The organism is Streptomyces sp. NPDC046881, assembly GCF_040645015.1.
Taxonomy (GTDB): Bacteria; Actinomycetota; Actinomycetes; order Streptomycetales; family Streptomycetaceae; genus Streptomyces.
Genome location: NZ_JBEYXJ010000022.1, coordinates 1 through 94,028 on the forward strand (window position 1 = coordinate 1; position 94,028 = coordinate 94,028).

Consider the following 94,028-nt stretch of genomic DNA (forward strand, 5'->3'; position numbering starts at 1 on the left):
GGGCCCTTCGGGGTTGTGCCACGGCCGGTCGTGACGATCGCTGGTCAGGGCACATCCTGGCCGGCCGTGGGGTCTTCGGCGGGACGGGTCAGCCCAGGCGCTCCACCAGCGCCCGGTACTGGTCCCACAGCTCCTTCGGGGTGTGGTCACCGAAGGTGTCGAGGTGCCCGGGGATCAGGGCGGCCTCCTCGCGCCACACCGCCTTGTCGACCGTGAGCAGGAAGTCCAGGTCGGACTCGGACAGTTCGAGACCCTTGGTGTCGAGGGCGTCCTTGGCCGGCAGGATGCCGATCGGCGTCTCGACGCCCTCGGCCTTGCCCTCCAGCCGCTCCACGATCCACTTCAGGACGCGGGAGTTCTCGCCGAAGCCCGGCCAGACGAACTTGCCCTCGTCGTTCTTGCGGAACCAGTTGACGTAGTAGATCTTCGGCAGCTTGGACTGGTCCTTGTCCTTGGCCACGTCGACCCAGTGGGCCATGTAGTCGCCCATGTTGTAGCCGCAGAACGGCAGCATCGCGAACGGGTCGCGGCGCAGCTCGCCGACCTTGCCCTCGGCCGCCGCGGTCTTCTCGGAGGCGACGTTGGCGCCGAGGAAGACGCCGTGGTTCCAGTCGAAGGACTCGGTGACCAGCGGCACCGCGGTGGCGCGGCGGCCGCCGAAGAGGATCGCCGAGATCGGCACGCCCTTCGGGTCCTCCCACTCGGGCGCGATGATCGGGCACTGCGAGGCCGGCACGGTGAAGCGGGCGTTGGGGTGGGCGGCAGGGGTCTCGGACGCCGGCGTCCAGTCGTTGCCCTTCCAGTCCGTCAGGTGGGCCGGGGGCTCCTCGGTCATGCCCTCCCACCACACGTCGCCGTCGTCGGTGAGCGCGACGTTGGTGAAGACCGCGTTGCCCCACAGGGTCTTCATCGCGTTGGCGTTGGTGTGCTCACCGGTGCCGGGCGCGACGCCGAAGAAGCCGGCCTCGGGGTTGATCGCGTAGAGGCGGCCGTCCTCGCCGAAGCGCATCCAGGCGATGTCGTCGCCGATGGTCTCCACGGTCCAGCCGGAGATCGTGGGCTCCAGCATGGCGAGGTTGGTCTTGCCGCAGGCGGAGGGGAAGGCGGCGGCGACGTACTTGGACTCGCCCTGCGGCGGGGTCAGCTTCAGGATGAGCATGTGCTCGGCCAGCCAGCCCTCGTCACGGGCCATGACGGAGGCGATGCGCAGGGCGTAGCACTTCTTGCCGAGCAGGGCGTTGCCGCCGTAGCCGGAGCCGTAGGACCAGATCTCGCGGTCCTCGGGGAAGTGGGAGATGTACTTGGTGGAGTTGCACGGCCACGGAACGTCCTCCTGGCCTTCCTCCAGCGGGGCGCCGAGGGTGTGGACGGCCTTGACGAAGAAGCCCTCGTCGCCCAGCTCGTCCAGGACGGCCTGGCCCATGCGCGTCATCGTGCGCATCGAGACGGCGACGTACGCGGAGTCCGTGATCTCCACGCCCAGCGCGGACAGCGGGGAGCCCAGCGGGCCCATGCAGAACGGGACGACGTACATCGTCCGCCCCCGCATGGAGCCGCGGAACAGGCCCTTGTCGCCGGTGAAGATCTCCCGCATCTCGGCGGGGGCCTTCCAGTGGTTGGTCGGGCCCGCGTCCTCCTCCTTCTCGGAGCAGATGAAGGTCCGGTCCTCGACGCGCGCGACGTCGGTCGGGTCGGAGGCGGCGTAGTAGGAGTGCGGGCGCTTGACCGGGTCAAGCTTCCTGAACGTGCCCTTGGCGACCAGTTCCTCACACAGTCGCTCGTACTCGGCCTCGGAGCCGTCACACCAGACCACGCTGTCCGGCTGCGTCAGTTCGGCGATCTCGTTGACCCACGAGATCAGTTCCTGGTGGTTGGTGGGGACGACGGTGGGAGCCGCGATGTCGCGCGCCACGATTGCTCCTAAGTGAGGGATTTTGTGTTTGTCCGCCCCGTGGGGGCCGCGACCCGGATGCTTCGTAGCCCGCTCATCCGGTGCCGACCGCACTCATTTGATCATCCGAGTCTAGTGCGCATCTGTCCAGAGGGCATCACAGGTGAGCAGCGTGAGGAATCACACGATTTCCGCGACTCTTTGCGTCCACGTTGGGTTCAGCTGAAGGACTTTTTGCCGGACGGCCCGGAAAGGCGCGGATGACCATGGGCTGACGGTCGATTCACGGCCGCCTCGGTACCATGCCCTCCATGACTGCCTCCGCCCCCGACGCGCCCTCGGACACGCCGGCCGCCGGCCGCGGTCCCGTCGCGCTCTCCCTGCCGCACCCGGTCAAACCGCGCCTGCGCGGCTGGCTGCACCTCGGCATGTTCCCGGCCGCACTCGTCGCGGGTCTGGTGCTCACCGCCCTCGCCGACTCGACCAGAGGCCGTATCGCCTGCGGCATCTACGCCCTGACGGCCTGTCTGCTGTTCGGGGTGAGCGCGCTGTACCACCGCGGCAACTGGAGCCCGCGGATGGACGGCGTACTGCGCCGCCTCGACCACGCCAACATCTTCCTGATCATCGCGGGCACCTACACGCCGCTGACGATGCTGCTCCTGCCCGGCGCCAAGGGCCAGTGGCTGCTGTGGGGCATCTGGGCCGCCGCGGCGGCGGGCATCGTCTTCCGCGTCTTCTGGGTCGGCGCGCCGCGCTGGCTGTACACGCCGTGCTACCTCGCGATGGGCTGGGCGGCCGTCTTCTTCCTGCCCGACTTCCTGCGCGCGGGCGGCATCGCCGTGCTGGTCCTGGTGGTCGTCGGCGGGCTGCTCTACAGCGCCGGCGGCGTGATCTACGGCATCAAGCGCCCGAACCCCTCCCCGCGCTGGTTCGGCTTCCACGAGGTCTTCCACTTGTTCACGCTCGCCGCGTTCGTCGTCCACTACGTCGGCATCTCGCTGGTGGCGTACCAGCACGCGTAACCCCGCTCGCCCCGCTCTCCGCGGCCACGGCTCACCCGAGCCGTGGCCGTTTTCACGCCGCCCGGCGCACGGCCGGGAAGGAGGCTCGGCCGTGGCCGCCGCCACGGCGGATGCCGGAGAATGACCGGCATGACGCCCGCACGTTCCCCCCTCTCCCCCGCCGACCGACCCCGGCCGGGTCTGCGGGAACGCAAGAAGATCAAGACTCGTGAGGGGATCCGCGCCGCGACCTACGCGCTGATCAAGGAGCAGGGCTACGACGCCACGACGATCGAGCAGATCGCCGACCGGGCCGAGGTGTCGCCGTCGACCGTCTTCCGCTACTTCCCGACCAAGGAGGACATCGTCCTCACGGACGAGTACGACCCGCTGATGCTGGAGGAGTTGCGCGCCCGGCCCGCGGGAGAGTCGTGGACGGACTCGGTGCGGTACGCGGTGCACAAGGCCGTCGACGCGATGACGGCGGAGGACCCCGAGGTGGTCCGGGTGCGGGCGCGCCTCGCGGTCCAGGTCCCCGCCGTGCGTTCCCGGATGATCGAGAGCATGTCGGAGACCGGGCGCCTGCTCCGCGTGGCCCTCGCCGAGCGCTCCGGGCTGGCCCCGGACAGCCTCGACGTGCGCGTCTACGCGACGGCCCTCGTCGGCGGCCTGATGGAGGTCACCATGTCCTGGGCGGAGAACGGTTTCAGGGACGACCTCCGCGTCCTGGTGGACCGCGCCCTGCACGTCCTGGAGCACGGCCTCCCCTCCGGAAATCCCTGAGGCCGCGGCCGGCTCCCATGGCATCCTGACCGGGTGAACGGTCCCGAGATCCACGTCGAGTTCGCCCCCGAGCTGGCCCTGTTCGTCCCGCGTGCGCCGCACCGGACGCTCGTCACCGACGGCGTCTCGTCCCTCGGCCACGTCGTCGAGTCCCTCGGGGTCCCGCTCACCGAGGTCGGCGCGCTGGTCGTGGACGGCCGCACGGTCCCGGCCTCGCACGTCCCGGCGGCGGCCGAGCGGATCGTCGTCCGGCCGGTGGAGCGGCCCCAGCGGGTGCCCGGCGCACCCCTCCGCTTCCTCCTCGACGTCCACCTCGGCACGCTGGCCCGCCGGTTGCGGCTGCTCGGCGTGGACACGGCGTACGAGTCGACGGACATCGGCGACCCGGCGCTCGCCGCCCGCTCGGCGGCCGAGAAGCGGGTCATGCTCAGCCGGGACCGGGGCCTGCTGCGCCGCCGGGAACTGTGGGCCGGCGCGTTCGTCTACAGCACCCGCCCCGACGACCAGCTCCACGACGTCCTCGACCGCTTCGCCCCCGAGCTGCGCCCCTGGACCCGCTGCACCGCCTGCAACGGCCTGCTGGAGGAGGCCACCAAGGAGCAGGTCGCCGACCAGCTCAAGGGCGGCACCCAGCGGTCCTACGACGTCTTCGCCCAGTGCACGTCCTGCGGCCGGGCGTACTGGAAGGGCGCGCACCACGACCAGCTGGAGGCGGTCGTGGAGCGGGCGCTGAGCATGCGTACCCAGAACGGTTGAGTACGCCGGCCGATCCGCCGGGAGGAGCCGGCGGGATTGGCTGGGGGCATGAACACGGCACAGACGACCGGCACCCGGGTGCGGGACGACGTCCGCGTGGCAGCGGGGTGGGGGCTCGGGCTGCTCCTGCCGATGGTGTTCTTCTGCTCGCTCGTGGCCTTCACCAGCGAGCGGGCCGGCGGGTGCCTCACCTACGGCGAGGACTGCCCCGCAGTGCCCGGCTGGCTGCTGTACGGCAGTTTCTGGGTCTCGCTCGTGGCCGGCGGGGCCGCGCTGGTGTGGCCCCGAGCCCGGTGGACGGGCGCCAGGATCGGGGCCGTGCTGGTCCAGTGGGGCGCCCAGCTGCTGCTGGCCGCGCTGATCCTCAGCTACGCCTGACGTCCCCCTTTCCGCACGCGATGCCGTCCTTGTCGCGGTCCAGGTGGTGTCGGTCGCGGCCGTGGACCCGGAGGCGGCCGTAGCCGTTGTGGAGCAGCCAGGTGCAGCGTTCGGCCTGTGGCATCTTCGGGAACGTCCACGGCACGCACTGGTTGATACGGCCGTAGGCGTGGTCGCAGCCGTCGAAGCCCTGGGCCATCCGCACGCCGTGGTGCTGGTGCCCGGCATGCGGTGCGGAGGTGCCCGTGCCCGGTTCGCTCGCCCTCAGCTCGTCGGCGAAGGACTGCACGCGGGCCGCGGCGACCTGCCCCTCGGAGCCGATGCGGACCCACTTCGACACGGACGGCACGCCGTTGGCGTCGACCACCGACAGCATGTACCAGCCGGGTGGCGCCAGGTTGGGGTTGCTGGTCAGGCTGAGGTCGACGGTGTCGCCGTCGACGGTCATCGGCAGGTCGACGTAGCGCTGGTTGGGGTCGGTGGAGTGGGTGACCGCGGCCGGGCGGATCAGGGAGGCCTTCACCACCGGCTTGTCGACGGTGATGCGCTGCGTGGTGCCGTACGTCCAGCGGGTGCTCGCCAGCGAGGTGATCTGCGGCCGGTCGCCCTTGAACAGGTACGGCGGCTGGTAGATCGACACGCGCTGGTCGAAGGAGCCGTTCCCGGGGTTGTTGCCGATGCTGAGCACCCGGCCGTCCGGCAGCAGCGTGGACGAGGAGTGGTAGGTCCGCGGCACCGGGTCGGTGGCCAGGCCCGCCTGGAAGGTGTTGGTCGACGGGTCGTACAGGGAGGCCTCGAAGACGGGGTCCTCGCGGTACGTGTGCAGGGCGCCGCCGGTCTCCAGGACCTTGCCGTCGGGCAGGATCACCGCGGAGACGTAGACCTTGCCCTGGGCGCCGGTCTGCGGGCTGCCGTCGGTGTAGTGGCCCTGCGGCAGGTCGGGGCCGGGCACGTACTGCGGTGAGGCGGCCTTCATGTCGATCAGGTCGGTCAGCCGGAGGGCGTCCGGGGCGACCGTGTGGTTGCCGCCGCCCATGGTGAGGACCTTCTGGTCCTGGGCGGGGGGCAGCAGCACCGACATGGACTCGTCGCGCTCGTCCTTCCTGCGCAGCCCGGGCACCTCGCTGATGGTCCCGGCGTCGTAGTCGTAGACGGACGCGCCGGTGCCGGGCAGGCCGGGGCCGAAGACGTGGCTGCCGGTGTAGAAGAGGCGGCCGTCCTGGAGCAGGATCATCGACGGGTACAGCCCCCAGAAGGACCAGGCCTGCTTGGCCTCGCCCATCGGCAGCCACTTGTTCCGGGCGTAGGAGAAGTGCTCGTTGACGACGGTGCCGGCGGAGTCCTCGCCGAGGCCGCCGAGCGCGAGGACGTCACCGTTGCCCATCTCGGTGGCGGACGGGTACCAGTGCCCGGCCAGCATGTCGTTGACCTGGACGTACCGGTTCTGGTCGGGGTCGAAGACGTAGCTGGTGCGCAGGCCCCTGTAGCCGACGCTGCCGTCCGCGGTGGCGTAGGCCTTGTTGCCGCCGACCACCAGCACCCGGCCGTCCGGGAGCTGGACGTGCCCGGCGCAGAAGAAGTCCGTCGGGGTCGGGATGTCGGTGTAGCTTCCGGTCGCCGGGTCGAACAGCGTGGTCTTGAAGGTGCCCGCGGCGAACGCGTCCCGGTCGTTGCCGGAGCCTGCGATGAGCAGCACCTTGCCGGTGTGCAGCAGCACCGAGTGGACGGCGCGCACCGGGGAGTCGACGGACTGCACGGTCCACCTGCCCCGGCACTCCGGCCCGGTGCCGCCCGACGTGCAGGGGTCCGGGTCGGCGGGGACGGTGGCGTCGGTCATCGCGTAGTCGTCGGTGGTGAGGGTGCCCACGCCGTACAGGGCACCACCCCAGGTGACCTGGTCGGTGTTCGGCGGGATGACCGGCGTGCGCACCTCGGTGCGGGTCCAGCCGGCGGCCTGGGGCAGCGTCTTGAGGTCGGTCCAGTAGACCCAGCCCTGGGCGGTGTCGTGCCGGAACAGGGTGAACGCGACGTTCGGTGTCGTGGACCTGTACCAGAACGACAGGTCGTACTGGTGGCCCGGAGTGACCTGCGGGGCGCAGGAGTTCTCCAGCATCATCGTCTTGCGGTCGCCGTCGGCGCGCCGGGTCAGCTGGATGCGGACGGCGCGGCTGCCGCTGTGGGCGTCGTCGGTGACGGCGAAGGAGAAGTCGTTGTCCCCCCAGCCCGACTTCTCGAAGCACTGCGGGAACCGGGACGGCCCGTCGAGGACCTCCAGGCCCGGGTTCCGCACCAGGTTGCTCGCGGCGGTGGCGCGCTGGGCGCCGAGCGGGCCGAGGCCGACCGCCGCGGCGAACAGCAGCAGGGCGGTCAGCAGCAGGCGGGTGCGGGCCGGCCGCGCTCCGGCCGGTCTGGGCGGGTGGTACGGCATGACGGTGTACGGCAAAGAGGTCCCCCCTCTATCGGTGGCGGGTCCTCCGGCTCAGCCGGCGCGGCCGATGCGGAGGATGTCGATCCGGCCGCCGCCCTCCCCGAAGGTGGCGACCGGGGTGCCGTGCGCGAACAGGGCGCGGAGCGTGGGCAGGTGCTCGCGCTCGCCGCGCAGGGCCGGCGTGGACACGACGTAGTCGATGTCCTTCCAGCCGTGCGGCAGGGTCCTGGTGACCGCCGGGTCCTGGTCGAGCTTGTAGTGCCAGATCACGCCCGTGCCGGGCCGGTATCCGGCGTCCACGGCGTCCAGCCAGAGCACGCCGTCGGTGACCAGGCGGACCTTGGCGCGGTCGCCGGTGTCCGTCTCGCGCAGCCAGCGGGCGGCGTCCCGGTAGACCCGGTTGTCGTCGGCGGTCGTGGCCAGCCGGTCCTGGTGGTACCAGGCGGGGCCGGCGGCCGCCGCGACGGCGAGGACCGCGGCCAGGGCGGCGGTGGCGCGCAGCCGGGGCCGGCCGGGCAGCCGCTCGATGAGGACCTGGACCAGCCCGGCGAGGGTCAGCGCGAGGAAGGGCAGCACCTGCACGACGTACATCTGCGGCAGGTAGCCGCCGGGCCGGAGCGCGACCAGCGCGAGCACCACGACGGCGAGGGCCGCGGGCCGCAGCCGGCGTACCGGCAGCGCGCACAGCGCGGCGACGCCCCCGCCGATCAGCAGGTACGGGTCGCGGGTGAGCCAGTCCGCGAACAGCCGGTGGGCATCGGTGCCGGCCTGGAAGGCGGAGCCGCTGCCCGCGCGCCCGCCGAGCTGGAACTTCAGGGTGCCGAGCAGCGAGACATGGCCGGCGCCGGGCAGCAACTCGCCCTTGAGCAGGGCGTACAGCGGATAGAACAGGCCGGTCAGCACGAAGCCGGAGAAGAAGCCGGCCAGGGAGAACTTGCGGGTGCTGGAGTGGCTGCCCTGCCACATCGCCACCAGCAGCACCGGCAGCAGCACGCCGATGGTCTCCTTGGAGAGCACCGCGAGCGCGAAGGACATGCCGGCCGCGACGTGGTGCCACAGGTGGCGGCGCGGGGAGAGGGCGAAGGCGAACGCGGCCAGCGCCCACAGGACGGCGAAGTTGTCCAGGTAGATCTGCCGGTTCAGGAGGACGGTGAGCGGCGAGAGCGCGTAGAGCAGGACGGCGCCCGCCGCGGTGGGCCGGGCGAGGCCCAGCCGGCGGCCGACGGAGTAGACCAGGACACAGGTCACGGCGGCCACCAGGAGCATGGCCGCGCGGCCCTGGACGAACGTGGGCAGGTCGGGCAGGAGCAGGTTGGGCACCCACGACAGGCCGGAGAGTTGTATCCAGCCCAGCGGCGGGTGGTCGTACCAGTAGGTGTAGTGCGCGAGTGCGCCGTGCCGGACGGCCCAGGCCTGTGCCAGATAGGTGCCCTCGTCGTCGTTGGGAAACGGGTATTTCCCGATTCCCCGCACCCGTACCGCGAGCGCGATGATGATTACCGGAGCAACCCAGAAACAATCCGCCCGAAACAATGTGCGGCGTGCTGCGGGCCGGTCCCCTTGTGAATTCTGTGTCGCCGGCCGGAGAACAACGGCAGTCCCCATGCGGAATCCCCCACCCCCACTTATGGCCCGACACGCTCCAGGGACCTCCCCCTCGAACCCCCTGGAAATCGGGCAGGCCGCAGCATCATGGCACAGGTCGCCCCCGCGGATGTTCGGAATATAAGGTTCCGGTCGTGCACGGAGGCAGCATTGCAGGAGAAATGCCGAACCTGCTAGCTTCACTGGAAAGCTCGCCGCGATCGTTCTCCGGTTCACGCCGGGAAAAACCCCGGAAGACCGGGGGAATTACTGTTCGAAGGGCCCGGGGCACCGGGGGGTGAGAGGGGCCCGAACGATCGCGTTCCGCTGCGCGAGCACGAGGAAGACCAGGGAACCGAGGGGGGAATTCGTGGTCTCCGCTGTCCTGTTCATAGATTCCGTCGTCCTGATGGTGGCCGCCGGCGTCACGCTGTGGTGGATGCTCCATGCCTGGCGCACCCCGGAGACGCTCCAGTCCACGGCGTTCGCCGAGCCCGACGGCAAGCCCGGCCTGTCCTTCTCGCTGCTGGTCCCTGCCCGGCACGAGGAGGCCGTCCTGCGGCACACCGTCGAGCAGATGCTCCGCATCGACCACCCGTCGTACGAGATCCTGATGATCGTCGGTCACGACGACCCGGGCACCGCCGCCATAGCCGGGCAACTCGCCGAGGAGCACCCGGAGAAGGTCCGCACGGTCGTCGACACCCACGAGGTGAAGAACAAGCCGCGCGCCCTGAACACCGCCCTGCCGCACGCCCGCGGCCAGGTCGTCGGGGTCTTCGACGCCGAGGACGTCGTCCACCCCGAGCTGCTCGAACACGTCGACTTCGCCTTCCGGCGCGAGGACGCCGACGTCGTCCAGGGCGGCGTCCAGCTGATCAACTACGAGAGCAGCTGGTACAGCCTGCGCAACTGCCTGGAGTACTTCTTCTGGTTCCGCAGTCGGCTGCACCTGCACGCCCGCAAGGGCTTCATCCCGCTCGGCGGCAACACCGTCTTCGTCCGCTCCGAGCTGCTGCGGGCCACCGGCGGCTGGGACGGCGACTGCCTCGCCGAGGACTGCGACCTGGGGGTACGGCTGTCCAGCGGCGGCGCCAAGGTCGTCGTCGCCTACCACTCCGCGCTCGTCACCCGGGAGGAGACGCCGGACTCCCTCAAGGGCCTCTACAAGCAGCGCACCCGCTGGAACCAGGGCTTCCTCCAGGTGCTGCGCAAGGGCGAGTGGCGCCGGCTGCCCGGCGTCGGCCAGCGGGTGCTCGCCCGCTACACCCTGAGCACGCCGTTCGTGCAGGCCGCGACCGGCGTGATGATCCCGCTCGGCATCCTGGCCGCGCTGATCGGCGGCGTACCGCTGCCCTTCTCGCTGTTCGCCTGGCTGCCCATGATCCCGATGGCCGCGATGGTGGTCTTCGAGGCCGTCGCGCTGCACGACTTCGGCAAGGAGTACGGCTTCCGCATCGGCGTCCGGCACTACGTCAAGCTCATCGCCGGCGGCCCCGTGTACGCGGCCGTGCTGGCCGCCGCCGCGCTGCGCGCCGTGTGGCGCGAGTACACCGGCCGGCACGACTGGGAGCTGACCTCCCACGTCGGCGCCCATCTCCCCGCGCAGCCGCCACAACCCCAGGAGGCCCGATGACGGCACCGCCCGCCCACGTCACGATCGTCGCCCCGCACATCCGGCCACCGGCTCCCGCGACGGCGCTACCCGAGGCGACGGCCCCGCTACCGGACCCGCGGGCCTGAGGGACGGGCTGCCCTCTCACCGGCGCGGGATCCGCGGCCGGGCCCGCGGGCCGATGGTCGGACGCTCGCTCGCCGGCAGGGGGCCGGCGCGCGCCGGTGGGCCGAAGGCGGTCGGGCGGCGGGGGGTGGCGGGCAACGGGGGGCGGGCCTGGTGACCAGGCAGGCACCGGGCGGTCGGGTCCGGTGGCCAGGCGGGCACGCGGAGGGCGGGCCCGGTGGCCAGGCGGGCGGCACGGGGAGGACGCGCCCGATGACCAGACTGGGATGTGGGGGCCCGGTGGTCATCCGGGCATGGGTGGAGTCGGGCCCGGTGACCAAGGGGGGTGTGGGAGGCCGGGCCCAGTGACCACGCGGGCGTGTGGGACGCCGGGCCCAGTGACCACGCGGGCACGGGGAGGCCGGGCCGGTGGTCAGCGGGGTGTGAGCTTCTCGCGCAGGGTCGACGGGTCCGTCACCGGCAGGTCGCAGACGAAGCCGCGGCAGACGTACGCGGTCGGCGCGCCGTCGACGAGGGTGCGGTCGGCGAGCAGCGGGAACTCGTCGCTGCCGGGGGTGCCGCAGGCGACGACGGCACCCGGGGCGACACCCAGCAGCGCCGTACGGTGCAGGGCCGCCGTCCGCTCGTCGTTCAGGTCCGGCCCGACGACCGCCACCTCGCGCGGCCCGTCGAGCAGCGCCTCGGCGGCGGCCAGCCCCCACCCGATGAACCGGGGCACCCGCGGCCCGAGCGTCTTCACGATCCCCAACGCCCGCTCGGCGGCGGTCCGGTGCGCCTCGGAGCCGGTGTGGGCCGCGTAGCCCAGCAGCGCGCCGGCCGCGGCCGTCCAGCCGGAGGGCGCCGCGTTGTCGGTGGGGTCCTGGGGCCGGCGGATGAGCTGCTCGGCATCGGAGGCGGTGTCGTACAGGGCACCGGTCTCCGGGTCGGCGAAGCGGGTGAGGACCTGGTCGAGGAGCAGCCCGGCGAAGTCGAGCCAGACGCCCTCACCGGTCACGGAGGCGAGCGCGAGGAAGCCCTCGGCGACGTCGGCGTAGTCCTCCAGCACGCCGGCGTTGGGGCCGACCCGGCCGTCCTTGCTGGTGCGGGCGAGCCGGGCGTGTTCGTCGAGGTGGACGCGGACGAGCAGGTCGGCGGCGCCGACGGCGGCCTCGGTCAGGTCGGGCCGGTCGAAGTAGGCGCCGGTCTCGGCGAGCGCGGCGACGGCGAGCCCGTTCCAGGCGGCGACGACCTTGTCGTCCCGGCCGGGCGCGGCCCGCCGGGCGCGGGCGTCCAGCAGCCTGCGCTTGACGGACTCGACCTTCCCGGCGTCGTAGACCCCTTCCGTCTGCGGGAGCTGGAGGACGGACTGCCCGTGCTCGAAGGTGCCCTCATCGGTCACGCCGAAGTACTGCGCGGCGAGCTCGGCATCCTCCCCGAGGACCTCGCGGAGCTGTCCGGGCGTCCACACGTAGTACGCCCCTTCCACGTGCCGCCCGGTGCCGTCGTCGCTGTCGGCGTCGAGGGCGGAGGCGAACCCGCCCTCCGCGGTGCGCAGTTCGCGGACGAGGAAGTCGGCGGTCTCCAGCGCGACCCGCCGGGCGAGGTCCGATCCGGTGGCCCGCCACAGATGCGCGTACACCCGGCACAGGAGGGCGTTGTCGTACAGCATCTTCTCGAAGTGCGGCACGATCCAGTCGCGGTCGACCGAGTACCGGGCGAACCCGCCGCCGAGCTGGTCGTAGATACCGCCCCGGGCCATCCGCTCGCACGTGTCCTGGGCCATCTGCAGCGCGCCCTCGGCGCCCGTGCGGGCGTGGTGCCGCAGCAGGAACTCCAGCACCATCGACGGCGGGAACTTGGGCGCCCCGCCGAATCCGCCGCGCTGCGGGTCGTACTCGCGGGTGAGCCCGAGGAGGGCCTGGGCGAGTTCCTGCTCGCCGGGCGCCTCGGCGGCCTGCTGGACGATCTCCCGCTGGGCGAGGTCGCGGACGATCTTCCCGGCAACCTCGCTGACCTCGTCGTGCCGGGTGGTCCAGGCCTGCTGGACGCCCTCCAGCACCTGCCGGAAGGACGGCATGCCGTGCCGCGGGGCGGGCGGGAAGTAGGTGCCGAAGTAGAAGGGTTCGGCGTCGGGCGTGAGGAACACGGTCATGGGCCACCCGCCCTGCCCGGTGGCGGCCTGTACGGCCTCCATGTAGACGGCGTCCACGTCGGGCCGCTCCTCGCGGTCGACCTTGACGCTGACGAAGTGCTCGTTGAGGTAGTCGGCGGTGGCCCGGTCCTCGAAGGACTCGTGCGCCATGACATGGCACCAGTGGCAGCTGCTGTACCCGACGCTCAGCAGCACGGGTTTGCCGGTCCTGCGGGCCTCGTCGAAGGCCTCGACGGACCACGGCCACCAGTCGACGGGATTGTCGGCGTGCTGGAGCAGGTACGGGGACGTCTCATGGGCCAGTCGATTCGCCATACCCCCATCCTGCCGCAGCCCACCGCACCGGGGACGTCAGGCCCGACGGCGGCCTCACGTTTCGCCCGGACCGGCGGGCGCGGCGGCGCGCAGGGGTGGCGGGGCTCAGGGGTGGCGGGGCTCAGGGGTGGCGGGGCTCAGGCATCCTCAGCCCGTCGTTCCGCCGCTGCGCTCCCCCGTCACCGCCCGCGGTTCCGGGGGTTCCGAGGGCCCCGGGCGTCCCGAGGGGTCCCCGGGGTCCCGGCGGTCCCGGGCGTCCCGGCGGGGCCCGGGGGTCCCGGCGGGGCCCGGCGGTCCCGAGGGTCCCGGCGTCCCGGGGGCCCCGGCGGTCCCGGGCGTTCCGGGCGTCCCGGTCGGGTCTCAGGGGTCCCGGGGGTCCCGAGGGTCCTGGGGGCCCCGGGGGTCCCCTGGGCACCGCCCTCCCGTCGAGGACCGGTGGTGGGTCGGCAGCCGGGTCCCCACCGAACCCTCACCACCCCCGCTGATCGTCACCCCCTCGCCATCCCGCCTCCCCCGAAGGACACTCGTGGGCAGAGGAGTTGCCGCCGGAGGGGGACGGGACATGCGGGACGGTCATCGGGCGGAAGCCGAGCGGTTGCTGGTGCGGGCCGTGGAGGAGGAGGTGCGGCGGTCGGGTGGACGGGTCGACGGCCAGGTGCTGCTGGCCCGGGCGCGCGGCGCGCTGGACGCGATGGCGGGGGCGGCCGGCGAGGAGTACGAGGCCTACACGCGCGCACTGGACGAGGCGGAGGCCGGACGGCTGACCTTCGGGCAGCGGTACGCGCGCGCGGGCGCCGGAACGGCGTTGCTGGTGGCGGCCGTTGCCGCCGTGGCCGCCGCCGTCGCCGACCTGTCGCTCGGCACGGGCACCGGCACGGCCCTCGGCGCGGGTGCCACCGTGGCCGTGGTGGGCGCCGCGGCCACGGTGGTGAAGGTGGCCGGCGCGCATCTGCCGGCCGTCCACCACCGCGCGGGCGCGGCCGGCCAGCCCGGCGGCCCGGAACAGCTGCGGTTGCAGTGGCTGACCGCGCTGGAGGTGCGGGGCATCCGCCCGTTCCTCGACCAGCAGCGGGTGCTGAGCGCCTCCACGGGCGGGAAGAAGACCGGCGGTGGCCCGGCGTTGCGCGGCACGGACAAGAGCGCGGCGGCCCGCAGGCGCTCGGTGCTGGAGCAGTCCTTCGGGCAACTCCCGGAGGCCGACGGCGTGTTCGCGGGACGGCGGGCCGAGCTGGGGCGGATCAGGCAGTGGGCGCAGGCGGCCCGCGCGGTCACCGAGACCCGGCCGACGGTGGTCGTGCTGCACGGCGAGCCCGGCTCCGGCCGGACCACGCTCGCGGTGCGCGCGGCGCACGAGCTGCGGGACCACTTCCGGGGCGCGGTGGTGGTGGACCTGCGCGGCGGCAGCCGGGAGGAGGCGCCGCTGTCCACGCGGGACGCGCTGCTGCACCTGCTCAACCGGCTGGGCGCGCCCCGTGAGCAGCTGCTGTTCCGGGAGCGGTCCTCCCCCGACCAGCAGGTCAAGCGGCTCGGCGAGCTGTACCACCGGCATCTGACCGGCCTGCCGGTGACGATCGTGCTGGACGACGCCTCGGATCCGGAGCAGGTGCGCGCCCTGGTGCCGGAGCGCTCCGACAGCCTGGTCCTGGTCACCGCCCGCACCCCCCTCGACCTGCCCGCCGACCTGCCGGCCTGGGTGCACGAACTGCCGGTACCGGCGCTGGACGCGGCAGGCGCCGAGGAGCTGCTGAGCGCGGCGGCGGAGGACGCAAATAGGCAAGGGAGCGAAGCGACTTCCTTGGAAGGGCGGCGGCGGGAGACGGGCGGGACGTACGACGCCGAGTCCACCGACCGGATCCGCGAGCTGTGCGGGGGGCTGCCGCTGGCGCTGCGGACCGCGGGCTCCGCGCTGGGCCCGCGCTCACCGCGGCAGCTGGCCGCGGACCTGGGCGCGTACGGCCCGGTGGAACCGGTGGAGCGGGCGCTGTGGCTGCGCTACACCGACCAGCCGGAGCCCACCCGCCGGCTGCTGAGGCGGCTGGCGCTGGCGGGCCGGGCCTCGCTGGGCGCGGCGGCGGCCGCCGCCCTGCTCGCCACCGACGAGGCCGAGGCCACCCGGCACCTGGTGGCGCTAGCCCGGGCCGGCCTGATCGACCATGTGCGCGGCAGCCGGTACCGGCTGCACGACCTGGTGCGGGCCTTCGCACACGCCCGCCTGCTGGACGAGGAGGACCCGGCCGAGCGGGCGGCGGCCCAGGAGCGGCTGATCGTGAACTACGCGGAGCTGGCCGACGCGGTGCTGCGCCTGGTCGACGGGAACATGTCGACGCGGTCGAACCAGTTCGGCTCGCACGGCTTCCCCTCCCTCGACGAGGCGCTGCGCTGGCTGGACGACGAGTCCAGCTTCATCACGGCGGCCCTGCGGCATGCGGAGGGCGTGGACCAGGCGGCCGTGCTGAACCTGCTCGGCGCGCTGTGCGACTACTGCCTGCTGCGCGGCGACCTGTACCGGCTCGGTGAGATCAGCGAGCTGGCGCAGTCGGTGGACCAGGGCCTGCTGGTGCGTTCGGTGCAGTGGCGTACCGGTATCGCGGCCCGGCAGCTGGGCGAGCTGGACAAGGCGCGCACCACGCTGGCCTCGGTCGTCGACCTGTACCGGGAGGCCCACCACGACGCGGGCGCGGCCCGCGCCCTGACCTCGCTGGGGATCACGCTGCACCACCAGGGCAACCTCACCGAGGCCGCCGCCAAGCTCCAGGAATCCCTGGACCTGCAGTCCGCGCCGGAGCTGGCGACGGACCGGGCGTGGACGATGCACGCGCTGGCGGCCGTGCAGCGGGACCGGGCCCGGCTGGCGGAGGCGCTGGACCTGCTCACCCGCTCCCTGGTCCTGCACCGCGAGGGCGGCTCGGTGCACGGCGAGGCCTGGGCGCACTTCCAGCTGGGCCAGCTGGCGCTGCGGCTGGGGGACGTACCGCGCGCGGAGACGGAGCTGCGGGCGGCCCTGGAGCGGTACGGCAGGACGCACGACGCCCGCGGGGAGGCGTGGGCGCTGACCCAGCTGGCCCGGGCCCGGCTGGTGGACGGCGACGCCGCCGCCGCCGTGGAGAGCCTGCGCCGGGCGGCGGTCCGGCACCGGGACAACGAGGACGCGCGCGGCGAGGCGTGGACGCTGTACTACCTGGGGCAGGCCCTGGAGGAGACCGGCGAGCTGGACCGGGCGGTGCGCGAGCTGGAGCGGTCCCGGACGATGTTCTCCCGGATGCGGGACGTCTACGGCTTGGCCTGCGCCCGGCACCACTCGGCGCGGGCGACCCGGGACCAGCGGGCCGCGCAGACCGGCTCGCTGCGCAATTCCGGTTTCGCCCGGCAGCTGCTGGTGGACGCGCGCGCCGACTTCCAGCGGATCGGCGTGGCCCACGGCGAGGCCTGGACCTGTCTGGAGCTGGCGGTGGTGGACGCGGGCAACGCGCGCACGCAGCAGGCGCTGGCGCTGTGCGACGAGGCGCTCACCCTGTTCTCGTCGTACGGCGACCGGCGCGGCGAGGACTGGGCCCGCTTCCTGCGCTGCACCCTGCTGCCGTACGCGGCGCCGGGCGGGGTGGAGGTGGGCACGGCGGTCGCCCAGGAGGAGCTGGCCCAGCTGGCCCGCGCCACGCATCCGCTGCGGGACGAGAAGCTGGACGACTACGTGTCGGCGTACGCCCTGCTGCTGGAACGGGGCGTGCAGCTGGAGGCCGGCTGGCAGGCCTGGCGTCTGCGCATGACTCCGGACCGCCACGCCCGGGAGGTGATGGGAGTGGCGGTACCGGCGGGGGGCTGACCCGCGCCGTCAGCCCTGCTGGGCCGGGGAGTCGGCCTTCTGCCGGGCCGGCTCCGCGTCGGCGTCCGGGGCCTCCTTGAAGTCGACCTTCTGCATGTGCTTGCTCATCGACTTCATCAGGCCCCACACGGCCAGGGCCATCACCGCGAAGACGACGAAGCCGAGGACACCGGGGGTGACCTTGTTCTCGTCCACCTCCTTGGCGAGGGGGACGAGGTGCGTCACTGCCAGGCTCACGCTTGCGCTCATGTCAGGCATTGTCCCGGATGCCCGCGAAGAGGTCGTCCTCGGGGATGGAGGTGTCGACGAGGGACTTCGCCAGCTCGTACTCCTCCGTCGGCCAGACCTCCTTCTGGAGCTCCAGCGGCACCTTGAACCAGCCGCCGTCCGGGTCGATCTGGGTGGCGTGGGCGATGAGCGCCTTGTCGCGGATCTCGAAGAACTCCGCGCACGGGATGTGCGTGGTCAGGGTGCGCTCGGTGCGCTCCATCTCGTTCCACCGCTTGAGCCACTCGCCGTACGGCGACTCCAGGCCGCGGGCGAGCATGGCCTGGTGGAGGGCCTCGGTGCGGGGGCGGTTGAAGCCCTGGTTGTAGTAGAGCTTCAGCGGCTGGTAGGCGGGCCCGAACTCGGCCTCGGGGTACTTCTCGGTGTCCGCCGCGCCCTCGAACGCCACCATGGAGATCTTGTGGGTCATGATGTGGTCGGGGTGCGGGTAGCCGCCGTTCTCGTCGTAGGTGGTGATCACCTGCGGGCGGAAGGATCGGATCTGCTTCACCAGCTCGCCGGCCGCGTCGTCGACGTCCTCCAGGGCGAAGCAGCCCTCGGGCAGCGGCGGCAGCGGGTCGCCCTCCGGCAGGCCGGAGTCGACGAAGCCGAGCCATTCCTGCCTGACGCCGAGGATCTCCCGCGCCTCGTCCATCTCCTTGCGGCGGACCTCGTGGATGTGCTCCTCGATGTAGGTGTCGCCCTGCAGCTTGGGATTGAGGATGGACCCGCGCTCTCCGCCGGTGCAGGTCACCACCAGCACGTCCACCCCCTCGGACACGTACTTCGCCATGGTGGCCGCACCCTTGCTCGACTCGTCGTCGGGGTGCGCGTGAACGGCCATCAGTCGCAGCTGGTCAGTCAAGACTCAATCCTTGGTCAGTCGGCGCCCCGGGTTCGTGGGGTGCAGTCAAACAGGTGCCGCCCCGAAGGGGCGTCCTTGAGGGGCGGTGGTCGGGCGACGGGCGGGCGGCTTCTATAGTGACCGAATCGGGGGGCGAATAATTCCGCGGAGAGGACGATCATGAGTACCGCGAGCACGCGGCTGCCCGAGGGCCGCTACGGCCGTCCCTCGGATCAGCGCGCCGACCGCAAACTCAAGATCGCCGGTTCGGTGCTGGGCGCGGTCCTGCTCGCACTGATCGGCTATTTCGCCTACCACTACGTCGCGCAGAACGAGATCAGCGCCGAGGTCATCACCTTCAAGGCCTCCGACGACGCGGTCCGGGTGCACCTGGAGGTCCGCAAGGACGCCGGTGCCTCCGGCTACTGCACCCTGCGCTCCCAGTCGGCCGACGGCGCCGAGGTGGGCCGCGCCGACTTCCGCTTCTCCGGGCCGGCCACCCGGATCGACAAGGTCGTCACGCTCCGTACGACGGCACAGGGGACGACGGCCGAGCTGCTGGGCTGCCACGCCGGCTGAGAGCCCGGGACACCACCCGGATTCACCCGGAATGCGTAGGCTCTGACCTGCGCTGATGTGATTCTGGTGGCTTATGTCCTCCCCCTTCCGCCGTTGAATTGTTAGGCTCGTGGTTTCGCCCATCCAAGAGGGAACATGCTTCTGGGTAGGGCGATGCTTTGTATTCCCAGTACCGACGAGGAGCACCCTGTGACCCAGACCAGCGAGAACGTCACCTGGCTGACCCAGGAGGCGTACAACAAGCTCAAGGACGAGCTTGAGTACCTTACTGGTCCTGCGCGCACGGAGATCGCAGCCAAGATCGCGGCCGCGCGCGAGGAGGGCGACCTGCGCGAGAACGGCGGGTACCACGCGGCCAAGGAGGAGCAGGGCAAGCAGGAGCTCCGTGTGCGCCAGCTGACCCAGCTCCTCGAGAACGCCAAGGTCGGCGAGGCGCCGGCCGCGGACGGTGCCGTCGCGCCGGGCATGGTCGTCACGATCGCCTTCGACGGTGACGAGGACGACACGCTGACGTTCCTGCTCGCCTCGCGCGAGTACGCGAGCGCCGACATCGAGACGTACTCCCCGCAGTCCCCGCTCGGCTCGGGCGTCATCGGCCACAAGGTCGGCGAGGACGCGGAGTACGAGCTGCCGAACGGCAAGAAGGCCTCGGTGCGCATCCTGAAGGCCGAGCCGTACTCCGGCTGACCGGAGCCCCTGGTTCGCTTCCGGCCCCCGGCGCCCTCAGGGCCGCCGGGGGCTTTGTCATGGCCTGGGCCGTGTCGCGGGCCGGTGCCGCCCGCGTCAGGCGGCCGCGGAGCGGTACTTGCGTACCGCGAGGGTGCGGAAGACCACGATGATCAGGACCGACCAGATCAGCGAGGCCCAGACCGGGTGTTCCATCGGCCAGGCGCCCGAGGGTGACTGCCCGGGGTTGGCGAACAGCACGCGGGTCGCCTGCACGGTGGCGCTGAACGGGTTCCACTCCGCGACGTGCCGCAGCCACGGCGTCATGTTGCCGGTGTCCACGAACGCGTTGGATATGAAGGTCACCGGGAACAGCCAGACCAGTCCGCCGGAGGTGGCCGCCTCCGGGGTGCGGACGGTGAGGCCGATCAGCGCGCCGATCCAGGTGAACGCGTACCCGAGCAGGAGCAGCAGGGCGAAGGCGGCCAGGACCTTGCCGGCGTTGGTGGGGCCGTCGGAGCCGGCCCGCCAGCCGACGAGCAGCGCGACCACGGCGAGGACCAGCAGGGTGAGCGCCGTCTGCACGAGGTCGGCGAGGGTGCGGCCGGTCAGCACCGCACCGCGCGCCATGGGCAGCGAGCGGAAGCGGTCGATGAGGCCCTTGTGCATGTCGTCGGCGATGCCTGCGCCGGAGCTGGCGGTGGCGAAGGTGACGGTCTGCGCGAAGATGCCGGCCATCAGGAAGTTCTTGTAGTCGAGCGCGCTGGTGCTGGCGCCGATCTTCATCGAGCCGCCGAACACGTAGGTGAACAGCACCACGAACATGATGGGCTGGATCAGCCCGAAGATCAGCATTTCGGGGATGCGGGACATCCGGATCAGATTGCGTTTGGCAACGATCAGTGAGTCGCGGACGGACCGGCCGACGGGGTTGCCGGGCGCCGCGGCGGGCACGGCCTCGGTGACGGCGCTCATTTCACGGCCTCCTTGCCGGTCTGCTTGCCGGTCCGCCCGGCGTTCTGCTCGTCCTGGCCGGTGGTCTCGGCCGCGTGTCCGGTCAGGGAGAGGAAGACGTCGTCGAGGGTGGGGCGGCGCAGGCCGACGTCGTCTATCTCGATCCCCCGCGTGTCCAGTTCGCGGATGACCTCCGCGAGCAGCTTGGCGCCGCCGGTGACGGGCACCGTGAGCTTGCGGGTGTGCTCCTCGACCGTGGTCTCGCCCTTGCCGAAGCCGCGCAGCACCTCCACGGCGGTCGCGATGTGCTCGCGCTCGTGCACCACGACCTCGACGCGCTCGCCGCCGGTGCGGGCCTTGAGCTGGTCGGAGGTGCCCTGGGCGATGACCCGGCCGTGGTCGACGACCGCGATGTCGTGGGCCAGGTGGTCGGCCTCCTCCAGGTACTGCGTGGTGAGCAGCAGCGTCGTACCGCCGGAGACGAGCTGTTTGATGACCTCCCACAGCTGCTGGCGGTTGCGTGGGTCGAGGCCGGTCGTGGGTTCGTCCATGAACATCACCGGCGGCGAGACCACGAGGGCCGCGGCGAGGTCCAGCCGGCGGCGCATGCCTCCGGAGTAGGTCTTGGCGGGGCGGTCGGCGGCGTCGGCGAGGTTGAACTGGTCCAGCAGCTCCGCCGCGCGGGCCCGGGCCGCCTTCGCCCTCATCTGGTAGAGCTGTCCGACCATCTGCAGGTTCTCCCGGCCGGTCAGGTACTCGTCGACCGCCGCGAACTGGCCGGACAGGCCTATGGAGCGGCGCACCGCGTCGGGGTGCCGCAGCACGTCGACGCCCGCGACGACCGCCTTGCCGCTGTCGGGGCGCAGCAGGGTCGTCAGGCAGCGGACGGTCGTCGTCTTGCCGGCGCCGTTCGGCCCGAGCAGGCCGAGGACCGTGCCCTCGGGCACGTCGAGGTCGACGCCGTCCAGTGCCCTTACGTCGCCGAAGGTCTTCACCAGGCCTTCGGCATAGATGGCGCCTGGCATGTGTGTCTCCACGTCGTCGGGGATTCGGGGAGCGGATTCTCCGCAAAGGCTAGGTTTGCGCGCTCGGCCGCGCCCGCCCTTTTCCACAGGCGCGGCGACGACCGCACAGGAACCATAACGCGATGTATCGCGTCTCTCAATACACTTCACCCGGACGGGTGGAGGGATCGCCGTGGCCTCCCGGCGCCGGTGTCAGGCGATGACGGTGTAGCCGGCGTCGCGCAGCGACTGGCCGACCTCGGCGCAGTGCGCCGGACCCTTCGTCTCCAGGTGCAGCTCCACCTCGGCCTCGGAGAGCCCGAGCCGGGGGTCGGTACGGACGTGGCTCACGTCGAGGACGTTGGCGTCGACCGCCGACAGCACCCCGAGGAGCGTGGCGAGCGCCCCCGGGCGGTCCGTCAGCCGCAGCCGTACGGCCAGGTAGCGGCCCTGTGCGGCCATGCCGTGCCGCAGCACCCGCTGCATCAGCACCGGGTCGACGTTGCCGCCGGAGAGCACCGCGACCACCGGGCCCTCGAAGGCGTCCGGCGCGCCCAGCAGCGCGGCCACCGGGCTCGCCCCGGCCGGCTCCACGACCAGCTTGGCCCGCTCCAGGCAGAGCAGCAGCGCCGCCGACAGCTGGTCCTCGCTGACCGTGCGGACCTCGTCGACCAGCTCGCCGACGATCCCGAAAGGCACCAGGCCCGGCCGCCCCACCTTGATGCCGTCGGCCATCGTCGCCGGGTTCTCCAGCGACACCGGGCGCCCGGCGGCCAGCGACGGCGGATAGCAGGCGGCCCCCTCCGCCTGCACGCCGACGATCCGGACGTCCGGCCGCAGCGCCTTCACCGCCACCGCGATACCGGCCGCGAGCCCGCCGCCGCCCATGCCGACGACGATCGTCCGCACCTCCGGGCACTGCTCCAGGATCTCCAGGCCGACCGTGCCCTGACCGGCGATGACGTCGGGGTGGTCGAAGGGGTGGATGAACACCGCGCCCGTCTCGGCGGCGTACTCCTGGGCGGCGTGCAGCGTCTCGTCGACCACCTGGCCGTGCAGGCGCACCTCGGCGCCGTACTCCCGGGTCGCGCTGATCTTCGGCAGGGGTGCGCCCTTCGGCATGAACACCGTGGAGTGCACGCCCAGCAGCGAGGAGGCCAGCGCCACGCCCTGCGCGTGGTTCCCGGCGCTCGCGGCCACCACGCCGGCCGCCCGCTCCTCCGGCAGCAGCCCGGCGATCCGCACGTAGGCGCCGCGCAGCTTGAAGGAGCCGGTCCGCTGCAGGTTCTCGCACTTGAGGTGCACCGGCGCGCCGACCAGCTGGGACAGGTGCCGGCTGCCTTCCATCGCGGTCGCGCGCGCGACGCCCGAGAGCATCTTCTGGGCACCGCGCACGTCGTCGAGGGTGACGGAGCGCAAGGAGTCAGCCGTGCGGTAGCTCATGACTCCAGCATCGCAGTTCACGTTTGCGCACGACGGGTGTGACCAAGCAGCGAGACCGGTTTGCGCAGCGCCGGTACGGCTCGGCGCCGGGCCGCGTACCCTGTCCCCCAACCCAGCAGCCCTTCATGAAGCGAGCCTCCGGCCATGCCCACAACACCTGAAATGTCGATGGACATGACGACCGTCGGTGACACCGGTCTCCTCGACATCCTCCAGCACGAGGTGGCGGTGTTCGCCCGCCGTGCCGAACAGACCCGGCTCGGCGGCGTCGGCCAGGTGCGCAACTCCATGGACCGCGCCGCGTACCTGCTGCTCAACCGCCTCGACAAGGAAGGCCCGATGGGCGTCAAGGCGCTCGCCGCGAGCATGGGGATCGACTCCTCCACGGTCACCCGGCAGGTGGCGCCGCTGGTCGACACCGGGCTCGTCAAGCGCACCTCGCACCCGGAGGACGGGCGTGCCGTGGTGCTCCAGCTCTCCCCGCGCGGCGCCGCCCGGCTGGAGGAGGTGCGCTCGTCCCGGCGTCAGCTCATGGCCGAGCTGACACACGACTGGGCGCCGGAGGAGCGCGAGCAGTTCTGCACGCTCCTCACCCGCTTCAACGTCGCGCTGTCCGCGCGGATGTCGGTGCAGGGCGTGCCGGCGACGGAGCAGCCGCCGGCCTCCTGAGCCGGGCACCGCACGGCAGGGCCCGCACCTCTTGACCCGGGGCCGCCACTGGCCTCATATGAGACCGGGTCCGCACAGGACCCCGTCGGGGGGAGGCGTGGTGCGTGATCGGCGAGCGGCCCGTGACACCCGCAGGGCCCGGGAGTTCGAGGCGTTCGCCGCAGGCGCGTCCGGGCGCCTGCTGCACGCCGCCATGCTGCTCACCGCGGAGGCGCCGGACGCCAACCCGCGCGCGCGGCGCCTGCTGACGCTCGCGCTCGCCCACACCTACGCCCGCTGGGACCGGCTGCGCGGCGAGGACCCGTACGACTGCGCCCGGCAGTACCTCGCCACGCGCTTCGCACGCACCACCTGGCACCAGTACGGCGCCTTCGGCCGGGCCCGGCCGGATCCGCGCAGTCCGCTCGCCGCGCTCACACCGCGGGAACGGCTGGTCCTGGTGCTGCGGCTCTACGAGGGGGTGGCCGAGGAACAGACCGCGGCCCTGCTCGGCCTGCCCGTGGAGCGCGTCCACACCCTCTGCGACCGCGCCACGGCCACCGTGCTCCACCCGGGGCCCCCTGCGGCCCCGCGCCCGGCGAACCCGAAGACGGCGCTGTCATGAGGCCCGCCGACGGTGCTGCCGCCCTGCCGCACGGCCGCCCCGCGCGCGGAGGGCTTGTCGCGTGCGTCGCGTGCGGTGGGCCGGAGGGGAGGCCGCGGTGAACCGGGGCGAGCGGGAGGCCGCCGTGCGGCGGATCATGGAGCAGGGCGTCGCGCCGGTGCCGCCGGATCTGCACGGGGACGCGGTGCGCCGCGGGGACCGTCTGCTGCGGCAGCGCCGGCTGGTGCGCCGGGTGCTGTGGCTGCTGGCGTGCGCCGCGGCCGTCGCGTTCGCCGTGTGGGCGGCCGACGCCCACCCGTGGGCGGAGCCGCCCTCGCAGACGACTCCACCGCTCACGGGCTGGTGACGAACCCGGCCGTCAGCTGAGTGCCTGCCGCAGGTCCTCCAGCAGGTCGTCGACGTTCTCGATGCCGACGGACAGGCGGACCAGGTCGGCCGGGACCTCCAGCGCGGAGCCGGCCGCGGAGGCGTGGGTCATCCGGCCGGGGTGCTCGATCAGCGACTCGACGCCGCCGAGGGACTCGCCGAGGGTGAAGATCCTGGCGCGGTTGCACACCTCGATCGCCGCCGCCTCGCCGCCCTCGACCCGGAACGACACCATGCCGCCGAACGCCTTCATCTGCTTGACGGCGACGTCGTGGCCGGGGTGCTCGGGCAGCCCCGGGTAGCAGACGCCGCTCACCCGCGGGTGCCGGGTCAGCATGTCGGCGATCTTCGTGGCGTTCTCGCTGTGCCGGTCCATGCGCACCGCGAGGGTCTTGGTGCCGCGCAGCACCAGCCAGGAGTCGAAGGGGCCGGCGACGGCGCCCATCGCGTTCTGGTGGTAGGCCAGCTCCTCGCCGAGGCCCGGGTCGGAGACGATCAGCGCACCGCCGACCACGTCCGAGTGGCCGCCCATGTACTTGGTCAGGGAGTGCACGACGACGTCCGCGCCGAGCGTGAGCGGCTGCTGGAGGTAGGGGGTGGCGAAGGTGTTGTCGACGACCAGCTTCGCGCCCGCGTCGTGGGCGACCTGGGCGACCGCGGCGATGTCGGTGATGCCGAGCAGCGGGTTGGAGGGGGTCTCCACCCAGACCGCCTTGGTCTTCGGGGTGATCGCGGCGCGGACGGCGGCCGGGTCGCTGGTGTCGGCGACCGACCACTCCACGCCCCAGCGGGTGGCGACCTTGGCGAAGAGCCGGAAGGTGCCGCCGTAGGCGTCGTTGGGGATCACGACGTGGTCGCCGGGGGTGAGCAGCGTACGCAGCAGGGTGTCCTCGGCCGCCAGGCCGGACGCGAAGGCGAGGCCTCGGCGACCGCCCTCCAGCGCGGCGAGGTTCTCCTCCAGGGCGGTGCGGGTCGGGTTGGCGCTGCGGCTGTACTCGTAGCCGCCGCGCAGCCCGCCGACGCCGTCCTGCTTGTAGGTCGAAACCTGGTAGATCGGCGGGACGACCGCGCCGGTGAGGGGATCCGCGGTGTTACCCGCGTGGATCGCGAGAGTCTCGAAGTGCTGACTGATGTGGCTGTCACTCATGTGTACCGAGCGTAGTGCGCCCGGCCCGTTCCCGATGCCTGGCAAGAGGGATTCGTCCTGTCTTGCAATGCTGCCGTCATGCTCGGGGGCGAACGGCCGGGCGGCCGGACCGGTGGGCTCCGGCCACGGCCGGCCCCGCTCCGGGCCGGCTCCGGCCCGCTCCGGACCCGCGCCTCTGTCATGCCCCGGTCGGGAGTTTTCCACAGCCGGGCGGTGGGGTTCGCCAATTTCCGGCGGCGTCTGGAACGCTGGAGGCATGGCGATTCTCTGGCTGCTGATGGCGCTGCTCATGCTGGGCTTCGTGCTGCTCCCGTTCCTGCGGCGCAGGCGTGGGGTGATCGAGCAGGTTCCCCCGGGACACCCGGACGCCGCCGACCCGGCGGCCTACGGCTTCCTGCGCCAGGAGGAGCTGGACGTGCGCCTGCCCGGCCCGGACGAGGACCTGCTGGCGGTCCTGGAGCTGGTCCAGCGCACCCAGGACTACCGGGCCGCGGCCCAGCTGCTGGCCGGCACCGAGTCCGAGGGCGAGCTGCGCTGGCAGCGGGTGCAGGCCCTCGCGGGCGCCGCCGCGCTGGAGCTCCAGCAGCGGCCCGGCGGGGTGCACGAGACGCCGGGCGGCCAGTGGCTGCGGGTGTGGCGGGCCGAGCAGCCCAAGGACGCGGGCGGCGCCGCCGTCCACGCGGAGTTCCTGGTGCAGCAGGCCTGGCGGACGGCGACGCCGGGCACCGCGGAGTTCCGGATCATCATGGAGGAGGCGCAGGCCGCCTGCGCGCAGGCGGCCCTGCTGGCCCCGGGCGACCCGGTGCCGTACGTCATAGAGCTGTCCATCGCGCGCGGCCTGGCCTATTCGCCGGCCGAGTTCGACCAGCTCTGGCTGAAGATCGTCGACCGCGCCCCGCACCACATGGGCGCGCACCTGGCCGCGCTGCACTACTGGTGCGAGAAGTGGCACGGCTCGCGCGAGCAGGCGTACTCCTTCGCCGAGGCCGCCGCGGCCCGCGCCCCGGAGGGCTCGCTGCTCGCCGCGCTGCCGCTGTTCGCGGTGTTCGAGCACCTCCCGGAGGTGAACCTGGTCCGAAGCCTCTACCGGAGCGAGGTCGTCACCAAGGCGATCCACGGCGCGCTGCACGCGGTCCGCGCGGCCCGCCCCGACGACCCGACGCTTCCCCACGTCCGGCACCTGCTGGTGTTCTTCCTGGTCCCCGCCGAGCGCTGGGCGGAGGCCATGGAGCAGTTGATACACATCGACGGCCATGTCGGGGCGCTGCCGTGGACCCTGACCGACGACCCGGCCGCCGCGTTCGCCGTGCACCGCGCCCTGGCCGTGGCCGGTTACGAGGCCAACGGCGGCAGCCCGGCGGGCCTCCCCGGCTGACCGGCGCGCCGGCCGGCGGCCCCAACCGCCCGTCACCCCCTTCACATTGCCCTTCTGACCTGCGGTAGGGCATACTCCGCATCCCCCCACACCGCACCACCAGCACCGTCCCAAGGTCGTACCGCGAGCACCACCAGCACCACCACACGCACGACGACCGCACACCGCACCACCCGCACCGACCGGCCCCCGCCGGTCCGGCGCTCCGTCATGTCCCTTTTCTGAGGTCCTGTGGGGGGATCTGCCCGATGGGCGCAACTCTGCGCGCGCTGCGCGCCCTTGTCCTGCTGCTCGGCTTCTATCTGCTGAGCCTCGTCCTGCTCGCCGCGCTGATCGGCATCGACGTCCTCGTGTTCAGCTGGGGACACGGCCCGCTCACGGCGAAGGTCGGCTTCGTCACGGTGGTGCTGGCCATCCCCGTCGTCCGCGGCATGCTCATGCTGCGCACCCCCAAGGGCGAGGACGGCCCCGGCATCCTGGTCACCGAGGCCGACGAGCCCCGGCTGTGGGCGCTGGTCCGGGAGCTGGCCGCGGCGGCCGGCACCCGCGCCCCCGACCGGATCCTGCTCACCGGCGAGGTCAACGCGGCCGTCAGCGAGGACCCGCGGTTGCTCGGCCTGTTCGCCGGCCCGCGCCGCCTCTACCTCGGCGTCCCGCTGCTGACCGGCCTGACCGAGGCCCAGCTGCGCTCCGTACTCGCCCACGAGTTCGGGCACTTCACCGGCGGCGACACCCGGCTGTCCGCGCTCGTCGTGCGCGGACGCGTGCAGATCGGCCGGGTCATCGGCCAGTTCCACGCCAAGGCGGACGACAAGGTGGCCGCCGACCGGGCCCGGCAGGAGAGGGCGTCCGCCAAGCGGGTCGCCAAGGGCAAGAAGGCCAAGCAGGTCGACACGACCGGCGTCGGGGCGACGTACCGGACGATGGCGCGGATCTACACCGCGTACGGCAAGTTCTACCTGCGCGCCTCGCTGTCCACCGCGCGCGGCCAGGAGTTCGCCGCCGACCTGACCGCCGCCCGGATCGCCGGACGGGACGCGACCGCGTCGGCGCTGCGCGAGATCCCGGTGCTGTCCGCCTCCCACGACTTCTACCTGGAGTCCTACGCCACCCTGGGCCTGCAGGCCCGGCTGCTGCCCCCGCGCGGCGAGTTCTTCGGCGGTTTCGGCAAGCTGCTGACGGCCCGTGAACTGGAGCTGGTGAACCTCCGCACCGAGCTGCCGGAGGAGCCGGCGGGAGCGTACGACTCCCACCCGCCGATCGCCGAGCGGGTACGCCGGATCGAGGCGCTGCCCGCCGACGGCCGCGCCGACGAGGCCAAGGGAGCGGCGCTGGCCCTGCTCGCCGACCCGGCGCGCACGCTGGCCGCCCTGGAGGACGCCGTCCTCGCCGACGAGCTGCTCCGCTACCCGCGCGCGGCCGGCTGGGAGGAGCTGCTGGACGCCTCGATGGCCGCGGGCCTGGCGGTGGCACAGACCCCGCTGCACCGGGCGCTGACCGGATACACCGGGCAGCCGGCGACGCTGCCGGCGCTGCTGGACGTCATCGACGACGGCCGGCTGTGGCGGCTGGCGGAGAAGCTGCCGCTGTCGGAGGAGGCGGCGGCCGCGAAGGGGCGGGCGTTCCGCGAGTTCGTACGGCCCGTGCTGCGCCGCTCGCTGCGCACCATGGTGCTGGCGGAGTTCAGCTCCCGTTCGCTGCTGCACTGGGAGTTCTCCTGGACGCGCCCGGCAACCGTGCGGCTGCCCGGCTGGGGCTCGGAGACGGAGGACGACGGTCCCGAGGCGGCGCTGGAGGAGGCCGTGGAGGCGGCGCTCGCCGACCACCCCGACACCACGGCGCTGCGGGCGCTGCTGCCGCCGGCGACCCAGCACGCCTGACCGGTCCGCCGGCGCCCCAGCACCCCTGTCCGGCCCCCGCCCCGCACCCCCAGGGAGCCCCGCCTGCCCCTCCATCCCTCCCCGCTCTCCCCTGACCCCCACGTCCTGCCGCCGTCCCCCGAGAAGGAAACGAACCCACCCCCATGACCGTCCTGTTCTGGATACTGGGCGCCCTGGCCGTCCCCACGCTGATCTTCGTGCTGTGGCTGGCCTGGGTGTTCCTGAAGGAGCTCTTCCACCCGACCCCCGACGACGACGCGGAGGCGGCGGAGGCCGCCGAGGCCGCGCAGGCCGCGGAGAAGCTCGGCCTGCTGCCCGCCGAGCGGCAGAACACCGACCTCGCCGCGCCCCAGCCGGCGGAGTGGACCACCGTGCTGGCCGCGGTGCGCGGCGGCGACTGGAAGCCGGCCGCCGACCTGCTCGCGACGATCGGCCGGGACTGGGAACGCCGGTCCGCGGTCGCCTACCTGCTGGCCGAGTGCGCCGCCGAGGAGGACTCCTGGCTGCTGGCGTGGGAGACCGAACGGCGGGACGACCCGGACGCGGCCGTGGTCCGCGCCCGCAGCACGGTGATCCTGGCCTGGAAGCTGCGGGGCGGCAAGCGGGCCGAGTACACGACCAGGGAGCAGTTCGACGCCTTCCACCGCACGCTGGCCGGTGCCCGTGAGGAGATCGCCCGGGCGGCGGCGCTGAATCCGGACGACCCGACGCCGTACGTCGCGGAGATCTGGGTGGCGCTGGGCCTCGGTTACCCCAACGCCCAGATGGACACGTTGTGGGCGGAGATCACCGAGCGGGCCCCGCACCACTACGAGGCCCACTTCTCGGCGTTGCAGTACTGGTGCGCGAAGTGGCGCGGCTCGGAGCGGCTGGCCGCCGAGTTCGCCGAGCGGGCGGCGGCCGACGCGCCCCTGGGCAGCCTGCTGACGGCGCTGCCGCTCATCGCGCACTTCGAGCACGACGAGTCGGAGGACACCGAGGCCGACAACACGCCGCAGATGCGGGCGCGGGTCGACGCGGCCCTCGCGGACGCGGCGGCGGCCGACCCGTCCCACCCGCGGCTGCCGGAACTGCGTCACCTGCTGGCGTTCTACCTGCACCTGCAGGACCGCAACAAGGCGGCGCTGGAGCAGTTCAAGCTGGTCGACGGGCATGTGAACGCGCTGCCGTGGCGCTACCGGGGTGACATGGCCGGGTACTACTGCCAGGTCCGCGACACCGTGGTCCGAACGGTGGCGGAAGCCGCGCCGGCGGCCGCCTGACCGGAATGCGCGGAGCCGCCCGGGCGTCACGGACCTCGGACGAACGGCTGCTCACGTATGCCGCGGAGGCCGGCGCGTCCGGCAGGTGATCAGCGCTGCGCGGCGGCGTTCCGTGTGGTCAGGGCGGTGAGCAGGCGGCGTAGTTCCGTGCGCTCGGCCTCCAGGCGGCGGGCCTTCTCGTCCAGTTCGGACAGGCGGCGGCGCAGGGTTTCGGGGACTCCGGGGCAGGCGGTCAGGGTGGGGCCCGTCCCGGTGTCCGCCGTGCACGGCAGCAGCGTGCCGACCAGGCGGGTCGGCAGGCCCGCGGCCAGGAGGGTCCGGATGCGGTGGACGCGCTGGACGTCCGCCTCCTCGTACGTGCGGTAGCCGTTGGGACGGCGGTGCGGGGTGAGGAGGCCGGTGCTCTCGTAGTGGCGCAGGAGGCGGGGGCTGGTGCCGGTGCGGGCCGCCAGTTCGCCGATCAGCACGGTGTGTTCCGCCTTCCCGTCTCGTTTTCCCTGTCTCGCTTGACCCTGCCACTGTGTCAGGTTGCGACGCTCCACCGGAGAGCGGGATTCCGCGAACCGAGGGAGAGACAGTGATCATCGATGCGCACGGGCATGTGCACGACCCCGTCGGCCTCCACCTGGACGCTCTGGACGCCGCCGGTGTCGACAGGGCCGTCCTGTTCCCGACCCGGCCGCATCCCGAACGGGCCGGTGACCTTCCGTCGCTGCGGCGGGAGTTCGCGGTGCTGGACGGTGCGCTCGGCGGGCGCGGCGGTACCCGGGAGGCCTTCGCCGGTGCGCTGGACGAGGTGACCGCGGCGGTCGCCGCGCATCCGGACCGGTTCGTCGGGTTCGGGTCCGTGCCGCTGGAGCTGCCGGCGGAGGAGGTCGAACGGGCCGTCGCCGAGGACGTGGTCGGCCGGGGGCTGTGCGGGATCGGTGAGCTGACGCCGGCGCCGGGGCGGGCCGGGCGGCTGGAGCCCGTGCTGCGGGCCGCCGCCGACCATGGCGGTCTGCCCGTGGTCGTGCACGGCTTCGCCCCCACCACCGCGGACGACCTGCGCACGCTCGCCGCGCTCTCCCGCCGCCACCCCCGCGTGCCGCTCGTCGTCAGCCAGCTCGGCGGCCTGCACTGGATGGAGGCCGTGGAACTGGTGCGGGACACGCCCGGCATGTACCTGGAACTGTCGACGGCGTTCCTCGTCATCGCCGTACGGCTGGCCGTCCGCGAACTCCCCGAGCGGACCCTCTTCGGCTCCGACGCCCCCTACGGCGACCCCGTCGTGGCCCGCGTGATGGTGGAGCGGGCCACGGCCTCCGGCGAGGTCCGCGACCGGGTGCTGGGCGGCACCGCGGCCGAGGTGTTCCGCGTGCCCCGCTGAGCCCCCGAGCACCAGAGCAGCCCGTGAGCACGTAAATCGGGCGACGGTTCCGGCTTCCGCCCCGTACATTCGCCCCTCACGTCTGTTGAAGGGGAGGGCATGGGCAGTCCTGTGTTTCTGGTCGGCGGTGGCTGGGACCGCGCCGAGGTGTACGAGCCGTTCCTGCGCGAGGTGCGCGGGGAGCGGCGGGTCGGGTGCCTGGTCCTGGACGAGGGGGACGGGGCGGCGCAGTTCGAGCGGTACGCGGTGGCGCTGCGCACGGTGGACCCCGGGTGTGTGCCGGTGCCGCTGCTGGTGCCGCTCGGCGGCCGGTTCGAGCCGGAGGCCGCGCTGGACGGGCTCGACGGGCTGCTGGTGTGCGGCGGGCTGACGCCGGCCTACCAGGAGGCCCTCTCGGGGTGCCTGGGACGGCTGCCGGAGCTGCTGGCGGCGCGCGGTCTGCCGTACGCCGGGTTCTCCGCCGGTGCCGCCGTGGCCGCGCGGCGGGCCGTGGTCGGCGGGTGGCTGGTGGACGGGGTGCCGGTGTGCCCGGAGGAGACCGGCGAGGACCTGGCGGAGGTCGAGGTGCGGGCGGGGCTCGGGCTGGTGCCGTTCGCGGTGGACGTGCACGCGGCCCAGTGGGGTACGCTGCCGCGGCTGGTGGCGGCGGTCGCGCGGGGCGAGGTGCCGTACGGGGTCGCCGTGGACGAGAACACCCTGCTCGCGGTGGACGGCGACAAGGCCCGGGTGGCCGGGGCCGGCCGGGTGCACGTGGTGCGGCCCGCGCCGGACGGGGCCGCGGTGGTGCGGGCGTACGGCGCCGGGGAGGGCTTCGGTCTGTAGGAGCGCGTCCCGGAGGGGCGCGGGGAACTGCGCGAACGACCACGACGGCCCCGCACCCGGCAGACGCCCGGCAGCGGGCGGACGATCCGCCGCAGGCCGTAGCCCGCCAGGACGACGGCCCGGCAGAACTACGACCCGGCAGGACTACGGCCCGGCAGGACCGCAGGTCAGATCGTGGCGGTGTCGATGACGAAGCGGTAGCGGACGTCGCTCGCCAGCACCCGCTCGTACGCCTCGTTGACCTCGGCCGCGCTGATCAGCTCGATCTCGGCGCCGATGCCGTGCTCGGCGCAGAAGTCGAGCATCTCCTGGGTCTCGCGGATGCCGCCGATCATGGAGCCGGCGAGCGTCTTGCGGCCGCCGATCACCGAGAACAGGTTGAGCGCGATGGGCTCCTCGGGCGCGCCCACGTTCACCAGGGCGCCGTCGACCTTGAGCAGCGACAGCAGCGCGCCGAAGTCCATCGGCGCCGACACGGTCGAGACGATCAGGTCGAAGGTGCCGGCCAGCTCCTCGAAGGTCTTCGGGTCGCTGGTGGCGTGGTAGTGGTCGGCGCCCAGCTTCAGGCCGTCGTCCTTCTTGCGCAGGGACTGGGACAGGACCGTCACCTCGGCGCCCATGGCGTGCGCGATCTTGACGGCCATGTGGCCGAGGCCGCCCAGGCCGACGACGGCGACCTTCTTGCCGGGGCCCGCGTTCCAGTGGTGCAGCGGGGAGTACGTGGTGATGCCCGCGCACAGCAGCGGCGCGGCCACGTCCAGGGAGAGGCCGTCGGGGATGCGGACGACGTAGTTCTCGTCGACGACGATCTTCTCGGAGTAGCCGCCGTAGGTGGGCTCGCCGTCCTTGCCGACGGCGTTGTAGGTGCCGACCATGCCCTTGAGGCAGTACTGCTCCTCGCCTCGCAGGCAGTTCTCGCACTCGCGGCAGGAGTCGACCATGCAGCCGACGCCCACCCGGTCGCCGACCTGGAACTTCGTCACGCCGGAGCCGACCTCGGAGACGACGCCCGCGATCTCGTGGCCGGGGACCATCGGGAAGATCGCCTCTCCCCAGCCCTCGCGGGCCTGGTGGATGTCGGAGTGACAGATACCGGCGAACTTGATGTCGATCAGGACGTCGAACTCGCCGACCGCGCGTCGCTCGATGGTCGTCCGCTCCAGCGGGGCCTTCGCGGCGGGCGCGGCGTACGCAGCAACAGTGGTCATGCCGGTGAATCTCCTAGCGGGGGGGCGCGCACCCGGCTGCCTTCCTGCCGGGCACGGCGTCCAGCCTGCCCCGCGAAGGGCCGCTCACCCAGACCACGCCTTTGCGTACGACTGCCGTGCCTACCACCGGCGGGGTCAGGCTCACCTGCGTACGACCAGGAATACTGGACGCATGGACAGCAGGGACGAGCAGCCGGACGCGACCGTGGCCGCCGGCCGGCCCCTGGACCGGCGGGCGGAGCTGAGCGAGTTCCTGCGCAGCCGGCGGGCCCGGCTGAAGCCCGAGGACGTGGGTCTGGCCCCGTTCGGGCGGCACCGCCGGGTGCCGGGGCTGCGCCGCGAGGAGCTGGCGCAGCTGGCCGGGGTGTCGGTGGCGTACTACACGCGGCTGGAGCAGGGCAACGGCCGCAACGTGTCGGCGGAGGTGCTGGACTCGATCGCCCGGGCGCTGCGGCTGACGGACGCCGAGCACGCGCACCTCACGCATCTGGCGAAGCCGAAGGCGCACAAGAAGAAGCCGGCGGCGCGGCAGCAGCAGGTGCGGGGGGCGCTGCGGCAGCTGCTGGACTCGATGGACGGGGTGCCGGCGTACGTCGTGGGCCGGCGGACGGAGATCCTGGCCTGGAACCGGATGGCGGCGGCCGTCTTCGGTGACTGGGCGGAGCTGCCGCCGGCCGAGCGGAACTGGTCGCGGCTGGTCTTCCTGCGCCCGGACTACCGGGAGCTGTTCGTCGACTGGGAGCAGAAGGCGATCGACATCGTCTGCGCGCTGCGGATGGACGCGGGCTGCTATCCGGACGATCCGCGGCTGTCGGCGCTGGTGGGCGAGCTCTCCGTGAAGAGCGAGGAGTTCCGCCGGCTGTGGGCCACGCACGACGTCAAGGAGAAGAGCCACGGCGTCAAGGAGCTGCACCACCCCCTGGTGGGCGACCTGGCCCTGCAGTTCGAGAGCTTCCGCATGACGGACGGCTCCGACCAGTCGCTGGTCACGTACCACGCCGAACCGGGCTCCCCCTCCGCCGAGTCCCTCCGGCTGCTGGCCAGCTGGGGCACGGACGCGAACCGCGCCGCCATGCGATGAGGGGCACACCGGAGACCGTCCTCCGGTGTGCCCCTCGTCGGGGTGTGCTACGGCCTACTTGCCGAAGTACGCGTTGTAGATCGTGATCTCCGACGTGTTGCCCTTCTTGTCGGTGATCTTGGCGCGGAACGAGACCGCCTTGTTCTTCGCCGGGTTCTTCACGGTGATCTTGCCGTTCTTGACGGTGACCTTCTTGAAGTTCTTGCCGTCGTAGGAGACGTAGACGGCGAGGGACTTCAGGTTGCCGCCGGCGGCGGAGCCCTCGACGGTGACCGGGAAGGTGACCGTCCTGCCGGCCGCGACCCGGCTGTCCAGGCCGGTGGTGGCACCGAAGCGCAGGGACGAGGCGGGCAGCTGGACGAAGTCCGCGGTCTTCTTGGAGCGGAAGGTCCAGGCCGCGTCGATACGCGTCGAGGCCTCCGCCACCTTCGAGGACCGCTTGACCGAGGTGGTCAGCTTGTACGCCGCGTCACCGGCGGGCACCTTGAACGGCTTGTCGCCGAACAGCGGGTCGGAGCTGGAGCCGACCTTGGTGCCGTTGCGGTACAGCGTGGTGTTCACCGAGGTGAACGTCGAGTACCCGCTGTTCCTGGCGGAGTCGGCGACCAGCGGCAGTGCACCGAAGATCTCGTTGCCGTCGCGGAAGATGCCGAGGCCCTTGGCGACGTGCGGGCCGAAGACCGCGGTGTTGACCGTCTTGGTGTAGGTCCGGCCGGCCTTGAAGGCGAACTGGCCGAGGGCGTAGCCGGCGTCGTAGACCGGGAAGCCGTCCTGGTCGACCCCGCCGTTCTGCTGGAACTGCAGCTGCCACTGCACGCCGCCGGTGGCGGACAGGTGCAGGGTGCGGGTGCCGGGCAGGTTCTGCGGGATGCTGATGGAGGAGGCGCCGGAGCTGCCGGGCAGCCAGCCCACCGCGTCGACCGAGCCCTTCTTGCCGCCGGCCGCCGCGCCCATGCGGACCTTCACCGTGGCCAGGTCGCTCGCCTTGTGGTGCTTGGTGTAGCCGGTGGCGAGCTGCCTGACCGGGCCGCCGGAGGTGACGTCGTACTCCTCGGTCGCGCCCTTGCTCCAGTGGCCGTCCCACTGCTGGCGCAGCGAACCGGCCGGCAGCTGCGGGCCCAGGTGGGCGGTGCGGAAGCCCTTGTACGAGTCGAGGAACCAGCCGTAGCCGTACTGGTTGTCGCCGACCACGACGTCGTACTCGGGCGAGGCGAACTGGGACTTCGTGCCCGAGGCCGGGACGGTGACGTCCACGGGCCTGGCCTTGCGCGCGTCGATGGTGATCGTCTGCTTCTTGCCGACGGTCAGCTTCGGCTGCGCGATCCAGTCGATGCCCTTGGTGGCGTCCTGCGGGTCGGCGACGATCGAGGTGTTCAGGATGTACGAGCCCTTGGGCGCGCGCACCTTCACCGTGCCCGACTTGTCGTACGGGTTCAGCCACAGGCCGCCCGCCAGGCCCCCGACGCCGCTCAGGTCGGCGCTGTAGTTCGGGGTCGGCTTGCCGTCACGGCCGAGGAACTTGAGGGTGAGGTCGTACGACTCGACCTCGCGCTGCACCGCGGCGGCCGTGCGGACCGTCTGGCCGCCGCCCGTCGCCGTCACGTACGCGGAGTAGGCGCCGTCCAGGGTGCCGCCCAGCTTGGTGTCGACGGTGAGGTCGGCCGAGGCCGTGCCGTGCGCCGGCACGGTCACCGTCGTCGCGCCGAGCTTGAAGAAGCCCGCCGGGGCCGCCGCGCCCTTGGGGCCGGTGGCGGTGCTGGACAGGGTGAGCGTGACGTCCTTGTCGCCCAGGTTGCGGTACGTCACCTTCTTGGTGACCGGCTTGTCGTCGGTGTGCGGCCACTGCTGCACACCGAAGCTCACCGACACCGGGTCGGCGACGATCGACTGCTTGATCGCCTTGTCGACCTGGATCCGGCCCGAGCCCTGCTGGAACGGGGTGTACTTGCCGCCCTTGGTGGAGCCGGTCAGGGCCCCCTTCAGCTCGGTGTAGCCCCAGTCGGGGTGCTCCTGCTTCAGGATGGCGGCGGCGCCCGCGACGTGCGGGGTGGCCATCGAGGTGCCGGAGATGGTCAGGTAGCCCTCGGGCTTCTCACCGACCTCCTGGTCGATGACGCTGCCCTTGGCCGCGGCGGCGGTGATGTTTACGCCGGGCGCGGTGACGTCCGGCTTGACGGCGCCGTCGCCGGTGCGCGGGCCGGTGGAGGAGAAGTCGGCGAGCTTGTCCTGCTTGTCGACGGCACCGACGGTGAGCGCGGCGTCCGCGCTGCCCGGCGAACCGATCGACTGGGGGCCCTCGTTGCCCGCGGCGATCGCGAACAGGACGCCCTTCTCGGCGGAGAGCTTGTTGACCTCGGCTTCGAGCGGGTCGACCTCGGGGGTGTCGTAGCCGCCGAGGCTCAGGTTGATGACGGAGGCGCCCTGGGAGGCCGCCCACTCCATGCCGGCGAGAATGCCGGAGTCGTCACCGGAACCGGTGTCGTCCAGCACCTTGCCGTTGAGGAGCTTGGCGTCCGGGGCCACGCCCTTGTACTTGCCGCCCGACTTGGCGCCGGTGCCCGCGACGATGGAGGCGACGTGCGTGCCGTGCCCGAAGTGGTCGGTGGCGTCGGCGGCGGCGGTGAAGTTCTTGGACTCGACCACCTGGTCCTTCAGGTCCGGGTGGCTGGTGTCCACACCGGTGTCCAGGACGGCGACCTTCACGCCCTTGCCGGTGTAGCCGGCCTTCCAGGCGGTGGGTGCGCCGATCTGCGGCACGGACTTGTCGAGCGAGGCCTTGCGGACGCCGTCGAGCCAGACGTGCGCGATGCCGGAGGCGGTCCGGTCGCCGTTGGTGACGGCGTCCCACAGCTCGGCGGTGGCCTCGGCCGGGGTCTGCACGGCGTCCGCGTTGAGCGCCTTCAGGCTGCGGCGCAGGGTGCCCGCCTCCCGGACGTCGGCCTTGGCGGCGGTGGCGGTGCCGCGGTAGCCGACGATGACCTTCAGGCCGTTCTTCTGGGCCTTGCGGGTGGCGGCCTTGTTCAGCTCGGTGACGTCGAACAGGCGCTGGTCCAGCGTGCCGGAGGCGACCAGGCGGGCGGCGTCGGCCGGGACGACCAGCGTGTGTCCGGCGGCCTTGCGGACCTGGAAGGGTATGTGCTCGCGTCCCTCGGCCCGCTCCAGGCCGACGACCCGGCCCTTGGCGTCGAGGGCGACACGGTCACCGGTGATGAGCGTGACGTGGTGCTTGGCGGTGACTCCGGCGGCGGTGGCGGCCGTCGAGGTGCGCGCGGTCTTCGCCGACGCCGGGCTGGTCATACCCGCTGCGAGGGCGACCGCTGCGGCCGTTGCCACGGTGGCCGCAGCTGCTCTTTTCACTTGTCTGCGCAAGTTCTCCCCCTGGAGATGAGGTGCCGGGCGAATTCCCCGTTCACCCGGTCGGGGGCGGACTCGCACGCTTGCACGCCCAACCCCCCGGATCACGCAGTATGCCGGGGGGTGATCAGACGGCTCAATAGATGAGAGGAAGGTGAGAAAGCGCATCCCGAAACTGTTACGAGGCGGCCGGGACACCGTTACACAATCGCGAAGTCCCCTGCGTTATAGCGGTGTTATACGCCGTCAGGTCGCGGCGTTCTCCTTCACCGTGATCTTCCCCTTGCGCAGCGTGGCCGGCCGCGGGGCCTTCTTCGCGAGTGCGGAGTCGTGGGTGACCATGATGAAGGTCAGCCCGTGCTCCCTCCACAGGCGTTCCAGTACGTCCATGATCTCGTCCCGGATGCCCTCGGCGAGGCGTTCGCCGAGGCCCACGGACCGCAGTGCCTCGGCGGCGAGTTCACGGCGTTCCCTCACCTTGGTGCCGAGCGGTACGAGGGCCGTCTCGACGTTCTCCTGGGCGGTGAGAGTCGGGATGAGGTTGAAGGACTGGAAGACGAATCCGATGTTCTCGCTGCGGAGCCTTGTCAGCCGGGATTCGGTCAGCTTGGCGAGATCGGTGCCGTCGAGGACGATTTTTCCGGCGGTGCATGCGCCGCAAGCCAGGTACGGCGCGTGATGACTCGATAAGCCCGGCATAAAAGAAGGATGAGAAGGCGCCGGGGAGCCCCCGGAAACACCGGTGCCGCCCCTGGGGGCGGCACCGGGAGAGAGCTGTGAGGGGGCTGTCAGACGGCCGAACCGGCCTTCCACTGCGCCCAGTCCATGTTCCAGCCGTTGAGGCCGTTGTCCGGCGAGACGGTCTTGTCGCCGGTGTGCTGGACGACCACGACGTCACCGATCAGCGAGTGGTTGAAGAACCAGGCCGCCGGCGTGCCCGGGTCGTTGGCACCCTTCTTGTCCTGGAGGCCGACGCAGCCGTGGCTGGTGTTCTCGTTGCCGAACACCGAGGACGCGCCCCAGTAGTTGCCGTGGATGAAGGTGCCGGAGGTGGTCAGGCGCATGGCGTGCGGCACGTCCTTGATGTCGTACTCGCCCTTGCCGTCGGAGTCCTTGAAGCCGACCGTGGCGCCGTTCATGCGGGTCTGCTTGAACTTCTCCGATATCACCATCTGGCCCTCGTACGTCTTCTTGTCGGGGGCGCCGGCGGAGATCGGTATGGTCTTGACGACCTTGCCGTCCTGCGTGATCTTCATCTGGTGGGTCTGCGCGTCGACGTAGGAGACCTGGTTGCGGCCGATGTGGAAGGTGACCGTCTTCTGCTGGACGCCGTGGACGCCGGCCGCGCCCTCGACACCGTCGAGGGCCAGCTTCAGGGTGACGGTGGAGCCCTCCTTCCAGTACTCCTCCGGACGGCAGTCCATGCGGTTGGCGTTGAACCAGTGGCAGGCGACCTCCTGGCCGCTGCTGGAGCTGACCGTGATGCCCTTCTGCACGGCCGCCTTGTTGGTGATCGCCTTGTCGAAGGTGACCGACACCGGCATGCCGACCCCGACCGTCGAGCCGTTGTCCGGGGTGAAGGTGCCGATGAAGCTGTTGGCCGGGGAGACCGTGGTGAAGGAGGCGTTCTCGTGGGCTATGCGGCCCTCGGAGTCCTTGGCCTCGGCGGCGAGCTTGTAGGTGGTGGAGCGCTCCAGCTGGACGCTGGGCTTCCAGCTCTTCTTGTCGGCCGACAGCTGCCCGGCGACGGCCTTGCCGTCCTGGGTGGTCATCGTGACGCCCGTCAGCGTGCCCTTGCGCACCGCGACGACGGCGGAGTTGTTGATGGAGGCGTTGTTGGAGCCGTCCTTCGGCGTGATCGTGATCTGCGCCTCCGACGACTTCTTGGCCGCCGCCTCGTCGACCTTGGCCTGCGAAGTGTCGCCGCTGCCACTGGAGCCGTCGGCGTCGCCGCCGGAACAGGCCGTCAGCACCAGCACACCGCCGAGCAGAGCGGACGCGGCCGTCAGACGCCGGCGCCGCTTACTGTCCGTCATCACAAGCTTCTCCATCGTTGCGAGTCGCGATAACCCCGAGAGTCCCCGTCGAGAACCTTCAACGCTACGGCCGGGCCTTCCCGTTCCACAGTCCGTGCATCTGTGGGCCATCCCACGTCCGCGGGAACGCGGTCGCGGGTGCTGCGGGATCCGGTCCGTGCGCCCCCCTGGGACGACGAAACCCCGGACGGCGGTTGCCGTCCGGGGTTCTGGGTGCCCCGGGACGCTCAGCCGATGCCGTCCTCTTCCTCGTCGTCTGGCCCATCATCCTCGTCCAGGTCCCAGTCGGGCGAATCGGGGTCGTAGTCGATCCGCTCGCTGGACCAGGACGCCTGCTGGAGCTCCACCCCGGGGACCTTGCCGACCAGGTCGAACGGATCCACGAGATAGGCCAGGGCCTCCGCGGTGTCCTCCGTCACAGCGCCCTCGGCGTGCGCCCGCTCCCCCTCGGGCAGCTCCTGGTCCTCGGCGATCCGGCGCAGCGCGGCCTTGGCCACCGCGTCGTCGTCGTGCACCTCCAGCACCAGTTCCACGCGAAGCCGTACAAACCGTGATGTCTCTTCTGTGCTCATGGCGGGAGCGTACGACTGAAACCTCCCGTGACTTTCCTGTGACCCGCGCCTTTCACTAACATCGCCCCACACGGCCAATTCGCCAGCTGCACAAGGGGATCGATATTCCGTGTCATCCGTTCGCCGTCCGCTGCTGACCGCCACCGCCGCGGGCACCCTGCTGTGCGCGCTGTGGTTCGTCCCCTCCGCGAACGCCTCGCAGGACGCCCCGGCGAGAGGGACGGCGGCCACCTCCACCTCGCCGCGGGCCGAACAGGTCACGCAGGCCAGAGCGGTGACGGCGACGACCGCGGAGTCCGCGGACGCGGCGGCGGAGACCGAGCTGGCGGACACGGGAAGCTTCGACACCACCCCGTATGTCGTCGGCGGGAGTCTCTTCCTCGCCGTGGGCGCCGGATTCGTCGTGTATTCGGTGCGCCGGGAACGCATGGGGTTTTAATTTTCCTTGACGAGTCTTTGACAGCGACCACATAGTTCGCTCATGAAGAGATCATCGGGCGTGCGGCTGTGCGCCACCGCAGCTGTGAGCGTGCTGTCGCTCGCCCTCGTCACGGGTTGTGGCGGCGAAGGTTCGAAGGATTCCGGGAACGGCTCGGGCAAGGACGCGGCGACGTCGGCCGCGAAGGCGCTGAGCGCCGGCGAGCTGCAGAAGCTGATCATCGCCCAGGGTGACGTGCCCGGGCACAAGGTCGGTGCCGTCGAGGGCGGTGTCCCCGACAAGAGCAAGGTCACGGCCGGCGACGCCCGGTGCGAGCCGGTGCTGCGGGCGTTCACCGGCATCGCGCCCGGCGACCCGGCGGCGCACACCAGCCGCATGGCCACGGAGCAGAAGAAGGCCCCGACGGACGACGCCACGTCCCCGGAGGACCTGACGAACGGCAAGTTCGAGGACGCGCTGGGCAAGTCCATGGACCTGGACGTCACCGTGGTCACGCTGGCCTCGTACGACGGGGACGGCGCCGAGCAGGGCCTGAAGGCGGTCTCCGACGCGGTCAAGGCGTGCGCGGGCGGCTTCTCCGGCGAGCAGGCCGGCGAGAAGGGCAAGTTCACCAAGGTCGCCGAGGAGAAGTCCTCCGGCACCGGTGACGCGTCGGTGGCCTTCACCGGGACCAACGACGCGGGCAAGGACGGCACCCTGCCGCTGCACGCCGAGGTCGTGCGGCACGGGAACACCCTCGCGGTGTACACCACCATCAACATCGGCGCGATGATGAGCAAGAAGGCCTACACGGTCTCCGCTCCGGTGGTGAAGGCGCAGGCCGCCAAGCTGAAGTGACGTTTCGTCCGTAGCGTCGAGGGGCCCCGGCCGATGTGCCGGGGCCCCTTCGCGCTCACTGGAGCGGGCCGGTGACCTTCTCCACGGCCGCCACGAGGTCGCCGCCGCGCACGAACGCGTCGGCGGCGGCCAGGTCGGGCGCCAGGAAGCGGTCCGGGCCGGGGCCCTGCACGCCCGCGGCGCGTACGGCCTCGATGACGGCCCGGGTGGCGGGCGCCGGGGTGAGGCCCTCGCGCAGTTCGACGGCGCGGGTGGCCGCGTACAGCTCGATGGCGATGATCCGGGTGAGGTTGTCGACGGCGGTGCGCAGCTTGCGCGCGGCCGACCAGCCCATGGAGACGTGGTCCTCCTGCATGGCGGAGGACGGGATGGAGTCCGCGGAGGCCGGTACGGCCAGCCGCTTCATCTCGCTGACCAGCGCGGCCTGCGTGTACTGGGCGATCATCAGACCGGAGTCGACACCGGCGTCGTCCGCGAGGAAGGGCGGAAGCCCGTGGCTGCGGTTCTTGTCCAGCAGCCGGTCGGTGCGGCGCTCGGCGATGGAGCCGAGGTCGGCGGCGGCGATGGCGAGGAAGTCCAGGACGTAGGCCACGGGCGCGCCGTGGAAGTTGCCGTTGGACTCGACCCGCCCGTCGGGCAGCACGACGGGGTTGTCGACGGCGGAGGCCAGCTCCCGCTCGGCGACCAGGCGGGCGTGCGCGAGGGTGTCGCGTCCGGCGCCGGCGACCTGCGGGGCGCAGCGCACCGAGTAGGCGTCCTGGACGCGGGGCGCGTCGTCCTGGTGGTGTCCGGTGAGGCCCGAACCCGCCAGCACGGCCAGCATGTTGGCGGCGGAGGCGCCCTGGCCCGGGTGCGGGCGGATGGCGTGCAGCTCCGGCGCGAGCACCTTGTCCGTGCCGAGCAGCGCCTCCAGGCTGAGGGCGGCGGTGACGTCGGCGGACTTGTAGAGGGTGTCGAGGTCGGCGAGGGCCATGACCAGCATGCCGAGCATGCCGTCGGTGCCGTTGAGGAGGGCGAGGCCCTCCTTCTCGCGCAGTTCGACGGGCTGGATCCCGTGCTCGGCGAGCAGCTCACCGGCGGGCCGTACGACACCGTCGGGGCCCTCGGCGTCCCCCTCGCCCATGAGCGCGAGGGCGCAGTGGGACAGCGGGGCCAGGTCACCGGAGCAGCCGAGGGAGCCGTACTCGTGCACGACCGGGGTGATGCCGGCGTTCAGCACGTCGGCCATGGTCTGCGCGACCTCGGGCCGCACACCGGTGTGCCCGGAGCAGACGGTCTTGAGCCGGAGGAACATCAGGGCCCGTACGACTTCCCGCTCGACCCGCGGCCCCATGCCGGCGGCGTGCGAGCGGACGATGTTGCGCTGCAGCTGGGCGCGCAGTTCCTGGCTGATGTGCCGGGTCGCCAGGGCGCCGAAGCCGGTGGAGACGCCGTAGACCGGGTCCGGCTTGGCCGCCAGCGCGTCCACGATCTCCCGGGCCGCCGCGAGGGCCGCCACGGCTTCGGCCGACAGCTCGATGCGGGCACCGCCGCGCGCCACGGCGAGAACGTCGGACGCCGTGACACCGGACGTCCCCACCACCACAGTGTGCATATCCATATTCAGGAGCGTACGCATTGAATGCGGGGATGTCACTAGTGGGGACCGGGGGCGACCCTTACCGCGCGGTGTGGGCTTCGCCTCACGGCCGGCGCCCGCGGAACCGGCGCCGCTCCGCCCGCGAGGGCGGCGGCTCGTCGGCCAGCCGCACGACCGGGTCGTCCGGCCCCTCCCGGCCGGCCACCACCGGCCGGTCCAGGCGGGTGGCCTTGGCCCGGTACTGGGCGGCGTCCGCCAGCCGGAACAGCCGCCGGGCGTCGCGCACCTCCCCGATCGGGTCCTCGGTCGAGGCGACCCCGCACGCCACCCCCTCCCCCAGCTCCAACTCACCGGCCCGGCGGCACAGTTCGTCCGCGGCCTTCACCACGTCGTCGGCGGGCGGCCCGACCGCGAGCAGACAGAACTCGTCCCCGCCCAGCCGCGCGGCCAGCGCGCCCGGCACCATCGCGCCGCACAGCGACAGCACCGAGCCGAAGCGTTCGAGCAGCCGGTCGCCGACGGCGTGCCCGAGGGTGTCGTTGACCCGCTTGAGCCCGTTGAGGTCGCAGACGACGAGGCTGACGACCACGCCCTCCGCGCGGTGCCGCTCGACGGCCTCCTCCAGGCGTACGTCCACCGCCCGGCGGTTGGCGAGACCGGTCAGGGCGTCGGTGTACGCGAGCCGGCGGGCCTCCTCCAGCCGCTCGGTCTGCGCGATGCCGGCGGCGACCACGGCGGCGAGCACGGTGGCGAAGTCGGCGTCGGCCCGCCCGAAGAGGGGCTCGCCGGCCGCGCGCGCCACGTACAGCTCGCCCCAGGCGCGGCCGTGCAGCACGACGGGGGCGACGACACAGCAGCCGCGGCCCCGCCGGCGCAGGGCGGCGACGCGCTGGTGGAAGTAACCGGGGTCGCCGGCGGCCGTCCCCTCCGCCGTCTCCACCCAGGCGTTGGGGCCGCCGCCGCCGGCCCAGCGCTCGTGCAGGAACTCGGTGATCTCCGGGAACTGGTGCACCGGGTAGGTCTCGGCCTCCGGGAACTCCTCCTCGTCCGGGGCCCGGTCCCCGACGTTCACGAGGACCCGCAGCCGGCCGAGTTCCCGCTCCCACACCGACAGCGCGGCGAAGCTGCCGTCGAGAGCGTGGCAGGCGCCGAGGGCGGCGGCCTGCCAGCACTCCCGCGGGGTGCGGGCCGCCGCCATGCCCTGCGCCAGCGCCACGACCGCGGTCAGCCGCTCGTCCTCAGCCATTACTCCAGGTTAGGGATGATTGGCGGGGTTCGGGAGATTGGTGCGGCGATCAGGTGGAATGTGCGGCTACGGGGCAGGGCTGCGGCCCGTCGCGGGTACGCCGTGGCCACTCGCGCCCCTCACCGCGCCCTCCCAGGGGTGCCCTCACTCACCCGGCCACTGCGGCGTGCGCTTCTCGTTGAAGGCCGCCACACCCTCCGCGCGGTCACCGGAGAAGGCCACCGAGCGCCATGCCGCGTCCTCGACCTCCAGGCCGGCCCGCAGGTCCAGGCCGTGCCCCAGCCGCAGCGCCCGCTTCGCCGCCCGCAGGCCCACCGGCGAGTTCCCGGCGATGCGCTGCCCGAGCGCCAGCGCCTCCTCGCGGTCCCGGCCGGCCTCCACCAGCCGGTCCACCAGCCCCAGCTCGGCCGCCTCCGCCGCCTCCACCCGCCGCGCCGAGAAGATCAGCTCGGCGGCGCGGGCCGCGCCGACCCGCCGGGGCAGCAGCTGCGTGCCGCCGCCGCCCGGGATCACGCCCACGGACACCTCCGGCAGCCCCACCAGGGCCGTGGTGTCGGCCACGATGAGGTCGCAGGACAGCGCCAGCTCGAACCCGCCGCCCAGCGCGAAACCGTGCACCGCCGCGACGGTCGGCATCGGCAGCTCCAGCACCCCGGTGTACGCGGCCCGCGCCACCGGCCGCTGCCGCACCAGGTCGGCGTCGGTGAAGGAGTTCCGCTCCTTCAGGTCCGCGCCCACGCAGAACGCCCGTTCGTGCGACGAGGTCAGGACGACCACCCGGGCGTCCCGGTCGGCGGCGAGCGCGGCGCACGCGCCCGCGAGGGACCGGGCCATCTCCGTGGAGACGGCGTTCATCGCCTTGGGCCGGTCCAGCACCAGCTCCGCGACATGCCCGTGCCGCCGCACCAGCACGAACTCCCCGAACCGCTCCTCGCTCATGACACCCCTCCGGTTAACGCGGGTTAACTGACGTCGGCCCGATCATCGCAGCCGCGCCTCCTTCCGGGAAGCCCGGAGCACTCCGCCCGTTCGCCCGTTCGAGTGACATCCCGGCCTTCTCCGCGCACTTCGCCCACACGAGCGCATAGCGTGCGCCACGGCGCGCCCCGGGCGCGCGGCGGGGAGGGAACCCATGACACCGATACCTGGACAGTCCGCTGCGGAACAGGAGCGTGCGCCGCGGAGTACGCCGGGGAGTGCGCCGGGAGTACGGCGCGGGCGGCACCGCAAGCCCCGCCCCCGCAAGGTCCTGCTCGCCGCGGGCGGTCTCGCCCTGGCCGCAGGGGTGCTCAGCCTGGTCCGGGTGGCCCCGGACGCGGGGGTCGGAGCGCCCGGTACGGCGGAGGCCGAGCCGCGCCTCGGCCCGGGCGGCCGGGCCCCGGACGGCTCCGCCAACACCTCGGCCACCCTCGCCGCCGCCCCCACCGCGCTGCCCTCGGCGACCTCCGTCATGGGCGGCCGCAGCCTCGCGCCGACGCCCACCGGATCCCCGGCCCGCACCGCGCCGGGCACGGCACCGGGTACGGCCACGGCACCGCCCGGCCCCACCGCCGTACCGACCGTCCACGCGACCGGCACCCCGGGCGCACCCGGCGGCCCGACGGATCCCGCGCCGACGGCGTCCGCCCCACGTCCGGCCCCGGCGACCCCCACGCCGACCCCGACCCCCACGCCGGGCCGGGGCACGGCGGAGCCACGTCCGGGCGGGGTGTGTGTGCCGGTGATCGGCCTGTGCGTGGACGTGCTCGACGGCGGCGGGGTACGGCGGGCGGCGGCTACGGCCGGCCGTCGCGGCGGGTGAGCAGCCACGGCTCGACCACGCCGAGCCCGCGCACCGGGCGCTGCCACATCGGCTGGAGCGCGAAGCGGTACACCGGCGGTTCCTCGCCCTCCTTCTCGGCGGCCGCGGCGGCCTCCGCCGCCTCCGCCTCCGAGGCGGGCGCCTCGCCGGTGCGGATCAGCTCCTCGGCGAAGGCACTGTCCACCAGGACGGCGTCGCGCGGCGCTATCGAGGTCAGCCGGGAGGCCAGGTTCACGGTCGTACCGAACACATCACCCATCCGGGTGGTCACCGTGCCGAACGCCATGCCGACCCGCAGCTCGGGCATGGTCTCGTCGTTCGACAGCGTCTCCACCAGCCGCAGCGCGATGTCAGCGGCCGTGCCCGCGTCGTCCGCGGCGTACAGCACCTCGTCGCCGAGGGTCTTGATGAGCCGGCCACCGCGCGCGGCGACCAGGTCGGCGGCGGTCGTCTCGAACGCCTCGACCAGCTCGCCCAGCTCCTCCTCCTCCATGCGGCGGGTGAGGCGGGTGAAGCCGACCAGGTCGGCGAAGGCGACGGCCAGGCGCCGGTCGACCATCTCCTCGTCGTCACCCGTCTGCACCACCCGGCCGGCGGAGGCGGCGAGCTGGCGGCGCCACACGTAGACGAGGAACTCCTCCAGCTCGGGCAGGAGCAGCTCGACGATCGGGTACGTCACCTCGGTGCGGGTCATCCCGGGCTCGGGGGGCTCGGTCAGGCCCTCCAGGAAGGAGTCGATCTGCCACTCGGCCAACCGGGCGGTGGTCTGCCCGGTGGACCGGGCCACCTGCACCGCCATCGCCTCGCTCAGCAGTCCCGCCTCCACGAGGCCGGCGAGCCGGCGCAGGGCGAGGACGTCGGCCTCCGTGAGGGCCTTGGCCTGACCGATGTCCGCGAAGCCCATCGCCCGCCAGAAGCGGGACGCCAGCTCCATCGAGACGCCGGCGCTGCGGGCGGCCTGGAACGGGGTGTAGCGGCGCTCGGCGCCCAGGATGAGCTGTTCGAGCCGCAGGGCCAGCGGGTCCTCGCCGGTGTCGGCGGCGTGGGGGTCCCCGCCAGCGCCGGAGCCCGTGTCGTCGACGGTCACGCCTGCTGCCCTTCCGATCTGCCGCGGTCAGGTATCGACCGGCCTCAACTCTACGGCAGGTGTGCGCCAGCTCACTCCGTTGGGTTCGGCCGGGGGGGCTCGCCGGTACCGGGTTCGTGGACCGGCGTTGCCGCCGCGCACCGGGGGGCCGCGCCCCCGGGCCCCCGCATCGGCCAGGGTCCGGGGACCCACCCGCCGACGCCGACCGCGGGTACGCCGTGGCCGCTCGCGCAGCTCCCCGCGCCCCCGGGGGGAGCTGAAGCGAGCCACACCACGCGGCACCGGAGCAACCGTGGGGCTACGCGGGCCGCAGGTGCACGATGTCGCCCGCGCCCACCGGCTCCTGCACCCCTTCCTCCGTGGCGATGATCAGGCGGCCGTCGCCGTCCAGTGCCACGGCCTCCCCCACCACCGCCCGGTCCCCCGGCAACTCGGCCCGCACCACGCGGCCGAGCGTGGCGCAGCCGGCCGTGTACGTCTCCTGGAGGCCGCTCACCGAGGGGTCGCCGCCCGCGGCCCGCCACCGCCCGTACCAGTCTTCCAGCGACCGCAGCACCGCCCGCAGCAGCGGGTCCCGGTCCGTGCCCGACGCCCCGGCCAGCGCGAGCGAACCCGCCTGCGGGACGGGGAGTTCGTCCGCCCGCAGGGTGACGTTGACGCCCACGCCGACGACGACCCCGTCCGCACCGGCCCGCTCGGCGAGGATCCCGCCGGCCTTGCGCTCCTCCCCGCCGACGGTGACCAGCAGGTCGTTCGGCCACTTGAGCGCCGTGTCGACGCCCGCCGCCCGGGACAGCCCGGTCGCCACCGCCACGCCCGTCAGCAGCGGCAGCCACCCCCAGCGGGCCACCGGCACCTCGGCAGGCTTCAGCAGGACGGAGAAGAACAGACCCGAGCGCGGCGGCGCGGTCCAGCGGCGGTCCAGCCGGCCCCGGCCGGCCGTCTGCTCCTCCGCCACCAGCACCGCCCCCTCGCCGGCCTTCCCGGCGTCGGCCCGCGCGGCGAGGTCGGAGTTGGTGGAGCCGGTCCGCTGCACCACCTCGATCTCGCGGTACAGGCCGCCCTCCCGGACCAGCCCGCGCCGCAGTGCCGCGGCGTTCAGGGGCGGACGGTCCAGGTCGGACCAGCGGCTGTCGTCTGATGGATTCTGCGGCGTCATGCAAGCCACCCTAGGTGTGGTAAACGACGCACTGCTGATCCGTAGGCCCGCCACTACTCTACGGATGAGTAACCGTCCCCCCTTTTGAGCAGGCAGGGAGCCGCATCCCGATGTCCGAGCCGGAAGAGATCGACATTCACACGACCGCGGGCAAGCTGGCGGATCTCCAGCGCCGCATCCACGAGGCGACGCATGCCGGCTCGGAACGCGCCGTCGAGAAGCAGCACGCCAAGGGCAAGCTGACGGCCCGTGAGCGGATCGAACTGCTGCTCGACGACGATTCGTTCGTCGAGCTGGACGAGTTCGCCCGGCACCGCTCCACCAACTTCGGCCTGGAGCGCAACCGGCCGTACGGGGACGGGGTCGTCACCGGCTACGGAACCGTCGACGGCCGCCCGGTCGCGGTGTTCTCCCAGGACTTCACCGTCTTCGGCGGTGCCCTGGGCGAGGTCTACGGCCAGAAGATCGTCAAGGTGATGGACTTCGCGCTGAAGACCGGCTGCCCGGTCATCGGCATCAACGACTCCGGCGGCGCCCGCATCCAGGAGGGTGTCGCCTCCCTGGGCGCGTACGGCGAGATCTTCCGCCGCAACACCCACGCCAGCGGCGTGATCCCGCAGATCTCGCTGGTCGTCGGGCCCTGCGCGGGCGGTGCGGTCTACTCCCCGGCCATCACCGACTTCACGGTCATGGTCGACCAGACCTCGCACATGTTCATCACCGGCCCGGACGTCATCAAGACCGTCACCGGCGAGGACGTCGGCTTCGAGGAGCTGGGCGGCGCCCGCACCCACAACACCGCCTCCGGCGTGGCCCACCACATGGCCGGCGACGAGAAGGACGCCATCGAGTACGTCAAGCAGCTGCTGTCGTACCTGCCGTCCAACAACCTCTCCGAGCCCCCGGTCTTCCCGGAGGAGGCGGACCTCTCCGTCGGTGACGAGGACCGCGAGCTGGACACCGTCGTACCGGACAGCGCCAACCAGCCGTACGACATGCACACGGTGATCGAGCACGTCCTGGACGACGCCGAGTTCTTCGAGACGCAGGCCCTGTTCGCGCCGAACATCCTCACCGGGTTCGGGCGGGTCGAGGGGCACCCGGTCGGCGTGGTCGCCAACCAGCCGATGCAGTTCGCCGGCTGCCTCGACATCACGGCGAGCGAGAAGGCCGCCCGCTTCGTGCGGACCTGCGACGCCTTCAACATCCCGGTGCTGACCTTCGTGGACGTGCCCGGCTTCCTGCCCGGCGTGGACCAGGAGCACGACGGCATCATCCGGCGCGGCGCCAAGCTGATCTACGCCTACGCCGAGGCCACCGTCCCGCTCATCACCGTCATCACCCGCAAGGCCTTCGGCGGCGCCTACGACGTCATGGGCTCCAAGCACCTGGGCGCCGACCTCAACCTGGCCTGGCCCACCGCCCAGATCGCCGTCATGGGCGCCCAGGGCGCGGTCAACATCCTGCACCGCCGCACCCTCGCCGAGGCGGAGGCGGGCGGCGAGGACGTCGAGGCGGTCCGGGCGCGGCTGATCCAGGAGTACGAGGACACCCTCCTCAACCCCTACGTCGCGGCCGAGCGCGGCTACATCGACGCCGTGATCATGCCGTCCGACACCCGTGCCCACGTCGTGCGCGGCCTGCGTCAGCTGCGCACCAAGCGGGAATCACTGCCCCCGAAGAAGCACGGCAACATCCCCCTGTAGGTCCCCCGCCAAGCCCTGCCGACCCTGGGAGCGGTCATGAACATCAAGGTCGTACGAGGCAATCCGACCCCGGAGGAGCTGGCCGCCGCCCTGGCGGTGGTCCGCGCCCGCGCCGCGGCGGCAGCGGCCGTGCCGTCCGGCGCGCCGGGCCCGAGGGACGCGTGGGCCGACCCGTCGAGGATCGCGGCGGCCCGGGTGCCCAGCCCGGGCCCGGCCTCCTGGACCCGCACGTACTGGCCGAGCTGACGGAATCCCTCCAAACCGGGCGCCAAGTTGAGTAGCAGTACTCAGGCGCCCGGCCCGGCCCCGGCCGCACGCTGGACGAGTGCTGTGGTCAGACCCGGAAGACGAACCGCCGAAAGAACTGCGCGACATGCAGAACATGCTTCGGCGGCTCGGCCTCCTCATGGCTCTGGCCATGGTCCTGTTCATGATCGTGATCGGGCTGAGGTGAGCCGGGCGGCCTGAGGTGAGCCGAGCGGCCCGGGCTGACTAACCTGACCGCATGACTGCCACACGCCGCAGGCGACTCGTGCTCGCCTCCCAGTCCCCCGCCCGGCTGGCCCTGCTCCGGCAGGCCGGCCTCGACCCCGAGGTGATCGTCAGCGGTGTCGACGAGGACGCCGTCACCGCGCCCACCCCGGCGGAGCTGGCGCTCGCCCTGGCCGAGGCGAAGGCGTCGGTCGTGGCGGCCAAGCCGGAGGTGCAGGGCGCCCTGGTGATCGGCTGTGACTCGGTGCTGGAGCTGGACGGGCGGGCGCTCGGCAAGCCGGCCGACGCCGAGGAGGCCACCGCCCGCTGGAAGTCCATGCGCGGACGGGCCGGTGTGCTCCAGACGGGCCACTGCGTGTGGGACACCGAGGCCAAGCGGTACGTGTCGGCGACCGCCTCCACCGTCGTCCGGTTCGGCGATCCCAGCGACGAGGAGATCGCCGCCTACGTGGCCTCCGGGGAGCCGCTGCACGTCGCCGGCGCGTTCACCCTGGACGGGCGTTCGGCGCCGTTCATCGAGGGCATCGACGGCGACCACGGCAACGTCATCGGCATCAGCCTGCCCCTGGTCCGCCGGCTCCTGTCGGAACTGGGCGTGGGCATCACGGAGTTGTGGTCGCCGGAACGGTGATCTGGGCGGGGACGGAGTCCTGGGGCTCCTCGTCCCCGTCCTGCGGTTCGTCCGTACGGCTCACAGGCGCGCCCGCGCCCGCGGGGGCCGCGCCCGGCTCCGGCCGCGCGGCCGGTCCCTCGTCCCGCCCCGGCACGCCGTCGCCGGCCGCCGGGCTCTCCGGGCCACCCGTACGGTCGTACGTCATCAGGAGCAGCACGATCAGCCCGAGTACGGCCACCATGAACAGGAACGCCGTCCAGCCGACCAGGCCCCAGGTGAACGCGCCGAGCAGGCCGTGCACCACGGCCGCGCTGATCAGCAGGACACGGCCCAGGCCGGCCGGGGCGCGGTCGCGTACCGCGACGAGGACGGCCACCAGGGCGCACAGGGCGAAGTAGAGGCCGAAGACCACCCCGCCGACCTTCGACGAGGTCGCCATGACGTCCGGGTCGAGGCCGGCCAGCGACATGTCCTGCCGGTCGACGACCACTCCGAGGAACCAGTTCAGCGCGGCGATGAGGACGGCCTCCGCCAGGAGGACGACCGCCACGACCCATGCCACCGGTCTGCGCACCACCGGGCCCCACCCACTCTCACACCGACAGCCTGTTACCCCGGGTTCGTTCGAGACAGCCTGAACGCTACTAACGGGTAAACCCGGGGACAAGGGTTCGGGCGCCGGCAAAGAATCATTGGGCCATTCGTAGGGACTCGACAAAGAAACAGAGTGGGCCGCAGCACGCCCTCACAGAGACCTTGGCCACATGACAGGGCTAGGGTTTTCCGAAGGAGTCCTGCGTACCGCGGTGCGACAAGGGCTTTCGCGGGTCGAGCGAGCCTCGTATCACGCTCCGTGTGGGCAAGCTCACCACTGGGGACGGGTCGAAGTGCCGTGTCGGCAGTCCCTAAACTCGGCTTGTTTCAAGGAGGGAGCCTCAATCGTGCGCAAGGTGCTCATCGCCAACCGTGGCGAAATCGCTGTCCGCGTGGCCCGGGCCTGCCGGGACGCCGGGATCGCGAGCGTGGCCGTCTACGCCGACCCGGACCGGGACGCTCTGCATGTCCGCGCCGCGGATGAGGCGTTCGCCCTGGGCGGTGACACCCCGGCCACCAGCTATCTGGTCATCGACAAGATCTTGAACGCGGCGCGGGAGTCCGGGGCCGACGCCGTTCATCCGGGGTACGGCTTCCTTTCGGAGAACGCCGACTTCGCCCAGGCGGTCCTGGACGCGGGCCTGATCTGGATCGGCCCGCCGCCGCAGGCCATCCGCGACCTCGGCGACAAGGTCGCCGCCCGGCACATCGCCCAGCGCGCCGGCGCGCCGCTGGTCGCCGGTACGCCCGACCCCGTCAGCGGCGCCGACGAGGTCGTCGCCTTCGCCCGGGAGCACGGCCTGCCGATCGCCATCAAGGCCGCCTTCGGTGGCGGCGGCCGCGGCCTGAAGGTCGCCCGGACCCTGGAAGAGGTCCCGGAGCTGTACGAGTCGGCGGTGCGCGAGGCGGTGGCCGCCTTCGGCCGCGGCGAGTGCTTCGTCGAGCGCTACCTGGACCGTCCGCGGCACGTGGAGACCCAGTGCCTGGCCGACAAGCACGGCAACGTGGTCGTCGTCTCCACCCGTGACTGCTCCCTCCAGCGCCGGCACCAGAAGCTGGTGGAGGAGGCCCCGGCCCCGTTCCTGTCCGAGGAGCAGGTCGCCGAGCTGTACCGCGCCTCGAAGGCCATCCTGAAGGAGGCCGGCTACGAGGGCGCGGGCACCTGTGAGTTCCTGGTCGGCCAGGACGGCACGATCTCCTTCCTGGAGGTCAACACCCGGCTCCAGGTCGAGCACCCGGTGACCGAGGAGGTCGCCGGCATCGACCTGGTCCGCGAGATGTTCCGCATCGCCGACGGCGAGGAGCTGGGGTACGGCGACCCGGTGCTGCGCGGACACTCGTTCGAGTTCCGGATCAACGGCGAGGACCCGGGCCGCAACTTCCTCCCGGCCCCCGGCACGGTCACCCGGTTCGACCCGCCGTCCGGCCCCGGTGTCCGCCTGGACGCGGGCGTGGAGTCCGGCTCGGTCATCGGCCCGGCCTGGGACTCCCTGCTGGCCAAGCTGATCGTGACGGGCCGTACCCGCAAGGAGGCCCTGGAGCGGGCCGCCCGCGCGCTGGACGAGTTCCAGGTCGAGGGCATGGCGACGGCGATCCCCTTCCACCGCGTGGTGGTGCGGGACCCGGCGTTCGCTCCGGAACTGACCGGCTCCGCCGACCCCTTCACGGTCCACACCCGCTGGATCGAGACGGAGTTCGTCAACGAGATCAAGCCGTTCGCCGCTCCGGCGGAGGCCGAGGCGGAGGAGGAGCTGGGCCGCGAGACGGTCGTCGTCGAGGTCGGCGGCAAGCGTCTGGAGGTCTCCCTCCCGTCCTCGCTCGGCATGTCCCTGGCCCGCACGGGCCTGGCGGCCGGTGCCAAGCCCAAGCGCCGCGCGGCGAAGAAGTCCGGTCCGGTCGCCTCCGGCGACACCCTCGCCTCGCCCATGCAGGGCACGATCGTCAAGATCGCCGTCGAGGAGGGCCAGGAGGTCAAGGAGGGCGACCTGGTCGTCGTCCTGGAGGCCATGAAGATGGAGCAGCCCCTCAACGCCCACAAGGCGGGCACCATCAAGGGCCTGACCGCCGAGGTCGGCGCCTCCATCACCTCGGGCGCCGCGATCTGCGAGATCAAGGACTGACCCGCTCCACCGTCCACAGCCACGCCCGGCGGCCACGCTTCACGGCCCGCCGGGCGTGGTCTTTTCGGGCACGTACCCGCTGGGCCGATCGGCGGAACGATTCACCGTCAGGTGGGTGAGGGGGTCGAGCGGTTCGGGAGAGCCACGGGGGCGCTTCACCCTCCCGGCGCACTCCCCCGCTGTCAGGCCGCCGGCCCGGCGGCACCCGGGCGCGGCCCCGACGGTCGCCTCCCCGCCGCGGCGCCCGCCGTGGTGCCCCGGTGAACCGGCGGCACCGGCGGCCCGCGGGACGGCGCATCACCCGCCCCGCGCCCGTGCCGCCGTCATCGGCGGCGCAGGTCGGCGACGCGGCCGCGGTCGGCGGAGGCCGGGTCCGACAGGCCCGTGGCGGAGCGCAGGGGGGAGGAGCCGGGTACGTGGCCTCGTCGTGGTCCCGGCAGGGGCGCGCGGCGGCCCGCCGGGACCTGGTCACCCCCCGGGCTTCCGCTCGCCCCCGTGACGGCGATCTGCACCCCCTGGTCGGCGAGCGCCTGCAACTCCGTGGCGGCCCGGTCGTCGTGGGCGGGCGGCTCGTCGGTGACCAGCCGGGTGATGAGGTCCGTCGGCACGGTCTGGAACATCGTGTCCGTGCCGAGCTTGGTGTGGTCGGCGAGGACCACGACCTCCGCGGCGGCCTGGACGAGGGCCCGGTCGACGGACGCCGAGAGCATGTTGGAGGTGGACAGCCCGCGTTCGGCCGTCAGGCCGCTCCCGGAGAGGAAGGCCTTCGACACCCGCAGGCCCTGCAGGGACTGCTCGGCTCCGGAGCCGACGAGGGCGTAGTTGGACCCGCGCAGGGTGCCCCCGGTCATCACGACCTCCACGCGGTTGGCGTGGGCCAGCGCCTGGGCGACCAGGAGGGAGTTGGTGACGACCGTCAGGCCCGGCACGCGCGCGAGGCGGCGGGCCAGCTCCTGCGTGGTCGTACCGGCCCCGACCACGATCGCCTCGCCTTCTTCGACGAGGCTCGCCGCGAGGTCGGCGATGGCCGTCTTCTCGGCGGTCGCGAGATGCGATTTCTGCGGAAAGCCGGATTCCCGCGTGAAACCGCCCGGCAGTACCGCACCGCCGTGCCGGCGGTCGAGGAGTCCTTCTGCCTCCAGTGCGCGCACGTCCCGCCGTACGGTCACTTCGGAGGTCTGGACGACGCGGGCGAGTTCACGGAGCGACACGGCACCGTTCGCTCGCACCATTTCGAGGATCAATTGGCGACGTTCAGCAGCGAACACGAAACTGACAGTAACCCCAGCGACCGTCTGCTTTCAGCAGTTTGCGCCGAATAACAGAAGTTGTTCGCATGGCAGGGCGGGAGGTGGTATAGGACCTACCCGCCCCGACTATGCCGCCCGCATGCGCGGCAACTCCCCGTGACCAGCGGGGAGTCGGCCGGCGCCGTCAGCCCTCCGCGCTCGCCTTGCGGGTGTGCAGCTGCCGGGCGACTTCCGCGATCGACCCCGAAAGGGAGGGGTACACCGTGAACGCGTTCGCGATCTGTTCGACCGTCAGATTGTTGTCGACGGCGATCGAGATGGGGTGGATCAGTTCCGAGGCGCGGGGGGCCACGACGACACCGCCGACGACGATCCCGGTGCCGGGCCGGCAGAAGATCTTCACGAAGCCGTCCCGGATGCCCTGCATCTTGGCGCGCGGGTTGCGCAGGAGGGGCAGCTTGACGACCCGCGCGTCGATCTTGCCCGCGTCCACGTCCGCCTGCGTGTAGCCGACCGTCGCGATCTCCGGGTCGGTGAAGACGTTCGAGGAGACCGTCTTCAGGTTCAGCGGGGCCACCGCGTCGCCCAGGAAGTGGTACATGGCGATCCGTCCCTGCATGGCGGCGACGGAGGCCAGGGCGAACACACCGGTCACGTCGCCGGCCGCGTACACGCCGGGCGCGGTCGTGCGGGAGACCTTGTCGGTCCAGATGTGCCCGGACTCGCGCAGCTTGACCCCGGCCTCCTCCAGGCCCAGTCCCGCGCTGTTCGGGACGGCGCCGACGGCCATCAGGCAGTGCGAGCCGCTGATGACCCGGCCGTCGGCCAGCGTCACCTCGACCCGGTCGCCGACGCGCTTGGCGGACTGCGCGCGGGAGCGGGCCATGACGTTCATGCCGCGGCGGCGGAAGACGTCCTCCAGGACGGCGGCGGCGTCCGGGTCCTCGCCGGGCAGCACGCGGTCGCGGGAGGAGACGAGCGTGACCTTGGACCCGAGGGCCTGGTAGGCGCCGGCGAACTCGGCACCGGTGACGCCGGAGCCGACCACGATCAGCTCGTCCGGCAGCTCGGTGAGGTCGTAGACCTGGGTCCAGTTCAGGATGCGCTCGCCGTCGGGCTGGGCGTCGGGCAGCTCGCGCGAGTGACCGCCGGTGGCGATGAGCACGGCGTCGGCGGTGAGGGTCTCCTCGGTGCCGTCGGCGGCGGTGACGACGACCTTCCGGGACCCGTCCAGGGCCTGCATGCCGTCCAGCCGGCCGCGTCCGCGCATGACCCGGGCGCCGGCGCGGGTGACGGAGGCGGTGATGTCGTGGGACTGCGCGAGCGCGAGCCGCTTGACCCGGCGGTTGACCTTGCCGAGGTCCACGCCGACCACCCGGGCCGCCTGCTCCAGCGGCGGGGTGTCGTCGGCGACGATGATGCCGAGCTCTTCGTACGACGAGTCGAAGGTCGTCATGACCTCGGCCGTCGCGATAAGGGTCTTCGACGGCACGCAGTCGGTCAGCACCGACGCTCCGCCCAGACCGTCGCAGTCGACGACGGTCACCTCCGCGCCGAGCTGAGCGGCCACCAGCGCCGCTTCGTATCCGCCGGGTCCGCCACCGATGATCACGATCCGAGTCACGTACTCCATTGTCCCGCACGCTTCAAGGTGCTACTGCCCGGGGGCGCCGCCGGGTCGCTCCCGGGGTGTCCGAGGCGCGCGGTGCGCCTGCCGTACCCTCTGTGCATGTCGCTCTATGCCGCGTACGCCGGCAACCTCGACGCGCGCCTGATGTCCCGCCGCGCCCCGCACTCCCCGCTGCGCGCCACCGGGTGGCTGAACGGCTGGCGGCTGACCTTCGGCGGCGAGCAGCTCGGCTGGGAGGGCGCGCTGGCGACGATCGTCGAGGACCCGCTGGCGCAGGTCTTCGTCGGCCTGTACGACATCGCCCCCATGGACGAGGAGTCGCTCGACCGCTGGGAGGGCGTGGGGCTGCAGATCTACCGCCGGGTACGCGTGCGCGCGCACACGCTGGACGGCGAGGAGCCGGCCTGGGCGTACGTGCTCAACGCCTACGAGGGCGGACTGCCGTCGGCGCGGTACCTGGGCGAGGTCGCCGACGCGGCGGAGTCCGCGGGGGCGCCGCACGACTATGTGATGGAACTCCGCAAGCGCCCCTGCTGAGCCGGCGCCCCTGGCGCCACACCACTTCTTTTCCTCCCCTTTTGCCCCGCGTTTGTGGAAACCGACAAGACAACGGACCCAAACCCGTGGGCTCTGTCATCTACGCGCGTAGGCGAAGACCGGTTACCCTCGTCGGCGTGAACGCATCTCTTCTTCCGGACGACATCCAGGGCGACCCCTACGCCGCCGCCGACGCCGCCGCCGCGCGCCTGCGCGCACTGACCGGCGCCGAGACCCACGACGTCGCCCTCGTGATGGGCTCCGGCTGGGCTCCGGCCGTCGACGCCCTGGGCGCGCCCGACGCCGAGTTCCAGGTCACCGAGCTGCCCGGCTTCCCGCCGCCGGCCGTCGAGGGTCACGGCGGAAAGATCCGCTCGTACTCCTTCGGTGACAAGCGCGCCCTGGTCTTCCTGGGCCGCACCCACTACTACGAGGGCCGTGGCGTCGCCGCCGTCGCCCACGGTGTGCGCACCGCCGTGGCGGCCGGCTGCAAGACCATCGTGCTGACCAACGGCTGCGGCGGTCTGCGCGAGGGTATGCGCCCCGGCCAGCCGGTCCTGATCAGCGACCACATCAACCTCACGGCGACCTCCCCGATCGTCGGCGCCAACTTCGTCGACCTGACGGACCTGTACTCGCCGCGCCTGCGCGCCCTGTGCAAGGAGATCGACCCCACGCTGGAGGAGGGCGTCTACGCCCAGTTCCCCGGCCCGCACTACGAGACCCCGGCCGAGATCCGCATGGCCCGCGTCATCGGCGCGGACCTCGTGGGCATGTCCACGGTCCTGGAGGCGATCGCCGCCCGCGAGGCCGGCGCCGAGGTCCTGGGCATCTCCCTGGTCACCAACCTGGCCGCGGGTATGACCGGCGAACCCCTCAACCACGAGGAGGTCCTCCAGGCCGGCCGTGACTCGGCGGCCCGGATGGGGCAGCTGCTGGGCCAGGTGCTGGGCAAGCTGTAGGCAACGGCGGCCGGACCGGCGCAAACGGGCCGCCGGTCCGCGCCGGCGCCGTTGCGATCCCGCCCGTTCACCCCGCGGCCGAGCCGGGTGGGCGGACGGGCAGACGGGGGTCCGGGGGCGGAGCCCCCGGCGGACCAGGCAAACACGGAGAGGTTGATCCCAAGGTGCACGACGATCTCATGGCCAAGGCCAGCGCATGGCTCGCCGAGGACCCCGACCAGGAGACCCGCGACGAACTGGCCAAGCTGATCGACGCCGGTGACGTCGAGGAACTGTCGGCCCGGTTCTCCGGCACCCTCCAGTTCGGCACCGCCGGCCTGCGGGGCGAACTGGGCGCCGGCCCCCTGCGCATGAACCGCAGCGTCGTCATCCGCGCCGCCGCCGGCCTCGCCGCGTACCTGAAGAAGCAGGGCCACACCGACGGGGTCGTCGTCATCGGCTACGACGCCCGCCACAAGTCCGCCGACTTCGCCCGGGACACCGCCGCCGTGATGACCGGCGCCGGCCTGCGCGCCGCCGTACTCCCCCGCCCGCTGCCCACCCCCGTCCTGGCCTTCGCGATCAGGCACCTCGGCGCGGTCGCGGGCGTGGAGGTCACCGCCAGCCACAACCCGCCCCGGGACAACGGCTACAAGGTCTACCTCGGCGACGGCTCGCAGATCGTGCCGCCCGCCGACGCGGAGATCGCCGCCGAGATCGACGCCATCGCCTCCCTGCACGACGTCCCCCGCCCGGACGCCGGCTGGGAGACCCTGGACGACGCGGTTCTGGAGGCCTATCTGGCCCGTACGGACGCCGTCCTGGCCGCCGGCTCCCCGCGCACCGCCCGCACGGTCTACACGGCCATGCACGGCGTCGGCAAGGACGTCCTGCTGGCCGCCTTCGCCCGCGCCGGCTTCCCCGAGCCGGTGCTCGTCGCCGAGCAGGCCGACCCGGACCCGGACTTCCCGACGGTCGCCTTCCCGAACCCGGAGGAGCCGGGCGCGATGGACCTGGCGTTCGCGCAGGCCCGCACCACCGACCCGGACCTCGTCATCGCCAACGACCCGGACGCCGACCGCTGCGCCGTGGCCGTCAGGGACGGCGGCGACTGGCGGATGCTGCGGGGCGACGAGGTCGGCGCGCTGCTCGCCGCCCACCTGGTCCGCCGTGGCGCCCGGGGCACCTTCGCCGAGTCGATCGTCTCCTCCTCCCTGCTCGGCCGGATCGCCGAGAAGGCGGGGCTGCCGTACGAGGAGACCCTGACCGGCTTCAAGTGGATCGCCCGCGTCGACGGCCTGCGCTACGGCTACGAGGAGGCCCTCGGCTACTGCGTGGACCCGGAGGGCGTGCGCGACAAGGACGGCATCACCGCCGCGCTGCTGATCACGGAGCTGGCGTCCGTGCTGAAGGAGGAGGGCCGCACCCTCCTCGACCTGCTCGACGACCTCGCCGTGGAGCACGGCCTGCACGCCACCGACCAGCTGTCCGTCCGCGTCCAGGACCTCTCGCTGATCGCCGACGCGATGCGCCGGCTGCGCGAGCAGCCGCCGACCGAGCTGGCCGGCCTGCCCATCGTCCGGGCCGAGGACCTGACCCGGGGCACCGAGAAGCTGCCGCCGACGGACGGCCTGCGCTACACCCTCGACGGCGCCCGGGTCATCGTGCGCCCCAGCGGCACCGAGCCCAAGCTGAAGTGCTACCTGGAGGTCGTCGTACCGGTCTCCGCGCACGCCGGCCTGCCGGCCGCCCGCGCCCGCGCGACCGAGCTGCTGACGGCGGTCAAGCGCGACCTGTCGGCGGCCGCCGGCATCTGAGGTTCCTCCGCCGCCGGGGCGCCCCCAGGGGTGCCCCGGCGGCGCAGCGTCAGGGCGGGAACACCAGCGCCGCCGTCCAGGCGAGCTCCAGCACCAGCGCCAGGGGCCACAGCGGACGGCCCCGCTGCCCGTCCCCGGCGGGTACGGACGGGCGCAGCGCGGGGGTGCGCCACAGGGCGGTGATCTCGCCGGCAGTCCGCTCGTACGGGTGCAGGAGCCGGAACCTGCGCTCCAGCCAGGGCCAGCGGGGCGCGTACGCCGACCAGGCGGTGAACGAGGCCCGCCGGCTGTCCACCGTCAGCTCGGTGCCCTTGCACTCGACGGTCCTGATCTCGTCCCAGGGGACGTGCCGGGGCCCGCGCAGCCCGTTGAACCACAGCCCCTCGCGGTCGGCCGTGATCCGCCAGGCGAGCCAGTGGGGCAGCCACAGCGCACCGGCGAAACCGGCGACGGCACCGAACGCGTAACGCCACCCGCCGGTCTCGCTCCAGAAGAGGCTGCCGGCCCAGAGCACCAGCAGCAGCGCGCAGAGCCGGTCCAGCAGACCCGCCCGCCACTGCCGTACGCCCGCCGGGGCCGCGCCGGCCGCCTCCGCGTCCCGGGCGACGGCCTCCCCGGCCGACCGGCGCAGCTCCGCGTACGCCGTGCGCCGGGCCGTCCGGCGCTTCTCCCGGGCCAGTGCGCGCCGTGCGGACGCGTCGGACAGGGGCCGTACGGGTCCCGACGACCGTTCCGCAACCGGCGGCCGGTCCGCCTCCTCGGCGGCCACGACCAGCAGGACCTCGGCGCCGTCGCAGGGCGCGCCGTACAGCACGGCCTCCCGCAGCGGTCCCGGCCCCTCCCGGTCGATCCGTGCGAGGAGCGCCCGCGCCTCCTCCTCGTCGTCGGCCGTCCCGTCGCCGTCCCCGGCCTCCGTGACGGCGACCCGGAACAGGGGGCGCAGCCCGGCCGTGTCGTCGGCGGCGAACACCTCGGTGTCCCCGTCGGCGCCCTCGCGGACGAGCACCCGGAGGACGGGCGCCGGCGCGGCCCGCAGGGCGGTGGCCCGGCGGCGGCCCAGCAGCCCGGAGACCAGTGCGGTCAGGCCCTGGCCCGCCACCAGCCAGGCGAGGGCCGGCACCGTCCTCGCCCCGGCCGGGGCGAGGACGGCCGCGCCGGTCCCGAGCGCCAGCAGGACGGCCCCGGACACGATCAGGAACCTGCCGCGCGGCAGCGGCCGGTCGGCGTCGGGCAGCGGCGCGGTGACCCCGCCGGCCGCCTCCCGGGCCCGCTCCCGCTGCCCTCGCCGTGCCCTCAGCCGCAGCACGGCCGCGCCCCAGACCAGGGCCAGGGCGGCCACGGCGGCCGCCGTCCCCGGCCCGCCGGTGCCCGGTCGCAGGACGAGCAGCAGCACCGCGAGCACCGGCGCGGACAGCGGCACGATCTCCGGGCGCACGCACAGCCACAGCACGTGCAGCGCCGTCGTCACGGCGGCCCACGGCTGCCATCCGGCGGGCAGCACCAGCACTCCCGTGACCGCCACGGCGGCGCACAGCGCGGTCAGCAGGTGCCCGTTCCCGGACGGCAGGGGCACCCGGCGCGACGGCACCGCGTCGAGCCAGCGGCGCGCGTGCTCACCGCTCCAGGCGGGGCCGCCGTCCGGCAACGGCAGGGCGGAAACGGGCAGCGGCAGCGGCCGCCCAGGGGTCGTACTCATCACTTTCCAGACACTAGGCAGGACAGGGGCGAACGGCTGGAACGGCGAAATCCGCTGCACGCGCGCGTGCTGTCACCCCGGCCACGGCACACCACGACAGCCACACCCCACCGGAAGGGCCGCCCTCCGTCCCGCAGCCGGCGGAAAGGCCCTGCCGTCAGCCCACCGCAAGCAGGATCGCCAGCAGTACCGCGCCGGCGACCGCGGGGGCCGCCACCTCGTACGCCCAGCGCACGGTGATCTCACCCCGCGCCGACTCGGCCTCCCCCTGGCGCTCCAACAGTTCCCGCAGGTCGTCCATGACCTGGTCGGTCTCCGCGCGGGTCGGCCCGGTGTCCGGTCCGCGCAGGCTGAACCCGCCGAGGCCGAAGCCGCTCGGGCCGAGCCCGCCGACCCGGCCGCCCGGTGTCACACCGCGGGCCGCGTCGGCCGCCGCCCGCTGCTGCCGGCGGGCCGCCTTCTTGCGGGCGCGCAGCGAGACGGGGATGGCCCACAGCTGGTACTTGGTGCCGGACTTGGCGACGACCTCGTTGGAGTAGCCGGAGCGCAGGGTGGCGACCTCGCCCCAGGGCAGGGTGACCGTCCGGAGCGGGTTGCGGACGCGCAGCCGGTCCTCGCCCGCGAAGACCGCGGGGCGGAGCGTGAAGGCGATGACCAGCGGCACGATGAGGATCATCCCGGCCAGCGCCAGCCAGGGGGTCCGGCCGTGGCCCTTGACCAGGGCGTCGAAGCCCAGCCAGAGGACGACCAGGAGCAGCAGCGCGCCGCCCGCCAGCCCCAGGGGCGAGCGGTAGATCCGGTCCTTGGCGGCGGGCGCCGGAGGCGGTGACGCGGGTGACGGATGGTCCGGGGTGGTCATGGCCCGATTCTGCACGACACCGCCGGGGGTGCGGCCACGCGCCCTGGAACCGGCGCTCATCCGTGATCTCGGCACCCAGGACGAGCAGCGGGGGTGTACAGCCGCTACGCGCGTAGATATGCTCGTCTGGTGACCATGCCCACTACCGCACCCACAGCTCACGCTCTCTCGGACGTCACCGCGTCCGACAGCACGCTGCGCCGTTTCCTCCACGGGCTGCCCGGCGTCGACGCGGTCGGCCTGGAGGCGCGCGCCGCGTCTCTCGGCACCCGTTCCATCAAGACCACCGCGAAGGCGTACGCCATCGACCTCGCCATCTCGATGGTCGACCTGACGACGCTGGAAGGCGCGGACACCCCGGGCAAGGTCCGGGCGCTCGGCGCCAAGGCGGTCCACCCCGACCCGACGGACCGTACGACCCCCACGACGGCCGCGGTCTGCGTCTACCCCGACATGGTGGCCGCCGCCAAGGAGGCCGTCGCCGGTTCCGGCGTCAAGGTCGCCTCCGTCGCCACCGCCTTCCCGGCCGGCCGTGCCGCGCTCGACGTGAAGCTGGCCGACGTGCGGGACGCCGTCGCCGCCGGCGCCGACGAGATCGACATGGTGATCGACCGGGGCGCGTTCCTCGCCGGCAAGTACCTGAAGGTGTACGACGAGATCGTCGCCGTGAAGGAGGCCTGCGGGGACAGCGCCCGCCTGAAGGTCATCTTCGAGACCGGCGAGCTGTCGACGTACGACAACATCCGCCGCGCCTCCTGGCTCGGCATGCTGGCCGGCGCCGACTTCATCAAGACCTCCACCGGCAAGGTCGCGGTGAACGCGACCCCCGCCAACACCCTGCTGATGCTGGAGGCGGTCCGCGACTTCCGGGCCCAGACCGGCGTCCAGGTCGGCGTGAAGCCGGCCGGCGGCATCCGCACCACCAAGGACGCGATCAAGTTCCTGGTGCTGGTCAACGAGACCGCGGGCGACGACTGGCTGGACAACCACTGGTTCCGCTTCGGCGCCTCCTCGCTCCTCAACGACCTGCTGATGCAGCGCCAGAAGCTGGCCACCGGCCGCTACTCCGGTCCCGACTACGTGACGGTGGACTGATCCCCCATGGCTTTCGAGTACGCACCCGCCCCCGAGTCCCGCGCGATCGTCGACATCGCGCCCAACTACGGCCTGTTCATCGACGGCGAGTTCACCGAGGCGGCCGACGGCAAGGTCTTCAAGACCGTCTCGCCGTCCACGGAGGAGGTCCTCTCCGAGGTGGCCCGGGCCGGCGCCGAGGACGTCGACCGCGCGGTGAAGGCGGCCCGCAGGGCGTTCGAGAAGTGGTCGGCGCTGCCCGGCTCCGAGCGCGCCAAGTACCTGTTCCGCATCGCCCGCATCGTCCAGGAGCGCAGCCGTGAGCTGGCCGTCCTGGAGACGCTGGACAACGGCAAGCCGATCAAGGAGACCCGCGACGCGGACCTCCCGCTGGTCGCCGCGCACTTCTTCTACTACGCGGGCTGGGCCGACAAGCTCGACCACGCCGGCTTCGGCGCGAACCCGCGGCCGCTAGGCGTGGCCGGTCAGGTCATCCCCTGGAACTTCCCGCTGCTGATGCTGGCGTGGAAGATCGCCCCGGCCCTCGCGACCGGCAACACGGTCGTGCTGAAGCCCGCCGAGACCACCCCGCTGTCCGCCCTGTTCTTCGCGGACATCTGCCGCCAGGCCGGTCTGCCCAAGGGTGTCGTCAACATCCTCCCGGGCTACGGCGACGCGGGCGCCGCGCTGGTCGCGCACCCGGACGTGAACAAGGTGGCGTTCACCGGCTCCACGGCCGTCGGCAAGGAGATCGCCCGCACGGTCGCCGGCACGCGCAAGAAGCTCACGCTCGAACTGGGCGGCAAGGGCGCCAACATCGTCTTCGACGACGCGCCGATCGACCAGGCCGTCGAGGGCATCGTCACCGGCATCTTCTTCAACCAGGGGCAGGTCTGCTGCGCGGGCTCCCGGCTGCTGGTCCAGGAGTCGGTCCAGGACGAGCTGCTGGACTCCCTCAAGCGCCGCCTGTCCACGCTGCGCCTGGGCGACCCGCTGGACAAGAACACCGACATCGGCGCGATCAACTCCGCCGAGCAGCTGGCCCGGATCACCGCGCTGGCCGAGCGGGGCGAGGCGGAGGGCGCCGAGCGCTGGTCGCCGGCCTGCGCGCTTCCCGAGAGCGGCTACTGGTTCGCCCCGACGCTGTTCACGAACGTCACCCAGGCCCACACCATCGCCCGTGACGAGATCTTCGGCCCGGTGCTGTCGGTCCTCACCTTCCGCACCCCGGACGAGGCGGTCGCCAAGGCGAACAACACCCAGTACGGCCTCTCGGCCGGCATCTGGACCGAGAAGGGCTCGCGCATCCTGGCCGTCGCGAACAAGCTGCGCGCCGGTGTCGTCTGGTCCAACACGTTCAACAAGTTCGACCCGGCCTCGCCCTTCGGCGGCTACAAGGAGTCGGGCTTCGGCCGCGAGGGCGGCCGCCACGGCCTGGAGGCGTACCTCGATGTCTGACCGACTGTCTGTCTTCAAGACCTACAAGCTGTACGTCGGCGGGAAGTTCCCGCGTTCCGAGAGCGGCCGGGTGTACGAGGTGCAGGACTCGAAGGGCAAGTGGCTGGCCAACGCTCCGCTGTCCTCCCGCAAGGACGCCCGGGACGCGGTGGTCGCCGCGCGCAAGGCGTTCGGCGGCTGGTCCGGCGCGACCGCCTACAACCGCGGCCAGGTCCTCTACCGCGTCGCGGAGATGCTGGAGGGCCGCAGGGAGCAGTTCGTGCGGGAGGTCGCGGACGCGGAGGGCCTGTCGAAGTCGAAGGCGGCCGCGGTCGTGGACGCCACGGTCGACCGCTGGGTCTGGTACGCCGGCTGGACCGACAAGATCGCCCAGGTGATCGGCGGCGCCAACCCGGTCGCGGGCCCGTACTTCAACCTGTCCTCGCCGGAGCCGACGGGCGTGGTCGCCGTCCTGGCCCCGCAGGAGTCGTCCTTCCTCGGCCTGGTGTCGGTGGTGGCCCCGGTGATCGCCACCGGCAACACGGCGGTCGTGATCGCCTCCGAGAAGGCCCCGCTGCCCGCTCTGTCCCTGGGCGAGGTGCTGGCCACCTCCGACGTCCCGGGCGGTGTGGTCAACGTGCTGTCCGGCCGCACGGCGGAGATCGCGGCGCCGCTCGCCGCGCACCAGGACGTCAACGCGATCGACCTGGCGGGCGCGGACGAGGTGCTGGCGAAGGAGCTGGAGGTCGCGGCGGCCGACAATCTGAAGCGGGTGCTCCGTCCACAGGCTGTGGATTACTTCGAGACGCCGGGGATCGAGCGGATGACGGCGTTCCTGGAGACGAAGACCGTGTGGCATCCGACGGGGTCGCTGGGCGCGGGCGGGTCCTCCTACTGACGGGCCCCGGGCGGGGAACCGCCGTCGTCCGCCGAGCGCGGGTGCGTCGTGGCCCGTCGCGCCCGCGTGGCGGAGCCGCATGACGAACTCCACCCCGCGCCCCTGCCGGGGCGCCTTCAGTGGCCCGGGCCGCCGAGGACCTGCCCCACCACCGGGACGCTGCCCAGCGACGGCGCCTGGGCCAGGGGGCGGGTCAGGGTCTGGGAGCCGACCGGCTTGAAGTCGGCCAGCTGGGTGCCCACCCCGTTGTCCAGCGGGTCCACGCCCGTGCCCGCGAGCGGGTTGGGCTTGAGGCCGGCGACCGGGCCGGTGACGTAGTGGACCATGCCCGTCGTGGCCCGCAGGCCCGCCTGCGGGTCGATGTGGCCGACGTCCATGGGACGGTAGTTGACGCCCAGGCCGGGGATCGAGTCGGCGGACGCCGTGGCCGCGCCCGCGCCCAGGGCCGCTCCGGCGGCCACCAGGGTGATCACGGCGCGCTGCGCGGCGGGGTGCTGGGGAGAGGTGTGTCGGGCCATCGCTGGTGCCACCTTCTGGTGCGCAGGGTAAGGGGATCGGCACACAGGGTAGTTGAGGTGAGACTCACGCTCAAAAGCCGACCCGCGGGGTCGGCAGGGCGTCCCCCATGCGTCAAACTGGTGTTCCGTGAGCCTTCATCCTCCGGTCCCCGCCCGTGTCGTGCTGCTGTGCGGCCCCTCGGGCTCGGGCAAGTCACTCGTCGCCGCCCGCTCCGGGCTTCCCGTGCTGCGCCTGGACGACTTCTACAAGGAGGGTGACGACCCGACCCTGCCGCTGGTGCAGGGGAGTTCGGACATCGACTGGGACCACCCGCAGTCGTGGGACGCGGACGTCGCGGTCGAGGCCATCACCCGGCTGTGCGCGACGGGCTCGACCCCGGTGCCGGTGTACGACCTCTCGCTGAGCGCCCGCACCGGCGAGGAGACGCTGCACATCGGCCGTTCCCCGCTGTTCATCGCGGAGGGCATCTTCGCCGCGGAGATCGTCGAGCGGTGCCGCGAGCTGGGCGTGCTGGCGGACGCGCTGTGCCTGGCCCGCGGCCCGGTCACCACCTTCCGGAGGCGCTTCCTGCGCGATCTGAAGGAGGGCCGCAAGTCGGTGCCGTTCCTGCTGCGCCGCGGCTGGCGGCTGATGCGGGCCGAGCGCACGATCGTCGCCCGCCAGGTGTCCCTGGGCGCGCATGCGTGCGACCGGGACGAGGCGCTGGGCCGGCTGGCGGCAGCGGCGACGGGCCGGCCGGTACGGCAGGAGACGGCGGCGTAACGCCCCTACACACGACAACGGGACCGGCAGGGCCCCCCGGCCTGTCGGTCCCGTTCCCGTTCCTCCCCCGTTCCCCCGAAGGCCCACCCCCCGGTGGTCCCCCGTGTTTCCCCCGTTACCCCCCGTTTCCCCCGTTTCCCCCGTCCTTCAGGCGACGAGCTCGCCGAAGGCGTCCTCCTGGTCACGGCCGAAGCTGAGGATCTCGTCCTCGCGCAGCCGGCGCAGCGAACGCCAGATGCTCGACTTCACCGTGCCGACACTGATGCCGAGGATGTCCGCGATCTCCGGGTCCGTGCGGCCCTCGTAGTAGCGCAGGACCAGCATGGTGCGCTGGAGTTCGGGCAGCCGGGTCAGCGCCTGCCACAGGACGGCGCGCAGCTCGGTGCCGCGCATCGCGTCCGTCTCGCCGGGCGTCTCCGGCAGTTCCTCGGTCGGGTACTCGTTGAGCTTGCGGCGCCGCCAGGCGCTGATGTGCAGGTTGGTCATGGTGCGGCGGAGGTATCCGCCGACCGCCGCCTTGTCGCTGATCCGGTCCCACGCCTTGTACGTCGAGAACAGCGCGCTCTGCAGCAGGTCCTCGGCCTCGAAGCGGTCACCGGTCAGGTGGTAGGCGGTGGCGTACAGGGAGGCGCGGCGCTCCTGGACGTAGGCGGTGAACTCCGCCTCGGTCAGCGAACGCCGCTCCCCCGAGTCCTCCCCGTACGCGGCTCCCCCGTGAGCTTCCCCCCGTGCGTCAACCACCGTCATGTAGGCGGTGTGCTGACGCCCGGTGCCGCGAGCGCACCCCCGCCCGCTCACGGCACCGGACTTCTCGGAACCCCGGTGCACGTCGTGCAGACGCGTGACCACTGCGCTGGTGCTGATGCCGTGCAGCGTGTTCATCTCGCGCTCCCCGTCGTGGACTTCCGGTGATTCGGTGGTGCCGGGCCGGTCTCCGGCTCCCCGTCCGGCCCGTGCCCAAAAGACTGCCGGGGTGACTTCATCGCCGTGTCCGCCGACTGTCACAGACCTGTCACAGGGGTCCGGCCAAGGATCGTCACAGTGCGTGCACAGGTCATGGCAGTAGGGACGGCCTGGTGCCGGCAGGTCGTACGGCGGGCCCTCCATGGGCCAGAATGAGCCCGTGCCTTCCCTGTTGCTGATCGAGGACGACGACGCCATCCGTACGGCCCTGGAGCTCTCCCTGACGCGCCAGGGACACCGGGTGGCCACCGCTGCCAGCGGCGAGGACGGTCTGAAGCTGCTGCGCGAACAGCGGCCGGACCTGATCGTGCTGGACGTGATGCTGCCCGGCATCGACGGGTTCGAGGTGTGCCGGCGCATCCGGCGCACGGACCAGCTGCCGATCATCCTGCTGACCGCGCGCAGCGACGACATCGACGTCGTGGTCGGCCTGGAGTCGGGCGCCGACGACTACGTCGTCAAGCCGGTGCAGGGACGGGTGCTGGACGCCCGGATCCGGGCCGTGCTGCGGCGCGGCGAGCGCGAGTCCAGCGACTCGGCGACCTTCGGCAACGTCGTCATCGACCGGTCGGCCATGACCGTCACGAAGAACGGCGAGGACCTCCAGCTGACCCCGACCGAGCTGCGGCTGCTGCTGGAGCTGAGCCGGCGGCCCGGTCAGGCGCTGTCCCGGCAGCAGCTGCTGCGGCTGGTGTGGGAGCACGACTACCTCGGTGACTCGCGCCTGGTCGACGCCTGTGTGCAGCGGCTGCGCGCCAAGGTCGAGGACGTCCCGTCGTCCCCGACGCTGATCCGTACCGTCCGTGGAGTCGGCTACCGCCTGGACGCGCCTCAGTGACCGATACGCAAGGGGGGCTGCGCGGCTGGGCCGCGGGGCGCAGGGGAAGTCTGTCGCGGCTGAGGTTCACCAGCCTCCGGCTGCGCCTGGTGCTGGTCTTCGCGCTGGTCGCGCTCACCGCCGCGGTGTCGGCGTCGGGCATCGCCTACTGGCTCAACCGGGAGGCGGTGCTCACCCGCGCCCAGGACGCGGTGCTGCGCGACTTCCGGCAGGAGATGCAGAACCGCGCGGGCGCGCTGCCGGAGCATCCGACACAGGACCAGTTGCAGCGTGCCGCGGGCCAGATGGCCGCCAGCAGCCAGCGTTTCAGCGTGCTGCTGGTCGCCGAGGACTCCGACGGCAGGACGGTGTACGGCAACTCGGGCGGCATCAACGGCTTCGCCCTGGAGGACGTGCCCGAGTCGCTGCGCGCCGCCGTGGCCAAGCGGCAGGAGGTGACCGGCGCCAACAAGGAGCCGTACCACCTGTACTGGCAGCGGGTCGTGGACCACGGCACGCCCTACCTGGTGGCCGGTACGCGCGTGATCGGCGGCGGCCCCACGGGCTACATGGCGAAGTCCCTGGAGCCGGAGGCCAAGGACCTCAACTCGCTGGCCTGGTCGCTGGGCATCGCCACCGGGCTCGCGCTGATCGGTGCCGCGCTGCTCGCGCAGGCCGCCGCCACGACCGTGCTGAAGCCGGTGCACCGGCTCGGTGTGGCCGCGCGGCGGCTCGGCGAGGGCCGGCTGGACACCCGGCTGCGGGTCTCCGGCACCGACGAACTCGCCGACCTGTCCCGGACGTTCAACAACGCGGCCGAGGCGCTGGAGCAGCGGGTCGCGGAGATGGCCGCGCGGGACGAGGCGTCCCGCCGGTTCGTCGCCGACATGTCCCACGAGCTGCGCACCCCGCTCACCGCCATCACCGCCGTCACGGAGGTGCTGGAGGAGGAGCTGGAGGCGGAGACCGGGAGCATGGACCCGATGATCGAGCCGGCCGTCCGGCTGGTGGTCAGCGAGACCCGGCGGCTGAACGACCTCGTCGAGAACCTGATGGAGGTCACCCGCTTCGACGCGGGCACCGCCCGGCTGGTCCTGGACGACGTCGACATCGCCGACCAGATCACCGCCTGCATCGACGCCCGCGCCTGGCTGGACGCGGTCGAGCTGGACGCCGAGCGCGGCATCCACGCCCAGCTGGACCCGCGCCGCCTGGACGTCATCCTCGCCAACCTGATCGGCAACGCGCTCAAGCACGGCGGCTCGCCGGTGCGGGTGTCGGTCCGGGAGACGGACGACTCGCTGGAGATCCGGGTCCGCGACCACGGGCCCGGCATCCCCGAGGACGTCCTCCCGCACGTCTTCGACCGCTTCTACAAGGCGAGCGCCTCCCGGCCGCGCTCCGAGGGCAGCGGGCTCGGCCTGTCCATCGCCCTGGAGAACGCCCACATCCACGGCGGCGAGATCACCGCGGCCAACTCCCCGGAGGGCGGAGCGGTGTTCACGCTGCGGCTGCCACGGGACGCCTCACGGCTCACCGAGGAGGACGGCGGGGACGCCAGGGACAGCAGGACCGACACGGACCGGACAGGAGAGGAGGGGTCATGACCGTACGACGGCTGCTGGCGCTGCCCCTCCTGGGCGTGCTGCTCACCGGCTGCGGCATCCGGGCCACGGAGGTGCCGACCGACTTCGGGGCGGCGCCCTCCCGGGTGCCGTGCTCGCTGGCCGGGCCCGACGAGTCCGCGCGGTCCGCGCACGGGGTGCCGGTGCAGGTCTTCCTGCTGTGCGGGGCGTCCCTGGTGGCGGTCGACCGGACCGTGCCGGTCCCGGAGGACACCGCGGACGCCCGGCGCCGGGTGATCGTGGCGCAGGGGCTGCTGGACCAGCTCGCCAAGCAGCCGTCGTCCGCGGAGCGCTCCGCGGGCTACACGACGTACGTGCCGGGCGGCCTCGGGGTGGCCGGGCCCCGCCCGAAGGACCCCGAGGACACGCTCCGCCTGAGCACGGCGCCCGCGCGTCTCACCTCCTACGCGCTGGCCCAGCTGGTGTGCACCCTGTCCGACTCGGCGGCGACCGAGGACGACGGCTCGGTCATCCTGGGCGGCCCGGCCCCGGACCCGCTGCGCCGCTACGAGTGCACCGACGAGCTCCGCGACCATCCGGGCAGCACGCAGCCGCCGTCCAGCGAGGTCGCGGGCGGCTAGGGTCTCTCTTCCGGATCCTGCCGGTGTCGCAAAAGCTTCCGCGGCGGAACCAATCACACCGGCCCCCGCGTCTTGGGGGTCGTGCAGCGTCCAGGCTCCATCGGCGGCAGCGCCGCGATCCGCGTCCGTGTGACAGGGGGTGTCCTCCTCGTCGCTCACCTCGCCCTCGTCGCCTGGCTGATGCTGCGCCCGCTGGACGTCCCCTGGGTCACGCCCCCGAACCTGCGCCCGCTGGCCGGCATCCGGGCCGACCTGGCGCTGGGCTGGCCGCAGGCGGTCAGACCCCTCGGCGAGGGACTCGCGCTGCTCGCACCGCTGGGCGTGCTGCTGCCGGCGGCGCACGGCAGGCTCACCGTCTCCCCGCTCGCGTCCGTGCTCCGTACGGCCGCGGCCGGCGCCCTGGTCTCGCTCGGCATCGCCCTGCTCCAGACCGGCGTACCCGGCCGGGTCGTGGACGTCGACTCGATGCTGCTGAACACGGCGGGCGTCGTCCTGGCGCACCTGGCCCTCGTACCGGCGGGCCGGGCCTGGCTGCGGCGGCGGGAGGCGCGGGAACCCGGGGCGGCCGAGCCGGCGGTCACCGTCCAGGAGGAGCTGTCTCAGGGGCGTACCCCGACGATTCCCAGGGTCGGGATCGCCCCGTAGAGGGACGCTTCGTCCTGTTCGTCTCCGTACCGTGGACAACAGTTGAGGGGTCCCGCCGGGGCCCCGCCACCGGTTCGGACGACGAGCCGACGACCACGGAGGATCCGACATGAGCGCGCTCACCCGCCCCACCCACGGCCGCATGATCGGCGGAGTCTGCGCCGGACTGGCCCGGCGCTTCGGCACCTCGGCCACCACGATGCGGGTGATCTTCCTGGTGTCCTGCCTGCTGCCGGGCCCGCAGTTCCTGCTCTACATAGCGCTGTGGCTGCTGATGCCGTCCGAGGACAAGGCCCGCACGGCCTGGTGACGCGGCGCGGACACGCCACGGGGGCGCACCCGGACCTGCCGGAGCGCCCCGCGCAGTACGGAAGGCCCAGGTCAGCCGACCGGGAGCCCGTTGATCGGCACGCCGTGCGTGGGCAGGCCCTTCAGCGGCAGTCCGCCCAGCAGGCCGGCGACCGGCTTGGTCGGGCCCTTGGCGACGACACTCTCGGCGACCGGCTGCGCGGCGGCCGCCCCCTTGCCGACGGCCGGCATCGCCGCGGCGACACCGCGCTTGGCCACGGGCTTCAGCGTCTTCGCGGCGCCGCTGTCCGGCAGCGCCTCGATGACCTGCTCGGGCGGCAGCGTCCTGGTGACGGTGTCCAGCGTGTGGCCGGCGTCCGGGCTGACCGGGGCCGCGCTGGCCGCGCCCGCACCGGCGGCGGCGAAAGCGGCGCCGAGGGCGGCGACACCGAGGGTCTTGGCAGCAGACTGCTTCATGGTGAATGCGTCCTTGCATGCGGAGACGGGAGATCACGAACGATCTGAGCGGTCCACGACCGTAAACATCCCGGGCCACCCGCCGCAAACACCGAAATACGGACGCCTGGTGAAAGTGCGTCCGCTTTCCGGCCGGGAAACACCGGGAGACTAGACCTCCGGACCAGCAGAACCGCTGGTGGAAGCGGTCTGCTGGAACAGCCATTCGGATTTCAGCTCGGCATATCCGGGTTTGACGACGTCATTGATCATGGCGAGTCGTTCATCGAAAGGAATGAACGCTGATTTCATCGCATTGACGGAGAACCACTGGAGATCGTCGAGCGTGTAACCGAACGCCTCGACGAGGTGCTCGAATTCCCGGCTCATCGTGGTGTGCGACATCAGCCGGTTGTCGGTGTTCACGGTGGCCCGGAAGTGCAGCCGGCGCAGCAGCCCGATGGGGTGCTCGGCGTACGAGGGCGCGGCCCCGGTCTGCAGGTTGGAGCTGGGGCACAGCTCCAGCGGGATCCGCTTGTCCCGCACGTAGGAGGCGAGCCGGCCCAGCTTGACCGAGCCGTCCTCGCGGACCTCGATGTCGTCGATGATCCGCACCCCGTGGCCGAGCCGGTCGGCACCGCACCACTGCAGCGCCTGCCAGATGGACGGCAGTCCGAAGGCCTCCCCGGCGTGGATGGTGAAGTGGTTGTTCTCCCGCTTGAGGTACTCGAAGGCGTCCAGGTGCCGGGTGGGCGGGTAGCCGGCCTCGGCGCCCGCGATGTCGAAGCCGACCACGCCCGCGTCCCGGTAGCGGTTGGCGAGTTCGGCGATCTCCAGGGAGCGGGCCGCGTGCCGCATGGCGGTCAGCAGGGCGCCGACCCGGATCCGCCGGCCGTTCTCCCGGGCCAGCCGCTCACCCTGCCGGAACCCCTCGTTGACGGCCTCGACCACCTGTTCCAGGGTCAGGCCCCCGTCGAGGTGCTGCTCGGGCGCGTACCGCACCTCGGCGTAGACGACGCCGTCCTCGGCGAGGTCCTCGGCGCACTCCCGGGCGACCCGGACCAGGGCCGCGCGGGTCTGCATGACGGCGACGGTGTGCCGGAAGGTCTCCAGATACCGTTCCAGCGAGCCGGAGTCGGCGGCCTCCTGGAACCAGATCCCCAGCTTGTCCGGGTCGGTCTCGGGAAGCTCGGCATAGCCGCTCTCGCGGGCGAGGTCGACGACGGTGCCCGGGCGGAGTCCGCCGTCGAGATGATCGTGCAGCAGTACCTTGGGCGCCCGGCGGATCTGGTCCGCGGTGGGGGCGTTCCCGGTCGGTGCGGTCTGGCTCGTCATTTCCGCACTCTAACGCCTACGCGCGTAGAGGGACCGGTGTGCGCGGCGGCTGTTTCCCGGCACTTTTCCGTCGATACGCAACGGTGACCCCCCGGACGGGTTTGGCACACCGCGCCTTCTGAGACTGTTCTGTCATGGGACAGCAAGCGACGCCGGTGCGAACGGCCAGGCTGGGGAAGGCAGTCGGCCCGGAGCCGACGTCGGTGAGCGGAGCGGTGCTGCTGCTCCCCGGCGGGGAGGAGGTCTCCGCCCGCCGGCCGTCCCCCGTCCGGGCGATGAGCCTGCTGCGCTCGCTGGGCCGCGCCCTGGCGCGCGCGGGCCGGTCCGAGGGGCTGGCCGTACATCCCGTCCACTACCGCTACCGCGGCTGGAACGGCAGCGAGGCCCACCTCGCGGCGGACGCCGAGTGGGCCGCCGACGAGGTCGTACGACGGTACGGGGACGTCCCCGTCTGCCTGGCCGGCGTCGGCATGGGCGGCCGGGCGGCGCTCCGGTCCGGCGGCCACGAGGCCGTCAACTCCGTCGTGGCCCTCGCCCCCTGGCTGCCGGAGGAGGACGTCGCCGCGCCCGCCGAGCCGGTGAAGCAACTCGTGGGGCGCCGCGTCCTGATCGCCCACGGCACCAACGACGAACGCACCGACCCCGAGTTGTCCTTCCGCTTCGCGGCACGGGCGAAGAAGGTGAACCGGGAGGTGTGCCGGTTCGAAGTGCACTCCGACGGACACGGGTTGCACGGATACCGGGACGAAGTGGTCTGCCTGGCAGTGGACTTCGCCCTGGGCGCCCTCTTCGGGCACTGCGTGTCCCGTCCCGTGGAGGACGCGCTGGCCGCGCCGCCGCCGATCGGGCTCCGGATGCCGCTGGCCGCGGGGTTCGGCAAGTCGCTGAAGCGGTAGGCCCTACGAGGGCAGCAGGCTGCCCCTGCGCGAGAGCAGGAACTTCTTGAACGCGGCCACCGGGGGTGTGTCCGGGCGGTCGGCCAGCCAGGCCACGCCGATCTCGCGGGCCGCTCTCGGGGCCGTGACCGTCAGTTCCACCACGCCCGGGCGGGGGACGGTGGGGGGCGGCAGGAGGGCCACCCCGAGACCCGCCGCCACCAGGCCGCGCAGGGTCTCCGCCTCCTCGCCCTCGAAGGCGATGCGGGGCTTGAAACCGGCCTCGCGGCACAGGTCGTCGGTGATGCGGCGCAGGCCGTAACCGGGTTCGAGGGTGACGAAGGTTTCCTCGGCCGCCTCGGCCAGGCGGATGCGGCGGCGGGCGGCCAGGCGGTGCTCGGCGGGGACGACCAGGCGGAGCTTCTGCTCGTCGAGGCGGCGGGCGACCAGGTCGGGGGCGTCGGGGACCGGCGAGGTGAGGCACAGGTCCAGCTCGCCGGCGCGCAGCCCCTCCAGCATCGCCTCGCCGTAGTTCTGCACCAGGCTGAAGCGGACGCGCGGGTGGTCGGCGCGGAAGGCCTGCAGCAGGCCGGGTACGGTCTCGGCGCCCATGGTGTGCAGGAAGCCGAAGGCGACCTTGCCGGTGGCCGGGTCGGCGTCCGCGCGGACCTCCTCGGCGGCCCGCCCGACCTCGCCGAGGGCCCGCTCCACGGAGGCGAGGAAGGTACGGCCGGCGGTGGTCAGGGAGACCGTGCGGCCGTGCCGGGCGAACAGGTCGACGCCCAGGTCACGCTCCAGGCGGGCCATCGCGCGGGAGAGGGTGGACTGGGGCACGTTCAGCTCCTGCGCGGCCCGGGTGACGTGCTCCGTGCGCGCCACGCCGGCGAAGTACGCGAGCCGCGGCGCGAGCAACAGCGCCATGTCTTCCGTGTCACCGGACGGTGACAGACGAGCCTGTGAGCTTTGCTGATGCGCCATGGGAACGATTATCGCGGTTCCATGCATTGGACGCATGAAAGAAGCCCTACGTACGGTCGAGGCATGTCTCCCGCCAGTACCGGGGCGTCCACCCGCGTGGGCGCCGTCCCGTCCGTCCCTGTTCCCGACTCCGACTCCCGGCTGACCCCGGGCGGCCCCGGCTACCGCCGGATGAGCCTCGCCCTGTTCCTCGCCGGAGTCGCGACCTTCGCCCTGCTCTACTCCACCCAGGCCCTGCTGCCGCTGATCTCCGGGGAGTTCGGGGTCGCGGCGAGCGAGGCGAGCTGGACCGTGGCCGCCGCGACCGGCGGCCTGGCGCTGTTCGTCCTGCCGATGAGCGCGCTGTCGGAGCGGTTCGGCCGCCGTACGGTGATGACCGCCTCGCTGGCCGTCGCCGTCACGGTCGGCATGCTGGTGCCGTTCGCGCCGTCGCTCGGCGCGCTGGTGGCGCTGCGGGCGGTGCAGGGTGCCGCGCTGGCCGGGCTGCCGGCCTCGGCGCAGGCCTACCTGGCCGAGGAGGTGCGGCCGAAGGCGCTGGTCACGGCCATCGGGCTGTTCGTGGCCGGCAACAGCGTCGGCGGCATGAGCGGCCGGGTGATCACCGGCTGGGTCGCGCAGGAGTGGGGCTGGCGGGTCTCGGTCGGGGTGATCGGCGCGCTCGCGGTCGTGTGCGCGGTGGCGTTCCGGCTGCTGCTGCCGGCGCCGCGGCACTTCACGGCGGGTTCGCTGCGCCCGCGGGTCCTGCTCGGCACGGTCCGCGGCCACCTCGCCGACCCGCTGCTGCGCCGCCTGTACGCGATCGGCGCGCTGTTCATGACGGTGTTCGGCGGTGTCTACACGGTGATCGGCTACCGGCTGACAGCGGCGCCGTTCGGGCTGCCGCAGGGCATCGTGGGCTCGATCTTCCTGGTCTACCTGGTGGGTACGGTGTCCGCTTCCACCGCGGGCCGGCTGGTGGGCCGGTTCGGCCGCCGGGGCGCGCTGTACCTGGCGGGCGGTACGACGGCGGCCGGTCTGCTGCTGTCCCTGACGGCCTCGCTGCCGCTGGTCCTGCTGGGCCTGGTGCTGATCACGGCGGGCTTCTTCGCCGGGCACGCGGTGGCGTCGTCCGCGGTCAGCAAGACGGCCACGCGCGGCCGCGCCCAGGCCTCGGCGCTGTACCAGTCGGCCTACTACATCGGCTCCAGCGCCGGCAGCACGGTCGGCGCGCTGGCCTTCCACGCGGACGGCTGGTCCGGCACGGTCGGCGTCGGCCTCCTCGCGGTCCTCGGTGTCGTCACGATCACCGTCCTGGGCTCCCGGGCGGCGCGGGTGGCGGAGCGCGGCCCGCTCGTGGCCGACGCCCGGTGAAGGCGCTCCGAAGGGGCGCGGGGCCCTGCGCGGGCGCCCCACCTCTCCACCTGCACGTTTCCCGGCTCCGAGGGTGATTGTCAGTCCCCTGCGGTAGCTTCCAGATGCTGGGGCGCGAAGGTGCGCCACCGGGAAGGCCACAGGGGTGGGTGGACGATGGGCGACAGCACGGCGACGGCGGATCTCGACGTCGCACTGGAGAAGCACCGGACCGAGCTGACCGGGTACTGCTACCGGATGCTCGGCTCCTCCTTCGAGGCCGAGGACGCGGTGCAGGACACCCTGGTACGGGCCTGGCGGAGCTACGACAGGTTCGAGGGCCGTTCCAGCCTGCGCTCGTGGCTGTACCGGATCGCGACGAACGTGTGCCTGGACATGCTGACGGCGGGCAACAAGCGGGCGCGGCCCATGGACCTGACGGACTCCACCCCGCTCGCGCAGGCGGCGCTCTCCCCGCGCCCGGACAACACCTGGCTGGAGCCGATGCCGGACGCGCGCGTGCTGCCGGCCGTGGCGGACCCGGCGGAGGCGGCAGTCGCCAAGGAGTCGGTCCGGCTCGCCTTCATGGCCGCGCTCCAGCAGCTGCCGCCCAAGCAGCGGGCGGTGCTGATCCTGCGGGAGGTACTCGCGTGGAAGGCGAGCGAGGTGGCCGAGCTGCTGGACACCACGGTCGCGTCGGTGAACAGCGCCCTGCAGCGGGCCCGGGCCACGCTCGCCGAGCGCGGGGACACGGGCGCCGAGGGGGCGGTGTCCGACCCGCTGGACGAGGAGCAGCAGAAGCTGCTGGAGCGGTACGTCAAGGCCTTCGAGGGCTACGACATGACGGCGCTGACCGCGCTGCTGCACGAGGACGCCGTCATGACGATGCCGCCGTTCGACCTGTGGCTGCGCGGCACCGCCGACATCACCGGCTTCATGACCACCCTCGGCGCCTCCTGCGCCGGCTCCCGGCTGCTGCCGGTCCGGGCCAACGGCCTGCCGGGCTTCGCGCACTACAAGCCGGACCCGGAGAACGGCGGGTTCACCCCGTGGGCGGTGCAGGTGCTGGAGATCTCAGACGGCCGGATCACCGGTTTCCACTGCTTCCTCGACACCCAGCGGTGGTTCCCGCTCTTCGACCTGCCCCTCCACCTGGAAGCGGAGCCCGACGAGGCCGAGCAGGGCGTGTAAGGCGGGGCCGGCGTCCCGCAGCAGGATCCGCCCGCCGGCCCGGCGGGCGGTCAGCTCCAGCCGGGCCAGCAGGTCGACGGCCGCCAGCCCCGGCGGCCCGAGCCCGCCCACGTCACACACGACCACCCCGGCTCCCCCGGCCTCCAGCAGGGTCCGCACCCGGGCACACAGCCCGGGCACCTCGTCCCGGCGAACGGGCCCGGGCAGCACCAGCACGGCGGGGGTCTCGGCATCCACGTGCGGGTAGACCGGCGGGGCGGGCGGAACTCATCGGGGGCACGCCGCCGTAGATCACATTGACCCGCGCCCCCGCCTGCTCGCAGGGTTGGCCCTGTGGCGGGGGTGCTGAGCGGGTTCGCGGTGATCGCGGTCGTCGTCGGGGTGGGCTATGTGCTCGGGCGGCGCGGGACGCTCGGCGCGCAGGGCGGGGAGGTGCTCACGCGGCTGGCCTTCACGCTGGCCGGGCCCGCGCTGCTGTTCACCACGCTCGCGCGGGCCGACCTGTCGGTCCTCTTCTCCAGCCGGCTGCTGGTGACGGCGCTCAGTACGGCCGTGGTCGCGGGGGTCTTCGTCGCGGCCGGTGCGGTACGGCGGTGGGGGGTGGGCCGGACGACGATCGGCGCGCTGTGCTCGGGGTACGTCAACTCGGGCAACCTCGGCATCCCGATCGCCGCGTACGTCCTGGGCGACGCCTCCCTGGTGGCGCCGGTGCTGCTCTTCCAGGTCGTCCTGGTCACCCCGGTCGCGCTCACCGTGCTGGACCTGTCCGGCACGGGCGAGAAGGGGACGGTGGTGCGGCGCCTGCTGACCCCGCTGCGGAATCCGATCGCGGTGGGCTCGCTGTCGGGGGTGCTGGTGTCGGCGGCGGGCTGGCAGCTGCCCGGTCCGCTGCTGAACCCGCTGACCGCGCTCGCCGGCATGTCCGTCCCGGCGGCCCTGCTGGCCTTCGGCATGTCCCTGCACGGCAACCCGCCTCCCGGCCGGGGGCGGGACGGCCACCTGGTCCTGCTGTCCGTCGCGCTGAAGTCGCTGGGCCAGCCGCTGGTGGCCTGGGCGCTGGCCCGGTGCGTCTTCGGCCTGCACGGCCACGCCCTGCTGGACACGGTGGTGACCGCCGCCCTCCCCGGCGCCCAGAACCTCTTCACCTACGCCGGCCGCTACCGGGTCGCCGAGTCCCTGGCCCGCGAGTCGGTGCTCCTGTCGACGGTGGTGTCCGTACCGGTGCTGGTGGGGGTGGCGGCGGTGCTGGGGTGAGTGGAGTCAGCTGACGGCAACGCTGAGCCGGAACGGCGCGGGCAGCTCGACCGGGGCACCGAATTGCGCCGATCTCAGGACTCGGTAGACACCGGCCCGGGACCAATTCGGCTGCGTCGGCGGGAACGAGGTCCTCGTCCGACCCTGCCAACAGCGCCTCCACCGGCACCACGGCCAGGTCGGGGACGTACAGCTCCAGCCGGGACGGGATGACGAGGGGCACATGCTGGTAGATGCCCCAGGACTGCGGGATCACCTCGTAGAGTCGCCGCTTCAACGGTTCCGAAACGGGGTGATGGGCGACAGCGGAGTAGGGCGCCACGGTGACGAGGCCGTCGATGATCTCCGCCTTGCAGCCCTTGGGAATCTCAGATTGCTTCCAGACCCAGACGAGTTCGTCCCACTCGCTGTCGGTCAGGAGGTAGTCCCCCTCGTGGACGTCCATGGAGACATCCAACAAGCCGGAACGGGACCGGCGGAGGTCCACCGGTCCCGTTCACCCGAATGAGCAAACCGCAGGTCAGGCGATGCGTTCCAGCACCACCGGCGACGCCGTGAAGGCCGTGCCGGGGGCCGCGATGTCGTAGGAGCCCGCCACCGCCTGGAGCGCGTACTCGAAGCGCTCGGGGGTGTCGGTGTGCAGGGTCAGCAGGGGCTGGCCCTCGGTGACCGTGTCGCCCGGCTTGGCGTGCAGCTCGATGCCCGCGCCCGCCTGCACCGGGTCCTCCTTGCGGGCCCGGCCGGCGCCGAGACGCCAGGCGCCGACCCCGATGTCGTACGCGTCGAGGCGGGTCAGGACGCCGGAGGCCGGGGCCTTGACGACGTGCTGCTCCTTCGCGGTGGGCAGCGGCGCGTCCGGGTCGCCGCCCTGCGCCGCGATCATCCGGCGCCAGACGTCCATCGCCGAGCCGTCGGCCAGGGCCTTGGCGGGGTCGGCGTCCTTGACGCCGGCCGCGTCGAGCATCTCGCGGGCCAGGGCGATGGTCAGTTCCACGACGTCCGCGGGGCCGCCGCCGGCCAGGACCTCGACCGACTCGCGGACCTCCAGGGCGTTGCCCGCGGTCAGGCCGAGCGGGGTGGACATGTCCGTCAGCAGCGCGACCGTCTTCACGCCGTGGTCGGTGCCGAGGCCCACCATCGTGGACGCCAGCTCGCGGGCGTCCTCGATGGTCTTCATGAAGGCGCCCGTGCCCACCTTCACGTCCAGGACCAGCGAGCCGGTGCCCTCGGCGATCTTCTTCGACATGATCGAGGAGGCGATCAGCGGGATCGCCTCGACCGTGCCGGTGACGTCCCGCAGGGCGTACAGCTTCTTGTCCGCGGGGGCCAGGCCGTCGCCCGCGGCGCAGATCACCGCGCCCGTGGTGTCCAGCACGTGCAGCATCTCCTCGTTGGAGAGCAGGGCGCGCCAGCCGGGGACCGACTCCAGCTTGTCCAGGGTGCCGCCGGTGTGGCCGAGGCCCCGGCCGGAGAGCTGGGGGACGGCCGCGCCGCAGGCCGCGACGAGCGGGGCCAGGGGCAGCGTGATCTTGTCGCCGACGCCGCCCGTGGAGTGCTTGTCGGCCGTCGGGCGGGACAGCGAGGAGAAGTCCATGCGCTCGCCGGAGGCGATCATGGCCGCGGTCCAGCGGGCGATCTCGCGGCGGTTCATGCCGTTCAGCAGGATCGCCATGGCGAGCGCGGACATCTGCTCGTCGGCGACCTCGCCGCGGGTGTACGCGTCGATGACCCAGTCGATCTGCTCGTCGGTCAGCTCGCCGCGGTCCCGCTTGGTGCGGATGACGGAGATGGCGTCCATGGCCATGGCTGGGGGCTTCCTTCCGGGAGGTGCGAAGTGTGCGGCCCCCCTGCGAGCGGGGCAGGGGGGCCGTACGGCGTTACTGGGCGAGATGGCCCGGGCCGAAGGCCTGGGGCAGCATCGCGGAGAGCGGGAGGACCCCCGCGGGGGTGTCCAGGAGCAGGTCCGGGCCGCCGAACTCGTAGAGCAGCTGGCGGCACCGGCCGCACGGGACCAGCAGGGCGCCGGTGCCGTCGACGCAGGTGAAGTGCGTCAGCCGGCCGCCGCCCGTGCGCTGCAGCTGGGAGACCAGGCCGCACTCGGCGCACAGGCCGAGACCGTAGGAGGCGTTCTCGACGTTGCAGCCGGTGACGGTGCGGCCGTCGTCGACCAGGGCGGCCACGCCGACCGGGTAGCCCGAGTAAGGGGCGTAGGCGTGGGACATGGCCTCCCGCGCCTCGGCGCGCAGCGCCTCCCAGTCGAACTCGGCGTGCGGCGTCACTTGCCCTGGCCCTTCCGGTACCGCATGCCGTCCGCCTTCGGCATCCGCAGGCGCTGCGCGGACAGCGACAGCACGAGCAGGGTGACGACGTACGGGGTGGCGCCCACGAAGTCGCTCGGGACCTCGTCGGTGAGCAGGTACCAGACCAGGACCAGCGCGGCCATGACGGCGCTGACCACGCCCTGCACCAGGGCCTTCTTGTACAGCTTCCAGCCGGCCAGCAGCGCGAGCAGCACCACCAGGAGCAGCAGCAGGGCGTGGACGGTCACACCGCCGTTGCGCAGCTGGAGGGCGTCGGAGTAGCCGAACAGGCCCGCGCCCATGGCCAGCCCGCCGGGGCGCCAGTTGCCGAAGATCATGGCGGCGAGACCGATGTAGCCGCGGCCGCCGGTCTGGCCCTCCAGGTAGGTGTGCGAGGTGACCAGCGCGAGGAACGCGCCGCCGAGGCCGGCGAGGCCGCCGGAGATCGCCACGGCCGCGTACTTGTACTGGTAGACGTTGACGCCGAGGGACTCGGCGGCGACCGGGTTCTCACCGCAGGAGCGCAGTCGCAGCCCGAACGGGGTGCGCCACAGCAGCCACCAGCTGGCGACGAACAGCACCACGGCCAGGATGGTCACCACGGACAGGTTGGTGATCAGACCGCCGATGATGCCGGCGAGGTCGGAGACCAGGAACCAGTGGTGCTTCTCGATCGAGGCGAGGCCGTCGGAGAGGCCGGGGACGGTGACGTGGGGCAGCGTGTCCGCGGGCGGGGACTGCTTGGGGTTGCCGCCCGCCTCGGCGGCCTTGCCGCCGGCGAAGAACAGCTTGGCCAGGTACTGGGTGGCGCCGAGCGCAAGCAGGTTGACGGCGACACCGGAGACGATGTGGTCGACGCCGAAGGTGACGGTGGCGACGGCGTGCACGAGGCCGCCGACGACGCCGAAGCCGATACCGCACAGCAGGCCGAGCCAGGGGCTGGACTGCCAGCCGATCCAGCCGGCGCCGAAGGTGCCGAGGATCATCATGCCTTCGAGGCCGATGTTGACCACGCCGGCCCGCTCGGACCACAGGCCGGCGAGTCCGGCGAGGCCGATCGGTACGGCGAGGCCGAGCGCGGCGGCGACCTGTCCGGCGGAGTCGAGCTGGTTCGCGCCGGTGATGACGCGGACCGCGGCCACGAGCAGCAGCGCGCCCGCGACGATCATGAGGATCAGGCCGAGGGAACGGCCGGAGCGCTGCGGCGCGTCCGCCGCCTTGGGGGCCGCCGGCGGCGGCGCGTCGGTCATCGTGGCAGTCATCACGCCACCTCCTGCTTCTTCGTCGCGGCGGCGGCCTGCGCGGCGAGTTCGGCGCCGACCTTCTGCTGCTGGCGCTTCATGCCGTAGCGGCGTACGACCTCGTAGGCGATGACGACGCACAGCACGATGACGCCCTGGATGACGCCGAGGATTTCCTTGTCGTACCCCTGGAACTCCAGGTGGTTGGTGGTGCGCTCCAGGAAGCCCCAGAGCAGGGCGCCGAGCGCGATGCCGATCGGGTGGTTGCGGCCGAGCAGCGCGATGGCGATGCCGGTGAAGCCGATGCCGGCCGGGAAGTCGTTGCTGAACTGGTGGCTGTCGTTCAGCAGGGTCGGCATGCCGATCAGACCGGCCACCGCACCGGAGATGATCATGCTGGTGGCGACCATCTTCTTCACCGAGACACCGCTGGCACCGGCCGCGCTCTCGGACTGGCCGACGGTGCGCAGGTCGAAGCCGAACCGGGTGCGGCCGAGCACGAACCAGTACGCGATGCCGACGATCACCGCGACGACGATGAAGCCCCACAGCTCACCGGCCGGGCCGGTGTCGAAGCTGAAGAAGTACGAGGAGGACGGCAGCGGCTTGGTGGAGACCAGGGTGCCGGCCTGGTCCAGCTGGCCGAGCTTCCCGGGCTGGAGCAGGTAGGCGATGATCGCGGTGGCGATCGAGTTCAGCATGATGGTCGAGATGACCTCGCTGACGCCCCGGGTCACCTTGAGGATGCCGGCGATGGACGCCCACAGGGCACCGGTCGCCATGGCGCAGACGATGATCAGCGGGATGGCGATCCAGCCGGGCACGGTGAGCGCCCCGCCGAGCACGGCGGCGATGAACGCGGCGAGCCGGTACTGGCCGTCGACACCGATGTTGAACAGGTTCATGCGGAAGCCGATGGCCACCGCGACGCCCGCCAGGTAGTACGTCGTCGCCTTGTTCAGGATGTAGACCTGGCTGTCGCTGGCGAAGCCGTAGGTCACCATGTCGCTGAAGGCGGCGCCGGGGTTCTTGCCGGTCGCGAGGATCACCAGGGTGGTGACGAGGAGCGCGGCGACGACCGCCAGCAGGGGGGCGGCGATCCCGAGGAGCAGCCGCTCCTTGTCGATCCGTGAGGTCAGCTTGTTCATCGCTCGTCGTCCTCTGTGTGCTCCAGGTGGCCGGTGGCCGCACCCGTCATGGCGGAGCCCAGCTCCTCGGGGGTGATCGTGGCGGGGTCGGCGTCGGCGACCAGGCGGCCGCGGTACATCACCCGCAGGGTGTCGGAGAGCCCGATCAGCTCGTCCAGGTCGGCCGAGATCAGCAGCACGGCCAGGCCCTCGCGGCGGGCCTCGCGGATGTAGTCCCAGATGGCCGCCTGCGCGCCGACGTCCACACCGCGGGTGGGGTGGGCGGCGATGAGCAGCTTGGGGTTGTGGCTCATCTCCCGGCCGACGATCAGCTTCTGCTGGTTGCCGCCGGACAGGGAGGCGGCGGTGACGTCGATACCGGGGGTGCGGACGTCGTAGGCCTCGACGATCCGCTGGGTGTCGGCGCGGGCCGCCTTGAGGTCGAGCAGTCCGCCGCGCGAGTTGGGCCTCTCGGTGACGTGGCCGAGGATGCGGTTCTCCCACAGCGGTGCTTCGAGCAGCAGGCCGTGGCGGTGGCGGTCCTCGGGGATGTAGCCGATGCCGGACTCGCGGCGGTCGCGGGTCGGGGCCTGCGAGATGTCGGTGCCGTCGAGCGTGATGACGCCGGCGTCCGGGTGCCGCATGCCCATGATGGCCTCGACCAGCTCGGACTGGCCGTTGCCCTCCACGCCGGCGATGCCGAGGACCTCGCCCTTGTGGATGGTGAAGGAGATCTCGTCCAGGATGATCCGCTCGACGCCGTCGAGGTCGGTCTGCGCCAGGTGCAGGCCGTCCACCTTCAGCATCGGGACGTCCGTGACGGTGGACTCCTGGGTCTCCGGGGTGGGCAGTTCGCTGCCGACCATCAGCTCGGCGAGCTGCTTGGGGGTGGTGCCGCGCGGGTCGACCGTGCCGACGGTGGTGCCGCGCCGGATGACGGTGATCTCGTCGGCGACGGAGAGCACCTCGCCCAGCTTGTGCGAGATGAAGATGACGGTGAGGCCCTCGGCCTTGAGCTCGCGCAGGTTGTCGAAGAGCGCGTCGACCTCCTGCGGCACGAGGACGGCGGTGGGCTCGTCCAGGATGAGGGTCTTGGCGCCGCGGTAGAGGACCTTGAGGATCTCCACGCGCTGGCGGTCGGCGACACCGAGCTCCTCCACGAGGGCGTCGGGCCGCACGCCCAGGCCGTAGGCGTCGGAGATCTCCTTGATCTTGGCGCGTGCCTTGCCCCCGATGCCGTACAGCTTCTCCGCGCCCAGGACGACGTTCTCCAGGACGGTGAGGTTGTCGGCGAGCATGAAGTGCTGGTGCACCATGCCGATGCCGCGGGCGATGGCGTCACCGGGGTTGTGGAAGACGACCTGTTCGCCACTCACGGTGATGGTGCCCTCGTCCGGCTGCTGCATGCCGTAGAGGATCTTCATCAGGGTGGACTTGCCGGCGCCGTTCTCGCCGCACAGGGCATGGACGGTGCCCGCGCGGACCGTGATGTCGATGTCGCGGTTGGCGACGACGCCGGGGAAACGCTTGGTGATGCCGCGCAGTTCGACGGCAGCGGGAGGGCTGGACGCGTTGATGGCGCACTCTCCTCGGGGAAAGGGGCTGCGGGGAGGGGGCAGGCGTCGGCGACGCTAGCGCGGCAACTCCGCGCTACACGCGTAGAGTTGACACATTGTTATGGCTCGGCGGGGGGCTCCGGGAGGTGCCCCCGCGCCGAGCCTGGGTCCGACGGGACCCGTCAGGTCACGGGGTGGTCTTGACCTTGATCGAGCCGTCGATGATCTTCTTCTTCGCGGCGTCCAGCTTGGCCTGGATGTCGTCGATGAAGCCGCCGCTCTTGGACAGCGAGACGCCGTCCTTGGCGAGGGAGTAGGTGTTGGTGCCGGTCAGCGGCTTGCCGGCGTGGACCGACTTGACGAAGTCGTAGACACCGACGTCGACGTTCTTGACCATCGAGGTCAGGATCGAGTTCTTGTACTTGCTCAGACCCGGGATGTTGTACTGGTCCGAGTCCACGCCGATGGCCCAGGCGCCCTTCTTGCCCGCGACGGCCTCGATCGCGCCGTTGCCGGAGGAGCCGGCCGCCGTGTAGATGACGTCCGCGCCGTTGTCGAGCATGCCCTGCGCGGCCTCCTTGCCCTTGTCGGGGCTGGCGAAGCCGGAGGTGTCCGAGCCGTGCGACAGGTACTGCGTGTCGACCTTGGCCTTCTTGTTGGTGTCCTTGACGCCCTGGACGAAGCCCGCCTCGAACTTCTTGATCAGCGGGACGTCGACACCGCCGATGAAGCCGACGTGGTTCGACTTGGTCTTCAGGGCGGCGGCGACACCGGCCAGGTAGGAGCCCTGCTCCTCGGTGAAGGTGATGCTGTCGACGTTCTTGCCGTTCACCACCGAGTCGACGATGCCGAAGGAGGTCTTCGGGTACTTCGCGGCGACCTTGGTCATGGAGGCGGCGTAGGCGTAGCCGACACCGATGACCGGGTTGTAGCCCGCGTCGGCCAGGTCGGACAGGCGCTGCTCGCGGTCGGCCTCGGTGTCCGAGGTCTTGGCGGTCAGCTCCTTGATCTCGCCGCCGAACTCCTTCTTGGCCTGGTCGGCACCGCGCGCGGCGGAGTCGTTGAACGAGCGGTCGCCACGGCCGCCCACGTCGAAGGCGAGGCCGACCTTGACGCCCTTGCCGTCACCGGACGAGGACGAGCCGGACTCGTTGTCGGAGGAGGTGCTGCCACAGGCAGTGGCAGTCAGTGCGAGAGCTGCGGAGGCGATACACGCAGCGGAAAGCTTGGCTACCCGGCGCACGGGAAGGCTCCTTCACCTGACCTGAGCGCCACGTAGGCGCTTGATGTGAGCACCTTGGCAGTGCTCCGGCCGAGACGCCCCCATCGGCGTCGGCTTCGCGGCATCGTAACGCGCGTAGATGTCGCAAAAAACCCTCTCGCGAAGCCGTTATCGATTCGAGGCAAACAGTGCCTGAACTCGGCCTCTCGGCCTTCTCACGGCGATGTTGCGGACAGTGCACGAATGGCTTGCATCCGTGTTGCGCCGGCCAGGGGAACGGCCCCCGAGGGGGCCGCCGGCTCAGCCGCGGGCCCCGTTGGCGTCCAGGAAGGCCGCGGCGGTGAACATCTCCACGCCGACCGTGATCGCGTGCTCGTCGGCGTCGAAGTCGCCCTGGTGGAGATCGCGTACGGTGCGCTCACCGGGCCGGCGCACCCCGAGGCGGGCCATCGCGCCGGGGACGTGCTCCAGGTACCAGGAAAAGTCCTCGCCGCCCAGGCTCTGCTCGGTGCTCTCCACGGACTTCATCCCGCGCCGGGCGACCATGGCCCGGCGCAGCAGTTCGGTGGACTCCCGGTCGTTGACGACCGGCGGGACCCCGCGCACGTAGGTGATCTCGGACTTGGCCCGGTGCAGGGTGGCGACCTCGTCGATGGCCGCGTGCACGATGTCCGGGGCCTGCCGCCAGGCCTCCAGGTCGAGGCAGCGCACGGTCCCGGACAGCTCGGCGTGCTGCGGGATCACGTTCGGCGCGTGGCCCGTCTCGATCCGGCCCCAGGTGAGGGCGAGACCGGCGCGGGTGTCGACCCGGCGGCCGATCAGCGCGGGGACGTCGACGGCGACCCGGGCGGCGGCGGTGACCAGGTCGGTGGTCAGGTGCGGGCGGGCGGTGTGCCCGCCGGGGCCGTCGAGCGCGATCTCCAGCCGGTCGCAGGCGCTGGTGATCGGCCCGTGCCGCAGCCCGATCCTCCCGGCCTCCACCCTGGGGTCGCAGTGCACGGCGAGGATCCGGCCGACCCCGCGCAGCACGCCGTCCTCGATGGCGTCCAGGGCGCCGCCCGGCAGCACCTCCTCGGCGGCCTGGAACAGCAGCCGCACCGGGCGGGGCAGCAGGCCCTTGGCGTGCAGGTCGGCGAGGACCAGGCCGGTACCGAGGACGACGGTGGTGTGCACGTCGTGACCGCAGGCGTGGGCCCGGTCCGGCACGGTCGACCGGTACGAGCAGTCGGTCTTGGTGTCCGGGATGGGCAGGGCGTCGATGTCGGCGCGCAGTGCGAGCATCGGTACCGACGGGCGCTCACCCTCCGCGAGCCCGATGTCACACACGAGTCCCGTTCCGGTGCTCAGGACGCGGGGCTTGAGGCCGGCCTGCTCCAGCCGCTCCTTGATCGCGGCGGTGGTACGGAACTCCTGGTTGCCCAGCTCGGGGTGCATGTGCAAGTCGCGTCGGAAGGCGACGAGTTCGGCGTGCAGGGACTCGCTCAGCACGCCGGGGAGCACATCCCCCGGGAGGCCGGACTCGGACTCTAGGGACATCAATTGCTTCACCCTCTGAAGGGTAGGACGCCCGACAGGTCAACTACCCCTCGATCAACAAAACTTCAGCCCGTTAGGGGAAGAAAATCTGACCGGCGGACGCATGGCGGCGGACTCGGGTGGGTAAAACCTCTCTTTTCCTCTTCCACGCATACCATGCCTCGCCGGGATCACGCGCGCGATGTCCACGCACCGGACCCCCCGGACGCACCCTCCGGCGGCGGCCGGGAAGGCGCGGCCGCCGGCCGGAACGGGTCCGGCCGGCCCGGTCACCGGCGTCAGCCCGTCCCGGTCGCGCCGCCCGGCCCGCTGCGGAAGCAGTCGGACACCACCGTGACCTCGATCATGGACGAGCGCTCGCTGCCGGCGGGCTCCCGCCACAGGCGCAGGTCGGCGGAGAGACGGCCGTCGGACGAGTTGGCCACGATCTGCGGGAGCTTCGCCCGGCTCTTGTCGGGACCGTCCTTGACGATCTTCCAGCCCTTGGCCGGCAACTGCGTGCGCAGGCGGTCCATGGCCTTTTCGAGATCGTCGCCCGGCACGCCGTAGACGCTCCACGGGTGCCGCATGCGGTGCACCTCGCTGCCCTCCGGGTACGACGAGCACGGGGTGGCCACGGCGCCCGACTGGGTCACCTTGCCCTTCACCGCCAGGATGTCGAGGATCTCGCTGGACGCCCGTTCGACGCTCTGCTTGACGGCTCGCTCGTCGCGGACGGCGGCCTTCTTCTCGTCCTTCTCTTCGCTCACCTGAGAGCAGCCTCCCAAGAGGATGGCGGTCAGAGCCGCGCTGACAGCGGTCGCGTATGTCTTATTCAAGGGTCACCTTGTCGTACTGGCCTGCCATCACGAGGGCCTGGTTGCGCAGGCTCGTCGAGTCCTCGTCCCAGAAGGCGCCATGGTCCTCGGCGTCCGACTCCATGACGTTGGCGCCGAACTCCGGGTCGGTCGGGATCGTCCAGTCGTCACCGAGGCCGGCCAGGTACTTCCCGCCGATGCGCACCGCCGAGTCGTTGCCGCCGCCCTGCTCCGCCCACATGTGCCCCTGGGGGATGCCCAGGTCCGCGGCGTGCTTCGCCTGCATGCCGGGGCTGCCGACCGCGATGACGTCGTCCACCGGCAGCCCCCCTTCGAGCATGCCCCGCGACTTCGCCGCGTCGCCGATGAGCGTGGTGCCGTAGCTGTGGCCCATCAGGGTGGTGTGGCCCAGGTGGGTGTTGCCGGAGGCCATGCGGTGCGCTTCGAGGTTGCCGTCGAGGAAGTGCGACAGCCCCGGCCCGCCGTTGGCCGCCCAGTCGTCCGACATCGCCTCCGGCAACAGGCCGCCGCCCTTCTCGAACGGCTTCGCCTGCAGGGGCGCGTCGTAGTCGAACCAGGTGATGGTGGAGACCTTCTGGCCCTGTGCGTACCGGTTGGTCTCGTGCCACAGGATCTCACCGCGGCCCATGTCCTTCTGGATGTCCGGCAGGAGGGTGCCGGTGCCGGGGACGTAGATACCGGTGTGGTCGGCGGTGTCCGGGTTCCCGTTGGCGATGATCACCTTGCCGTCGTGGCCCTTGCCCTCAGGGTCGAAGCCGAGCAGGTAGGCCTCGGGCAGGCCGTCGATCCCGGTTCTGTCGAAGCGCGACTGGATGGCGTCCATGCCCCGGATACGGCCCTCCAGGTCCTGCTTCTTCCTGTTCCACTCCTTCCACTCCTCGGTCTCGATCTGAGCGCCCTTCACCTCGCGGCCGGTGACCGGACTGATGTAGGGGGCGTAGCGATCGGGCTCCTTCTTCATCCAGGCGTCCAGCTTGTCCTGGTAGCCGGCCCGGCTCTCGGCCAGCACGAGACGGTTGGCCTCGTCCCGCACGGTGGCGGGGAGGCCGTCCATGGCGCCGATGGAGTCGGGGTGCATGGAGACGTAGGCCGCCTTCTGCTCGTCCGTCAGGTCCGCCCACCAGTGGGCGACCAGCTCTGGATCACCGTCCTTGGGCGGCTTCGGAAGGGAGCGGGCGTAGGCGTCGGCACCCTTCACGACGCCTTCGGTGTCACTCTTGACGTCGGTCCAGTCCCGGCCGGACACCACCAGGTCGTCGTCGGCCTTCAACGCCCGCAGCTTCGGCGCCCACTTGGCGTCCGCGTCCGCGGCCTCCTTCAGCGCGTCCCCGATCCGGTTGGCGAAGCCGATGGCCTTGCCGAAGTTCGGGTTCGGGTGCTGGTGGATGGCCTGCTGCTCGATCGCGTTCGCCGTCGCGTCCGTCGAACTGGTCGAGGCGGACACCGTGCCGCCCTCCGGCACCTTGCCGTCGACCTTCTCGCCACCGGCCGGGAACGAGACCGAACCGTCCGCGCCGACCGTGCACCCGGCCGCCTTGGCGTCCTCCAGGGCCGCCTCCAGCTTCCGCTTCGCGGCGGCCATGTCGTAGGCGAAGGCGTTCAGCGCGGTACTGGCCAGCGCGCACTCGGTCTGGACGTAGTGGAAGTTCTTGCCCAGCTCCTTCAGCTCCCGCAGGGCCGCGTCGGCCGTCTCGCCCTTGAGCTGGTTGCGGATACCGGCGGATATCCGGTTCTCCACCGCGTCCTTGGCGGTGCTCGCCATGTCGCTCGTGGCCCGGTACCCGTCGGCCGCCTCCTCGAACTCGGCCGGCTTCAGGGCCTTCAGCGTCGCGATGTCCATCGCCGCCGTCACCGGCCCTTCGCCTGGCCGCCGACGGCCTCGGTGTCGTGGTACTTGTTCTTGATCTTGTCCAGCTCCGCCTTCACCTCGGCGTCGGACATCGCCAGATCGCGCCCGGAATGCTCCATCAGCCCGCCCAGCTCACCACAGCGGCCCTTGACGTCACCGACGTACTTCTTCCAGGACTCGTACAACTCCCTCTGCGCCGCCGCCGACTGCACGCCGGACAGCTCGCCGAGTCCGCTCTGCCCGTCGTCCAGCCTGCCCAGCGCCTTGCCGACGTCGTCCTGCAGCCCCTTGGTGTCCTCACCGGCCTTCGTCCAGACCTTCTTGTCCGACTTCAGGTCACCGGCCCCACTGCCACCCGGGTCCGGCGGCACGTGGTTCAACTGCATGCCCGTGGACCCGCGCGCCGCGGCGTCCGCCTTCAACTGCTCCCATTCGTCCCAGGACATGGGTGTGGTCCTCCCCGTTTCCCCGTTGCCGGCAACCCCCGCCGACCGAGCCATGCTCCCCACGGCACGGGCAAAAAATCAAGTTGAGGAGGCACTCGCCCCTAATTTACTTTTAGTCCGCTCTTCGAGTGACGAATTATTCCGTATCGCGCATATTTGAGGGGGCACGCCCCGACATGGATAATCTGCGTCCCCATCCGCACGTCACACGGAGAAGAAAAAATGTGGAACATGCTCGTCTGGACGATGATCACATGCACTTCCCTCTGTACCGCTGGGGCCATTTTCGTACGACCCCACCAGTGCCGAATGCGGCAGACCGACACCATGGAATTGCGGCAGCGGCGCCGCATGGTGGAAGTGCTGCAGCGCGAGGTGCGGGCCATGAGTGACGCACCGGGCTGTTCCGATGGCAGGAAATCCTAAGAATCCGCTTTCTGATCCCGCCGCCATCGCGTACCACCTGCTTTTACATTCCTCATACAGGATGGGCATAGGGCCGAACGACACCGGGACAAGGTGTTTGTCCGGCTACTTTCTTCACTCGTTTGCCGCACACCCATCGCCGCATGGTGGCGTTAGTTGCAGCATGACGAAGGCTCTGAGGGGGCGCCCCGTGCGACTGGGTTCTTATACCTACCTGCCGGCACCCACCGAAACGCACAGCGCCAAAGGGGTTCTGATGAGGGGCGGCCTCCCTGTCACACTGGAGGCGACCGAGGAGATCCTCCAGGAATTCATGGACAGAATGAACTCGCTGGAGAGTGACATCTCCCAGCGCTGGGTGGGCGCGGACACCTGGTTCCGTCTTTCACCGGCGGAATGACATCGCCCATGCAGCACGAGACAATGGGATCGTACCCGGATCTCCCCGCCGACTATGCGGACGACTACTACCGCGGCAGGGGGCGGCACCGGTCGCCCACCGAGGACTTCCCGCACCCTCTGGTCCCTCCGGACTCGGGCTGGGACCCTGCGGAAGAACTGGCCTACATGCTCCGGGACACCATGGAGCAGCAGGCGAGGATCCCGGGCGCGCGCAACGAGGACCACCCCATGGATCCGGAGCCGAGGACGCCCCGCGAGGCCCTGGTGGAACTCACGGCGGAGCTGCCCCCGGTGAAGGCGGCTCCGCGGGGCCACCGCAAGGACCGCCGGAGACAGCGTCCCGGCAGGATCCGGATCGCCAGCTGCCTCATCGCCGCCGCCGTGACCGTCATCGCTTCGGGCGTGAGCATCTTCGGCGGCCTGATCGCCTACGACCCGCTGCGCTTCGTGGCGGCGGCCCGGACGGAGAGCGACGTGGTCTCCTGGTGGCCTGTGCTGGTGTTCGGCCCCTGGCTGGTGGCGTCGCTGTCCATCCTGCGGGCGGCGCTGCACCACCGCCGGGCCTTCCACTCCTGGTCCGTCCTGCTGGTGTTCTCCGCCATCGCCATGGCGCTGTGTGTGGCGCAGGCACCGAAGAACATCGTCGACACCGTGGCCGCCGCCCTGCCGTGCCTCGCCTCGCTGGCCTGCTTCCAGCAGGTGGTGCGCCAGGTCACCCTGACCAGACCGCCCCGGCGGACCTTCCCCCGGCACCGGTCCCAGCCTTCCGAGAAGGCGCCCGCGGAGGAAGCGGCGGCGCCCCGGGAGGGCACGCTGTACACGAGCGGCGACCTGCCACCGGGGGACTTCGCGCGTCCGGTGGGAGAGACGGGGGCCGGCGGTCCGGCGGCCCATGACCGGCTCTCCGGCCACCCGCGTCGCTTCGGGTGGCCCGGCGACCGTCCCTGACCGTTCACGGCGGCGCCGCCGAACCGGGGTCCGCTTCCGCCTGGCACAGCTGGAGGTTCCACATCGATGAGCAGTTTCCGTACGCCGGTGCGGGCAGCCGCCGTCCGGCCCGCCCGGGGCCTGTCGGTCGGGGGCGACGCGTGAACACCCTTGTCTCGGCGCCCCCGCTCCTGCCCGACGTCGCCCGGCTCCGGCCCCGCCAGCAGATGGGCATCGAGTGTGCCGACTGCGGCCTCCCACTGGGGCCGAGCGGCCGGGTGCTGGGCGAGGTGCGCTACCGCGGACTGCCGTTCCGGCTCTGGGTCTGCCCGACCGGCTGCGACACCACCCCGCCCGCCTCCGGCCCCTAGGTCGTGTCCGCAAAGTCCAACCGACCCCCCGGAACGGATGACCA

Annotated in this window: 86 protein-coding genes; 44 read left to right on the forward strand and 42 right to left on the reverse strand. The window is 72.2% G+C overall.

Annotated elements, in window-relative coordinates:
- Positions 1-88 precede the first annotated feature (88 nt).
- Entirely contained in the window at positions 89-1,912 is a 1,824-nt protein-coding gene (locus ABZ923_RS13695; protein WP_361470584.1) for a phosphoenolpyruvate carboxykinase (GTP), read from the reverse strand.
- A gap of 290 nt (positions 1,913-2,202) precedes the next feature.
- Here ABZ923_RS13695 and ABZ923_RS13700 point away from each other — a divergent pair, with 290 nt between their 5' ends.
- The 4 genes from ABZ923_RS13700 to ABZ923_RS13715 all read left to right on the forward strand — a co-directional run bounded on the left by ABZ923_RS13700 (position 2,203) and on the right by ABZ923_RS13715 (position 4,812).
- A complete protein-coding gene (locus ABZ923_RS13700) occupies positions 2,203-2,916 on the forward strand; it encodes a hemolysin III family protein (RefSeq protein WP_361470585.1) in 714 nt (237 codons plus the stop codon).
- Positions 2,917-3,045: 129 nt separating this feature from the next.
- On the forward strand, positions 3,046-3,678 hold the full coding sequence (locus ABZ923_RS13705) for a TetR family transcriptional regulator (protein ID WP_361470587.1): 633 nt from the start codon (positions 3,046-3,048) through the stop codon (positions 3,676-3,678).
- Between the two features lie 33 nt (positions 3,679-3,711).
- Positions 3,712-4,434, forward strand: a complete 723-nt coding sequence (locus ABZ923_RS13710) for a Mut7-C RNAse domain-containing protein (protein ID WP_361470589.1) — start codon at positions 3,712-3,714, stop codon at positions 4,432-4,434.
- Between the two features lie 48 nt (positions 4,435-4,482).
- Positions 4,483-4,812 carry a hypothetical protein gene (locus ABZ923_RS13715; protein WP_361470590.1) on the forward strand — a complete coding sequence of 110 codons (330 nt, stop codon included), beginning with the start codon at positions 4,483-4,485 and terminating at the stop codon, positions 4,810-4,812.
- Here the strand turns inward: ABZ923_RS13715 and ABZ923_RS13720 are convergent.
- Entirely contained in the window at positions 4,799-7,240 is a 2,442-nt protein-coding gene (locus ABZ923_RS13720) for a galactose oxidase early set domain-containing protein (RefSeq protein ID WP_361470710.1), read from the reverse strand. The genes ABZ923_RS13715 and ABZ923_RS13720 overlap by 14 nt on opposite strands.
- Before the next feature lie 51 nt (positions 7,241-7,291).
- The gene (locus tag ABZ923_RS13725) at positions 7,292-8,713 is read right to left on the reverse strand and encodes a glycosyltransferase family 39 protein (RefSeq protein ID WP_361470591.1); all 1,422 of its coding nucleotides are present in this window, start codon (positions 8,711-8,713) and stop codon (positions 7,292-7,294) included.
- A gap of 520 nt (positions 8,714-9,233) precedes the next feature.
- Between ABZ923_RS13725 and ABZ923_RS13730 the strand changes: the two genes are divergently transcribed.
- Positions 9,234-10,460 carry a glycosyltransferase family 2 protein gene (locus tag ABZ923_RS13730; protein WP_361470712.1) on the forward strand — a complete coding sequence of 409 codons (1,227 nt, stop codon included), beginning with the start codon at positions 9,234-9,236 and terminating at the stop codon, positions 10,458-10,460.
- A 517-nt stretch (positions 10,461-10,977) separates the two neighbouring features.
- Here the strand turns inward: ABZ923_RS13730 and ABZ923_RS13735 are convergent.
- Positions 10,978-13,011, reverse strand: coding sequence for a thioredoxin domain-containing protein (locus ABZ923_RS13735; RefSeq protein ID WP_361470593.1), 2,034 nt, complete (start codon positions 13,009-13,011; stop codon positions 10,978-10,980).
- A 562-nt stretch (positions 13,012-13,573) separates the two neighbouring features.
- On the opposite strand from ABZ923_RS13735, the gene ABZ923_RS13740 reads away from it, so the two are divergent.
- Entirely contained in the window at positions 13,574-16,831 is a 3,258-nt protein-coding gene (locus ABZ923_RS13740; RefSeq protein WP_361470594.1) for a tetratricopeptide repeat protein, read from the forward strand.
- Between the two features lie 9 nt (positions 16,832-16,840).
- Here ABZ923_RS13740 and ABZ923_RS13745 read toward each other — a convergent pair whose 3' ends face one another.
- Positions 16,841-17,089, reverse strand: coding sequence for a hypothetical protein (locus tag ABZ923_RS13745; RefSeq protein ID WP_361470595.1), 249 nt, complete (start codon positions 17,087-17,089; stop codon positions 16,841-16,843).
- Positions 17,082-17,963 carry a mycothiol conjugate amidase Mca gene (mca, locus tag ABZ923_RS13750; RefSeq protein WP_361470597.1) on the reverse strand — a complete coding sequence of 294 codons (882 nt, stop codon included), beginning with the start codon at positions 17,961-17,963 and terminating at the stop codon, positions 17,082-17,084. The genes ABZ923_RS13745 and mca overlap by 8 nt, the downstream gene beginning before the upstream one ends.
- A gap of 159 nt (positions 17,964-18,122) precedes the next feature.
- On the opposite strand from mca, the gene ABZ923_RS13755 reads away from it, so the two are divergent.
- The gene (locus tag ABZ923_RS13755; RefSeq protein ID WP_361470599.1) at positions 18,123-18,521 is read left to right on the forward strand and encodes a DUF4307 domain-containing protein; all 399 of its coding nucleotides are present in this window, start codon (positions 18,123-18,125) and stop codon (positions 18,519-18,521) included.
- Positions 18,522-18,710: 189 nt separating this feature from the next.
- Positions 18,711-19,208 carry a transcription elongation factor GreA gene (gene greA / locus ABZ923_RS13760; RefSeq protein WP_361470600.1) on the forward strand — a complete coding sequence of 166 codons (498 nt, stop codon included), beginning with the start codon at positions 18,711-18,713 and terminating at the stop codon, positions 19,206-19,208.
- Positions 19,209-19,304: 96 nt separating this feature from the next.
- Here greA and ABZ923_RS13765 read toward each other — a convergent pair whose 3' ends face one another.
- The 3 genes from ABZ923_RS13765 to ilvA form a co-directional block, all read right to left on the reverse strand.
- Positions 19,305-20,162 (reverse strand): ABC transporter permease, encoded by an 858-nt coding sequence (locus ABZ923_RS13765; protein ID WP_361470602.1) that lies wholly within the window; start codon positions 20,160-20,162, stop codon positions 19,305-19,307.
- Positions 20,159-21,166, reverse strand: coding sequence for an ATP-binding cassette domain-containing protein (locus ABZ923_RS13770; RefSeq protein WP_361470604.1), 1,008 nt, complete (start codon positions 21,164-21,166; stop codon positions 20,159-20,161). Before ABZ923_RS13770 ends, ABZ923_RS13765 begins: the two co-directional genes overlap by 4 nt.
- Before the next feature lie 192 nt (positions 21,167-21,358).
- Complete coding sequence (ilvA, locus tag ABZ923_RS13775; protein WP_361470606.1) at positions 21,359-22,588, reverse strand: threonine ammonia-lyase; 1,230 nt, start codon at positions 22,586-22,588, stop codon at positions 21,359-21,361.
- 162 nt (positions 22,589-22,750) lie between these two features.
- On the opposite strand from ilvA, the gene ABZ923_RS13780 reads away from it, so the two are divergent.
- The 3 genes from ABZ923_RS13780 to ABZ923_RS13790 all read left to right on the forward strand — a co-directional run bounded on the left by ABZ923_RS13780 (position 22,751) and on the right by ABZ923_RS13790 (position 24,207).
- Positions 22,751-23,257 (forward strand): MarR family transcriptional regulator, encoded by a 507-nt coding sequence (locus tag ABZ923_RS13780; RefSeq protein ID WP_361470714.1) that lies wholly within the window; start codon positions 22,751-22,753, stop codon positions 23,255-23,257.
- 100 nt (positions 23,258-23,357) lie between these two features.
- Complete coding sequence (locus ABZ923_RS13785) at positions 23,358-23,861, forward strand: sigma factor-like helix-turn-helix DNA-binding protein (RefSeq protein WP_361470607.1); 504 nt, start codon at positions 23,358-23,360, stop codon at positions 23,859-23,861.
- A gap of 97 nt (positions 23,862-23,958) precedes the next feature.
- Positions 23,959-24,207 (forward strand): hypothetical protein, encoded by a 249-nt coding sequence (locus ABZ923_RS13790; RefSeq protein WP_361470609.1) that lies wholly within the window; start codon positions 23,959-23,961, stop codon positions 24,205-24,207.
- Positions 24,208-24,219: 12 nt separating this feature from the next.
- Here the strand turns inward: ABZ923_RS13790 and ABZ923_RS13795 are convergent, their stop codons facing one another.
- On the reverse strand, positions 24,220-25,374 hold the full coding sequence (locus tag ABZ923_RS13795; protein WP_361470610.1) for a cystathionine gamma-synthase: 1,155 nt from the start codon (positions 25,372-25,374) through the stop codon (positions 24,220-24,222).
- Between the two features lie 256 nt (positions 25,375-25,630).
- Between ABZ923_RS13795 and ABZ923_RS13800 the strand changes: the two genes are divergently transcribed.
- The 3 genes from ABZ923_RS13800 to ABZ923_RS13810 all read left to right on the forward strand — a co-directional run bounded on the left by ABZ923_RS13800 (position 25,631) and on the right by ABZ923_RS13810 (position 29,891).
- Complete coding sequence (locus ABZ923_RS13800) at positions 25,631-26,749, forward strand: hypothetical protein (protein ID WP_361470612.1); 1,119 nt, start codon at positions 25,631-25,633, stop codon at positions 26,747-26,749.
- A gap of 248 nt (positions 26,750-26,997) precedes the next feature.
- Positions 26,998-28,629 (forward strand): M48 family metalloprotease, encoded by a 1,632-nt coding sequence (locus ABZ923_RS13805; protein ID WP_361470614.1) that lies wholly within the window; start codon positions 26,998-27,000, stop codon positions 28,627-28,629.
- A 143-nt stretch (positions 28,630-28,772) separates the two neighbouring features.
- A complete protein-coding gene (locus ABZ923_RS13810; RefSeq protein WP_361470615.1) occupies positions 28,773-29,891 on the forward strand; it encodes a hypothetical protein in 1,119 nt (372 codons plus the stop codon).
- Between the two features lie 89 nt (positions 29,892-29,980).
- Here ABZ923_RS13810 and ABZ923_RS13815 read toward each other — a convergent pair whose 3' ends face one another.
- Positions 29,981-30,358 (reverse strand): MerR family transcriptional regulator, encoded by a 378-nt coding sequence (locus ABZ923_RS13815; protein ID WP_361470617.1) that lies wholly within the window; start codon positions 30,356-30,358, stop codon positions 29,981-29,983.
- A gap of 110 nt (positions 30,359-30,468) precedes the next feature.
- Here ABZ923_RS13815 and ABZ923_RS13820 point away from each other — a divergent pair, with 110 nt between their 5' ends.
- Entirely contained in the window at positions 30,469-31,260 is a 792-nt protein-coding gene (locus ABZ923_RS13820) for an amidohydrolase family protein (RefSeq protein WP_361470618.1), read from the forward strand.
- Positions 31,261-31,359: 99 nt separating this feature from the next.
- A complete protein-coding gene (locus tag ABZ923_RS13825; protein ID WP_361470620.1) occupies positions 31,360-32,082 on the forward strand; it encodes a Type 1 glutamine amidotransferase-like domain-containing protein in 723 nt (240 codons plus the stop codon).
- Between the two features lie 167 nt (positions 32,083-32,249).
- Here ABZ923_RS13825 and ABZ923_RS13830 read toward each other — a convergent pair whose 3' ends face one another.
- A complete protein-coding gene (locus ABZ923_RS13830) occupies positions 32,250-33,290 on the reverse strand; it encodes an NAD(P)-dependent alcohol dehydrogenase (RefSeq protein WP_361470621.1) in 1,041 nt (346 codons plus the stop codon).
- A gap of 172 nt (positions 33,291-33,462) precedes the next feature.
- Between ABZ923_RS13830 and ABZ923_RS13835 the strand changes: the two genes are divergently transcribed.
- Positions 33,463-34,371: a helix-turn-helix transcriptional regulator gene (locus ABZ923_RS13835; RefSeq protein WP_361470623.1), complete on the forward strand. Its 909-nt coding sequence runs from the start codon at positions 33,463-33,465 to the stop codon at positions 34,369-34,371.
- Positions 34,372-34,425: 54 nt separating this feature from the next.
- Here the strand turns inward: ABZ923_RS13835 and ABZ923_RS13840 are convergent, their stop codons facing one another.
- The 4 genes from ABZ923_RS13840 to ABZ923_RS13855 form a co-directional block, all read right to left on the reverse strand.
- The gene (locus ABZ923_RS13840) at positions 34,426-37,668 is read right to left on the reverse strand and encodes a S8 family serine peptidase (protein ID WP_361470716.1); all 3,243 of its coding nucleotides are present in this window, start codon (positions 37,666-37,668) and stop codon (positions 34,426-34,428) included.
- Positions 37,669-37,971: 303 nt separating this feature from the next.
- Positions 37,972-38,424: an ATP-binding cassette domain-containing protein gene (locus tag ABZ923_RS13845; protein WP_361470624.1), complete on the reverse strand. Its 453-nt coding sequence runs from the start codon at positions 38,422-38,424 to the stop codon at positions 37,972-37,974.
- A gap of 89 nt (positions 38,425-38,513) precedes the next feature.
- Positions 38,514-39,761, reverse strand: coding sequence for an Ig-like domain-containing protein (locus tag ABZ923_RS13850; RefSeq protein ID WP_361470625.1), 1,248 nt, complete (start codon positions 39,759-39,761; stop codon positions 38,514-38,516).
- A 227-nt stretch (positions 39,762-39,988) separates the two neighbouring features.
- The gene (locus ABZ923_RS13855) at positions 39,989-40,333 is read right to left on the reverse strand and encodes a hypothetical protein (RefSeq protein ID WP_361470627.1); all 345 of its coding nucleotides are present in this window, start codon (positions 40,331-40,333) and stop codon (positions 39,989-39,991) included.
- A 109-nt stretch (positions 40,334-40,442) separates the two neighbouring features.
- Between ABZ923_RS13855 and ABZ923_RS13860 the strand changes: the two genes are divergently transcribed.
- Both ABZ923_RS13860 and ABZ923_RS13865 read left to right on the forward strand, forming a co-directional pair.
- Entirely contained in the window at positions 40,443-40,772 is a 330-nt protein-coding gene (locus ABZ923_RS13860) for an LAETG motif-containing sortase-dependent surface protein (RefSeq protein WP_361470629.1), read from the forward strand.
- A gap of 42 nt (positions 40,773-40,814) precedes the next feature.
- Positions 40,815-41,609, forward strand: a complete 795-nt coding sequence (locus tag ABZ923_RS13865) for a hypothetical protein (RefSeq protein ID WP_361470631.1) — start codon at positions 40,815-40,817, stop codon at positions 41,607-41,609.
- A 55-nt stretch (positions 41,610-41,664) separates the two neighbouring features.
- On the opposite strand, the gene hutH is transcribed toward ABZ923_RS13865, so the two are convergent.
- From hutH to ABZ923_RS13880, 3 genes are all read right to left on the reverse strand, one after another.
- Positions 41,665-43,203 (reverse strand): histidine ammonia-lyase, encoded by a 1,539-nt coding sequence (gene hutH / locus ABZ923_RS13870; RefSeq protein WP_361470717.1) that lies wholly within the window; start codon positions 43,201-43,203, stop codon positions 41,665-41,667.
- 88 nt (positions 43,204-43,291) lie between these two features.
- Complete coding sequence (locus tag ABZ923_RS13875; protein ID WP_361470632.1) at positions 43,292-44,434, reverse strand: GGDEF domain-containing protein; 1,143 nt, start codon at positions 44,432-44,434, stop codon at positions 43,292-43,294.
- A gap of 144 nt (positions 44,435-44,578) precedes the next feature.
- A complete protein-coding gene (locus ABZ923_RS13880; protein ID WP_361470633.1) occupies positions 44,579-45,373 on the reverse strand; it encodes an enoyl-CoA hydratase-related protein in 795 nt (264 codons plus the stop codon).
- A 193-nt stretch (positions 45,374-45,566) separates the two neighbouring features.
- Between ABZ923_RS13880 and ABZ923_RS13885 the strand changes: the two genes are divergently transcribed.
- Positions 45,567-46,235, forward strand: a complete 669-nt coding sequence (locus ABZ923_RS13885; protein ID WP_361470635.1) for a hypothetical protein — start codon at positions 45,567-45,569, stop codon at positions 46,233-46,235.
- On the opposite strand, the gene ABZ923_RS13890 is transcribed toward ABZ923_RS13885, so the two are convergent.
- Entirely contained in the window at positions 46,210-47,322 is a 1,113-nt protein-coding gene (locus ABZ923_RS13890) for an adenylate/guanylate cyclase domain-containing protein (RefSeq protein WP_361470637.1), read from the reverse strand. The genes ABZ923_RS13885 and ABZ923_RS13890 overlap by 26 nt on opposite strands.
- Before the next feature lie 298 nt (positions 47,323-47,620).
- Positions 47,621-48,481 carry a biotin--[acetyl-CoA-carboxylase] ligase gene (locus ABZ923_RS13895; RefSeq protein WP_361470639.1) on the reverse strand — a complete coding sequence of 287 codons (861 nt, stop codon included), beginning with the start codon at positions 48,479-48,481 and terminating at the stop codon, positions 47,621-47,623.
- A 110-nt stretch (positions 48,482-48,591) separates the two neighbouring features.
- On the opposite strand from ABZ923_RS13895, the gene ABZ923_RS13900 reads away from it, so the two are divergent.
- The 4 genes from ABZ923_RS13900 to ABZ923_RS13915 all read left to right on the forward strand — a co-directional run bounded on the left by ABZ923_RS13900 (position 48,592) and on the right by ABZ923_RS13915 (position 51,310).
- Entirely contained in the window at positions 48,592-50,187 is a 1,596-nt protein-coding gene (locus tag ABZ923_RS13900; protein ID WP_361470640.1) for an acyl-CoA carboxylase subunit beta, read from the forward strand.
- Positions 50,188-50,223: 36 nt separating this feature from the next.
- Entirely contained in the window at positions 50,224-50,433 is a 210-nt protein-coding gene (locus ABZ923_RS13905; protein WP_361470642.1) for an acyl-CoA carboxylase epsilon subunit, read from the forward strand.
- A gap of 79 nt (positions 50,434-50,512) precedes the next feature.
- On the forward strand, positions 50,513-50,641 hold the full coding sequence (locus tag ABZ923_RS13910) for a hypothetical protein (RefSeq protein WP_361470643.1): 129 nt from the start codon (positions 50,513-50,515) through the stop codon (positions 50,639-50,641).
- A gap of 51 nt (positions 50,642-50,692) precedes the next feature.
- On the forward strand, positions 50,693-51,310 hold the full coding sequence (locus ABZ923_RS13915; RefSeq protein WP_361470645.1) for a nucleoside triphosphate pyrophosphatase: 618 nt from the start codon (positions 50,693-50,695) through the stop codon (positions 51,308-51,310).
- On the opposite strand, the gene ABZ923_RS13920 is transcribed toward ABZ923_RS13915, so the two are convergent.
- Entirely contained in the window at positions 51,282-51,869 is a 588-nt protein-coding gene (locus ABZ923_RS13920; RefSeq protein ID WP_361470647.1) for a hypothetical protein, read from the reverse strand. The genes ABZ923_RS13915 and ABZ923_RS13920 overlap by 29 nt on opposite strands.
- Positions 51,870-52,233: 364 nt before the next feature.
- Here ABZ923_RS13920 and ABZ923_RS13925 point away from each other — a divergent pair, with 364 nt between their 5' ends.
- The gene (locus ABZ923_RS13925) at positions 52,234-54,006 is read left to right on the forward strand and encodes a biotin carboxylase N-terminal domain-containing protein (protein ID WP_361470649.1); all 1,773 of its coding nucleotides are present in this window, start codon (positions 52,234-52,236) and stop codon (positions 54,004-54,006) included.
- A gap of 323 nt (positions 54,007-54,329) precedes the next feature.
- Here the strand turns inward: ABZ923_RS13925 and ABZ923_RS13930 are convergent, their stop codons facing one another.
- Together ABZ923_RS13930 and ABZ923_RS13935 are read right to left on the reverse strand one after the other, a co-directional pair.
- Positions 54,330-55,274: a DeoR/GlpR family DNA-binding transcription regulator gene (locus ABZ923_RS13930; RefSeq protein WP_361470651.1), complete on the reverse strand. Its 945-nt coding sequence runs from the start codon at positions 55,272-55,274 to the stop codon at positions 54,330-54,332.
- 166 nt (positions 55,275-55,440) lie between these two features.
- Positions 55,441-56,889: an NAD(P)H-quinone dehydrogenase gene (locus tag ABZ923_RS13935; protein ID WP_361470653.1), complete on the reverse strand. Its 1,449-nt coding sequence runs from the start codon at positions 56,887-56,889 to the stop codon at positions 55,441-55,443.
- Between the two features lie 96 nt (positions 56,890-56,985).
- On the opposite strand from ABZ923_RS13935, the gene ABZ923_RS13940 reads away from it, so the two are divergent.
- The 3 genes from ABZ923_RS13940 (at position 56,986) to ABZ923_RS13950 (ending at position 60,181) form a co-directional block, all read left to right on the forward strand.
- A complete protein-coding gene (locus ABZ923_RS13940; protein ID WP_361470654.1) occupies positions 56,986-57,423 on the forward strand; it encodes a gamma-glutamylcyclotransferase in 438 nt (145 codons plus the stop codon).
- 137 nt (positions 57,424-57,560) lie between these two features.
- Entirely contained in the window at positions 57,561-58,385 is an 825-nt protein-coding gene (locus ABZ923_RS13945) for a purine-nucleoside phosphorylase (RefSeq protein WP_351238729.1), read from the forward strand.
- A 164-nt stretch (positions 58,386-58,549) separates the two neighbouring features.
- Positions 58,550-60,181, forward strand: a complete 1,632-nt coding sequence (locus ABZ923_RS13950; protein ID WP_361470656.1) for a phospho-sugar mutase — start codon at positions 58,550-58,552, stop codon at positions 60,179-60,181.
- A gap of 49 nt (positions 60,182-60,230) precedes the next feature.
- Here ABZ923_RS13950 and ABZ923_RS13955 read toward each other — a convergent pair whose 3' ends face one another.
- Together ABZ923_RS13955 and ABZ923_RS13960 are read right to left on the reverse strand one after the other, a co-directional pair.
- The gene (locus ABZ923_RS13955; RefSeq protein WP_361470658.1) at positions 60,231-61,877 is read right to left on the reverse strand and encodes a hypothetical protein; all 1,647 of its coding nucleotides are present in this window, start codon (positions 61,875-61,877) and stop codon (positions 60,231-60,233) included.
- A gap of 157 nt (positions 61,878-62,034) precedes the next feature.
- Positions 62,035-62,736, reverse strand: coding sequence for a PH domain-containing protein (locus tag ABZ923_RS13960; RefSeq protein ID WP_361470660.1), 702 nt, complete (start codon positions 62,734-62,736; stop codon positions 62,035-62,037).
- 135 nt (positions 62,737-62,871) lie between these two features.
- On the opposite strand from ABZ923_RS13960, the gene deoC reads away from it, so the two are divergent.
- Genes deoC through ABZ923_RS13975 form a run of 3 tightly spaced genes read left to right on the forward strand, consistent with a single transcriptional unit; the run spans position 62,872 to position 66,145 of the window.
- Positions 62,872-63,831, forward strand: coding sequence for a deoxyribose-phosphate aldolase (deoC, locus tag ABZ923_RS13965; protein WP_361470719.1), 960 nt, complete (start codon positions 62,872-62,874; stop codon positions 63,829-63,831).
- 6 nt (positions 63,832-63,837) lie between these two features.
- Positions 63,838-65,268, forward strand: a complete 1,431-nt coding sequence (locus tag ABZ923_RS13970) for an aldehyde dehydrogenase family protein (RefSeq protein ID WP_361470662.1) — start codon at positions 63,838-63,840, stop codon at positions 65,266-65,268.
- Positions 65,261-66,145 carry an aldehyde dehydrogenase family protein gene (locus tag ABZ923_RS13975; RefSeq protein WP_361470663.1) on the forward strand — a complete coding sequence of 295 codons (885 nt, stop codon included), beginning with the start codon at positions 65,261-65,263 and terminating at the stop codon, positions 66,143-66,145. The genes ABZ923_RS13970 and ABZ923_RS13975 overlap by 8 nt, the downstream gene beginning before the upstream one ends.
- A 116-nt stretch (positions 66,146-66,261) precedes the next feature.
- Here ABZ923_RS13975 and ABZ923_RS13980 read toward each other — a convergent pair whose 3' ends face one another.
- Positions 66,262-66,663 carry a hypothetical protein gene (locus ABZ923_RS13980; RefSeq protein ID WP_361470665.1) on the reverse strand — a complete coding sequence of 134 codons (402 nt, stop codon included), beginning with the start codon at positions 66,661-66,663 and terminating at the stop codon, positions 66,262-66,264.
- A gap of 127 nt (positions 66,664-66,790) precedes the next feature.
- Between ABZ923_RS13980 and ABZ923_RS13985 the strand changes: the two genes are divergently transcribed.
- Positions 66,791-67,426: a uridine kinase gene (locus ABZ923_RS13985; protein ID WP_361470666.1), complete on the forward strand. Its 636-nt coding sequence runs from the start codon at positions 66,791-66,793 to the stop codon at positions 67,424-67,426.
- Between the two features lie 147 nt (positions 67,427-67,573).
- On the opposite strand, the gene ABZ923_RS13990 is transcribed toward ABZ923_RS13985, so the two are convergent.
- Positions 67,574-68,308: a SigE family RNA polymerase sigma factor gene (locus ABZ923_RS13990; protein WP_361470668.1), complete on the reverse strand. Its 735-nt coding sequence runs from the start codon at positions 68,306-68,308 to the stop codon at positions 67,574-67,576.
- A gap of 241 nt (positions 68,309-68,549) precedes the next feature.
- On the opposite strand from ABZ923_RS13990, the gene afsQ1 reads away from it, so the two are divergent.
- From afsQ1 to ABZ923_RS14015, 5 genes are all read left to right on the forward strand, one after another.
- Positions 68,550-69,227 (forward strand): two-component system response regulator AfsQ1, encoded by a 678-nt coding sequence (gene afsQ1, locus ABZ923_RS13995; protein WP_026248263.1) that lies wholly within the window; start codon positions 68,550-68,552, stop codon positions 69,225-69,227.
- Complete coding sequence (locus ABZ923_RS14000) at positions 69,224-70,813, forward strand: HAMP domain-containing sensor histidine kinase (protein ID WP_361470670.1); 1,590 nt, start codon at positions 69,224-69,226, stop codon at positions 70,811-70,813. Before afsQ1 ends, ABZ923_RS14000 begins: the two co-directional genes overlap by 4 nt.
- The gene (locus ABZ923_RS14005) at positions 70,810-71,412 is read left to right on the forward strand and encodes a hypothetical protein (protein ID WP_361470671.1); all 603 of its coding nucleotides are present in this window, start codon (positions 70,810-70,812) and stop codon (positions 71,410-71,412) included. The genes ABZ923_RS14000 and ABZ923_RS14005 overlap by 4 nt, the downstream gene beginning before the upstream one ends.
- Positions 71,413-71,493: 81 nt before the next feature.
- On the forward strand, positions 71,494-72,057 hold the full coding sequence (locus ABZ923_RS14010) for a VanZ family protein (protein ID WP_361470673.1): 564 nt from the start codon (positions 71,494-71,496) through the stop codon (positions 72,055-72,057).
- A 109-nt stretch (positions 72,058-72,166) separates the two neighbouring features.
- Positions 72,167-72,367, forward strand: coding sequence for a PspC domain-containing protein (locus ABZ923_RS14015; protein ID WP_358642146.1), 201 nt, complete (start codon positions 72,167-72,169; stop codon positions 72,365-72,367).
- Positions 72,368-72,438: 71 nt separating this feature from the next.
- Here ABZ923_RS14015 and ABZ923_RS14020 read toward each other — a convergent pair whose 3' ends face one another.
- Both ABZ923_RS14020 and ABZ923_RS14025 read right to left on the reverse strand, forming a co-directional pair.
- Positions 72,439-72,822 (reverse strand): ATP-binding protein, encoded by a 384-nt coding sequence (locus ABZ923_RS14020; protein ID WP_361470675.1) that lies wholly within the window; start codon positions 72,820-72,822, stop codon positions 72,439-72,441.
- A gap of 150 nt (positions 72,823-72,972) precedes the next feature.
- Positions 72,973-74,136: an adenosine deaminase gene (locus ABZ923_RS14025; protein ID WP_361470677.1), complete on the reverse strand. Its 1,164-nt coding sequence runs from the start codon at positions 74,134-74,136 to the stop codon at positions 72,973-72,975.
- A 134-nt stretch (positions 74,137-74,270) separates the two neighbouring features.
- Between ABZ923_RS14025 and ABZ923_RS14030 the strand changes: the two genes are divergently transcribed.
- Positions 74,271-75,032: an alpha/beta hydrolase gene (locus tag ABZ923_RS14030; RefSeq protein WP_361470679.1), complete on the forward strand. Its 762-nt coding sequence runs from the start codon at positions 74,271-74,273 to the stop codon at positions 75,030-75,032.
- Positions 75,033-75,035: 3 nt separating this feature from the next.
- Here the strand turns inward: ABZ923_RS14030 and ABZ923_RS14035 are convergent, their stop codons facing one another.
- Positions 75,036-75,989 carry a LysR family transcriptional regulator gene (locus ABZ923_RS14035; protein WP_361470680.1) on the reverse strand — a complete coding sequence of 318 codons (954 nt, stop codon included), beginning with the start codon at positions 75,987-75,989 and terminating at the stop codon, positions 75,036-75,038.
- A gap of 63 nt (positions 75,990-76,052) precedes the next feature.
- Here ABZ923_RS14035 and ABZ923_RS14040 point away from each other — a divergent pair, with 63 nt between their 5' ends.
- Positions 76,053-77,339, forward strand: coding sequence for an MFS transporter (locus ABZ923_RS14040; protein WP_361470682.1), 1,287 nt, complete (start codon positions 76,053-76,055; stop codon positions 77,337-77,339).
- A 156-nt stretch (positions 77,340-77,495) separates the two neighbouring features.
- Positions 77,496-78,509: a sigma-70 family RNA polymerase sigma factor gene (locus ABZ923_RS14045; RefSeq protein WP_361470684.1), complete on the forward strand. Its 1,014-nt coding sequence runs from the start codon at positions 77,496-77,498 to the stop codon at positions 78,507-78,509.
- Here the strand turns inward: ABZ923_RS14045 and ABZ923_RS14050 are convergent.
- Entirely contained in the window at positions 78,393-78,746 is a 354-nt protein-coding gene (locus tag ABZ923_RS14050) for an STAS domain-containing protein (RefSeq protein WP_361470685.1), read from the reverse strand. The two genes, ABZ923_RS14045 and ABZ923_RS14050, sit on opposite strands and share 117 nt — an antisense overlap.
- 96 nt (positions 78,747-78,842) lie before the next feature.
- Between ABZ923_RS14050 and ABZ923_RS14055 the strand changes: the two genes are divergently transcribed.
- Positions 78,843-79,763, forward strand: a complete 921-nt coding sequence (locus tag ABZ923_RS14055) for an AEC family transporter (RefSeq protein WP_361470687.1) — start codon at positions 78,843-78,845, stop codon at positions 79,761-79,763.
- A gap of 520 nt (positions 79,764-80,283) precedes the next feature.
- Here the strand turns inward: ABZ923_RS14055 and ABZ923_RS14060 are convergent.
- From ABZ923_RS14060 to ABZ923_RS14105, 10 genes are all read right to left on the reverse strand, one after another.
- Complete coding sequence (locus tag ABZ923_RS14060) at positions 80,284-81,567, reverse strand: thymidine phosphorylase (protein ID WP_361470689.1); 1,284 nt, start codon at positions 81,565-81,567, stop codon at positions 80,284-80,286.
- 73 nt (positions 81,568-81,640) lie between these two features.
- Positions 81,641-82,042 (reverse strand): cytidine deaminase, encoded by a 402-nt coding sequence (locus tag ABZ923_RS14065; RefSeq protein ID WP_361470690.1) that lies wholly within the window; start codon positions 82,040-82,042, stop codon positions 81,641-81,643.
- Positions 82,039-83,325: an ABC transporter permease gene (locus ABZ923_RS14070; protein ID WP_361470692.1), complete on the reverse strand. Its 1,287-nt coding sequence runs from the start codon at positions 83,323-83,325 to the stop codon at positions 82,039-82,041. The genes ABZ923_RS14065 and ABZ923_RS14070 overlap by 4 nt, the downstream gene beginning before the upstream one ends.
- Positions 83,325-84,452, reverse strand: coding sequence for an ABC transporter permease (locus ABZ923_RS14075; RefSeq protein WP_361470694.1), 1,128 nt, complete (start codon positions 84,450-84,452; stop codon positions 83,325-83,327). Before ABZ923_RS14075 ends, ABZ923_RS14070 begins: the two co-directional genes overlap by 1 nt.
- A complete protein-coding gene (locus tag ABZ923_RS14080) occupies positions 84,449-86,008 on the reverse strand; it encodes an ABC transporter ATP-binding protein (RefSeq protein ID WP_361470721.1) in 1,560 nt (519 codons plus the stop codon). The genes ABZ923_RS14075 and ABZ923_RS14080 overlap by 4 nt, the downstream gene beginning before the upstream one ends.
- A 166-nt stretch (positions 86,009-86,174) precedes the next feature.
- A complete protein-coding gene (locus ABZ923_RS14085; RefSeq protein ID WP_361470696.1) occupies positions 86,175-87,230 on the reverse strand; it encodes a BMP family ABC transporter substrate-binding protein in 1,056 nt (351 codons plus the stop codon).
- Positions 87,231-87,509: 279 nt separating this feature from the next.
- On the reverse strand, positions 87,510-88,745 hold the full coding sequence (locus ABZ923_RS14090; protein WP_361470698.1) for a M20 family metallopeptidase: 1,236 nt from the start codon (positions 88,743-88,745) through the stop codon (positions 87,510-87,512).
- A 278-nt stretch (positions 88,746-89,023) separates the two neighbouring features.
- Positions 89,024-89,494: a hypothetical protein gene (locus tag ABZ923_RS14095; protein WP_361470699.1), complete on the reverse strand. Its 471-nt coding sequence runs from the start codon at positions 89,492-89,494 to the stop codon at positions 89,024-89,026.
- 61 nt (positions 89,495-89,555) lie between these two features.
- A complete protein-coding gene (locus ABZ923_RS14100) occupies positions 89,556-91,403 on the reverse strand; it encodes an alpha/beta hydrolase (protein WP_361470701.1) in 1,848 nt (615 codons plus the stop codon).
- 8 nt (positions 91,404-91,411) lie between these two features.
- Complete coding sequence (locus ABZ923_RS14105; protein WP_361470703.1) at positions 91,412-91,858, reverse strand: hypothetical protein; 447 nt, start codon at positions 91,856-91,858, stop codon at positions 91,412-91,414.
- Positions 91,859-92,447: 589 nt separating this feature from the next.
- Between ABZ923_RS14105 and ABZ923_RS14110 the strand changes: the two genes are divergently transcribed.
- From ABZ923_RS14110 to ABZ923_RS14120, 3 genes are all read left to right on the forward strand, one after another.
- Positions 92,448-92,684, forward strand: a complete 237-nt coding sequence (locus tag ABZ923_RS14110) for a hypothetical protein (protein WP_361470705.1) — start codon at positions 92,448-92,450, stop codon at positions 92,682-92,684.
- A gap of 8 nt (positions 92,685-92,692) precedes the next feature.
- Positions 92,693-93,634, forward strand: a complete 942-nt coding sequence (locus tag ABZ923_RS14115) for a DUF2637 domain-containing protein (protein WP_361470707.1) — start codon at positions 92,693-92,695, stop codon at positions 93,632-93,634.
- A 140-nt stretch (positions 93,635-93,774) separates the two neighbouring features.
- Positions 93,775-93,984, forward strand: a complete 210-nt coding sequence (locus ABZ923_RS14120) for a hypothetical protein (protein WP_361470709.1) — start codon at positions 93,775-93,777, stop codon at positions 93,982-93,984.
- The last annotated feature ends 44 nt before the right edge of the window (positions 93,985-94,028 follow it).

Bases quoted from the DNA above. Each gene is read 5' to 3' on its own strand.
- ABZ923_RS13740 (WP_361470594.1), top strand. From the start codon at position 13,574: ATGCGGGACGGTCATCGGGCGGAAGCCGAGCGGTTGCTGGTGCGGGCC.
- ABZ923_RS13810 (WP_361470615.1), top strand. From the start codon at position 28,773: ATGACCGTCCTGTTCTGGATACTGGGCGCCCTGGCCGTCCCCACGCTG.
- ABZ923_RS14015 (WP_358642146.1), top strand. From the start codon at position 72,167: ATGAGCGCGCTCACCCGCCCCACCCACGGCCGCATGATCGGCGGAGTC.
- ABZ923_RS13735 (WP_361470593.1), bottom strand. From the start codon at position 13,011: ATGGCGAATCGACTGGCCCATGAGACGTCCCCGTACCTGCTCCAGCAC.
- ABZ923_RS13955 (WP_361470658.1), bottom strand. From the start codon at position 61,877: ATGAGTACGACCCCTGGGCGGCCGCTGCCGCTGCCCGTTTCCGCCCTG.
- deoC (WP_361470719.1), top strand. From the start codon at position 62,872: ATGCCCACTACCGCACCCACAGCTCACGCTCTCTCGGACGTCACCGCG.
- ABZ923_RS14045 (WP_361470684.1), top strand. From the start codon at position 77,496: ATGGGCGACAGCACGGCGACGGCGGATCTCGACGTCGCACTGGAGAAG.
- ABZ923_RS13770 (WP_361470604.1), bottom strand. From the start codon at position 21,166: ATGCCAGGCGCCATCTATGCCGAAGGCCTGGTGAAGACCTTCGGCGAC.
- ABZ923_RS14035 (WP_361470680.1), bottom strand. From the start codon at position 75,989: ATGGCGCATCAGCAAAGCTCACAGGCTCGTCTGTCACCGTCCGGTGAC.
- ABZ923_RS14005 (WP_361470671.1), top strand. From the start codon at position 70,810: ATGACCGTACGACGGCTGCTGGCGCTGCCCCTCCTGGGCGTGCTGCTC.
- ABZ923_RS13780 (WP_361470714.1), top strand. From the start codon at position 22,751: ATGTCGATGGACATGACGACCGTCGGTGACACCGGTCTCCTCGACATC.
- ABZ923_RS14020 (WP_361470675.1), bottom strand. From the start codon at position 72,822: ATGAAGCAGTCTGCTGCCAAGACCCTCGGTGTCGCCGCCCTCGGCGCC.
- ABZ923_RS13825 (WP_361470620.1), top strand. From the start codon at position 31,360: ATGGGCAGTCCTGTGTTTCTGGTCGGCGGTGGCTGGGACCGCGCCGAG.
- ABZ923_RS14090 (WP_361470698.1), bottom strand. From the start codon at position 88,745: ATGTCCCTAGAGTCCGAGTCCGGCCTCCCGGGGGATGTGCTCCCCGGC.
- ABZ923_RS13980 (WP_361470665.1), bottom strand. From the start codon at position 66,663: ATGGCCCGACACACCTCTCCCCAGCACCCCGCCGCGCAGCGCGCCGTG.
- ABZ923_RS13970 (WP_361470662.1), top strand. From the start codon at position 63,838: ATGGCTTTCGAGTACGCACCCGCCCCCGAGTCCCGCGCGATCGTCGAC.
- ABZ923_RS13935 (WP_361470653.1), bottom strand. From the start codon at position 56,889: ATGGAGTACGTGACTCGGATCGTGATCATCGGTGGCGGACCCGGCGGA.
- ABZ923_RS13805 (WP_361470614.1), top strand. From the start codon at position 26,998: ATGGGCGCAACTCTGCGCGCGCTGCGCGCCCTTGTCCTGCTGCTCGGC.
- ABZ923_RS13720 (WP_361470710.1), bottom strand. From the start codon at position 7,240: ATGCCGTACCACCCGCCCAGACCGGCCGGAGCGCGGCCGGCCCGCACC.
- ABZ923_RS13835 (WP_361470623.1), top strand. From the start codon at position 33,463: ATGGACAGCAGGGACGAGCAGCCGGACGCGACCGTGGCCGCCGGCCGG.
- ABZ923_RS13885 (WP_361470635.1), top strand. From the start codon at position 45,567: ATGACACCGATACCTGGACAGTCCGCTGCGGAACAGGAGCGTGCGCCG.
- ABZ923_RS14115 (WP_361470707.1), top strand. From the start codon at position 92,693: ATGCAGCACGAGACAATGGGATCGTACCCGGATCTCCCCGCCGACTAT.
- ABZ923_RS13705 (WP_361470587.1), top strand. From the start codon at position 3,046: ATGACGCCCGCACGTTCCCCCCTCTCCCCCGCCGACCGACCCCGGCCG.
- ABZ923_RS13850 (WP_361470625.1), bottom strand. From the start codon at position 39,761: ATGACGGACAGTAAGCGGCGCCGGCGTCTGACGGCCGCGTCCGCTCTG.
- ABZ923_RS13865 (WP_361470631.1), top strand. From the start codon at position 40,815: ATGAAGAGATCATCGGGCGTGCGGCTGTGCGCCACCGCAGCTGTGAGC.
- hutH (WP_361470717.1), bottom strand. From the start codon at position 43,203: ATGCACACTGTGGTGGTGGGGACGTCCGGTGTCACGGCGTCCGACGTT.
- ABZ923_RS13755 (WP_361470599.1), top strand. From the start codon at position 18,123: ATGAGTACCGCGAGCACGCGGCTGCCCGAGGGCCGCTACGGCCGTCCC.
- ABZ923_RS13840 (WP_361470716.1), bottom strand. From the start codon at position 37,668: ATGACCAGCCCGGCGTCGGCGAAGACCGCGCGCACCTCGACGGCCGCC.
- ABZ923_RS13795 (WP_361470610.1), bottom strand. From the start codon at position 25,374: ATGAGTGACAGCCACATCAGTCAGCACTTCGAGACTCTCGCGATCCAC.
- ABZ923_RS14100 (WP_361470701.1), bottom strand. From the start codon at position 91,403: ATGGACATCGCGACGCTGAAGGCCCTGAAGCCGGCCGAGTTCGAGGAG.
- ABZ923_RS13900 (WP_361470640.1), top strand. From the start codon at position 48,592: ATGTCCGAGCCGGAAGAGATCGACATTCACACGACCGCGGGCAAGCTG.
- ABZ923_RS13855 (WP_361470627.1), bottom strand. From the start codon at position 40,333: ATGAGCACAGAAGAGACATCACGGTTTGTACGGCTTCGCGTGGAACTG.
- ABZ923_RS13940 (WP_361470654.1), top strand. From the start codon at position 56,986: ATGTCGCTCTATGCCGCGTACGCCGGCAACCTCGACGCGCGCCTGATG.
- ABZ923_RS13730 (WP_361470712.1), top strand. From the start codon at position 9,234: ATGGTGGCCGCCGGCGTCACGCTGTGGTGGATGCTCCATGCCTGGCGC.
- ABZ923_RS13990 (WP_361470668.1), bottom strand. From the start codon at position 68,308: ATGAACACGCTGCACGGCATCAGCACCAGCGCAGTGGTCACGCGTCTG.
- ABZ923_RS13830 (WP_361470621.1), bottom strand. From the start codon at position 33,290: ATGACCACTGTTGCTGCGTACGCCGCGCCCGCCGCGAAGGCCCCGCTG.
- ABZ923_RS13765 (WP_361470602.1), bottom strand. From the start codon at position 20,162: ATGAGCGCCGTCACCGAGGCCGTGCCCGCCGCGGCGCCCGGCAACCCC.
- ABZ923_RS14070 (WP_361470692.1), bottom strand. From the start codon at position 83,325: ATGACTGCCACGATGACCGACGCGCCGCCGCCGGCGGCCCCCAAGGCG.
- ABZ923_RS13800 (WP_361470612.1), top strand. From the start codon at position 25,631: ATGGCGATTCTCTGGCTGCTGATGGCGCTGCTCATGCTGGGCTTCGTG.
- ABZ923_RS14030 (WP_361470679.1), top strand. From the start codon at position 74,271: ATGGGACAGCAAGCGACGCCGGTGCGAACGGCCAGGCTGGGGAAGGCA.
- ABZ923_RS13905 (WP_361470642.1), top strand. From the start codon at position 50,224: ATGAACATCAAGGTCGTACGAGGCAATCCGACCCCGGAGGAGCTGGCC.
- ABZ923_RS13745 (WP_361470595.1), bottom strand. From the start codon at position 17,089: ATGCCTGACATGAGCGCAAGCGTGAGCCTGGCAGTGACGCACCTCGTC.
- ABZ923_RS13715 (WP_361470590.1), top strand. From the start codon at position 4,483: ATGAACACGGCACAGACGACCGGCACCCGGGTGCGGGACGACGTCCGC.
- ABZ923_RS13975 (WP_361470663.1), top strand. From the start codon at position 65,261: ATGTCTGACCGACTGTCTGTCTTCAAGACCTACAAGCTGTACGTCGGC.
- ABZ923_RS13915 (WP_361470645.1), top strand. From the start codon at position 50,693: ATGACTGCCACACGCCGCAGGCGACTCGTGCTCGCCTCCCAGTCCCCC.
- ilvA (WP_361470606.1), bottom strand. From the start codon at position 22,588: ATGAGCTACCGCACGGCTGACTCCTTGCGCTCCGTCACCCTCGACGAC.
- ABZ923_RS13960 (WP_361470660.1), bottom strand. From the start codon at position 62,736: ATGACCACCCCGGACCATCCGTCACCCGCGTCACCGCCTCCGGCGCCC.
- ABZ923_RS13875 (WP_361470632.1), bottom strand. From the start codon at position 44,434: ATGGCTGAGGACGAGCGGCTGACCGCGGTCGTGGCGCTGGCGCAGGGC.
- ABZ923_RS13895 (WP_361470639.1), bottom strand. From the start codon at position 48,481: ATGACGCCGCAGAATCCATCAGACGACAGCCGCTGGTCCGACCTGGAC.
- ABZ923_RS14105 (WP_361470703.1), bottom strand. From the start codon at position 91,858: ATGTCCTGGGACGAATGGGAGCAGTTGAAGGCGGACGCCGCGGCGCGC.
- ABZ923_RS13700 (WP_361470585.1), top strand. From the start codon at position 2,203: ATGACTGCCTCCGCCCCCGACGCGCCCTCGGACACGCCGGCCGCCGGC.
- ABZ923_RS13845 (WP_361470624.1), bottom strand. From the start codon at position 38,424: ATGCCGGGCTTATCGAGTCATCACGCGCCGTACCTGGCTTGCGGCGCA.
- ABZ923_RS14025 (WP_361470677.1), bottom strand. From the start codon at position 74,136: ATGACGAGCCAGACCGCACCGACCGGGAACGCCCCCACCGCGGACCAG.
- ABZ923_RS14040 (WP_361470682.1), top strand. From the start codon at position 76,053: ATGTCTCCCGCCAGTACCGGGGCGTCCACCCGCGTGGGCGCCGTCCCG.
- ABZ923_RS14060 (WP_361470689.1), bottom strand. From the start codon at position 81,567: ATGGCCATGGACGCCATCTCCGTCATCCGCACCAAGCGGGACCGCGGC.
- ABZ923_RS13880 (WP_361470633.1), bottom strand. From the start codon at position 45,373: ATGAGCGAGGAGCGGTTCGGGGAGTTCGTGCTGGTGCGGCGGCACGGG.
- ABZ923_RS14075 (WP_361470694.1), bottom strand. From the start codon at position 84,452: ATGAACAAGCTGACCTCACGGATCGACAAGGAGCGGCTGCTCCTCGGG.
- ABZ923_RS14110 (WP_361470705.1), top strand. From the start codon at position 92,448: ATGACGAAGGCTCTGAGGGGGCGCCCCGTGCGACTGGGTTCTTATACC.